This window comes from Curtobacterium sp. Arg-1 (genome assembly GCF_025643395.1).
Taxonomy (GTDB): Bacteria; Actinomycetota; Actinomycetes; order Actinomycetales; family Microbacteriaceae; genus Curtobacterium; species Curtobacterium poinsettiae.
On the sequence record NZ_CP095731.1, the window covers coordinates 1,140,044 to 1,253,733 of the forward strand.

The following is a 113,690-nucleotide window of genomic DNA, read 5'->3' on the forward strand; positions in this document are numbered from 1 at the left end:
TCGACGCGGCGATGGCGCACATCGCCCGGTGGTCCACGCACCACACGGAGTCGATCGTCACGAACGACGTCGACACCGCCGAGCGGTTCCTGGCGAGCGTCGACTCGGCGGTGGTGATGGTGAACGCCTCCACTCGGTTCACCGACGGCGGTGCGTTCGGCTTCGGGGCCGAGGTCGGCATCTCGACGCAGAAGCTGCACGCGCGCGGTCCGATGGGGCTGCCGGAGCTCACGAGCACGAAGTGGATCGTGCGCGGCTCCGGGCAGATCCGCGGCTAGACTGAACGGCGTCTTTCCCCGACCGAACGGAGCACGAACGATGACCCTCCTCGCAGAAGCTGCTGAGCACGCCTCCGGGGCGCCCGCGTTCGTGTTCCCCATGGTCGGCGCCCTCTTCTTCATCTTCCTCGGCTTCGTGACCTGGAGCTTCCGCGACGTGGCGTACCGTCACTCCCAGAAGTTCGAGGCCACCCGCCACAACGAGTCGGGTGTCGACGAGTTCGGTCACACCAAGATCTGACCGACCACTCGATGCTCGAGACCACCGGACGGCCACGCATCGGCGTGATGGGTGGCACGTTCGACCCCATCCACCATGGGCACCTGGTCGCGGCGTCCGAGGTGGCGCGGGCGTTCGACCTCGACGAGGTCGTCTTCGTCCCCACCGGGCAGCCGTACATGAAGTCCGACGTCACCGACGCCGAGCACCGGTACCTGATGACCGTCATCGCCACCGCGTCGAACCCGATGTTCACCGTCAGCCGCGTGGACATCGACCGTCCGGGGCCGACGTACACCGTCGACACGCTGCAGGACCTGCACGAACAACGACCGGATGCCCAGCTCGTCTTCATCTCGGGCGCAGACGCCGTTCAGCAGATCGTCGACTGGAAAGACCATGATGGACTCTGGGACCTGGCACACTTCGTCGCCGTGACGCGTCCGGGACACGCCTTGAGCATCACCGGATTGCCCGAGCGGGACGTAAGCTTGCTCGAGGTCCCTGCACTGGCCATATCGTCGACGGATTGCCGTGACCGGGTTCGACGGGGTTCCCCCGTCTGGTACTTGGTTCCCGACGGTGTCGTCCAGTACATCTCCAAGCACCATCTGTATCGGAGCGTTGCATGAGTTCGTCCGACGCGCAGCCGCCCCTGTCGCGGCGCCAGGCGCGCGAGCGGGAGCGTGCCGCCGCGGCCGGTTCGCAGCCCGCGACGCCGCCCCCGACCGTCGCCACGCCCGCGGCCGAGACCCCCGAGTCCCGTCGTCGCCCCGGATCGCACGTCGCCCCCGCACCAGGCGGCCCTGCCCAGTCGTCCACGCCGGGTTCGGCGCAGGATGCTCCGGGCTCCGCGCCGTCCGTCCCGGTGTCGGCGCCCGCGGCCGGTGTGCCGCCGTTCCCGCCGGCGTCCGCGACCGAGATCGTCCCCGGCAGCGGTGGACTCACCCGTCGACAGATCCGGCAGCTCCGCGCCGCCGAGCGCCAGGCGGTCCTGCCGGTCCCGCTGCAGAACCCCACGCCGCAGTCCTCCGACCGCACCGTCGAGGACGTCATCGGCTCGGTCGACACGATCGACCCCGCCGCGGCGCAGCAGAGCACTCCGGATGCCGAGGCAGAGCGCGACGAGCAGTCCGCTGCGCCGACGGTCCTCGACCAGGCCGCGGTCGCGCAAGCCACCGAGGCCGACGGGTCCCCGGACGCGATCGAGGCCCTCGACGAGGCCGCTGCGCATGCCGAGGAGCCCCGCCGCCACCGCTCGACGTGGTCGCCGCCCGCCGACGCCGACTCGGACGGCACCCACTCGGACGGCACCGAATCGGACGCCACCGACTCGGACGCCACCGCACCCGAGGCGTCGGTCCTCGACGCCCCGGCGGACGACGCGACCGACGATGCCCAGGCCGACGAGACGCCCGCCGACGCTCCGGCCGGGTCGGCCGACACCGCGCCCGGGTCGCGGCCCGCCGTCACGCCCGTCCCGATCCCGACGAACGCCGCAGCAGGGACCCCCGCGGTGTTCCCGCTCTCGCTCGACGCCGAGGACGACGACACGAACGAGGTCCCGCTGCCCGGCGCCGTGACCGAGGCCCCGAAGGCCCCCGCCGCGTTCCAGCGGCCCACCGAGCCGAAGCCGGTGACCACGGCCTTCGCGCCGCCCGCCGGCCACTGGTCGCAGCAGGCGCACGACTCGAACGACTCCGAGGTGCACGACGCCGAGACCGGCACCCGCCGCGTCGCCGTGACGAACACCAACGCGATCATCCTGCCGAACTCGGCCCTGGCCGACCCGACGGGTGCCCTCAACGCGACGGGCGAGGTGATCCTCACCGGATCGATCGACCTGCCGGCGTCGCTGTCGTCGACCGGGTCGCACCGTCCGATCGACGGGGCCGAGGTCGACCGCCTGCTCGAGCAGCAGGACGAGCAGCCCGAGACCGACGCCAGTCCGGTGCGGGCGAGCCGTGCGGTGTCCAGTCACACCTCGACCCGTCAGGTCGTGCTCGCCGCCGCCAAGCCGAAGGAGTCGCGCACGCCGCTCATCCTCGGTGTCGCGCTCGGCTCGGTCGGCATCGCCGCAGCGGCGGTCATCGTCGTCGCCCTCGTCACCACCCACGCGTTCGGCGGCTGACCCCTGCCGTCCCCGACGACCGTTCTCCACCACCCCGCCGACCCCGGCCTGGCCGCTGTCGGCGGGGTGGCTTATGATCGTGACCCATCAAGCGAACCGGCTGTCCGTCGGTTCGACGACCGGAAGGAATCCGTGACCGCCTCCACTCGCGCACTGGAACTCGCGCAGGCCGCAGCACTCGCGGCTGACGCCAAGCAGGCCGAGGACCTCGTCGCTCTCGACGTGACCGGGCCGTTGCAGCTCACGGACGTGTTCCTGCTCGCAACCGGTCGGAACGAGCGCAACGTGCAGTCCATCGCCGATGCCGTCGAGGAGCGCCTCCTCGAGCTCGGTGCCAAGACGCTCCGCCGCGAAGGCCGTGCCGAGGGCCGCTGGGTCCTCATCGACTTCGGTGACGTCATCGTGCACGTCTTCCACGACGAAGACCGCCAGTACTACTCGCTCGAGCGTCTCTGGGCCGACTGCCCGACCATCCCGCTCGAGCTCCCGGTGGACCACACCGCCTGATCAGCGACGCGCCCGGGTGGCGGCTTCGATTTCGTTGCCCGGCGTTCGCATGGTGTACGCTTCTATGGTGCCTCCGGGGAACCGGTTGGTGCAGAAGCAACACGATCTGGGTCTGTGGCGCAGCTGGTAGCGCACCTGCATGGCATGCAGGGGGTCAGGGGTTCGAGTCCCCTCAGATCCACCCGAAACCCCCGTCGTTCCTCGGAACGGCGGGGGTTTTCTCGTGCGCCGATCGCCACCCGGTGGCCCGATACGCTGAGCGCATGAGCAACGACGCGCCGCTGTCCGGGTCCCCACTGACGATCGCCTCCGCCGGCTACACGGCCGACATCGCCACGGTCGGAGCGACGCTGCGGACCCTGCGGCACGAGGGTCGTGACCTGGTCGTGCCGTTCGACGCCGACCAGGTCCGTCCGGTCTTCCGCGGCGCCGTCCTGGCTCCGTGGCCGAACCGGATCGTCGACGGCGAGTACTCCTTCGGCGGCGTCGACCACGAGCTGGCCCTCACCGAGCCGGCACGGCACCACGCCCTGCACGGACTCGTCGCGTGGACTGACTTCCGGGTGCAGGAGCAGGCGGACGACCGGGTCGTGCTCGCCACGACCGTGCAGGCGCAGGAAGGCTACCCGTACCGCGTCGAGGTCACCGTGGAGTACCGGCTCGACGCCGAGGGGCTGCACACGACGATCACCGGGACGAACACCGGGGCCCAGGCCGCGCCGTGGGGCACCGGCCCGCACCCGTACCTCGTGGCGGGTGCCGGCACCGTCGACGACTGGACCCTGACGCTCCCCGCCGCCCAGGTGCTCGAGGTGACGCCGGACCGGCTCATCCCGACCGACCTGGTCCCCGTCCACGACGAGTTCGACCTGCGCACGCCCACGCTGATCGGCGACCGGTTCATCGACCACGCCTTCACCGGGTTCGACCGCGACGCCGGCGGACTCGCCACGATCGCCGTCACGGCGGCGGACGGTCACGGGGTCCGTGCGACCTTCGGGCCGGAGTGCGGATGGGCCCAGGTGCACACCGCTGACCACGTCGTGCCCGAGTACCACCGCGCGGGTCTCGCCGTCGAGCCGATGACGTGCGCGCCCGACGCCTTCAACGACGGCGAGGACCGCGGCCTCGTGGTGCTCGCCCCCGGTGCCTCGCACGCCGCCGCATGGACGATCGCCGCGGTCTGACCGACCCCGACCCCGGCGTCCGCGTCGAGGTCCGCCGACTCGACCCCGTCCCCGACCTGGCGGCCCTGGCGGCGCGGGTCTCGGGGGACCTGGTGTGGCTCGACTCCGGGCTGCCGGACGGTGCCCCCGCCACGGCCCGGCCCCGGGCGCGCTGGTCCGTGCTGGCCTGGACGGACGGGCCGTTCGCCGCTCGGTTCCGACACCAGGAGCGCCGTGCGCACCTGACGGTCGCCGCGCCGGCCGAGGGGTGGTTCGGGCGGGTTCGTTCCGAGGGCCGTCCGGCCTTCGCGGTGCTCGCGGACCTGCTCGGCCGCACGCCCCGTCTGCCCGAGCCGGTCGACGGGTGCGGGTTCGCGCTCGGGTGGGTCGGGTTCCTCGGGTACGAGCTCGGCCGCGAGTCCGACGGCCCGGACCGCACCGCCGACGGGCACGCCGACGCTGACCTGCGGTTCGTCGACCGTGCCCTCGTCGTCGACCACACCGGTGACGCGTGGGCGCTGGCGCTCGTCGCCGACGCCGAACCGGAGGCCAGTGCGCACAACCGTGCGTGGCTCGAAGACGTGACCGCCCGCATGCCGTCGGCCGACGTCGGCGACGCGGCCACGGGCCTCCCGGCCGGGGTGTCCGCGGCGACCGGACGCGTGTCGCGCGCCGCCTACGAGCAAGCGGTCGACGTGTGCCGTGCGGAGATCCGCGAGGGGAACGCGTTCCAGGTCTGCCTCACCACCGCCTTCGCGGTCGGCCATGAGGCCCGTGGCGGCCCCGGTACGGACCCGCACCTGGACGAGTACCTGCGGATGCGGGCGTCGGACCCCGTGCCGTTCGGCGCGTACCTGCGGCTCGGCCCGCTGCGCGTGGCGAGCCGGTCGCCGGAACGGTTCCTGCGGATCGACGCGGCCGGAGCGGTGCTCGCGGAGCCGATCAAGGGCACCCGACGGCGACTCGCCGACGCGGCGGCGGACGCGGCTGCGCGGGACGACCTGGCGACGAGCCCGAAGGACCGCGCCGAGAACGTGATGATCGTCGACCTGCTGCGGAACGACCTGCTGCGGACGGCGGTGCCCGGGTCGGTGCACGTCGAGCGGTTGTGCGAGGTCGAGACGTACGCCAGCGTGCACCAGCTGGTGTCGACGATCGGGGCGGTGCTGCCGCCGGGGGCGTCACGGGCCGACGTGGTGCACGCGGCGTTCCCACCGGGGTCGATGACGGGTGCGCCGAAGCGCAGCGCCACGGCGATCGCGGACCGGCTCGAGGGGGCTCCGCGCGGGGTGTACTCCGGCGCGATCGGGTACTTCTCGGCGAGCGGGGCGGTCGACCTGTCGGTGGCGATCCGTAGCCTCGTGACCGTGCTCGACGCGTCGGGGGCGGTGTGTTCCCGGACGCTGGGAGCCGGGGGAGCGGTGACGTGGTCCTCGGTGGCAGCGGACGAGGCGGACGAGGTCGAGACGAAGACGCGGTCGGTGCTCGGTGCAGTGGGGGCGGCCGTCGGCTGGTGACCTGACGCGTTTCGAACACGTGTTCGACACGGACTGTCCACAGATGTCGGACGCGATTGACATCATCGAACACATGTTCGAATATGAGGGCATGCAGACGGCGGCGGCACTCCGGTCGCCCACCCCGGACCGGGGCGGGCGGAGCGGTGCTGCACGTGGCGGCAGCGGTGCGGCCGGTGGCGGTGTGCGTCGCGGGTCCGATCACCTGGGCGACGCGCGGGCCGCGCTCGACCGCATCACGTCCCTGCGGTCCCGGGTGGCCGACATGGAGTCCACCCGGGTCGACACCGCCGGGCTCCCCACCGCCCCGGCGCTCGAACCCCTGCTGCCCGGCGGCGCGATCCGGGTCGGTGGCACCTACGCCGTCCCCGAGTCGGTGCTGCTCGCGATCACGATGCTGCAGGCGGCCTCGGCGGCCGGCGCGTGGTGCGCGGTCGTCGGGGTGCCGTCCTTCGGGATCGAAGCCGCCGCAGCCGCGGGGATCGACCTGGAGCGGCTCGTGCTCGTCCCCGATCCGGGCGACCAGTGGCTCGCCGTGACGGCGGCGATGGCCGACGTCGCGCAGATCGTCCTCACCCGACCGCTCGGCCGGGTCGTGCCGGGCGACGTGGCACGGCTCTCGGCCCGACTGCGACAGCGTGGTGGGGCGCTCGTCGCGCTCGGGTCCTGGCCCGGAGCGGACGTCACGCTGCGGGTCACGTCGTCGACGTGGAGCGGCATCGGACAGGGCCACGGCCACCTGACGGAGCGCCGGGCCACCGTGACCGCGACCGGGCGTGCCGGTGCGGTGCGTCCGGCGACCGCAGAGCTCCTCCTGCCCGCGGCCGACGGCGCGGTCCGGGCCGCGACGCCCGTGCCGACGGTGGGCTCCGGGGACACCCGTGTGCTGCGGCCCGTGGCGGTGGCGTCGTGATCGCCCCGGAGCGCGTCCGGACCGACGCGATCACCCGTGGGGCAGCACTGCCCGAACCACCCCCGACCCGGACCATCGTGCTCTGGTGCCCGGACTGGCCGGTCATCGCGGCTGCTCGGGCCGGTGGGACCCCGCCGGAGCAGCCCCTCGCCCTGACCGCGAAGGGGCTCGTGTTCGCGAGTTCGGCGTCCGCGCGAGAACAGGGCGTCGTGCGGGGACTCCGCGTGCGGGAGGCGCAGGCGCGGTGCCCCGAGCTCCTCGTGCAGCCCTACGACGACGCCCTCGACCACCGCGCGTTCGAGCCCGTCATCCGTGCGGTCGAGGCAGCGGTCCCCGGGGTAGAGGTGCTGCGGCCGGGCACCCTCGCGCTCCGCGCCCGCGGGCCGGCCCGGTACTACGGCGGTGAGCGAGCGGCGGCGGCGACCCTGGCCGGCATCGCGGCCGACCACGGCGCCCCCGCGGTGCGGGCCGGGGTGGCCGACACCCCGTTCGCGGCGGACCAGGCAGCCCGGGCGCGCCCGGTGCGTCCCGGTGAACGCGTGCGGCTCGTGCCCGTCGGGGGATCGGCGGACTTCCTCGCGCACCTGCCGCTCGGCGTGCTCGGCGACCCCGACCTCGCGACGGTGCTCGACCGGCTCGGCATCACCACGCTCGGCGACTTCGCGGCACTCGGCGACGAGCAGGTCCGCGACCGCTTCGGTGTGGCCGGAGCGTTCCTGCACCGGTTGGCCGCGGGCCGAGACCCGCGCGAGATCGCGGCGCGGGAGATCCCACCGGAACTCCGGGTCGAGGCGTCGTTCGAACCCCCGCTGGACCGTGCCGACCAGATCGCGTTCGCGTTCCGACGCTCCGCCGACGACTTCGCCGAGCGACTCCGGGCCGCGGGGCTCGTGGCGACGACCATCCGGGTGGGGATCGTCGACGAGCGTGACATCCTGCTCGAACGGACCTGGGCACACCCGCGCTGGTTCGACGCCGCCGACGTGGTCGACCGGGTGCGGTGGCAGCTCGCCGGCGGGGTGGACCCCAGCGGGCTCGAGGCACCGGTCACCTCGGTCGTGCTCGAGCCGGTCGCCGTCGACGACATGGCGAACCACGAGCGCGGGCTGTGGGGCTCCGGCCCGGACGAGCGCGTGCACCACGGCCTCGCCCGGATCCAGGGCATGGTCGGCCACGACGGTGTGGTGAGTCCGCGCGTCGGCGGTGGCCGCACCCTGTCCGAGCGCGTGGTGCTCGTGCCGTGGGGCGACGCACCCGCGGGTGGTGAGCGCGCCCTGGCGACCGTCCGCGACCGTCCGTGGCCCGGCAAGCTCCCCGGTCCGCCGCCCGCCACCGTGCTCGAGCGCCCCCGACCGGTCGACGTGGTCGCTGCCGGTGGTGCGAGCGTCGACGTCGACGAGCGCGGCGTGCTGTCCGGCGCTCCCGAACGGTTCCGTGCCGAGGGCGACCGGGGCGGCGGCTTCTCTGCCGTGACGGCCTGGGCGGGTCCGTGGCCACTCGTCGTCCGGTGGTGGGAGTCCGGCGGCCGACGCCTGCACCGGCTGCAGCTCGTCGATGCCGAGGGGCGTGCCTGGTACCTGGTGCTGGCGGACCACCGCTGGTGGGCGGAGGCGATCGCGACGTGACCCCGACCCCCGCCACCACCAACAGGAGCGTGTCCTGATGGGCTACAGCAACCCACCCGTCCCGTGGTCGCAGTTCGAGCGCGCGCTGTCCGACAAACGGAGCCCGGGCACCGCGCACGACGGCGACGGCGGCGACAGCCCGGCGTGGTCGCGGAAGCGCGAGCCGTACGTGCCGTCGCCGATCGACACCGACGGCGGCCCGGTCGTGCCGTACGCCGAACTGCACGCGCACTCGGCCTTCAGCTTCCTCGACGGCGCCAGTCAGCCCGAGCACCTGTTCGAAGAAGCCGCCCGGCTCCGGCTGCACGCCCTCGCGCTCACCGACCACGACGGCTTCTACGGGGCAGCCCGGATGGCCGAGGTCGCCGAGTCCTACCCGCAGGTGGGCACCGTCTTCGGCACCGAGCTGTCCCTGGGGCTGACCGAACCGCAGAACGGTGTGCCCGACCCCGAGGGCTCGCACCTGCTCCTGCTCGCCGACGGGCAGGACGGCTACCACCGCTTGGCCGGCGCGGTCACGAGCGCGCACCTGGCCGCCGGATCCGAGAAGGGCAGCCCGCAGTACGACCTCGACGACCTCGCCGCACGCGCGGACGGCCACTGGCGCGTGCTGACCGGGTGTCGGAAGGGCACGGTGCGGCAGGCCCTCGAGCAGGGTGGGGAATCCGCCGCCGACACCGCGCTCCGGGTGCTGCTCGACCGGTTCGGCAGCCGCAACGTCGTGGTGGAGCTGCTCGACCACGGCGACCCCCTCGACAGCGCCCGCAACGACGCCCTGGCCGCCCTGGCCACGAAGCACGCACTGCCCCTGGTCGCCACCGGCAACGTGCACTACGCCACCCCGGACCGGTTCCCGGTGGCCACCGCGCTCGCGGCGGTCCGTGCCCGCCGCAGCCTCGACGAGATCGACGGCTGGCTGCCCGCAGCCGACACCGCCCACCTGCGTTCCGGCGCCGAGATGGCCAGACGGTTCGGGCGCTACCCCGGCGCGGTCGAACGGACCGTGGAGCTCGCCGACGAACTCGGGTTCCGGCTGAAGACGGTCAAGCCCGGGCTGCCCGACCTCGACGTCCCGGACGGACACACCGCGATGTCGTGGCTGCGCGAACTCACCTGGACCGGTGCCCGGCGGTTCTACCCGGGCAGCGCCGACGGCGTCGAGCCCCGCAAGCGGGAGCGCATCGAACGCGAGCTGTCCGTGATCGAGGAGAAGAACTTCCCCGGGTACTTCCTGATCGTGCGGGACATGGTGCAGTACGCCCGCGGCCGGGGCATCCTCTGTCAGGGGCGGGGTTCGGCGGCGAACTCGGCGGTCTGCTACCTGCTCGAGATCACCGCGGTGGACTCGATCCGCTACGGGCTGCCGTTCGAGCGGTTCCTGTCGGCGATGCGCGACGAGGAGCCCGACATCGACGTCGACTTCGACTCGGACCGCCGCGAAGAGGTGATCCAGTACGTCTACGCCAAGTACGGCCGGCACAACGCCGCCCAGGTCGCGAACGTGATCACCTACCGGCCCAAGGGCGCGGTGCGCGACATGGCGAAGGCGCTCGGCCACAGCCCCGGACAGCAGGACGCATGGTCGAAGCAGGTCGAACGGTGGGGTTCGGTGACCGAGAGCCAGGACCACGACATCCCACCGGCGGTCGTCGGACTCGCGAGCGACGTCCTCGGGTTCCCGCGGCACCTCGGCATCCACTCCGGCGGCATGGTGCTGACCGACCGCCCGGTGGGCGAGGTCGTGCCGATCGAACACGCCCGGATGGACGGCCGCACCGTGCTGCAGTGGGACAAGGACGACTGCGCCTACATGGGGCTCGTGAAGTTCGACATGCTCGGACTCGGCATGCTCGCCGCGTTGCAGTACTCGTTCGACCTGGCGGCAGAGCACTGCGGTGAGCGCTGGGAGATGCACTCCATCCCGAAGGAGGAACAGGGCGTCTACGACCAGCTCTGCCGCGCGGACACGATCGGGGTGTTCCAGGTGGAGTCCCGCGCGCAGATGGGCACCCTGCCCCGACTGCTCCCACGGCGGTTCTACGACCTGGTGATCGAGGTCGCACTCGTCCGCCCCGGGCCGATCCAGGGCGGCGCAGTGCACCCGTACATCCGACGGCGCACCGGCGAGGAACCGATCACCTACATGCACCCGGCGCTCGAACCCGTGCTCGAACGCACCCTCGGGGTCCCGCTGTTCCAGGAACAACTCATGCAGATGGCGATCGCGGTCGGCAACTGCTCCGGGGACGACGCCGACCTGCTGCGGCGGGCGATGGGGTCGAAGCGCGGACACGAGAAGATCGACCGGCTGCGGGACAAGCTCTACGCGGGGATGGCGGACAACGGCATCCACGGCGCCGACGCCGACGCGATCTACGCGAAGATCCAGGCCTTCGCGAACTTCGGCTTCGCGGAGAGCCACTCGATCAGCTTCGCCCTCATCGTCTACGCGAGCGCGTGGATGCGGCTGCACTACCCGGGGGCGTTCCTGGCAGCGCTGCTCCGGGCGCAGCCGATGGGGTTCTACTCACCGCAGACCCTGGTCGCCGACGCCCGGCGGCACGGTGTCCGCGTGCTGCGACCGGACATCCTGCGGTCCGGGGTGGACGCCACGCTCGAACCGCTGCCGGACGGGGACGCCCCGGTCGGTGCCGACGCCTGCCTGGCTGCCGAGCAGCCCCCGGTACTGCCGTTCGACAAGGCGCTCCCCGACGACACCGCGAGCCACCGTCGCGACGGTGCCTTCGCCGTGCGGCTCGGGCTCGCCGAGGTCGCGTCGCTCAGCCGGAAGAGCGCCGAGAAGATCGTCGCCGAGCGGGACACCAACGGCCCCTTCCGCGACATGTCGGACCTGGCCCGCCGGGTCGGACTCACGACGCCGCAGCTCGAGGCCCTCGCTGCCGCCGACGCCTTCGCCCCGTTCGACATCGACCGCCGCGGTGCGATGTGGTCGGCTGCGCAGGCCGCGGCCGAGCGTCCCGACCAGCTGCCGGACACGCAGGTGTTCGTGCAGCCGCCGCTGTTCGGTCAGATGACGAGCGGGGACGTGCTCATCGCGGACATGTGGTCGACGGGCATGACGACCGACGACCACCCCGTCCGGCACGTGCGCGACCGGCTCGCAGCCCGCCGGGTGCTCAGCGTGCAGGACACCGCGACCGCCGAGACCGGACGACGGGTCGAGGTCGGCGGGATCGTGACGCACCGGCAGCGTCCGGCGACCGCGTCCGGCATCACGTTCCTGAACGTCGAGGACGAGACCGGGCTGGTCAACGTCATCTGCAGCGTCGGGGTGTGGGGGCGCTACCGCCGGGTGGCGCGGGAGTCCCCGGCGGTGATCGTCCGGGGCATCCTCGAGCGGTCACCCGACGGCGTGGTCAACCTGGTGGCGGACCGCATCGAGCACCTGTCGCTGTCCGTCCGCACCCGGTCGCGCGACTTCCAGTGAGCGGTCCTGCGCCGGTGATCGGTCGTGCTCGGGTGAGCGGTCCTGCTCGGGTGAGCGGTACTGCTCGGGTGAGCGGTCGAGCTCAGCGCACCTCGGGCAGGGTGATCGTGACCTCGAGCCCACCGGCGGGCACGTTGCGGAGCGACGCCGTGCCCCCGGCGCGTTCCGCCACCGCGCGGACGATCGCGAGTCCCAGACCGGAGCCGCCCGGCAGGGCGCCGGCGCCCGTGGAGGGGTCGGGGTTCGGGCGGGACGTCCGTGCCTCGTCCGGACGCGTGAACCGGTCGAAGGCCACGGGGATGAACGACTCGGGTACACCGGGGCCGTCGTCGGTGATCTGCAGCACGCCCTGGCCGCCGGTGCTCCGCCAGGACACGAAGATGCCGCCACCGCGGGGGAGTGCGGCCACGGCGTTGCCCGCGATGTTCGTGACGAGCTGGGCCATCCCACCCGTGTCGATCCGGTAGCGCGGTTCCACGGTGCCGCCGCCGATGCCCGGGCCGGACCCGCCGACGGCGACCGGCGGCTCCAGGTCGAAGTCGACGGTGACGTCCTTCGCCGACGCGATGAGCCGGACACGGTCGACCGCTGCCATCACCTCGTCGCCGAGGTCCGACCAGGCGGTCTCCGGCCGTCGGTCGCCGTCCTGTTCACGTTGCTCAGACTCCTCGATCCGCGACAGTGCGAGCAGGTCGTTGGCGAGCCGGGACAACCGCGCGACGCTGTGCTTGGCGCGTTCGATGTGGGCGGCGAGGGCGGCGGCGTCGTTGCCGTCGAGCGAGGCGAGGTCGAGCTGGGTCGTCAGGATGGCCAGGGGCGTCCGGAGCTCGTGGCTGGCGTCCGACACCATCTGGCGTTCACGCTCGGTCGCCTGCCGGGTCCGGGCCAGGAAGGCGTTGAGCGTCGTCGCCAGGGATGCCAGCTCGTCCCGGGCGGGGCCCACCGGCAGTTCGGCGCGCTCCGGGGCGACGGAGAGCCGTTCGGCCTCGCGGCGCATCCGGTTCACCGGACGCAACGCGGTGGTCGCGAGCACCCAGGACGCCACGCCGAAGGCGAGCAGGATCGCCAGGCCGGTCAACGACAGGGTCGTCGTGAGGTCGTCGACGACGATGGCCTCGGCCTGCGAGTTACGGGCGGCGACGACCGTCCACCGGCCGGCCTCGTTGACGGGGTGCTCCACGACGACGCGGTACTCCGAGCCGGATGCCGTGATGATCGAGGTGCCGGCAGGGGTGGACCGCAGACTGCCGAGCGCCTGCTCGACGCGGTCCGGCATCGTCGAGAGCACGATCTCGCCGGACGGGGACACGACGGCGACGAGCTGCGCGTTGCCCGGTGACGACAGGTCGGGGTCGCTGTCGACCTCGAGCGTGGCGACGTAGGGGTCGGCATCGGCGTCGAGCAGCGTGCGGGTCGCACTCGCGACGACGCTCACCACCTGGAACCGCATCACCAGGACGAGCAGCAGGATCACGATCGCCGCGATCGCCGTCGAACCGATCGTGATCCGGGCACGCAGCGACAGCAGACGCAGCGGCCGGATCGGACCACCGCGTCGGTGGTCCGATCGTGGGGCGTCGTCGGCCCCGCTCACGCCCCGAGCAGATCCAGGCGGTACCCGCGACCGCGGACCGTGGCGATGGCGACGGTGGCCTCGTGCGCGGTGAGCTTCTTGCGGAGGTACGAGATGTACTGCTCGACCACGTTCGGGTCGACGTGCTGCGAACCGTCCCAGACCTCTTCGAGGATCTTCGGGCGGTCGACGACACTGCCGGCGGACCGGGCGAGCAGGCGGAGCAGGGCGAACTCCGTGGGGCTCACGGCGACGCGCTGGCCCTTGATCGAGATGCGGCGTGCCTCGGAGTCGATGGAGACGTCGCCGACCTCGATCGTGCGGGGAGCCCCGGCGGACTCACGACGGCCGAGCGCACGCAGCCGAGCGGTGAGCTCGGCGAAGGCGAAGGGCTTGGTGAGGTAGTCGTCCGCACCGGCGTCGAGCCCGAACACACGGTCGTCCACGGCGTCGCGCGCCGTCACGAGCAGGATCCGCACGGGGTCCTCGCGCTCACGGATCCGCCGGGCGAGCTCGAAGCCGGACATGCCGGGCATCATCACGTCCACGACCGCAAGGTCGAACGCCTGCTCGCCGAGCGCGATGAGCGCCTCGACACCGTTCTCGACCGCCGTCACGCGGTACCCCTCGGCCGCGAGTCCGCGCTCCATCAGGGCCCGCATCTCGTCGTCGTCCTCGACCACCAACAGCCGCATAGTGGACCTCCTCGGACCCATCGTGGCATCGAACCGTCGCCGAGGGCCGTTCTCAGGCCGAACTCGCTGAATCTCGTCACAGGACAGGGCGGAACGGTCTGTCCCACGTTCTAGGGACGTGAGCGTCGCTTGCTTCGTTGCTAGGCTCCGGCAGCGGACAGCGCGACCCGATGCGCCGCCCGCACTGGGGGATCATGAACGACTCGATCGACCACCCGGCAATCGTGCGCCTGCGCGCCGAACTGGACGCCGCGTGGAAGGGGATCGGCGCGCTCGCACAGCTGGAGGACGTACCGCGCGACCGCGTGGTCGCAGAGCTGCGGACGGCGGTGCCGGACGTGGCGAGCCGTGCCGCACGCGAGGTCGGCATCGAAGCCGTCGTCGCCGAGATCAACCGGTACGCCGACACCGGGGTCCCCGGTGCGACCGACGTCGTGCCGACCGAGGTGATCTGGTCCGACGTGGTGCGGACGGCGTCGGAGGCGGCCTGCGCGGCACGCTGAGGTGGACCCGGCACAACGCCTGCGCGGCACGCTGAGGTGGACCCGGCACAACGCCTGCGCGGCACGCTGAGCAGACCCGGCACCGCGCGAACGCGACGCGCCTAGTCGTCCTCGCCGAGCAGTTCCCCGCGCACCCGTCGGATGTCCTCGAGCAGCGCCCCGATGAGCACCCAGTGCCGGGAGTTCGGACGCACCACCTCGAGTGGCGCGGTGAGTGCCGGCTCCGAGGCCTCCGCCCACGGCTCGGCGTCCGGTCCGAGCGCAGCAGCGTCCGCCCCACCGGCCCCGGGTGCCGGGTCGAGCCGCGTCGACTCGACCCGCGCACTGAGCGCCCGCACGTCCGCCCCGATCCGCGCCACCTCGGTCGCGATGCCGTGCACCACCGGATCGTCCCGCAGGTCCGGGGCGGTGTTGTCGCGGATCGCCCGGGTCATGCCGGTGACCCGGGTCACCAGGATGCGCAGGTGGTCGGTGACCACCACGTCGCGGTCGAGGATCGTCCGGTGCCGGCCGCTGCGCGGGTTCATCGTCAGGGACTCGCGGGCCGACCCCAGGGACACCTCGGCCTTGGCGTGCTGCTGCCGGAGGGCCCGGGCCGCGACGAGGGCCTCGTCCCACCGAGCGCGGTCCCACCCCTCGGTCAGGCCGATCGCGATCCGCTCGAACGCCACCGCGGTGTCGCGGGCGAGCCGGGCGACGGCGAGGTGCGCCGGCTCGAGCAGGACGGGCGGCACGATGAGCGCGTTCACGACCAGGGCGACGATCGCACCGATCACCGTCTCGAGGATCCGGTCGGCGGAGTAGTTCGGCGTCACGACCCCGGCGGTGAGCACGAGCATCCCGCTGATCCCCACCTGGGTGGCCGACGTCGGGGTGAGCCGGAGCGCCCACGCGATCAGGATCGCGAGCACGATGACGAGCAGCACCACGAACACGCCGTCGCCGAGCAGCAGGTGGAACCCGGTGGCCAGCACGACGCCGATGACGACGCCCGCGCTCCGCTCGAGCCCCTTCACGAACGACTGGTTGATGCTCGGCTGCACCACGAGCAGGGCCGCGATGGCCGCGAAGGTGGGGAACGGCCCCTGGATCACCAGACGGCAGAGGAGCACGGCGGCCACCACCGCGACGGCGGTCTTCACGACCTGCAGGAACGGCGTGCGACTGGAGCTGCGGAGACGCGCGACCGGGTTCACACCGACCACGGTAGCCACCGGCCGCGCGCCGAGCCGTGCACGAACGCGACGAAACCCGTGCGACGCGGTTGACTGATGTCGTGTGGCCCAACCATGAGCGCGTCATCCCGCAGGCCTTCGCCGGCTCCGGGACCTCCGTGGTGGCCGCGCGGGCGCACTCCGTCGAACCGTCGGGCAACGGCTACCTGTACGGCTACGAGGTCGACACACTGGACCGCAACGGCCAACGCGCCACGGTCCTGACCTACGTCGACACCGGCGGCACCCACGACCAGAACAGCGCCATCGTCACGGACCCGGCGACGGGCGAACCGGTGTCGGTCTGGGCGTACCCGAACGATCCAGGCCTGCCGGTGCTGCCGCAGGTCACCTACCGCGACGCCGTCGCCGAGCTGCTGACCACCCTCGGCATGCCCGTCACCGACCCGGTGCTCACCGTCGCCGCGTACCGGCCCGGCAAACGTGCGGTGGTGCGCGTCGACGCCCCCGAGCGCACCCTGTTCCTGAAGATCGTCCGTCCGCACCGGGTCGCGCCGATCGTGCAGTCGCACGAGCAGTTCGTCGCTGCCGGTCTGCCGGTGCCGCGCGTGCTGTCCAGCCGTGGCGACGGCCTGCTCGTGCTCGAGCGCATCCGCGGCGTGCCGGCCGGCAGCCGCATCCTCGACATCGCCGACGACCCGCGCTTCGTGGCGTCGCTCGCGGCGTTGAGCGGCCGCGTCGCCACCGTGCCGATGACCCAGCAGGCCCGTGCCGACGCGATGGACCACGCCGACTGGCACCGTCGGACGCTCATCGCCGCCCTGCCGCGCGACGCCGAGGAGATCGACCGCCTGTACGACGCCATCGGCCGCCGTTCCATCGGTTGGTCGAGCTCGACCAAGCAGGTCGTGCACGGCGACCTGCACCTGGAGCAGGTGTTCGTCGACGAGGACGAGCCGTGGCGCATCTCGGGCCTGCTCGACATCGACACCGCGGGCTGGGGGTTTCCGGTCCGTGACGTCGGAGCCGTCGTCGCCCACCTGGTGGTGACCGGGCTGTGGCACCGGTCCCGAGGCGACGCGGAGCGCGGCGCCGCCGCCGAGCGCCTCGCCGACGCGATCGCCCGCGACTGGGTCGCGCGCAACCCGCGCGAGACCGACCGCATCGGGCCCGCCATCGGCGCGCAGCTGCTCGCCCACGCCGGCGGCCAGGCGACCACCGGTTCCGCCAACGGGATCCAGACCGCCCAGCAGCTCCTCGCCGCGACGCAGGCCGCCCTGGCGGACGCGGCCCCGAGCCTCCCGACCGGCGCATCGACCCGCCCGCGGTCCGCACCGCAGGCCTGACGGCTCGCAGCCCCGTCGCTTCGGCGGTTTGGAGGCGACTGCAGGACGGACGGGAGGCGCGGGTCGGGCCCGCAACGGGCCTCCCGTCCGCCGTCGCGACGCGCGCGGGCAACGCGGCGGTCGCCTCCGTCGGTGGTCCGGGAGTAAACTGAGCGCGCACGCACCGTGTTCCCGCGTGCCGCGTCGATTCCGGACGCAGCCGTCGATCACTTGATCGACGCGGGGACCGGGCCGTGAGCGCCCCGAGGGGGCACCACGTGCGTGTGACGACGCCGGATCCCGGCGCGGACCGTCCGAACCTGCTCCCGGCAGGTGCTCGTGTGGAACGGCTCGCGGGAGTCCACCGGACGTCCCGATGCGGGGACCGGCGATGCGGTGGGCCACGGTGGCCCGCGGCCGAACCGGAGCCGCGCCAGGCCCCGGTGCAGGACTTCCCGCCCCACGGGCGGATCGCCCCGACGTGTGGGCGGAACAGGAGGAGCGTTGGCTCGATCAGGCACCCGGCGTGCTGCCGGCGGGACGCGGACCGCGTCACGTCGCACCAGGCCGCTGGACAACGACGGCGTCATCCCCGTCCTCGCCCGCGCTGTGCGCGAGGTCGAGGCCGCGGCGCAGCGCGGACCACTCAAGGCGTCGAACCGGACGAAGTTCCAGGCGGTCGCCCTGCTGATGCGCGAAGAGCGCGCGCGGGTGAAGGCCGACACGGAGCTCACCGACGCGCAGCGCGCCGAACAGCTCAAGCGGCTCGACGGCGTGGCCACGATCCTGGCGAAGACGGCGGCGCGGGACACCAGCGTCATCCAGCTCCTCGCCGAAGAGGTGCAGGTGCCCGAGGCGACGCGCGCGGTCAAGCGCGACATGATGATCGCCGGTGGCGTCGAGCTCCAGCCGGAGGACCTCGTCATCGCGTCCGAGCCCGCCGCGGTGGTCGAGACCCCGGTGCGTGCCGTCGTGCCGCAGTCCGTCGTCCAGCGCCAGCTCGCGAACCCGTTCATGCCGCCGGACTTCGCCCTCGCCGACCAGCCCGTCGCGCACCCGCGCCGCCTGGCGAACTGGGAACTGTTCGGACCGCTGTTCAAGTCGTTCGAGTACGGCGCGGGCGGGGGAGCGGCGACGATGCCGCTGCCGGAGCCCCCGACGCTGCACTCGCGCTCGGGCACCACGCTCATGAAGCACCAGGCGGAGCTCATCACCGCCGCAGCGCAGGGGCACCGTACCTTCCTGCTCGCCGACGAGCCCGGCCTCGGCAAGACCGCGCAGTCGCTGCTCGCCGCCGACGCCGCGAACGCGTTCCCGCTGCTCGTCGTCGTGCCGAACGTCGTCAAGACGAACTGGGCACGTGAGGCAGAGCGCTGGGTGCCGAACCGCCGCGCCACGGTGATCCACGGGGACGGCAACGACCTCGACGGGTTCGCCGACATCGTCATCGTGAACTACGAGATCCTCGACCGGCACGCCGGGTGGCTCGGCAACTTCGGGTTCAAGGGGATGGTCGTCGACGAGGCGCACTTCATCAAGAACAAGGACTCGCAGCGCGCCCGGTTCGTGCTGCAGATCGCCGAGCGCATCCGGCAGCGCACCGCCACCCCGCTGCTCATGGCGCTGACCGGTACCCCGCTCATCAACTCGGTCGAGGACTTCCGCACCATCTGGGAGTACCTCGGATGGATCGACGACAAGAAGCCGCGCGCCAAGCTCATGAACGAGCTCGAGGAGATCGGCCTGACGCCGGCCGACCCCGGGTTCTTCGTCGAGGCCCGCCGTGCCGTCATCGACCAGGGCATCGTCCGACGCCGCAAGGTCGACGTCGCCGCGGACATCCCCGCACGCCGGATCGCCGACATCCCCGTCGAGCTCGACGGCGACGAGGGCCGCTCCATCCGCGACGCCGAGCGCGAGCTCACCGCGAAGCTGGTCCGCCGGTACCACCAGGCGCTCGACGCCCGCACCGGGCAGGACCCGGTCGTCGGCATCGACCACAAGCTGGTCCGCCAGGTCGCGCGCTGGGAGCTCGAGGACCAGGACGCCTCGTCGACCGGCGAGAACGTGTTCTCGATGGTCCGCCGCATCGGCCGGGCCAAGGCCCAGCTCGCGGCCGACTACGCCGCGCAGCTCGCCTCGAACGTCGGCAAGGTCGTGTTCTTCGCGAAGCACCTCGACGTGATGGACCAGGCGGAAGAGGTGTTCGCCCGTCGTGGGCTGCGCACCGCCACGATCCGCGGCGACCAGACCCCGACGCAGCGCACGGCCGAGATCGACTCGTTCGTGAACGACCCCGACGTCGCCGTCATCGTCTGCTCGCTGACCGCGGCCGGCGTCGGCCTGAACCTGCAGGTGTCGTCGAACGTCGTGCTCGCCGAGCTGTCGTGGACGAGCGCCGAGCAGACCCAGGCGATCGACCGTGTGCACCGCATCGGGCAGGAAGAGCCCGTCACCGCGTGGCGCATCATCGCCGCGCAGACGATCGACACCAAGATCGCCGAGCTCATCGACTCGAAGGCGTCCCTGGCCGCCCGTGCGCTCGACGGCTCGGACGAAGCGGTCGTCGACTCCGGCGACATCCAGCTCGACGCGATGGCCGCGCTGCTGACCGAGGCGCTCGGCGGCTAGCGCAGGCGCGCTCGGCGCTGTCCCGGACGGCAAAACACCGGTGTTCGCACTCTGAACCGCGTCATGCGCGTGTTCGGAGCGTGAACACCGGTGTCTTGCGAGGCGCCGCCGCTCAGATGCGGGACTGCACCTCGGCCAGGGACGGGTTCGTCGCCGTCGTCCCGTCGGGGAACACCAGCGTCGGCACCGTCTGGTTGCCGCCGTTGACCTCGGCGACGAGTTCCGCGGTACCGGGGGTCTGCTCGATGTCGACCTCGGTGAAGGGGACCCCGGCCTTGGACATCTGGTTCTTCAGCCGGGCGCAGTAGCCGCACCACGTGGTGGTGAACATCGTGACGCCGCCGGCTTCGGGCGTGAACTGCTCGCGGGTGATCGTGTCGCTCATCCCTGCAGGCTAACCCCGGGTGCGGGGAATCCGCGCAGTGCCTGGTAGACAAGACCGTGTGAGCCACACGCACCTCGAGATCGAGCGCACCTACGACCTGCCCGAGGGCGGTGCCCTGCCCGACCTCGTCGGCGCGGGCGGCATCCTCCGCACCGAGCACCAGGAGCCGTTCGAACTGGACGCGACCTACTGGGACACCGAGCGGTACGACCTGGTGGCCGCGCGGGTGACGGTCCGCCGTCGCACCGGTGGCCCCGACGCCGGTTGGCACATCAAGCGCTCCGAGTCGGACACGGTCCGCCACGAGCAGCAGTTCCCCCTGACCGACGACGCCGACACGGTGCCCGACGAGGTCCTCGCCGCACTCTTCACCGAGCGTCGCGGCCGCGGGCTGCGTCCGGTCGTCCGGATCACCACCACCCGGACCGTCACCCGACTGCTCGACGAGGACGGCGACCAGATCGCCGAGCTCGCCGACGACCAGGTCACCGCCCAGCGCCTCGACGACGACGCCCCGGAGACCCCGCGCACCTGGCGTGAGGTCGAGGTCGAGACCGTCGACGGCGTCGACCCGCAGATCGCCCACGAGCTGTTCGCGGCCCTCGACGGACGCTTCGCGGCCGTCGGCGCCGGCCCCGCCGCAGTCGCGTCCAAGCTGGCACGCGGGCTGGCAGGAGCACCGGCACCGCGCCTCCAGACCGAGGAGAAGCCGGCCAAGGGCACGACCGCACGCATCCTGGCGAAGCGGGTGCGCAAGCTGCGCATCGCGCTGCTCGGCCAGGAGGCCCGGCTCCGCTCCGGCGACACGGCCGACCTCCGGCAAGCGGCCGACACCACCCTCGAGATCGCCGCGATCCTGGGCGCCTACCGCCCGGCGTTCCGCGACGGCGAGGCCGTCGACCGCGCCGCCGAGGCGGCGGACGGCCTGGCGGGCGTCACCGCCCGTGCGGCGCTGGCCGAGTACCTGATCGACCGGCTGCCGCGGGCGTCGTCGCCGGCGCAGGACGACCTGGTCGACGCGTTGACCCGTGAGCGGATCCTGGCCTCGACCCGTGAGCGTCGCGACCAGGCGGTGCGCGACGTCGTCGCGTTCCTGCACGGCGAGCCGTTCCTCGAGCTGCTCGACGCCCTCGACGACGCAGCCGAGCGTCCGGTGCCGACCGCGTGGTCGCTCCGCTCGCCGAAGCAGGTCGCCCAGGACGTCGGCGCCGACGTGAAGCCGCGCGTGCGCGAGCTCGTCCGGGCCGCCGTGGCCGACGACACCTCGGACACCGCCGCCGAGCGGGAGGCCGCCGACCGGAGCACCACCGAGGCCGCGTGGCAGGAGACGATGCGGGCCCGGATGGCGATGGACGTGCTCGGCGACGACGCGTTCCCGCACGCGCTGTGGAAGCGGATCGGCACCGCCGCCGACGTGCTGACGGAGCGGGTGCGGTCGCTGCACGCCCTCGACATCCTGCGGGCGAACGCGGCGATCGCCGAGCGTGGCGGTGAGGGCACGTTCGGGTACGGGGTGCTCGCGGGGGACCGGGTGCGCCTGGCCGAGGAGTCCTACGACGAGGCGGTGCACGCGCTCAACCGCGTGTGAGCGGAGTGCGCGCGTTGCGTGCGCCGCTGTTCGCTTGGTGAGCAGAAGAGGTCGGGTCCCGCGTTCGGACCCGACCTCTTCTGCTCGCGAAGTGCGCGGCGCTGCTCAGCCCGCGGCGATCGGGGTGGCGGTCGCCGCGGCGGGCGTCTCGTCGGCGAGCCCGAGCACGTCGAGCAGCCAGGCGAGTTCGAACGCCCGCTCCTTCCACGACGCGTACCGACCGCTGACACCACCGTGGCCGGCGGACATCTCGGTCTTCAGCAGCACGGGCGCGCCGACCTCGCGGAGCTTCGCGGTCCACTTCGCGGGCTCGACGTAGAGCACGCGGGTGTCGTTGATCGAGGTCACGGCGAGGATCTGCGGGTACTGGACGTCGTCGCGGACGTTCTCGTACGGGGTGTACTCGCTCATGTAGCGGTAGACCTCGGCGTCGTGCAGCGGGTCGCCCCACTCGTCCCACTCGATGACGGTGAGGGGCAGGTCCGGGTCGAGGATGCTCGTCAGCGCGTCGACGAACGGCACGGCCGCCAGGATGCCGGCGAACCGTTCGGGTGCGAGGTTCGCGACGGCGCCCATCAGGAGCCCACCCGCACTGCCGCCCTCGGCCACGAGCCGGTCGGCGCTCGTCCGGCCGGACTCGATCAGGTGCTCGGCGACCGCGACGAAGTCGGTGAAGGTGTTCTTCTTCGTCAGGGTCTTGCCGTTCTCGTACCAGTGCCGGCCGAGTTCACCGCCACCACGGACGTGCGCGACCGCGAAGACGACACCGCGGTCGAGCATCGACAGGCGCATGACGCTGAAGCCGGGGTCGATCGAGTGTTCGTACGAGCCGTAGCCGTACAGGTGCAGCGGCGACGGCGAGTCCTGGTCGACGGCGTCACGGCGCCAGACGAGCGAGATCGGCACGCGGGTGCCGTCGGCCGCGGTGGCCCAGTCGCGTTCCTGCACGTAGTCGGCCGGGTCGTAGCCACCGAGCACGGGCTGGCGCTTCAGGACGGTGACCTCGCCGGTGGCCAGGTCGAGGTCGCTGACCTCGGAGGGGGTGACGAACGACGTGTACCCGATGCGGAGCGTCGGCTGCTCCCACTCCGGGTTGCCACCGAGCCCCGCCGAGAACAGGGCTTCGTCGAAGGGGACCTCGTGCGCGTCGCCGTAGCCGTCGCCCTCGATCGGGATGATCGCGACGCGGGGGAGCGCCTCGGACCGGTACTCCAGCGCGAGGTGCCCGGCGAAGGCGTCGACCGACTCGATGCGGCGCTCGGTGTGGTGCGCCACGACGACACGGCGGTCACGCTCGGACGTCGGGTCGTCGGCGGGGACGTCGACGAGCTCGAAGTTCTCGGCGCCGTCGTTGTGCAGCACCAGGAACCGGTCGCTGCCACCGACGATGGCGTGCTCGATCTCGTACTCGACGCCCTCGCGGCGGGGCCAGACGACCTGGAACTCACCGGTCGGGTCCGCAGCATCGAGGACGTGCGCCTCGGACGTGATCTTCGAGCCGAGCTCGATGACGATGTACTGCGACGAGCGGGTGACGCCGACGCCGACCCAGTAGCGGTCGTCGGGTTCCTCGAACACCAGGACGTCCTCGGACGCCGCGGTGCCGACGGTGTGCCGCCAGATCTTGTCCGGACGCCAGGACTCGTCGACCGTGGGGTAGAAGACGTAGCGGCCCGCCGGGTCGAACGTGGCGCCGGCCCCGGTGTTCGGGATGGCGTCGCCGAGGTCCGTCCCCGAAGCCAGGTCGCGCACGTGCAGGGTGTACCGCTCGTCGCCCTCGACGTCGATGCCGTACACCAGGCGGGTGCCGTCGTCGCTGATGTCGTAGGTGCCGAGGGAGAAGAACTCGTGGCCGTCGGCCAGGGCGTTGCCGTCCAGCACCACCTGCTCACCGGGCAGGGTCGACTCGCCCTCGACCACGGCGGGCGGCGTCCAGTCGTCAGGGCCGGCGACGGGCACGCGGCAGTGCACGCCGTACTGGCTGCCCTCGGCGGTGCGGGTGAAGTACCACCAGTCGCCCATGCGCACCGGCACCGAGAGGTCGGTCTCCTGCACGCGGCTCTTCACCTCGGCGAAGATGCGGTCCCGCAGCGGCGCGAGGTGCGCGGTCGCGGCGTCGGTGTGGGCGTTCTCGGCTTCGAGGTACGCCAGGGTGTCGGGGGATTCCTTGTCCCGCAGCCACTCGTAGTCGTCGACGAAGTCGATGCCGTGGTGGGTCCGTGTCACGGGCCGCTTGGCGGCGCTGGGCGGGGTGGATGCGGTGTGCTCGTTGCTCACCGTCCCACCCTATTCGCCCGCACCCCCGGTCAGGCCGCGGTCCGCTCGTGGCCGCCCACAGCGGCGTGCACCCGCTGCTCGAACGCCTCGAGCTCGGCGACCACGGCGGGTGCCACCCAGGCGCGGTCACGGCGGCGACGGGTGACCGGACGGAGCACGCCCGCCAGCACCAGGTCGTGCGTGACGCGCTCGACCTGGTCGGCGGTGAGCAGGGTTCCCAGGTGCGCTTCGGTCAGGACGGGGTCGTCGGCGAGCGCACGGCCGACTACGGCGTGCGGGCCCGTGGCGCAGGGACCGGTGGACCGGTCGGCGTCGTGCTCGGCGAGCAGCAGGGCGCCGAGCGTCGCCTCGTCGCAGACCGTCCCGATCGCCAGTGCCAGATCGGCCACGAACCCGGTGACCTGGCCGTCGCGGTACCGCTCCAGGTGCCGGAAGTACCGCGGTCGGTCCGCCGCGAGTGCGGCCGCCACGGGCGCGGTCACCGTCGTCGTGACCCCGCGGCGCCGCAGCACGGCCCCGATCAGCGCCCGCCCGGTCCGACCGTTGCCGTCGGTGAAGGGGTGGATCGACTCGAACTGCGCGTGCGCGATGGCCGCCTGGGCGATCGGGTGCAGGTCCACACGGTGCACGAACGCGAGCAGGTCGGCCATCAGCGGTGCCACGAGCTCCGGCGGCGGTGGGACGTACCGGGCGTCGCGGGGTGTGGCGCCGCCACCGATCCAGTTCTGCACGTCGCGGTACCGGCCTGCGGACCGTCCGTCGACCGGGTCGTCGCGCATCAGCAGACGGTGCGCCTCGAGCAGGGACGACTCCGTGACGATGCCCGAGTCCGCCGCGGAGACCAGGTGCTCGACGGGGCCGCCGGCCCGGACCACCGCGGTGGCACCCGGGTTCGCCCGGATGCCGACGAGCGCGCGCGCCAGGTCGTCGATCGAGGCGGGCTCGTCCTCGATCCGCGACGACGCCACGGCTTCGGTCCGGCCGAGCACGGACCCGAGCGGTGCGAGCCGGGAGCCGTGGTGGACGTCGAGGGTGCGCAGGGCCGTGGCGCTCCGGTCGAGCAGTGCGACGGTGTCGTCGTCGGGTGTCCACCGAGCCCTGGCGATGGACGGGGGCACCGACACCCGCACGGTGGTCACCAGCCGGTCGTCACGGCACCCGCGGACTGCGCTGCGCCAGGGTCGTTCGGCGCTGTGGTGCGTGGGCCAGGTCTCGCTCCGGTGTGCCATCCCGCGACGGTAGGGCCGCCGGGACGTCCGGCGCCAGGAATAGGTATTTCGCCCGCGCGCCCCGCCCGCACGCCCCCGCGTACCGTTGGTGCCATGAGCAACTCCTTCGCGATCACCGGTGCCCACGTCGTCCCCGTCTCCGCCCCCGCCTTCGACGGCGGCGCGGTCATCGTCGAGGACGGCCGGATCACCGCGGTCGGGCCCGACGTCACCCCGCCCGACGGCATGACGGTCATCGACGCCGCGGGTTCGTGGCTCGTCCCCGGGTTCGTCGAGGCGCACGGCCACGTCGGCATCCACGAAGAAGCCAACGGCGAGGCCGGCAACGACACGAACGAGATGACCGCCCCGAACATGGCGGGCGTCCGCGCGATCGACGCGATCGACATCGACGACGAGGGCTTCCGGGACGCGCTCGCCGGCGGGATCACGAGCATCGTCGTCAAGCCCGGCTCGGGCAACCCGATCGGCGGCCAGAGCGTCGCCATCAAGACCTGGGGCGGCCGGACGATCGACGAGCAGCTCATCTCCGACTCGGTGAGCGTGAAGAGCGCCCTCGGCGAGAACCCGAAGCGGGTCTACGGCGGCAAGGGCCAGACCCCCTCCACCCGGCTCGGTGTCGCCAAGATCATCCGTGACGCCTTCGTCGACGCGCAGAACTACAAGGCCGCCCGCGATGCCGCCGCCGCGAAGGACGAGCCGTTCGCCCGCGACCTGACGAAGGAGACGCTCGTCCGGGTGCTCGACGGCGAACTCGTCTGGGACCAGCACACCCACCGCCACGACGACATCGCCACCGCCATCCGCCTGTCCGAGGAGTTCGGCTACCGGCTCGTCGTGAACCACGGCACCGAGGCGCACAAGATCGCCGACGTGCTGGCCGCGAAGGACATCCCGGTCATCTACGGCCCGCTCTTCACCAGCCGCTCGAAGGTCGAACTCCGCGACCGCGGCATCCCGAACCTCGCCACCATCGCGGCGGCCGGGGTCCGGGTCGCCATCACGACGGACGCGCCGGTCGTGCCGATCAACATGCTCGTCGACCAGGCGACCGCCGCCGTGAAGGAGGGCCTGCCCGCCCAGACCGCACTCGAGGCGCTCACGGTCAACCCGGCCGAGTTCCTGGGCTTCGGCGACCGTGTCGGTCGCCTGGCCGAGGGCTACGACGCCGACCTCGTGCTCTGGGACGGCGACCCGCTCGACGCGACCAGCCGCGCGACGCGCGTCTGGATCGACGGCGAGACCGTCTTCGCGTGGGCCGACGGGGCCGGCGTCACCACGCCGCGCTGGTAGCGGCCACGAGACGCCGGCGTCTCGCGTGACGCGGTGGGCTCAGCCACAGGCGGACGGGAGGCCCGTGGCGAGCCCGCCACGGGCCTCCCGTCCGTCAGGTGTCCGGTCGCGAGACGCCGTCGTTTCGGCACGACGCCGTCACACCCGCGAGACGCCGCCCAATTCCGCGGCGTCTCGCGGACACGACGGCGTCTTCCGGGTCGAGCGGTCAGACCGTGCTCAGACCTCGCGCGCCAGCAGGAACTCGTTGATGCGGTCCGTCAGGTCCGCGTCGATCGCGCGGGCGTCGCCGTTCACCGAACGGATCGGCGCCGCCTGCCGCACGCTCGACACGAGCCAGAGCGCGTCCGCGGCTGCCAGATCGGCGAGGGTGACGAGTTCGTAGGCGGTCTCGACGCCCTCCTGCTCAGCGAAGCGGAACACGTCGGCCTGCGTCGTGCCCGCCAGGATCCCGATGTCGGTGCGGGGCGTGACCAGCCGGTCGCCGACCTTCATGATCAGGTTCGCGCGCGTGCCCTCGAGCACGTAGCCGTCGCTCGAGACGAACAGGGCGTCGTCGGCGCCGCGGCGGACCGCCTCGCGCAGGGCGGCCATGTTGACGCCGTACGACAGCGTCTTCGCGCCCTGCAGCAGCCACGGCGAGGTGCGCTCGACGTCGTGCCGGTACCCGCGGTCCAGGACGACGACGGAGATGCCCTCGGTGCGGGCGGTCGTGGAGTCACCCGACGGTGCGGCGTAGACCCAGCCGGTCGGACGGTCGGTGCCCTCGACGCCGCGGGTCAGGACGGTCTTGGCGAAGGCCTCCCGTACCGGGTCGAGGCGCGCGCAGACGGCCTCGATGGCCTGGCGCCACGCCTCGGGGTCGGGGGCGGGCAGGTCGAGCATCGCGGCGGAGCGACCGAAGCGGGCGAGGTGCGCCTCGAGGGCCTGGGGTCGGCCGTCGATCACCGTGATCGTCTCGAACACGCCGTCACCGCGCGTGACGCCGAGGTCCTGCACCTGGACGTGCTCCTCGAGCGGCTTCGCCCACGTGAAGGCGTCGGCCGCGGGGTCGTGCGGCGCGGCGTCGCGGGAGGGCTGGTTGAGGACGGCGAGCACGGTTTCGGTCATGCGTCCATCCAACCGCAGCTCAGCCCGCTTCGGGCAGGGCGCCGAGCAGCTTCCACACGGCGGGCGTCAGCTCGGGGTGCTGCAGCGCGATCCGGCGCAGCCGGTGGTACTCCTCACCCAGCCGGGTGCCCTGCCCGGACGCCGGGTGGCTCGACCACTGCGCGTGCCGCTTGCCGATCGCCTCGTCCAGGTCGACGGCGTCCGCGCGCAGGATCAGCACGACCTGCTCGTCGACGGTCGGGAGCGTCGGCATGAACTCCCACGGGTCCTCGCCCTGACGGCTCCGGTGCTCGACGAGCATCGAGATCTCCTCGGCAGCCTCGGCGCGCAGCACTTCGAGGCTGCGCCCGGTCCTGCGGGGCTCAGCCATGGTGCCCCCGCAGCACGCCTGCCATGGGAAGAGCGTACGACACTCCATCGGTCACACTGGACGCGTGAGCCTTCGCGACGAGAGCAAGTCCCAGCATCCCCGGGTGGTGGTCGTGTACCTGCTGCGCGACGGCCAGGCAGGGCCCGAGGTGCTGCTGGGGGAGAAGCGCCGCGGCCTCGGCACCGGCCGTCTGGTCGGCCCCGGCGGCAAGCGCGAGTCCGGCGAGACGGCGGTCGAGACCGCCGTGCGCGAGGTGCGTGAAGAGGTCGGCCTGCGGCTCGACGCGGTCGACCTGGAGGCCCGTGGCACGTTGGACTACCGGTTCCCGTACCGACCGTCCTGGTCCCAGGTCTCGGACGTCTTCGTCTGCCGCCGCTGGCAGGGAGACCCGTCGGGCTCGGACGAACTGGAGCCGCGGTGGATCCCGGTCGACGCCGTGCCCTACGACGCGATGTGGGACGACGCCCGGTACTGGTTGCCGGGGGTGCTCGCTGGCGGCAACGTCCGGGCGCGGTTCACGTTCGCCGAGGACGACGCGACGGTGTCCGGGTTCACCGGCACGGGTGTGGCCTAGTTCTTCCGCTGGGGCGGGTCTCGCTCAGGGCGTCTGCTGGGTGCGCGTGCTGCCGGTCCGGGCCTCTTCGGCCGCGGCCATGACGTCGGCGTCGCCGCTCCGGCCGCCCAGGGGGCGCACGAAGAAGTCGATGACACCGACGACGATCGCACCGATCATCGAGAACATCGCCCACCCGACGAACAGCCCGGCGGTGCCGCGCCCGTCGGCTGGGGCGAGCAGGACGCTCGCGGCGTAGAAGCCCAGCGTCAGCACGAGGAACACGACGACGACGCTGACGAGGACGCGGTGCCAGGTGATTCGGGGGTTCATGCCCCTCAGGATACGCGTCAGCGGTCGGCGTGCTTGCCGTGCGGAGCCGCCGCCGGTCGCGGCTCCTTCCGGTTCGCGGGGCGCTGCACGGCGATGCGACCGGTCGGGGTCGCGCCCGGTTCGAGGCCGTCGCGCGCGCCGGTGAAGACGTCGCCACCGGTGCGTTCGTCCTCCCAGTCGTCGTCCCGCAGCACGCTCAGGGTGCCGGTCTCGGTGGAGGTCAGCCCGTGGCGCTCCAGCTCGGCGTCGCGCTGCCCGCCGAGGAACTCGCGGTTGGCCGTGTTCGCGTCCTGGAACATCGTCGTGCGGCCGGTGACGATCGCGCGGATCCGTTTGCGCTCCCACCACTGCTTGCCGAAGTACATGAGCACGAGGCCGGCCGCCGCGTAGCACGCCATCGTGATCAGGCCTCGGGCCGGACCGGGGCCGACGCCGTAGACCTGGTGCTTGATCATGTCGACCATGCTCGAGCCGACCACGACGTTGTTGAGCCACGCGAACGGCTCGGGCATGAACCACTTCGGGTAGGCGCCGCCGGACGACGGCATGGACAGGAAGACGAAGCAGATCATCGCCGGGGCGGCGATGAAGCGGCCGACGAAGTAGCTCAGACCGTTCACCGCCAGGCCGATCGCCACGATCCAGCCCCAGGCGATGAGCACCAGCTGGATCCAGTGGCCGTGGATGGCACCGAGCACCGGGCCGGCGAGCGTGTTCGTGATGAGCGAGATGACCAGGCCGCCGACCGCGATGACCGTCATGCGGGTGCGGTGCCGGAGCGGGCCGCCCATGATGCCGATGAACATCGCGACCATGTAGCCGCCGATGCACCACGCGAGCATCACGTACATCGCCACGGTGCCGTACTCGTCCCACGCCGGCAGGGGCGCGAGCTCGGTCACCTTCGGGGTCGCGACGCCCAGGCCGGTGAGCACCGCGCTGAGGGTGGCCGGCACGAGGCTCGCGACCTGGAACTGGTGCGCGCTCGCCTTGAAGAACTCGTTCGCGGCCGGGTCGTACGCGACCGCCATCGAGCCGTCGACCACGTCGCGCTTCGCCTGGGCGAGCGAGTCGTAGGAGTGGAACACGAACTCGCCCGGCAACGCCCGCTGCACGGCCTGCACGAAGGACGGGTCGCTGCCGATCAGGGCGATCGGCACGTCGTGCGGGTGCGGGGCGTGGAACGCGAACACGTAGCACAGGCAGAACCCGACGATGAAGAACAGCGGCATCCACAGCTGCAGGCCGATGAGCTGGAGCGACGGGTGCAAAGTCGAGTACCAGCGGCGGTACGCGCTGTACTGCTGCGGGGCGGGGACGGGGGCCTGCCGCCGGGGTGCTGACCGGCTGGCGTGTCCCGCGACCTTGGCACCGCGACGCGGCTTCGTCCCCTGGGCGGACGGCCGGCTCCCGCGCGACTTCGGGGGCGTCGGACGCGAACCGCCGGGGCGCTCCGGTCCGTCGTCGTTCCTGGGGACGTCGTTCCGCGGCGTGCTCACTCGGCGCTCTGCTCCTGCTCTCGATCGGAGCGCCAGGATACGCCCGAGGTGCTCAGGAGCGACTGCGCGATGCCTGCGCCGAGTCCATCGCGAGCTCCTCGGCGTCGAGGGTCACGAGCACGCGGCGCATGACCTCCTCGTCGAGGTTCCCCTTCTCCCGCTCCTCGAGCACGATCTCGCGGCGGCGGTCGAGCAGCTCGCGCCGGATGTCCTGGATCTGCGAGCCGCGCAGGCGCAGTGCGACGTTCCGCTCCTCGTCCTCTTCTTCCTCGGCGTCCTGGCGGAAGGTCTCGGCCTGACGCTCGAGTCGTGCCTTCAGCCGGTTCACCACCGAGTCGACGGCGTCCGAGCCGTACTGCTTCGCCCACGCCGGACGTCGCTTCTCGAGCAGCTCGATCGCGGCCTCGGTGGTGCGCTGGTTGAGCCGCATCTCGCTGCGCACGTCCTCTTCGCCCTCGGCCGGGTCCTGCACCTTGAGCGCGCGGATGACGAAGGGCAGCGTGAGCCCCTGCAACAGCAGGGTGCCGACGGTGACGAAGAAGGCGATGATGAAGATCGTGTCCTGCGCCGGGATCTGCGTCGGGCTCGCGACGACGGACACCGCAGCCGCCAGGGTCACCACGCCACGCATGCCCGTCCACGAGATGACGGTGAGCTCCCGCCAGTTGAGCTTCGGCTCCGCGGAACCACGCATCCACCGCAGTGAGGGGTGCCCGCGGGACAGCTTGATCCGCAGCGGCCGGAGCCACTTCCCGTTGAACCGGTTGCGCACGTACGACTCGAACACGAACAGCGGCCGCACCAGGATCACCACCGCGAGCACGACGGCCGCCGCGGTGAGCGTCTGCCCGAGGCTGCGCTCGCTCTCCACCAGGTCCTGCACGACGGTGTTGAGCTGCAGGCCGATGAGCGCGAACACGAAGCCCTCGAGGATGACGTCGATGCTCGTCCAGAGCGGTCGCTCCTGCAGCCGGGTGGCGTAGCCCTCCTTCGGCGAGTTGTAGCCGATGTACAGGCCGGCCGTGACGACCGCGATGACGCCGGAGCCGGACAGGTCCTCGGCGAGGATGTACGCGACGAACGGCAGCAGGATGCTCATGATCGTCTCGACCACGGGGTCGTTGATGCGCATCCGGATCCAGTGCACGACGACGCCGAGCACGATGCCGACGACCAGGCCGACGCCGATCGCGAGCCCGAAGATGCCGAGGTCCTGCCAGACCGTCAGCGACGTGCCGGCGATGATGAGCGTGAACACGCGCACCAGGGTCAGCGAGGCCGCGTCGTTGATGAGGCTCTCGCCGGACAGCACGGTCATGACACGCCGGGGGAGTCCGAGCTTCCGGCCGATCGCGGCGGCGGACACCGCGTCCGGCGGGGCGACGATCGCGCCGAGCAGGATCGCCGCAGGCAGCGTCATGTCCGGGATGAGCAGGTACGCCACTCCGCCGACGACCAGGGCCGTCACGATCACCAGGAAGATGCCGAGTCGTCGGATCTGCTTGATCGAGCCGCGGAAGCTCTGCCACGACACGTCGAGCGCGGCGGAGTAGAGCAGCGGCGGCAGGATCACCGTGAGGATGACCTCGGAGTCGATCTCCATCGGGGGCAGCCCGGGCAGGAACGACGCCGCCAGGGCGACCGCTGTGACGAGCAGGGGAGCGGGGAGCCCCTTGGCGCGGGCGAACCCGGTCACCGCGAGCGATCCGATCAACAGGATGAGGAGCTCAGCGGTGTCCATGGACCCATTCTTCCATCGGCATGGTTCCGAACCTGAACGAGTGTGAAGCGACGGTGAACAACAGGTTGCCGATCAGGTTTGCTCGAAGGGCCGACGCCTGGGACACTTGCCCGCGGTGGACATCACACTCATAGTCGTCCTGGTCATCGCGTTGGCCCTCTTCTTCGACTTCACAAACGGTTTTCACGACACCGCCAACGCGATGGCGACCCCGATCGCGACCGGCGCCATGAAGCCCAAGGTGGCGGTCACCGTCGCTGCGGTGCTCAACCTGGTCGGTGCGTTCCTCAGCACCGCCGTGGCGACGTCGATCTCGCACGGGCTGATCAACGAGGGCCCCGGTGGCGTCGCGATCAGCCCCGAGATGATCTTCGCGGGCTTGATCGGGGCAGTCGTCTGGAACATGATCACGTGGCTCCGCGGGCTGCCGTCGTCGTCCTCGCACGCGTTGTTCGGCGGGCTCATCGGTGCCGCGATCGTCGGTGCCGGGTTCCAGTCGGTCAACTACGTCGCGCTGCTGACGGTCGTGATCATCCCGGCGTTCGCCTCGCCCGTGATCGCGGCGCTCGTGTCGTTCCTGTCGACGCGCATCGCGTACCGGATCACCAAGCGGCCGGTGTTCCCGAACGAGCGCGGCGGGTTCCGGATCGGGCAGGTCTTCACCAGCTCGATGGTGTCCCTGGCGCACGGCACCAACGACGCGCAGAAGACGATGGGCGTCATCACGCTGACCCTCATCGCCTCGGGCGCGCAGTCGTCCAACCAGGGCGTGCAGTTCTGGGTCGTCGTGGCCTGTGCCCTCGCGATCGCGCTCGGTACCTACACGGGTGGCTGGCGGATCATCCGCACGCTCGGCTCGGGCATCACCGAGATCCGGGCGACCCAGGGCTTCGCGGCCGAGGCCTCGACCGCGGCGACGATCCTCGCCTCCAGCCACCTCGGCTTCGCGCTGTCCACCACGCAGGTGTCCTCGGGTTCCATCATCGGTGCCGGTCTCGGCCGCCGGGGCTCGAAGATCCAGTGGTCGACCGCCGGCAAGATCGTCATCGCCTGGTTCATCACCCTGCCTGCCGCTGCTGCGGTCGGTGCCGTCGCCTCCGGGATCGCCCGTCTCGGCGTCATCGGGCTCGTGATCGACGCCGTGGTCGGTGCCGCCGTCATCCTCGGCCTGTACCTCTGGTCGCTCCGCAAGCCGCACGAGCAGGCCTCGGCCATCGAGGTCGACGTCGCCGCGAACGCGGTCCTGACCCGCAAGGAGCTGCGCGACATGCAGCGCAAGAAGCGCGCCGACGCGGTCGCCGAGCGTCGCGCCGAACTGAGCCGCGAGCGGACGCTCCGTCGCATGGCGGCCCGCAAGGGAGGCCGTCGCTGATGGGCATCGACTGGTTTGCATTCCTCACCGTGGCGCTCGTCGCCGTGGTCTCGTCGTGCTTCGTCGTCGCCGTGTACTCGGTCGGCCTCCGTCTCTGGAGCGCCGCCGACACCCGCGCCGGCAAGTTCACCGTGAAGGACGACGGCACGATCGGTCCGGCCACCGCGGGCTTCCCGAACCCGGCCGGCGCCTCGACGGCTACACGTGCACTCCGTGCCGCTGCCGTCGCGTGCTTCGTCGTGTGCGGCGCCGTCGTGTTCTACGGCATCTACCTCATCGTTCCGCAGTTCCACTGACGGGCGCGCTCACCGAGTGAGCAGAAGACGCCGGGTCGCCCTTCGCGACCCGGCGTCTTCTGCTCACTCGTCGTGTGTTCGCCGCGCTCGCCGCGCGAGCGGGAGGCCCGTGGCGGCCTGGCGCCGCGCCTCCCGTCCGCCCCGGGCGAGCGGGCGAAATGCCGGCGTGCGTTACCGAGGCGACCGCGGCATTCCGCCCGCTCGCGCAGGAACGCGCCGCTCTGCACCGTCCCGGCGCGTTCCCGGACCGGCTGGACGGACCGGACTAGCCTCGACGTGTGACCGGCAACGAGGAGGCACCTGTGACGACGACGCGGACCGAGAGCGACTCGCTGGGATCACGGGAGGTCCCGAACGACGCCTACTGGGGCATCAACACGTTGCGGGCGCTGGAGAACTTCCCGATCACCTCCGTGCCGATCGCCGTGTACCCGGACCTCATCGAGGCGCTCGTCACCGTGAAGCAGGCGGCGGCGCGGGCGAACCGGGCGATCGGTGTCCTCGACGAGGAGCGCGCCGACGCGATCGACCGCGCGGCGCAGGAAGTGCGCGACGGGGCGCTCCGCGAGCAGTTCGTCGTCGACGTCGTGCAGGGCGGCGCGGGCACGAGCACGAACATGAACACGAACGAGGTGCTCGCCAACCGGGCACTCGAACTCCTGGGCCGTGCGCGGGGCGACTACGCGTACCTGCACCCGATCGACCACGTGAACCGCAGCCAGTCGACGAACGACACCTACCCGACGAGCATCAAGATCGCGATGATCTTCGGCGTCCGGCGGCTGATCGTGCAGCTCGAGGAACTCTCCGCCGCGTTCGCCGAGCGGGGCCGCGCCTTCGCCGACGTGCTCAAGGTCGGCCGGACGCAGCTGCAGGACGCGGTGCCGATGACCCTCGGGCAGGAGTTCACCGGCTTCTCGCACACCATCCAGGAGGACGCGGAGATGCTCCGCAAGGTGATGCCGTTGCTCGCCGAGATGAACCTCGGCGCGACGGCCATCGGCACGGGGATCACCGCGGACCCGCTCTACCGCGACGAGGTCCGCCGGCAGCTGCAGGAGGCGAGCGGGATCGACGTCGTCACCGCCCCCGACCTCATCGAGGCGACGAGCGACGCCGGCGCTTTCATGACCCTGTCCGGCACGGTCAAGCGCAGCGCCGCGAAGCTCTCGAAGATCTGCAACGACCTGCGGCTGCTGTCGTCCGGCCCGCAGGCGGGCCTCGGCGAGATCACCCTGCCCGCTCGCCAGGCCGGTTCGTCGATCATGCCGGGCAAGGTGAACCCGGTGATCCCCGAGGTCGTGAACCAGATCGCCTACGCGGTCGCCGGAGCCGACACCACGGTGACCATGGCGGCGGAGAGCGGCCAGCTCCAGCTCAACGCCTTCGAGCCGATCATCGCCCACTCGATCCTGCAGTCCCTGCAGTGGATGTCCCGCGGCTGTGCGACCCTCCGTGAGCACTGCGTCGTCGGCATCGAGGCGAACGAGGCGAAGCTCGCCGCCCAGGTCGACACGAACGTCGGCGTCGTCACGGCGCTGACGCCGTACATCGGGTACGCGGCCGCGGCGTCGATCGCGCACACGGCGTTGACCACCTCGACGCCGATCTCGACGCTCGTCGTGGCCGCGGGCCTGATGGACGAGGACCAGGTCATGCGGGTGCTCAGCCCGGCACGGCTGTCGGGGATCGAGCTGGCGACCGGCGCCATCCCGATCGTCACCGAGGAGATGCTGGACGCCGAGGCGCGCAAGCGCTGACGCGGGGCGTCCGCGGCAACGAGCGCGCGCACGCCACCCGTCAGGGCAGCGGCCGCTCGCCCACCCGCACCTGCTGCGCCATCGCCCGCAGCTGCTCCTCGCCCGGGGTCATCTCGACGTCCTCGTCCTCGGCCACCCGAGCGGCCTCGGCCCGGACGTGCTGCGCCGCAGCGATGTCCTGGTCCCGCCAGCGCGCGAGCGTGAAGTTCCGGGTGACGTCCCGCAGCGGCAGCCGGATCGACTCGTCCGCTTCGATGCCGGCCATCAGCTGCCGCATCCGGATCACCTCGGAGTCGAGCTCCCCGCCGACCACGAGCACGAAGTTCGAGATGTACAGGTACACGAGCAGCAGGATCGCGCCGCCGAGCCACCCGTAGGCACGGTTCCCGCCGCCGAGGGTCTCCACGTAGAGCGCGAACCCGAGGGTGGCGATGGCCCAGGTGACGATCGCGAACGCGGCACCGGCCGACACCCACCGCAGCTGCGGGGTCTTCACGTTCGGCGTCGCGTAGTACAGCACTGCCACCATCACGACCAGGTCGACCGCGAGCACCGGCCACTTCGCCACGTTCCACACGTCGTCGATCCAGGGCGCCCACCCGAGCTGCCGGATGACGGCCTCGGAGATGGTCGGGGTGCCGAGCAGGATGACGATCGCGACGGCACCGCCGACCATGACGAGCAGCGTGACGAGGAGCATCATGCTGCGGAACTTCCAGATCCGCCGACCCTCCTCGACCTCGTACGCGGTGTTCATCGCCCGCCCGAACGCCGTCGCGTAGCCGGACAGCGACCAGAGCGTCAGCACGACGCCGATCGTGAACCCGAGCCACGGGTTGTCCAGGGTCAGCAGCTGCCGGAGCGGGCCCTCGAGGTGCGACGCGGTCTCGGGCCGGACGATGAACCCGAGGACCTCGACGATGTCGGTCAGGCTGTCGCCCTTGCGGTCCACGATGGACAGGGCCGACACCACCGCCAGCGCGGTCGGGAAGACGGTCAGCAGGGCGAAGAACGTCAGCGACGCGGCCGCGTCGACGACGCGGTGCCGGATGACGGAGTGGTAGGTGCGCCGGACGACGGCGCGGACTCCCGTCCGCTGGAGATCGCGCGATGCGCTGTCCGGCATGTGTCGTACGGTACCCGACACGTGCGGCCCTGGAGGCCCGTGGCGGGCCCGCCCCGCGCCTCCCGACCGCCTGTTGGTCGCGCTGGTGCGCCTGCAAGACACCGGTGTTCACGCTCCGCACCGCGGAACGCGGGTGTTCGAAGTGCGAACACCGGTGTTATGCGCACCAGGACCGACCGGTCAGTTGGCGTGGGGGTGCAGGGCGTCGTAGCGGCGGAACGACGGGACCATCCGGACGAGGAGCGCGACGAGGCCGATGATCAGCACGCCGCCGATGACCGGCGGGTACGCGATGCCGGCCGCGACGACGAGGCCGGCGTACAGGTCGCCGAGCCTCGGACCGCCCGTGACCACCACGATGAAGATGCCCTGCAGCCGACCACGCATGCCGTCCGGCGACGCTGCCTGCAGGATCGTGTTCCGGAACACCGAGCTGACGTTGTCCGCGCCGCCGGCCATCGCCAGGAACAGCGCCGCGAGCCCGAGCGCGGGCAGGATCTCGACCCCGAACGCCTCACCCGAGCGGCCGCCCAGGACGTGTGCCAGCGCGATGACCACACCGAACGCCGCGATCGCCCCGCCGTACGCCGTGATGGCCCAGCCGACGGCCTCACCCTGGCGTCGGACGTGTCCGAGCGGCCCGGAGAACACGCTCGACAGCAGCGCTCCGATCGCGTACGCGGCGGTCAGGGTGCCGACCGTGATCGACCCGCCGCCGATGACGAGCGCCCCGATCGCGGGGAACAGCACGCGCGGCTGCCCGAACGTCATCGCGACGATGTCGAGCACGAAGGTCATCGTGATGTTGCGCGACCGCCGCAGGAACCTCGCACCCTCGATGAGCGAGCCGAGCCCCGGCCGCAGCGCGTCGTGGTCGGCAGCCATCCGCGGCAGCGTGAACACCCCGAGGAACGCGAACGTGAACAGCACGACGTCGATCGTGTACGTCGGCGCGAAGCCCACGGTCGCGATGAGCACACCGGCGATCGCCGGTCCTACGGTGACCTGGAACCCCGACGCGATCCCGCCCAGGGCGCTCGCCGCGGGCAGCAGCTCGGTGCCGACGAGCCGCGGGACGATGGCCGAGCGGGACGCGTTGCTGACGGTGGCGGCGACGGCGTTCACCGTGGCGAGCACGTAGAGCAAGAGGACGCTGTGCAGGTCGAGCCAGGCGTGGGTGGCGATCAGGGCGACCGCGACCCACGCGATGATCGAGGACACGAGCGCGACGAGGCGCCGGTCGAAGGCGTCCGCGAGCATCCCGCCGTACAGACCCGCGACGATCATCGGCACGAGCGCGATGACACCCACCAGGGCCACGGCGAAGGTCGAGCGGGTGATCTCGTAGACCTCGAGCCCGACGGCCACGGTCGTCATCTGGGTGCCGATGCCGGCGATCGCGGTGCCCGCCCAGAGCCGGGCGAAGGCGGGGGAGCGGCGGAGCGGGGTCAGGTCGGCGAGCAGACGGCGGCGCGGCGGTGCGGGAGTCGATGGTGTCACGGTGGAACCATTCTGCGGGCTGGACGCTCGTTGCGCGTGCCCGGTGCGCCCTCTGGTTGACTGATCGGCATGACTGACCTGAACAGCAAGCCCGAGTTCGACGCCCCCGAGGGCCCCGCCCCCACCGAGCTCGTCGTCACCGACATCGTCGAGGGCTCCGGCGAGGAAGCGTCCGCCGGCTCGACCGTCAAGGTCCACTACGCCGGCGTCGAGTACGAGACCGGCGAGGAGTTCGACAGCTCCTGGAACCGCGGCGAGCCCATCGACTTCCCGCTCGCGGCGCTGGTGCGCGGCTGGCAGGAGGGCATCCCCGGCATGAAGGTCGGCGGCCGCCGCAAGCTCGTCGTCCCGCCGGAGCTCGCCTACGGCCCCGCCGGTGGCGGCCACTTCCTGTCCGGCAAGACCCTCATCTTCGTGATCGACCTGCTCGGGGTCCGCTGATGCAGGTCGGTGCCCCGACGATCGAGCTGAACGACGGCCACCGGTTCCCGGAACTCGGCCTCGGCACCTACGGGCTGAACGGCGACGAGGGTGCGGCCGCGGTCGGCACCGCGATCGCGGGCGGTTACCGGCTGCTCGACACGGCGCTGAACTACGGCAACGAGGACGCCGTCGGCAAGGCCGTCCGCGAGTCCGAGGTGGCGCGCGAGGACCTCGTCGTCACCTCGAAGCTCCCCGGCCGCCACCACGGCTACGACGAGGCGCACCGCTCGATCGACGAGACCCTCGGCAACCTGGGGCTCGACCACGTCGACCTGTACCTGATCCACTGGCCGAACCCGTCGGTGGACAAGTTCGTCGACACCTGGAAAGCGTTCGTCGACCTGCGCGACAGCGGCAAGGTGCGCTCGATCGGCGTCTCGAACTTCACGCCGGAGCACCTCCGCCGCATCGTCGACGCCACCGGGGTCGCCCCGGCCGTCAACCAGGTCGAGCTGCACCCGTACTTCCCCCAGGCGGAACTGCGGAAGGTGCACCAGGAGCTCGGCATCGTGACCGAGAGCTGGAGCCCGCTCGCGAAGCGGTCGGAACTGCTCACCGAGCAGCCGATCGTCGACGCCGCCGCCGCACACGGGGTGGCCCCCGGCCAGGTCGTCCTGCGCTGGCACGTCCAGCTCGGTGCCGTGCCGGTGCCGAAGTCGGGCGACGCCACCCGCCAGAAGGAGAACCTCGACGTCTTCGGCTTCGAGCTGACCGACGACGAGGTGCAGGCGATCTCCGCGCTCGAGCGCGGCCGCCTGTGGGACGGTGACCCGGACACGCACGAAGAGATGTAGACGGGTCGCGGACGCGCGGACGCGCGGACGCGCGGACGTCCGGACCGGAGGCGCGGTGTCAGCTGGCACCGCGCCTCCAGTCATCCGTGTCGGTGCGCCGGGACTACACTGGACACCCCTCTTTCCCGAAGGGTTGTGTGTGTCCGAACCGACCGAGATCGACCGTGAGCGCGGCTACGTCGACGGCCTCTTCCGTCGTCTCGACGAGCTGACCGCCGAGGCCGAACAGCGCCTCGCCGAGACCCGCCGACAGGCGGTCGGCGGGAACCACCAGAGCCGCAGCGAGCGCGACGCGTACGCCCGGCTCTACGAGGACACCGTCGCGACGCTCGAGCGGGTGGGGGACCGTCTGGTCTTCGGCCGGCTCGAGGTCGCCGAGCCCGACAACCCCGACGACACCTTCCGGTACATCGGCCGCGTGGGGCTGCGCGACGCCGAGCACCGGCCGCTCCTGCTCGACTGGCGCGTCCCCGGTGCCAGTGCCTTCTACCAGGCCACCGCGGCGCACCCGATGGGCATGCGCTCCCGCCGGCACCTGTCCCTGCAGGGTCGTCGGGTGGTCGGCGTCGAGGACGAGGTGTTCGACGCCTCGCTCTACGACGACGAGCGCACCCACCTGCAGGGCGAGGGCGCGCTGCTCGCCGCGGTCACCGCCGAGCGCACGGGCCGGATGACCGACATCGTCGCGACGATCCAGGGCGAGCAGGACCGCATCATCCGCTCGCCGCTCGAGGGCGTGCTCATCGTGCAGGGCGGTCCCGGCACCGGCAAGACCGCCGTGGCGCTGCACCGCGCCGCCTACCTGCTCTACTCGTACCGCGAGCGGCTACGGGGCTCCGGCGTGCTCATGGTCGGACCGTCCCCGGCCTTCCTGACGTACATCGAGCAGGTGCTCCCGTCGCTCGGCGAGACCGGCGTCGTGATGGCCTCACTCGGCTCGCTCTACCCGGGCGTGCACGCGACGACGCACGACACCCGCGACGTCGCCGCCGTGAAGGGCGCCGCCCAGATGGCGTCGCTGCTGCGCCGGGCGGTGCGCTCGCGCCAGGTCGTACCGACCGAGTCGGTCACGCTCGACATCGAGGGCGAGCGGCTCGTCGTGTCGCCGCAGCTCGTCGCCGACGCCATGAAGCGCGCGCAGGACCGCGGCAAGCCGCACAACGCCGCCCGTGTCACGTTCAACAAGATCGCCCTCGACGCGATGACGCGCCTGCTCGCCGAGCAGCTGCGGGAGCGCGGCACCACGGTGGACGAAGCCGACGAGAAGGTCCTGCGCGAGGACATCCGGAGCTCGTACGACGCCCGTGTCCTGCTCAACACCGCGTGGCTACCGCTGCCGCCGGAGAAGTTCCTCGAGGACCTCTACGCCCGGCCGAACTGGCTCGCCTCGCTCACCCCCGACTGGACACCGGAGCGCCGCGCCCTGCTGCAGCGTGCCCGCGGCACGGCCTGGACCGTCGAGGACGTCCCCCTGCTCGACGAGGCCGCCGAACTGCTCGGCCCGTTCGACCCGACCGGCGGCGCCGCCAAGCGCGCCGCGAAGGCCAGCCGGAACCGCGACATCGAGAACGCCCGCCAGGCGATCGAGAACATGGGCGTCGAGGGCATCGTCAGCGCCGAGCAGGTCGCCGGCTCGTTCGCCGAGGGCGGCGACCCCCGCTCCACCGCAGAGCGCGCCGCGGACGACCGCGAGTGGACCTACGGCCACATCGTCGTCGACGAGGCGCAGGAGCTCTCTCCGATGCAGTGGCGCGTGCTCGCCCGCCGCAACCCGCTGCGCTCGTTCACGATCGTCGGCGACATGGCGCAGGGTTCCTCGCCGGGTGCCGCGCGCACGTGGGACGACGTCATCGGGGCGCTCGCGCGTCGCCGACGCGGCCGTGCGCCGCAGGTGCCGCTCGACCACCGCATCGAGCAGCTGACGGTCAACTACCGCACCCCGCGCTCCATCGTCGAGGCCGCCGGGGCCTTCGCGGACAGTGCCGGGCTGACGGTCACGCGCAACGAGGCCGTGCGCGACGGCGACCCCGTCGAGCGTGTCCGCGTCGCGCGGGCCGACCTGCTCGACACCGTCGTCGCCGTCGCCGACGCCGAGCGTGTCCGGATCGGGTCCGGCACCATCGGTGTCATCGTCCCCGAGTCCCAGGTCGACACCGTCCGGCAGCGGCTCGCCCGCACCGAGGCGGACGTCCGGGGGCTCGCCTCGCCGACCGCCGGGTCGCTCACGGTGCTGACCGGCGCGGACGCCAAGGGCCTGGAGTTCGACGGCGTGCTGCTCGTCGACCCGGACGGCGTGGGTGCCGACGCGGCCCGTGCCGCCGCAGCGGTCTACGTCGCGATGACGCGCCCGACGCGTCGCCTGACGGTCATCGACGTCGACTGACGCGGCCGGGCGGTGGCGTCCCCGCGGGGCGGACAGGAGGCGCGGTGCGGGTCCGCCACGCGCCTCCCGGCTCAGGTCGGGTCGCCCTCGGACCGCACCCGCTCGACCAGGTCGGCCCACGGTCCGTCCAGGCTGCGGCCTGGGATGGTCACGGTGGTGCGCTCGACGGTGATCGTCCAGCTGAAGTCGTCGGGGACGGGCGCAGCGGTCGGCGCCGGGGTGCGCTGCAGCGCGTCGACCACGTCGGACCACATCGCGGGGTCGCTGCTCGCGTCGGTGTCGACCCGCCAGCGCCGCACGGTACCGGCGAAGCCCCCGGAGCGGCGGACCTCGATGCGCATGTCCCCGACGCTACGCCCGGGACGGGTGCTCAGTCGAGCACGCCCACCCGCTGCCAGGCCTGACGGACCGCGATGTGCTCGGTGGAGCCGTCCCCGAACCGTCGTACAGCAGCGTCGACGGTGACGGTGGCGAAGCCCGCGAAGTCGATCGAGGCGGTCACCTCGGGCGAGGTCAGGGCGTCCCACCAGACGGCGCCGGCTCCCTGCCACGCGGGCCCACCGATGGCGGTGGCCGCCAGGAAGAACGCGTGGTTCGGGATGCCCGAGTTGGTGTGCACCCCGCCGGCGTCGTCGGTGGTGACGACGAACCCGGCCATGGTCGCCGGTTGCGGGTCCTTGCCGAGCACCGGGTCGTCGTAGGCGGTTCCTGGCGCCCGCATCGAGCGGAGCGCGTCGCCCTGCACGGCGTCGGTGAACAGCCCCTCGCCGATGAGCCAGCTGGCCTGCTCGGCCGTCTGACCCGCCGCGTACTGGGCGACGAGGGAACCGAACACGTCGCTGATCGACTCGTTCAGGGCCCCCGACTGCCCCTGGTAGGTCAGGTCGGCGGTGTACTGCGTGACACCGTGCGCGAGTTCGTGGCCGATGACGTCGAGGGCGATGGTGAAGCGGCGGAACACCTCGTCGTCGCCGTCGCCGAACACCATCCTGCTGCCGTCCCAGTAGGCGTTGTCGTAGTCCTGGCCGTAGTGCACGGTGGCGTCGAGGGGGAGCCCGGCGCCGTCGATGGACACCCGGTCGAACACCTCGAGCCAGAAGGCGTGCGTGGCGCCGAGGCCCGCGTACGCCTCGTCGACCGCGGTGTCGCCGGTGTCGGCGTCGCCCTCGTGCCGGACGAGGGTGCCGGGCAGCGTCGTGGTGCCGTGCGCGTCGGTGATGGTGCGCTGCGGGGAGCGGTCGACGGTGCCGCTGAGGCTGCGCGGCGCGACCAGGTGCTCGTGCTTCGGCGCCTGCACGGTGTCGAGCGAGGCCAGCGCGGTGCGTGCCGCCGAGGCCGCACGGGGGAACGCGTCGGCATCGGCGACGGCGCGGAGCAGGTAGGGCGGGACGACGGAGCGGATGCGGTCGGTCGCGGTCATGCGCTCATGCAACCACCGGGCACCGACACGGCCCTGCGCTGCCGGTTGCCGGGTGGTGGCCGTCAGTCGCGCTTGCGGTGCTCGACGAGGGCGAGCGCGTACGACTCCCACCACTGGCCGGCGGCGGGGCCACCGTTGCAGGTGCCGTCGCTGAGCCCCGGCGTCTTGACCCAGAGCAGCGCGTCGAGCCGGGTGCTCCCGCCGGTGACGTGCGGCTCCTGGCCGAGGCCCGCGCCCTCGGGGTTGCACCAGGTGCCCCGCCACCCCTGCCCGTTGCGGGAGACGTCGATGACGAAGTGCGGGTCGCCACCGACCGCGTCGGCGAGCTCGTCGGCGTACGCGCGCTCCTGGTCGACCCGGTAGAAGTTCGACACGTTCGTGAAGAAGCCCTGCACCTCGTCGATGCCGGCCTGCCGCAGCCAGTCCGCCATGGTCGCGGTCGGCACGCGGTTCTCGTTGCCGCCGTCCAGGTACACGGTGAGCCCGTGACCGGTCAGTGCGTCGACGGCCTTCCGCAGCAGGGGCAGACGTTCGTCGCGCAGCCGTTCGCAGTTCTGGATCTGCGCGATCGAGTCGGGTTCGACGAGCACGACGGCGTGCGAGCCGGCCATCGCACGGACGGCGGACCGGACCCACGGCAGGTAGGCGTCGTCCTCGGTGCCGCCCTTCGAGTAGCTGCCGCAGTCGCGGTCGGGGATGCTGTACAGGACGAACACCGGGGTGCCGCCACGTTCCTTCGCGGTGGCGACCACGGACCGGATGGTCGACCGGGTCTCGGAGCGCGAGGTGTTCGTCAGCCAGGTCGCGATCGGCTGGTCGGCGATGACCGCGATCTGCTCGGCGGTCTGGGCGTCGCCCTCGGCCCGGGCCTGGCGCTCGCGGATGCCGGCCTGGTTCACCGCGGTCGGCTGGCGCGCGAGTCCGCCGGGGAACGCCTCGGCCGCGGACTTCCGCTCGGACACGGCTCGTCCGCTCGGGGTACGGTCGCCGTCCGGCGGGCCACCGTTCCAGGGGCCGACGACCACGAGCGTCGTCACGACCGCGGCGACGACGACGGCCGCCGCGGCGATCCACCCCCACTGCCGCAGTCCGCCGGTGCGGTTGCGGCGGGGGGTGCTGGGTGCCTCGTGCTCCGGCATGCTGCGGTGCTCCCTGATCTGCCCGTGCGGTGTCGGTGGTGCGGGCAGCGGTCGTGCCCGGACCCATGCTGACAGGTGCGGGGGAGTCCTGACCAGGGCCGAGCCGCGATCGCCCAGGAGTCGCACCGCCCGCTGACAGGAGCGCTCCAGCGACCGCGCAGGACCGTGCTCCACACTGTGCGGATGTTCCGTCGACTCCTCCTCCTCGCCCTGACCGCGGGCTACGCCTGGGTGATCTGGCGGATGACGCTGACCCCGCAGGTCTTCACCTCGGCCCAGAACTCGCTCGTGCTGCACGCGATCGCGTGGGTGCAGCAGCTGCCGCACGGTGCCTGGTTCACGTACGAGCGCACCGAGTTCCTCGCCAACATCGCGATGTTCGTGCCGGTCGGCATGCTCGCCGCGCTGTGGCTGCCCCGTCGCTGGTGGATCCTCGGCGCGCTCGTCGCGGTGGCACTGTCCACGGGCATCGAGTTCGCCCAGGCCACGTACCTGCCGTACCGCGTCGCGGACCCGCGTGACGTGCTGTCGAACGGCCTCGGCGGGCTGCTCGGCGCGACCCTGGTCGGACTCGTCCGCAGCCTGTTGCCGGACCGTCGGCGCCGACGTCGCCTGCAGCCGAGGACCGCGTAGGACTCTGGTAGTCTTGGGCGGTTGCCGTCGAACGGCCGCGGACAAAGAGCGCTCGTGCATCAGGCACGGGCACCGCGCAACGGACAGGAAGGGGATCACCATGGCACTTGACGCACAGGTCAAGCAGGAGATCATCGAAGAGTACGCGACCCACCCGGGCGACACCGGATCCCCCGAGGTCCAGGTCGCCGTTCTGACGCGTCGTATCAACGACCTGAACGAGCACCTCAAGGAGCACAAGCACGACCACCACTCGCGTCGTGGCCTGCTGCTCATGGTCGGTCAGCGTCGCCGTCTCCTCGGCTACCTCTCCGACGTCGACATCGCCCGCTACCGCACGCTCATCGAGCGCCTCGGCCTGCGTCGCTAGTCGACCGGACACACGCTTGACCGAACACCCCGGTCCTCTCCACGAGGACCGGGGTGTTCTTCGTTCCCGGGGCGGGCGTCGTGCGCCGGGGTCCGCTCCGTCGGCGCTCCCGCTCGGACCGGTCACGACACGTCGCCCGCGCTCGTCCCGCGGTCACGACTCGTCGTATCCCGCGGTCTGACTCGACACTTCGTGACCGATCGGCGGTCAGCGCGCGGGCAGTCGTGACCGATCGGCCGCCGGTCGGACGACGGGAATGGTTGCGAGGGGAGCTCGGTTGGATGCTATGTTCATGCAAACGCATCGAAAGTCGGGAAGCATCATGACCACCATCGCCGTCGTCTCCGCCGGACTCTCCGAGCCCAGCTCCACCCGCCTGCTCGCCGACCGTCTGGGCGAGGCGGCCGTGTCCTCGCTCGTCGCCGAGGGCACCCCCGCACACGTCGTGCACGTGGAGCTCCGGCCGCTCGCGCACGAGATCACCGACGCGATGCTGACCGGGTTCGCCGCACCCGCACTCTCCGCCGCGATGGCCGCCGTGGTCGAGGCCGATGCCGTCGTGTTCGTCACGCCGATCTTCACCGCAGGCGTCAGCGGACTCGCCAAGTCCTTCCTCGACGTGCTCGACAAGGACTCGATGGCCGACATGCCCGTCCTGCTCGGTGCCACCGGCGGGACCTCGCGGCACTCCCTGGCGATCGACCACGCGCTGCGACCCGTCTTCGCGTACCTGCGTGCGGCGATCGTCCCCACCGGGGTGTTCGCCGCGACCGACGACTGGGGGACCGACGGCGACTCGGCCGCCCTGGACGGTCGCATCCGCCGGGCCGGAGCCGACCTGGCCTGGGCGATCCGGGCCTCCAGGCGGGCGCCGCAGGAAGCCGACGCGCTCCCCGCGACCCCGGACTTCGCGAGCCTGCTCGGCGGCCTCGGCCACTGAACAGGTGCAGAGACGCCGTCGTGTCCGCGAGACGCCGCCGAATCCGGCGGCGTCTCGTGCGTTCGCCGGCGTCTCAGCAAGACGACGGCGTCTCAGTGAGACTGCGGCGTCTCAGCAAGACGACGGCGTCAAGCAGCGCTGCAACCGACCTGCCCGGCGATCAGTACCAGTGCGGGTTGACACTCATCTCGTGCCCCCACGCCCCGCACGGCGACCCGTAGGCGCTCTTGATGTAGGCGAGGCCCCAGTTGATCTGCGTCGCGGCGTTCGTCCGCCAATCGGCACCGGCCACCGCCATCTTCTCGGCAGGGAGTGACTGGGGGATGCCGTAGGCGCCGCTCGAGGCGTTCAGGGCGTTCGCCCGCCACCCGGACTCCTGCGTCCACAGGGACACCAGGCACGAGAACTGGTCGTCGCCCCATCCGTAGGACGCCAGGGCCCCGCGCGCGTAGGCCTGGGCGCCGGCCGGGTCGACGACGACGCCGCCGGTGCTCGGGTACGACGTGCCGGAACCGCCGCCGGGGGCGCTGCCGCCACTGCTGCCGGGGGTCGGCGTGTTCGCTGCCTCGGCCGCCGCCGCTGCTGCCCGCTTGCGCTGCTGCTCCGCCTTCTGTGCGGCGACCCGCTGGCCGAGCTCGTACCCGGCTTCCTGCTTCGCGGTGCTGTCCTTGAGCGACGCGAGCTGCGCGTACAGCTCGTCGCTGTGGTGCTCCGTCGACTCGACGGCGGCGTCCGCCACCTGTTCCGCCGACTTCGCCGCGGCCGATCGTTCCTCGGCTGCCTGCGCACGCGTCTCACGTTCCGTCTCGGCCCGCTCGGCCTGCTCGTGCAGCGACGAGGCGGTGCCGGCAGCGACGGACGCGTCGTCCATCACGCCGGACCAGGTCTCAGAGAGCTGGTCGAGCGCACCGAGCTGGTAGAGCAGCTGGTCCGGGTTCTTCGCGGTCGCGATCCGGGTGGTCATCTGGTTCGTGCTGCCGTCGCGGTACAGGTTCGCGGCCAGCTGGCCGGCCCGCTGCTGGGCCCGCTCCGCCGTCTGGCTCGCGTGCTGCGCCTGGGCCTGGAGGCTCGTGGCGGCCTGGGTGGCCGACGCCAGCTCCGTCTCGGCCGCGTCCGCCTTCGACGAGGCCACCAGGGCGGCCTGCGACTTCGCGGCCGCTTCGTCCTGCGCCGACTGCAGCGCGGCCTGCACCTTCTGCACCTCGGCCCGCTTCGCGGTCTCGTTGCCCTTGGCGCGCTGGACGTCCTGCCAGGTGGGGTACTCGGTGGCGTTGGCGGGCACAGCGGTCAGGGTCGGGGCGACGAGCGCGCCGACGACCACGGCGGCCGCGACGAGCACGCCCCGTGAGGGGGTGAGACGCATGTCGGCAGGCTACCGATGTTCACCAGGAGTCCAGCGAGCCGCGCCGCCGACAGCCTGAGGACTGGTAAAGTCCATCGTGTCCGAGGACTCATTCCCCGGACGTCACACACAACACTGCGCAGGCCGGGCACGGAGCTGGTCATCGGTGGTGGCTCGCGGGCCGGAACGGTTTCCCGAGTGCTTCTACTGCTGGCCAGACATGCGTCCGGAACGATCGGCGCGCACGCACCATCGAGTGCCGTCGCCACGGCCTGCCGGAAACACATCAAGGAGGCGCCCTTTTGGAGGGTCCCGAGATCAAGTTCGCCGAAGCCGTCATCGACAACGGCAAGTACGGCAAGCGCACCGTCCGGTTCGAGACCGGTCGGCTCGCTCAGCAGGCCCAGGGCGCGGTCGCCGCGTACCTGGACGAGGAAACGATGCTCCTCTCGGCCACCAGCGCCGGCAAGCACCCGCGTGAAGGATTCGACTTCTTCCCGCTGACCGTCGACGTCGAGGAGCGTTCCTACGCCGCCGGCAAGATCCCCGGTTCGTTCTTCCGTCGCGAAGGCCGTCCGTCGACCGAGGCCATCCTCGTCTGCCGTCTGATCGACCGGCCGCTGCGTCCGTCGTTCGTCGACGGCCTGCGCAACGAGGTCCAGATCGTCATCACCGTCCTGAGCATCGCTCCGGACGAGTTCTACGACGCGCTGGCCATCAACGCCGCGTCCGCGTCGACGCAGATCTCCGGTCTGCCGTTCTCCGGCCCGATCGCCGGTGTGCGCCTCGCGCTCATCGGTGACCAGTGGGTCGCGTTCCCGAAGGCCTCGCAGCTCGCCGACGCCGTGTTCGACCTGACCGTCGCCGGCCGTGTCGTCACGGACGAGGCGGGCAACGAGGACGTCGCGATCATGATGGTCGAGGCGGAAGCCACCGAGCACGCCTGGGACCTCATCCAGGGCGGCGCCACCAAGCCCGACGAGGCCATCGTCGCCCAGGGTCTCGAGGCGGCCAAGCCGTTCCTCAAGTCCCTCGTCGACGCCCAGGCCAAGCTCGCCGCGCAGTCGGCCAAGGAGATCCAGGACTTCCCGGTCTTCCCGCCGTACGCTCCCGAGGTCTACTCGGCCGTTGAAGCCCTCGCGCTCTCCGAGCTCGGTGACGTCTACAAGATCGCCGCCAAGACCGAGCGCCAGGACGCCGACGACGCGCTCAAGTCGCGCGTCAAGGCTGCCATCGCCGAGCAGGTCGCCGCAGGCTCGCTGCCCGAGGTCGCCAACTCGCAGGTCGGTGCCGCGTACAAGTCGGTCACGAAGAAGGTCGTCCGCGGCCGCATCCTGACCGAGCAGATCCGCATGGACGGCCGCGGCCTCGCCGACATCCGTCCGCTCGACGCCGAGGTCGCCGTGATCCCGCGCGTTCACGGTTCGGCGATCTTCCAGCGCGGTGAGACGCAGATCCTCGGTGTCACCACGCTGAACATGCTCAAGATGGAGCAGCAGATCGACTCGCTGTCGCCCGTCACGAAGAAGCGCTACCTGCACCACTACAACTTCCCGCCCTACTCGACCGGTGAGACCGGCCGTGTGGGTTCGCCGAAGCGTCGCGAGATCGGGCACGGCTTCCTCGCCGAGCGCGCACTCGTGCCGGTGCTGCCGTCGCGTGACGAGTTCCCCTACGCCATCCGCCAGGTCTCCGAGGCGCTCAGCTCCAACGGCTCGACCTCGATGGGTTCCGTCTGCGCCTCGACCCTGTCGCTGCTCAACGCCGGTGTGCCCCTCAAGGCCCCGGTCGCCGGCATCGCGATGGGCCTGGTCTCCGACACCGTCGACGGCCAGACCCGCTACGCGGCCCTGACCGACATCCTCGGTGCCGAAGACGCGCTCGGCGACATGGACTTCAAGGTCGCCGGTACCTCGGAGTTCGTCACCGCGATCCAGCTCGACACCAAGCTCGACGGCATCCCGTCGACGGTGCTCGACGCGGCGCTCAAGCAGGCCAAGGAGGCCCGCTCGGCCATCCTCGGTGTGCTGAACGAGGCGATCGACGCCCCCGACGAGATGGCGGACACCGCTCCTCGCGTGATCTCGGTGCAGATCCCCGTCGACAAGATCGGCGAGCTGATCGGCCCGAAGGGCAAGACGATCAACGGGATCCAGGACACCACCGGTGCCGACATCTCGATCGAGGACAACGGCACCGTCTACATCGGCGCCGTCGACGGTCCGTCGGCCGAGGCCGCTCGTGCCCAGGTCAACGCGATCGCGAACCCGACCAACCCGGAGATCGGGGACCAGTTCCTCGGCACCGTCGTGAAGATCGCCACCTTCGGCGCCTTCGTGTCGCTGCTCCCGGGCCGTGACGGTCTGCTCCACGTCTCCGAGGTGCGCAAGCTCGCCGGTGGCAAGCGTGTGGAGAACGTCGAAGACGTGCTCGGCGTCGGCCAGAAGGTCCTGGTCGAGGTCACCAAGGTGGACGACCGCGGCAAGCTGTCGCTCGCGCCGGTCGTCGCCGACGAGACCGAGGGTGACTCCACCTCGGCCGAGACGGTCCGCGCCCACGCCGAGGACCCGGCCGAGGGCTGATCCTCTCTCGCGTCCTGACGCACGAACGGCCGCCGTCCCTTCCGGGGCGGCGGCCGTTCGCCGTTGCGGGGCGTGCGTGCGGTGGGCGCGAAAGCTCGCGGCGCGGTGCGCGGTGCGCGTACCCGTCAGGCGGCGGGGGTCTCCTGCGTGCCCATGAGCTGCGCGCGACCGAGCAGGTGCCCACGGAGCATGAAGCCGACGACCGCGGGGGTCGCGTCGGCCGGCGCCTCGAGCACGGGGACGTCGAGGGCACTCAGCGTGAAGAAGTACCGGTGCGCGCCGTGACCCGCGGGCGGTGCAGCGCCGAGGAACGTGTCCGTGCCGAACTCGTTGCGGCGGCGGAGGGCCTCGGCGGGCAGCAGGGCGTCGTCGGTGCCGGCACCGGCGGGGAGCGAGGTCGCCGAGCCCGGGATGTCGGTCAGGCTCCAGTGCCAGAAGCCGGAGCCGGTCGGGGCGTCGGGGTCGTACACGGTCAGGACGAAGCTCTTCGTGCCCTCGGGTGCGTCCGACCACTCGAGCGCGGGGGAGCGGTCCTCGCCACCGGCGTCGGAGCCGCGCGCCGAGGTGGGCAGCGCACCGCCGTCGGCGAAGTCGGGGCTCGTCAGGGTGAAGGACGGGACATCGGGCAGGTTCCAGTTGGGGTCGTTGGCCATGCCCCCAGCCAACACCCGCCGGCCGGGCCTGCGCTCGGGACGCGCGTGGGGCTGTGGGAGTTCGCACAGACGGCCTGGAGGCGCGGTGCGGGGCCGCCACGGGCCTCCCGTCCGCCCCGCGGTCGCCTCGACCGCGCTGCGGAAGCGACAGATCTGCGCCGCGCGGGTGCGTCCGTGCCGCGAAGCCGACAGATCGCCGCGAACTGTTCGCGGTGATCTGTCGCTTTCGCGACAGCGACAGTGACAGCCGACAGCGACAGCGCTGGCGACGAGTCGGGTGTCAGACCGCGAGCACCCGGTCGACCACGCGGTTCAGCGCCGCGGTGGCAGCGATCGCGTCGCCGGCGTAGGCCCCGGCCATCGCACCGTCACGCGCGAGCATGAGCTCGTCGGCGCCGTCACCGGGCAGGGGGTGCCCGGCGTCGTGCAGCAGGGTCGCGAGGCGCTCGGTGTACCAGTCGCGGTGCACGGCGACGACCTGGCGGACCGGGTCGCGCGGGTCGTGGTACTCGGCGGCGGCGTGCAGGAACGCACAGCCGCGGAAGGCCGGGTCGTTGACGTCGTCGGCCAGCGCGGCGACCCACGCTCGGACAGCCCGCTCGGGGGAGCCGGCGTCGGTGATGAGCTGCTCCATCCGCTCCTGCACGCGCTCGTGCTGGGTCCGGATGTAGGCGAGGATCAGGTTGTCCTTCGACCCGTAGTGCTTGTAGAACGTCGCCTTCGTGACGCTCGCCTCGGAGATGAGGCGGTCGACGCCGACGCTGTGGATGCCCTCTTCGTAGAAGAGCCGCGTGGCGGTCTCGAGGACACGGACCTTCGCGCCGCCGGAGCGGGGAGTCGGGGGGACGCTCGACCCGTCCGGCGACGCGAGGTTCGTGCTCGGGCCGGGGAGACGCTGGACGGCCGGTTGGGGGGAATCGACCGTCACAGCGTGTACTCCTCGGACTCATCGGCTCCGCGACCGGAGTGGGGGGACTCGGTGGTCGCGCAGGACTGATGTCCCGAGCCGCCGGATCGGAACTTAGGGGGGCTTTCGATCCGGCGTGGCCAACTGTAGCACAAGGAGGACAGACAGACGAGTCGGTCTGTCCTCACTTCCTGTACCCCACTTCGAGTGGCACGTGGCCCGGACCGGGAAACTGGGCGGCACGCGTCGGCGGATCAGTAGGCTCGTCTGCGATGAACCAGCCAGTGCCACTGCCGCTCGGGGCCCCGGACACGTCGTTCCTGACGTCCGGTGGGGCCTTCGTCCGTCGCACCGTGTTGCCGTCGGGCGTCCGTGTGCTCACCGAGGCGGTGCCGGGCGCCGCGTCGACGAGCATCGGGTTCTGGGTCGGCGTCGGTTCACGTGACGAGCGCGACGGTCAGTTCGGCTCGACGCACTTCCTCGAACACCTGCTCTTCAAGGGCACCGAGACGCGGTCGGCGCTCGACATCGCCATCGCGTTCGACTCGGTCGGCGGTGAGCACAACGCCGCGACGGCCAAGGAGTACACCTGCTACTACGCACGGGTCCGGGACACCGACGTCCCGATGGCCGTGAACGTCATCGGTGACATGGTCACCGGGTCGGTGCTCGAGCACGAGGCCTTCGCCGTGGAGCGCGGTGTCATCCTCGAAGAACTCGCGATGGCCGCCGACGACCCGGCCGACGTCGCGGGCGAAGCGTTCTTCGCCGCGGCGTTCGGCGGGCACCCCCTCGGCCGTCCGATCGGCGGCACCCCGGACAGCATCCGTGCGGTCCAGCGCGACGAGGTGCTGGCGCACTACCGCGAGCACTACGCGCCCAACGGCATCGTCGTCACCGCCGCCGGTGCCGTCGACCACGACCGGTTCTGCGAGCTCGTCGCCGGCGTCTTCCACGACGCTCCCGACGCCGCGCCGCTGCCGCGCCGCACGCCCCAGACGGTTGCCGACCCGGTCGAGCCGAAGCTGTCCGTGGTGCACCGCCCGACCGAGCAGGTCAGCATGCTCCGCGGCTCGCAGGGTCTCGACCTGCGCGACGACCGCCGGCCCTCGCTCAGCGTCCTGAACGCCGTGCTCGGCGGCGGCATGAGCTCGCGCCTGTTCCAAGAGGTCCGCGAGCGCCGCGGTCTGGCCTACGCGGTGTCGTCGTTCGCTCCCGCCTACCTGGACAACGGTGCCTTCGGCGTCTACGCCGGCTGCGCGCCGGACAACGTCGCCGGTGTCGTCGACATCGTCGACGCGGAGTTCCGCCGGATGGTCGACCTCGGGATCACCGACGACGAACTGCGACGGGCGAAGGGGCAGATCGAGGGTGCGCTGACGCTCTCGCTCGAGGACTCCGACGCACGCATGACGCGTCTCGGCCGTTCCGAGCTCGGCACGGGGGAGTACACCGACCTGTCGACCGCGCTCGAACGCGTGGACGGCGTCACCACCGGCGGCGTGCTCGAACTCGCGCGCGACCTGCTCACCCGGCCGACGATCACCTCGGTGGTCGGCGCCGTGCAGCAGGACGAACTCGCCGCGGCCATCGGGATCGGCAGCTGAGCACGGACATGTCGCACTACCTGTACCTCGTCCGCCACGGCGAACACCAGGACGCCGAACACGGCCTGCGGGACGGCAAGCTCTCCGAACGCGGCAAGCGTCAGGCGACCCTGGTCGCCGACCGTCTCGGCGGCGTGCCATTCGACGGCGTGTACCACTCGCCGCTCGAGGCCCCGAGCGAGACCGCCGCGTTCCTGTCGCAGCGTCTGCCGTCGATCCAGCCGGAACCCTCGACGCTGCTGTTCGACTGCATCCCCTCGGGCCCGACGCCGGACATGCCGCACGCCTACCAGGGCTGGTACGGCGGCATCACCGAAGAGGAGATCGTCGCCGGACAAGCCCAGATGGGCGACGCCGTGTCGGAGTGGTTCACCCCGGCGCGCGAAGACCGGCACGACCTGCTCATCACGCACAACGCCGTGATCGGCTGGTTCGTCCGTGAAGCGTTCCAGGCGCCCGAGTGGCGCTGGATGGGCACCAACGTCGCGCACACCGCGCTCACGATCATCCGGATCCGCTCGGCGAAGCCGGCCGAGGTCGTCACGCTGAACGACCTGGCCCACCTGCCGGTGGAGCTGCGCACCGGGCTGCCGGTCGACCAGCCCGTCTAGCGGCCGCCGGTCCGGTTCGCGGTGGCGCGGCCGGGAGGCCCGTGGCGGCTCAGGCGTCCGGCCCGCGGCCCGTCCGGGTCGGGGCCACCGCCTTGCGGTACCAGGCGGTCGCGTTCGGGTTGTCGTTGAACGGCTCGACGCGAACGTAGCCGCGGCTGCGGTACAGGGCGGCCGCGGCGACGAGTGAGTCGTTCGTGTCGAGGACGATGCTCGTCGCGCCGAGGTCGGCACCGGCCCGCTCGAGCAGGTCCATCACGGCCGTCGCGACCCCCTTGCCGCGCCCGGCCGGTGTCACGAAGACGTGCTTGACCTCGAACCGGACGTCGACGGCGCCGGCTGCGTCCACCCCGTCCGCGATCCGCCGGAGCCCCCCGCACCCGATCGCGACGCCGTCGTCGTCCGCCAGTGCGAAGACACCGTTCGGCGGCGTGAACTCGGCCGCGGGGGTGCGCTTCCGTGCGTAGGTGCCCTGCGCGCTCGGGAACGTCGCCTCGCGCTCGTCCAGGTACGCGTCGAGCAGGACGTCGACCTCGGGCAGATCGGCCGGCACGGTCCTGACCTCGACTGACATGCGTCGATCCTAGGATGGACCGCATGGTCACTCCCGTCGCCGTCGTCGGCGCCACCGGTCGTCTCGGGGGCCTCGTGGCCGCCGTCGTCGAGGAACTCCCGGAGTTCGAGCTCGTCGCCCGTCTGTCCTCGAAGGACGGCGCCCACCAGGCACCCCCGTCCGTCTTCGGCGGCGCGGCCCTGGTGGTCGACGTGACGGTGCCGTCGCTCAGCCCCGCGATCGTGGAGAACGCGCTGTCGAGCGGCGCGAACGTGCTCGTCGGTACCTCCGGCTGGTCGCTCGACCGCCTCGCGAAGCTCCGCACCGGGCTGCAGGAACGCCCGGAGCAGGGGGTGCTCGTCGTCCCGAACTTCTCGATCGGCTCGGTGCTCGGCACCCACCTGGCGACGATCGCGGCGCCGTGGTTCCCGGCTGCCGAGATCGTCGAGACCCACCACGCCGGCAAGATCGACTCACCCTCGGGCACCGCGGTGCGCACGGCGGAGCTGATGGCCGACGCCCGGCGCGATGTCGGGCCGGTGGACGCTCCACACGTCGACCAGCGCGCCCGTGGTCAGCAGGTCGCCAGTGTGCCCATCCACTCGCTCCGGCTGCCCGGGGTGAAGGCCGTGCAGGACGTCCTGCTGAGCGGCCCCGGCGAGACACTGACGATCCGGCACGACACCAACGACGACGTCGCCTACGTGGCGGGCATCCGTGCGGCGCTCGCGAACGTGGTGTCGGCGCGGGGGCTCACCGTGGGCCTCGGCAGCGTCCTCGGCATCGGCTGAGGGCCGTGGGTCGCATGGAGCGGGCCGGACGCACGATCCGCTCGCCGTTCTGGGGTGCAGCACTGATGGCGGTGCTGCTCGCCCTGTACATCGTTCTCGTCGGACAGCGTGCTGTGGCCTTCATCGCCACCGGCATCCCGATCGGCATCGGCATCGGTGTCGCACTGTTCGTCGTCGCCGCGATCGGCGCGCTCCTGCTCGTCCTGGAGTTCCGCTTCGGCATCCGCATCACGCGGCTCGGCGCACGGCTCGAGGCCGAGGGCGGTACACCGGACGACGTCGTCCCCGTGCGGCCGTCGGGTCGTCCGATCCGCGACGCCGCCGACGAGCTGTTCCCGCGGTACCGCGACGCGGTCGAGCAGGACCCGGCCGACTGGCGTGCCTGGTACCGGCTCGGTGTGGTCTACGACGCCGCGGGCGACCGCAAACGTGCACGGTCGGCGATGCGCACCGCCCTGGCGCGCGCCGCCGACCGCTGACCCCCGGTCTGCCGTCCGATCAGAAGACGGCGTCGATCGCGTCCGCAGCCTGCGTGTACCGGAACGTGTAGCCGGACTCGAGCAACTTCGTGGGGACCATCCGCTGGCTCGACAGGAGCATGTCGTCCGCGGCGTCCCGCAGCGCCAGGCGCAGGGCGAACTCGGGGATCCGGAACAGGTAGGGGCGGTGCAGCACCTCGGCGACGTGCTTCGTGATGCGGTCGGCGACGACCGGCTCCGGGCCCGCCAGGTTGACCGGGCCGGAGACGTCCGGCGCCGCGGTCGCCAGGTGCACGATCGCGCCGACCTCGTCCTCGAGGGCGATCCAGGGCCAGTGCTGGCCGCCGGTGCCGAGTCGGCTGCCGACGCCGAGCTTGGTCAGCGGGACGAGGGGTGCGAGCGCGCCGCCGCCCTTGCCGATCACGATGCCGGTCCGGAGCGTGATGACCCGGACCCCCGCGGGGGCGGCGTCCGCGGCCGACTCCCACGCGGTGCAGACGTCGGCGAGGAACCCCGTGCCCGGGGCGGCGTCGTCGGGCAGCACGTCGGCCGGACGGTCGCCGTACACGCCCGAGGCCGAGCCCGACAGGAACAGCGCCGGGGGAGTGGTCGCGTGCCGCATCGCCTCGACCAGGGTGTCGGTGGCGTCGATGCGTGAGCTGCGGATCTCCTTGCGGTACGCGTCGGTCCACGGCAGCTTGCCGATGTTCGCGCCGGCCAGGTTGATCACGACGTCGGCGCCGTCGAGGATCGCCGGGTCGAGCGGACGTCGCCCCGGTGCCCAGCGGAACTCGGTCGCGGTGCGGGCTTCCCGGCGCACGAGCGTGGTGACGTGGTGCCCCGCCTCGCGCAGGGCGCGGACGAGTGGGGTCCCGATGAAGCCGGACGAGCCGGCCACCAGGATCGAGAGCGGTTGTTCCGTCGTGTCGGGCATACCGGCAACGCTACTCACACCGACGTAGGCTTCTGTGTGTGACCGACAGCGAGACCGTACAGCCCGACGCTTCCGTCCCGACCCCCTACGAGGACCTGCTCCGCCGGGTCCTGACCGAGGGCTCGCCGAAGGGCGACCGCACCGGCACGGGGACCCGCAGCCTGTTCGGTGCACAGCTCCGCTACGACCTGTCGAAGGGCTTCCCGCTCGTCACCACGAAGCGCGTGCACTTCAAGTCGGTCGCGTACGAGCTCCTCTGGTTCCTGCGCGGCGAGGGCAACGCGACCTGGCTGCAGGAGCACGGTGTCCGGATCTGGAACGAGTGGGCGGACGCCGACGGCGACCTCGGCCCGGTGTACGGCGTGCAGTGGCGATCCTGGCCCACCCCCTCGGGTGAGCACGTCGACCAGATCGCCCAGGTCATCGAGCAGATCAGGACGAACCCGGACAGCCGTCGGCTCATCGTCTCGGCGTGGAACGTCGCCGACGTGCCGGACATGGCGCTCGCCCCGTGCCACGCGTTCTTCCAGTTCTACGTGAACGACGGCAAGCTCTCGTGCCAGCTCTACCAGCGGAGCGCCGACATGTTCCTCGGCGTCCCGTTCAACATCGCCTCGTACGCGCTGCTGACCCACATGATCGCGGCGCAGACCGGGCTCGAGGTCGGTGACTTCGTCTGGACCGGCGGCGACTGCCACGTCTACGACAACCACGTCGAACAGGTCGAGGAGCAGCTGTCCCGCACGGCGTACCCGATGCCGACGCTCGAGCTCGCCCCGCGCGACTCGATCGACGACTACGAGTACGAGGACTTCACCGTCGTCGGCTACGAGCACCACCCGGCGATCAAGGCCGCGGTCGCCGTCTGATGATCGGCATGGTCTGGGCCCGCTCGACCACCGGCGTCATCGGTGCCGACGGGGGCATGCCCTGGCACGTGCCCGAGGACCTGGCGCACTTCAAGCGGGTCACCGGGGACGCGACCGTGCTCATGGGGCGGCGCACGTGGGAGTCCCTGCCCGAGCGGTTCCGGCCCCTGCCCGGTCGGCGCAACGTGGTGCTCACCCGTGACACGACGTGGACCGCCGACGGTGCCGAGGTGGTGCACGACCTGCAGGCCGCGCTCGAAGGCGACGACGGCACCGACGAGACCGTCTGGGTCGTCGGCGGCGGCCAGGTCTACGCCGCGGCGCTCGACCGTGCCGATGTCGTCTCCGAGACCGTGATCGACGTCGACGTCCCCGGCGACACCGTCGCACCGACGCTCGACGAGACTGCCGGTTGGACGCTCACCGACGAGGGCCCGTGGCAGGAGTCCCGCAACGGCGGCACCCGCTACCGGTTCCTGGAGTGGCAGCGCCGCGCCTGAGCGCCCCCACGCGCCGGGCGTGACCGGCGGGACGGACGTGATCCGGGCCTCCCGGCCGCGCCGCAGGCAGGCGACCGTCCACACGGACGGCGGCCTCCGCGCGCATCCCCGGTACGCTGGTGCCCGTGTCCCCGCGTGAGAATCCCTTCGGTCAGGTCCTCGTCGCCCTCGTGACCCCGTTCACGGCCGACGGTGAGGTCGACTGGCCCGGCGTCGAGCAGCACATCGACGACTGCATCACCGCCGGCGCCGACGGCATCGTCGTCACCGGCACGACCGGCGAGACGTCGACGCTCACCGACCCGGAGAAGCTCCGGCTGGTCGAGGTCGGCAAGTCCGTGGCCGCCGGCCGCGCGAAGATCATCACGGGTGGTGGCTCGAACGAGACCGCGCACGCCATCCACCTGTACAAGCAGAGCGAGAAGGCCGGCGCGGACGGCGTGATGATCGTCACGCCGTACTACAACAAGCCGACACAGTCGGGTGTCCTCACCCACTTCCGGATGATCGCGGACGCCACCGACCTGCCGGTGATCCTGTACGACATCCCGGGCCGCACCGGCATCCCGATCACCTACGACACGATCCTTCGCGCGTCGAAGCACCCGAACATCCTCGCCGTGAAGGACGCCAAGGGCGACTTCGCCGAGGTCTCGCGCGTGCTGAACAACACCGACCTCATGTACTTCTCCGGTGACGACACGAACGTGCTCCCGCACCTGTCGATCGGTGCCACCGGCCTGATCGGCGTGACGGCGAACATCACGAGCGCGCCGTACCGCACCATCGTCGACGCCGTGAACCGGGGCGACCTGGCCACCGCGACGGCCGAGCACAAGCGACTCGAGCCGCTCGTCCGCGCCGTGATGACGCACGTTCCCGGTACCGTGGCCGCCAAGTACATCCTGCACGGGCTCGGCCGCATCGGCAGCCCGCGCGTCCGACTGCCGCTCGTCGGCCCCGAGGACTCCGAGGCGTACGCCATCGAGACCTCACTCGAAGCCGTGCGCGACGTGCCCGGCGCCGACTTCTCGAACTTCCGCCCCGACCGCAACGCGGCGGCCGGCGGTGCACTACCGAAGGTGCCAGGCACCACCCGCTAGCGAACACCGCGGCGCGCAGCACGCACGTCGCCCGAATCCGTAGGACCGAATGCCCACACAAGTCTCCACACCGCAGCCGCTCGAGAACGGCACCCTCCGCGTGATCCCCATCGGGGGCCTCGGCGAGATCGGTCGCAACATGACCGTCTACGAGTACGAGGGCAAGCTGCTCATCGTCGACGCCGGCGTGCTGTTCCCCGAGGAGCACCAGCCCGGTGTCGACCTGATCCTGCCGGACTTCACGCCGATCCGTGACCGCCTCGACGACGTCCTCGGTGTCGTGCTCACGCACGGCCACGAAGACCACATCGGCGCGGTCCCGTACCTGCTGAAGCTCCGCGACGACATCCCGCTGATCGGCTCCACGCTGACCCTCGCGCTCGTCGAGGCGAAGCTCAAGGAACACCGGATCAAGCCGTACACGCTCGTCGTGGCCGAGGACCAGACCGAGCAGATCGGCCCGTTCCACCTCGAGTTCGTCGCCGTGAACCACTCCATCCCGGACGCCCTCGCCGTCGCGATCACGACCCCCGCCGGTCGTGTCCTGCACACGGGTGACTTCAAGATGGACCAGCTCCCGCTGGACGACCGGATCACCGACCTCCGCGCGTTCGCCCGTCTGGGCGAGGCCGGCGTCGACCTGTTCCTGCCGGACTCCACGAACGCCGACGTGCCGGGCTTCACCGCTCCGGAGCGCGACATCGGCCCGGTGCTCGAGAACATCATCATGCGCGCCCGCAAGAAGGTCGTCGTGGCGAGCTTCTCGTCACACGTGCACCGCGTGCAGCAGGTCCTCGACGCCGCCGCGGCCGCGAACCGCAAGGTCGCGTTCATGGGCCGCTCGATGATCCGCAACATGACGATCGCCGCCGACCTCGGGTACCTGCGGGTGCCGGAGAACGTGCTCATCGACACGAAGAAGGCGAAGAACGTCCCCGACGACCAGATCGTCTACATGTCGACCGGGTCGCAGGGTGAGCCGATGGCCGTCCTGGCCCGCATGGCGAACCTCGAGCACCAGATCGAGATCGGCGAGGGCGACACCGTCATCCTCGCGTCGTCGCTCATCCCGGGCAACGAGAACGCCGTGTACCGCGTGATCGACGGGCTGACCAAGCTCGGCGCGAAGGTCGTGCACAAGGGCAACGCCAAGGTGCACGTCTCCGGACACGCCTCAGCCGGCGAACTGCTCTACTGCTACAACATCCTGCGACCGCGCAACGTGCTCCCCGTCCACGGCGAGCACCGTCACCTGTACGCGAACGCCGACCTGGCGATCCAGACGGGCGTCCCGCCGCGCAACGTGATCCTCGGGCAGGACGGCATCGTCGTCGACCTGAAGGACGGCGTCGCAACGGTCGCCGGCCAGCTCGACATCGGCTACGTCTACGTCGACGGCTCCACCGTCGGCGAGATCACCGACGCCGACCTGAAGGACCGCCGTGTCCTGGCCGAAGAGGGCTTCATCTCGGTCTTCTGCGCGGTGGACTTCACCACCGGGCAGTGCGTGATCGGCCCCGAGATCCAGTCGCGCGGCTTCGCCGAGGACGACTCCGTCTTCGACGACGTGCGTCCGCAGATCGCCAAGGCGATCTCCGAGGCCGCAGCCAACGGCACGCGCGACTCGCACGCCTTCGCGCAGGTCGTCCGTCGGACGGTCGGTCGTTGGGTGAACACGAAGCACCGTCGTCGTCCGATGATCGTCCCGGTGGTCATCGAGGCGTAGCCGCCGTCCCCGCCCTGGAGGCCCGTCCAGCGTCCGTCACGGACGCTGCGGCGGGCCTTCCTGCGTTTGTCCTGAGCGGGCGTTAGGGTTCTGCCCATGGCCGGAGGCACCAAGTCGACCACGCGCTCGCGCGCGTCCACGTCGTCCCGTGGCAACGGGACGCGCGGTTCGTCGCGCACCCAGGCCACGACGAAGAAGCTGCCGCAGGCCGCACCCACGCCGGTGTTCCGCGAGCAGAACCCGCTCGTGACCTTCTGGCTCGCGATGGCGCACGGCGTCGGCGCGATGTTCCGGCTGCTCGGCAAGGAGACCCTCGAGAAGGACCAGCGGCGCGACGGGTTCCCGTTCCTGCTGTTCCTGCTGGCCATCGCCGGCGGGGTCGTCGAGTGGCTCAACCCGACCAACAGCGTCTCCGTCGCACTCGACGCGTACACGTTCGGCGGGCTGTTCGGCCGCCTGGCATTCGCCCTGCCGGTCATCATGATCGTGTTCGCCGGGTGGCTGTTCCGGCACCCGGCCTCGGTGCACGACAACACCCGGATCGGCATCGGTCTGGGCATCCTGATCGTCTCCATCGCCTCGCTCTGCCACGTCTTCGGCGGCCGACCGAGCGCGGCCGACGGCATGCCCGCGCTCGCTGCCGCCGGTGGGGTGCTCGGCTGGGTGGTCATCGGCTGGCTCGTCACGATCGCGACCGCGTGGGTGGCCGTGCCCGTGGCGATCGTGCTGCTCGTGCTCTCGCTCTTCATCATCACCAAGACGCCGCCGAACAAGCTCGGTCGCCGGCTGCACGAGCTCTACGCCTACCTGTTCGGTGCCCCGGCGCCCGCTGCCGAGCCGGACGCGGACACTGCCGCTGCCGTGGCAGAGCCCGCCGCCCGCACTCGCACCTCGAAGCGCGGCAAGAAGGGCGACGCCGACTTCCAGCTGTTCGACGACCTCGGGTTCGGTGACGAGCAGGCCGCTGCCGACGCCGAAGCCGGCGGCGACAACGTGCCGTGGTGGCGCCGCAACAAGTCCGGACGCGAAGAGGACCCGGCGTACGACAGCCCGGTGCTCCCGCCGGCCACCGGTGTCGCGCCCGCTGCCGCTGCCGTCGCGCCCGCTGCTCCCGTCGTGAGCCCGAACGCCGGGGCCGCCGCAGGGCTCGTCGACCTCACGCCGGCCGAGCCCGCGTCGGTCAACCTCAACGACTCCGTCGAGCAGGACCTGCAGGACGCCGAGCAGGCCCTGCGCGCGTTCGGCACCGACGTTCCCGCGCGCCCGCAGCCGACCGCCGACATCCGTCCCGCGGTGCCCGAGGTGCTGTCCGAGCCCGAGGTCGTCGACGAACCTGAGGACATCGACGCCGCCGCCGAGCTGAGCGCGGCCGCCGCCGGGTCCGACGACGACCCGTCGAAGCCGTACCGACTGCCGGCCGCCACCACCCTGAGCTCCGGCACGCCCTCGGTCGCGCGCAGCCAGGCGAACGACGACATCGTCGCCGCCATCACCGGGGTGCTCACCGAGTTCAAGGTCGACGCGAAGGTCACCGGGTTCTCCCGCGGGCCGACGGTCACCCGGTACGAGATCGAGCTCGGCCCGGGCGTCAAGGTCGAGCGCGTCACGGCCCTGTCGAAGAACCTGTCGTACGCGGTCGCCTCGAACGAGGTCCGCATCCTGTCGCCGATCCCGGGCAAGAGCGCGATCGGCGTCGAGATCCCGAACACCGACCGCGAGATCGTCTCGCTCGGCGACGTGCTGCGCTCGAACGCCGCGCGCAAGTCGAAGCACCCGATGACGATCGGCGTCGGCAAGGACGTCGAGGGCGGCTTCGTCGTCGCGAACCTGGCGAAGATGCCGCACCTGCTCGTCGCCGGCTCCACCGGTTCCGGCAAGTCGGTGTTCATCAACTCGATGATCACGTCGCTGCTGATGCGCGCGAAGCCGTCCGAGGTCCGCATGGTCCTGGTCGACCCGAAGCGCGTCGAGCTCTCGATCTACGCCGGCGTCCCGCACCTCATCACCCCCATCATCACGAACCCCAAGAAGGCGGCCGAAGCGCTGCAGTGGGTCGTGAAGGAGATGGACATGCGGTACGACGACCTGGCGTCGTTCGGGTTCCGCCACGTCGACGACTTCAACAAGGCGATCGAGAACAACGAGATCGTCCTGCCGGCGGGCAGCGAGCGGAAGCTCAAGCCGTACCCGTACCTGCTGGTGGTCGTCGACGAGCTCGCCGACCTGATGCTCGTGGCACCGCGTGACGTCGAGGAATCGATCGTCCGCATCACCCAGCTCGCCCGCGCCGCCGGCATCCACCTGGTGCTCGCGACGCAGCGGCCCTCGGTCGACGTCATCACCGGCCTGATCAAGGCGAACGTGCCGTCGCGCATCGCCTTCGCGGTGACGAGCGTCACGGACTCCCGCGTCATCCTCGACCAGCCCGGCGCCGACAAGCTGATCGGTCAGGGCGACGCGCTCTTCCTGCCGATGGGTTCGTCGAAGTCGCTCCGCGTGCAGGGCGCCTGGGTGCAGGAGGGCGAGGTCGCCGAGGTCGTCCAGCACGTCACGCGGCAGGCCCAGCCCGAGTACCGCCAGGACGTCCAGGCCGTGGTCGAGCGCAAGGAGATCGACGCCGACATCGGCGACGACCTCGAACTGCTGCTCGCGGCCGTCGAACAGGTCGTGTCGACCCAGTTCGGTTCGACGTCGATGCTGCAGCGCAAGCTCCGCGTCGGCTTCGCCAAGGCCGGTCGCCTGATGGACCTGATGGAGTCGCGCGACATCGTCGGACCGTCCGAGGGCTCGAAGGCCCGTGACGTCCTGGTGACCGCCGACCAGTTGCCCGCGGTGCTCGCGAAGCTCCGCGGCGAGGAGCCGCCCGCCGCGGCCGCTCCGGCAGCGCCGGCACCGACGCCGTCCGGCGACGGTGACCGGTACGGTGCCGACCCCGTCGGGGACATGACCCGCGGGTACGATGAAGTCCACGACGAGCCCGATGAGGACGCGTGGGGACTGACGGGCAGGGAGTGACGGCGATGACCGCCTCGGACAGCACGAACACCACGCACGGCGCACGGTTCCCGTGGCGCGGGCGGCTCTTGCGCAAGGGCCCCGGCCCGGCGTCGACCGCGAACGTCGCGAACATCATCACGGTGGTGCGCATCCTGATGGCGCCGCTGTTCTTCGTCCTGCTGCTCACCGACGCCGGGAACGACGGGCCCCTGCGCATCTGGGCCGCGGTCGTCTTCGTCGTGGCGATCGTCACGGACAGCGCGGACGGCATCATCGCCCGTCGGCAGAACCTGGTCACGGACTTCGGCAAGCTCGTCGACCCGATCGCCGACAAGGTGCTCATCGGGGGTGCGCTCGTCGCGCTGTCCATCCTGCATGAACTGCCCTGGTACGTGACCGTGCTGATCATGGTGCGGGAGATCGGCATCACGGTCTTCCGGTTCGCGGTGCTCTCCGACCGGGTGATCCCGGCCAGCCGCGGCGGGAAGATCAAGACCGTGCTGCAGGCCGTCGCGCTGACGGCCGCGCTGTTCCCGTGGTGGAACCTGGTCGGTGACTGGGCGCACTGGGTCAACGGCATCCTCATGACCGCCGCGTTCCTGGCAACGGTCCTGAGCGGGATCGACTACCTCTGGCAGGCATGGAAGCACAACCGCACCACCGCATGACCGGGCCCGACCGTTCGACCGAGGCCGCGCCCGTCGAGCCGGTCGCACCGGGTCTCATCGCCGAACTGACGGCGCGGGGCGAGACCCTCGCCGTGGCGGAGTCGCTGACCGGCGGACTCGTCGTCGCGACCCTCGTCGACGTGCCCGGGGCGAGCGCCGTCGTCCACGGTGGCGTCGTGGCGTACGCGACGCCCGTGAAGCACTCCGTGCTCGGGGTCTCGGAGGACCTGCTCGAGGCCGAGGGCGCCGTGCACCCGGAGGTCGCCCGGCAGATGGCCGCCGGTGTCCGGATCGCGCTGTCCGTCGACGGGGAGCCCGCAACGTGGGGGATCAGCACGACGGGTGTCGCCGGCCCGGACCCGCAGGACGGCAAGCCCGTCGGCACCGTGTACGTGGGGATCGCCTCCACCGCGGGCGCCGAGGCCTTCGAGCTGCACCTCGACGGTGACCGGGGAGCAATCCGTCACGCCACCGTCTCCGAACTCCTTGCACGGATGTCGTCCGAGATCCGGGGCCGGGAATAGGTCCCGTTTCCACTGGGTTACATCTCACGAAATCTCCAGCAGTACGGCAGCCAGCCTGGCTAACATGCTGCAACCGGCAACGCTATTGTTGCTGAACCCGAACTCGTTCCACCGGACCGAGCGGGCGCGGAGACGACAGAGAGGAGGAGTTCTCATGGTTCTCGTTCGTCAGGAAATCGGCGATGTGCTCCGGGACTTCCGCTTGCAGAAGGGCCGGACCCTCCGTCAGGTCGCGTCCAAGGCCAGTGTCGCGCTCGGGTACCTCAGTGAGGTCGAGCGTGGGCAGAAGGAAGCCAGCTCGGAGATCCTCGCGTCCGTCGCGGATGCTCTGGACACGCCCATCTCGACCATCATGCGCGAAGTGGGCGACCGCCTCGCGATCGTCGAGGGGCTGACCCCCGTCCCCGACACGCTCCCGGACGACCTCGTCGCCGAGTTCGACAACGACCTCGCGGTGCGCTGACCGCACTGCACCGAACGCCCTCGCCGGTCCTTCCCGGCGGGGGCGTTCTGCGTTCCGGCCCGCGACGACGCGCTTAGGCTGGTCGGATGCGCGTGAGTGAGTTCTGGCGAGCCGTCGACCAGGTGTTCGGCGAGGCCTACGGGTCCGTGGTCACCCGTGACGTCGTGCTCGAGGGGCTGGGCGGTCGATCGGCCGTGGACGCCCTCGCCGCCGGCATCGACGCCCGCCGGGTGTGGGATGCCCTGTGCGACTCGCAGGACGTCCCGATGGACCGTCGGCACGGCAAGGGCCTGGCCGAACCCCAGGACTGAGCGCGGTCCTGCAGGGTCCGGCACCCGAAACTGTGTTCGGCGTGTTGCTCGAACGCGTGTTCGATCGGTGGTAACTTCCTCCACAGCGGCGTCGCCCGGATGCTCCATCCACAGATCGCGTGACCGTCGGCAGTGATGTCGGTGGCTCGCCATAGGTTGATGGACATCGGGAACAGCCCGAAGCCTTGTCGCAGAACCATCGGCCTTGCACCATCGGCCGGCGTGGACGCGACAGCCTACAGGCGGCCGAACACGAGCACGAAGGAGCACCCCATGCCATCACCGGCAGACCGCGAAAAGGCCCTCGAGACCGCACTCGCACAGATCGACAGGCAGTTCGGCAAGGGTGCGATCATGCGCCTCGGTTCGGACGAACGCGCCCCCGTCAACGTCATCCAGACCGGGTCGGTGGCGCTGGACGTCGCGCTCGGCATCGGTGGCCTGCCCCGCGGCCGTATCGTCGAGATCTACGGCCCGGAGTCGTCGGGTAAGACGACCCTCACCATCCACGCCATCGCCAACGCCCAGCGCGCCGGTGGCATCGCGGCCTTCATCGACGCCGAGCACGCGCTCGACCCCGAGTACGCCAAGAAGCTCGGTGTCGACATCGACGCCCTGCTCGTGTCGCAGCCCGACACCGCCGAGCAGGCGCTCGAGATCGCGGACATGCTGGTCCGCTCCGGCTCCATCGACCTCATCGTCATCGACTCCGTCGCGGCCCTCGTGCCCCGTGCCGAGATCGAGGGCGAGATGGGTGACTCGCACGTCGGTCTGCAGGCCCGCCTCATGTCGCAGGCACTGCGGAAGCTCGCCGGTGGCCTGAACCAGACGCAGACCACGATGATCTTCATCAACCAGCTGCGCGAGAAGATCGGCGTGTTCTTCGGTTCGCCGGAGACCACCTCGGGCGGTAAGGCGCTGAAGTTCTACGCGTCCGTCCGCCTCGACATCCGTCGCATCGAGACGCTCAAGAGCGGTACCGACGCGGTGGGCAACCGAACGCGCGTCAAGGTCGTCAAGAACAAGATGGCGCCGCCCTTCAAGCAGGCCGAGTTCGACATCCTGTACGGCGTCGGCATCTCGCGCGAAGGCTCGCTGCTCGACTTCGGTGTCGACCACGGCATCGTCAAGAAGTCGGGCGCCTGGTACACGTACGACGGTGACCAGCTCGGGCAGGGCAAGGAGAACTCGCGTTCCTTCCTGATCCAGAACCCCGAGATCGCTGCCGACATCGAAGGCAAGATCCTCGCCAAGCTCGGCGTCGGCGGCGCCAAGGCCGAGGACGCTCCGGTCGAGTCGATCGCGCCGAAGCTCGCGGAGCGCAAGGGCGCGTGAGCACCGACCACGACGACGACGGCCTCGCACCGGTCACCGACCTGTTCGGTGCGAGGTCGCGTCGTCGCGCTCCCGTCACCCCGGTGACGCCCGCGATCCCCGCACCGCCGGTGTCACCGGACGAACCACGAGACGTCGACGGGTGGGCATTGCCCGAATCCGGCGACGCTCGGCCGGACGAGTTCCCGGCACCCTTCGACGCCGATTCGCCGGTGCCCCTGCACGGTGCCCGGGGCCCAGCAGCATGGGTGTCGCCCGTGATCGGTGACGGCAGCGGGCGCTCGACCCATGCCGAGCAGGACGGCTACGACTCCGAGACCGCAGACGCCACCACCGCGTCGGTGTTCTCCATCGCCGGCGGCGAGGAGATCGACCCGGCCGACGCACCTCGTCCGCTCGACGAACAGCGCGCGGACGCCGAACGGCTCAGCCTGCGTGCCCTCGGTCGCAAGGGCGTGAGCGAGTCCGAGATGCGGACCCTACTGCTGCAGCAGGACCTCGACCCCGACGTGGTCGAGCACGAGATCGAACGGTTGACCCGTGTCGGGCTCCTGGACGACGTCGCCCTCGCCACCGACCTGGTCGACCGGCTGCACGCGCGCAAGGGCCTCGGCCGCCAGGGGGTCGTCACCGAACTCCGACGCCGGGGGATCGACCAGGTGGCGATCGACACCGCACTCGACGAAGCCGCCGACGACGAGGACGACGAGTTCCTCCGCGCGCAGGAACTCGCCGACAAGCGAGCGCCGCAGATGCGCGGCCTCGACCGGGCCACCGCGGAACGCCGGCTGTCCGGCTTCCTGATGCGCAAGGGCTACAGCTCCGGCGTCGTCCGGATCGCTGTCGCACGCGCACTCGACGGCGGCGGCAGACGGCCGCCTTCCGGCCGCGGGACCGTGCGGTTCGAGTAGCCGCTCCGACCTACACTGGGACGACCATGGCCACCGTCGCAGCGCGCCCCCGCACCTACGAAGTCCGCACCTACGGGTGCCAGATGAACGTGCACGACTCCGAGCGGTTGAGCGGGTCGTTGCAGGCCGCGGGCTACACCGCGGCGGACGGCGAACAGGCCGACGTCGTCGTCATCAACACCTGTGCGGTGCGCGAGAACGCGGACAACCGGCTGTACGGCAACCTCGGACAACTCGCGGGCATCAAGCGCGAACACCCCGGCATGCAGATCGCCGTCGGCGGGTGCCTGGCGCAGAAGGACAAGAACGTCATCCTCGAGAAGGCGCCGTGGGTCGACGTGGTCTTCGGCACGCACAACATGGGATCGCTGCCGACCCTGCTCGAGCGGGCGCGGCACAACGACGAGGCGCAGATCGAGATCCTCGAGGCACTCGACGTCTTCCCGTCGACGCTGCCCACCAAGCGCGACTCGACGCACAGCGGCTGGGTCTCGATCTCGGTCGGTTGCAACAACACCTGCACGTTCTGCATCGTCCCCTCGCTGCGTGGCAAGGAGAAGGACCGCCGCCCCGGTGACGTCCTGGCCGAGATCCAGGCGCTCGTCGACGACGGTGCGATCGAGGTCACCCTGCTCGGGCAGAACGTGAACTCCTACGGCGTCGAGTTCGGCGACCGACAGGCGTTCGGCAAGCTGCTGCGGGCCACCGGTGGCATCCAGGGGCTGGAGCGCGTGCGTTTCACCAGCCCGCACCCGGCAGCGTTCACCGACGACGTCATCGACGCGATGGCCGAGACCCCGAACGTGATGCCCCAGCTGCACATGCCGCTGCAGTCGGGCTCCGACCGGGTGCTCAAGGCCATGCGCCGGAGCTACCGCAGCGAGCGGTTCCTCGGCATCCTCGACCGCGTCCGCGCGAAGATCCCGCACGCGGCGATCTCCACCGACATCATCGTCGGGTTCCCCGGCGAGACCGACGCCGACTTCGAGGACACCCTGCGTGTCGTCGAGCAGGCGCGGTTCGCCTCGGCGTTCACGTTCCAGTACTCGATCCGCCCCGGCACGCCCGCGGCGACGATGGACGACCAGCTGCCGAAGCACATCGTGCAGGAGCGGTACGAGCGACTCGTCGCCCTGCAGGAACGCATCACGGCGGAAGAGAACGCACAGCAGGTCGGCCGGAGCGTCGAGGTGCTCGTCGCCTCGGGTGAAGGCCGCAAGGACGACGCCACCCGCCGGCTCTCCGGTCGCGCGGAGGACTCCCGGCTCGTGCACTTCACGGTGCCCGCCGGGTCCGATGTCCCGCGCCCCGGCGACGTCGTCACCGTCGACATCACCCGGGCGGCCCCGCACTTCCTGCTCGCCGACGACGACGCCCCGCTGCGCATCCGACGAACCCGGGCCGGAGATGCCTGGGACCGCGCGCAGGCCGAGAGCTGCGGCGTGCCCACCCCGGCCGGCGCCGCAGCCGACGGCCCACGTCCGGTCTCGCTCGGGCTGCCCACGCTCCGTGTCGGACGCTGAGCCCACCGCTGGCGTGCCGTCGAGCGGCTCGACGCTCGGGTCCGGTACCGGCGTCGAGGCCGACCTGATCGCGGTCGTCGGAGCCACGGGCACGGGGAAGTCCGACCTCGGCATCGCGATCGCCGAGCGCCTGCGTGCCACCGGTCGCAACGCGGAGATCATCAACGCGGACGCCATGCAGCTGTACCGCGGCATGGACATCGGCACGGCGAAGCTCCCGCCGGCCGAGCGGCACGGCATCCCGCACCACCAGCTCGACGTGCTCGACGTCACCGATGAGGCGAGCGTCGCCGCGTACCAGGTGGCTGCACGCACCGACGTCGACCGGATCCAGGCCGACGGTGGGGTGGCCGTCCTGGTCGGGGGCAGCGGGCTCTACGTCTCCGCGGTGCTGTTCGACCTGGCGTTCCCGGGCACCGACCCCGAGCTCCGTGCGCAGCTGGAGCGCGAGCACGACGCGCTCGGCCCGGGCATCCTGCTCGAACGGCTCCGCGCCCTCGACGCGGCGGCCGCCGCGACGATCGACGCACGCAACCCACGGCGGTTGATCCGTGCACTCGAGATCGCGAGCCGATCCGAGGTCGTGACCCCGAGCCTCCCGGCCGCGCCCCGCGCCTGGCGACCGTCCCGCATCCTGCACCTGCGACGCGACCGGGAGCAGCTCGTGTCGGCGCTGCACGAGCGCGCGGCGCGGATGTTCGACGCCGGACTCGTCGACGAGGTCGCGGCGCTCCGCGGGCTGGGACTCGAGCAGGGCCGGACCGCGCGTGGCGCCATCGGGTACTCGCAGGCGCTCGAGGTGCTCGCCGGCACGTCGACCCGCGAGCAGGCCGTCGAGGCGACGGGCATCGCGACCCGCAAGTACGCCCGCCGGCAGGTGTCGTGGTTCCGCCGGTACGCCGACGCCGAGACGCTCGACGTCACCGGGGCCGACCGCGGTGACCTGACGGAACTGGCCCGTAGGATCGTGCCGTGACCGAGTTGCACTTCACCAAGGGCCAGGGGACCGGCAACGACTTCGTCCTGTTCGCCGACCCCGACGCCACCGTCGACCTGACCCCCGAGCGGATCCGTGCCATCGCGGACCGACGCTTCGGCGTGGGCGGGGACGGCGTGATCCGCGCGGTGCGGTCCGAAGCGATCCCCGAGGGCCGCGCGCTCGTCGCCGTCGAACCCGAGGCGACGTGGTTCATGGACTACCACAACGCCGACGGCACGGTCGCCGAGATGTGCGGCAACGGCATCCGCGTGTTCGCCCGGTACCTGACCGAGTCCGGCCTGGTCGAACTGGCGCCCGGCGAGACGCTGACGGTCGGCAGCCGCAAGGGGCTGGTCGACATCCAGCGCACCACGAACGGGTTCGCGGCCGACCTCGGCCGCTGGGGCCTGGGCATCGAGGGCGGCGGATCCGACGACGTGCTCGTCCGGGCGAAGAACCTCGATGGGGCGCGCCCCGGCATCGGCATCGACGTGGGCAACCCGCACGTGGTCGTCGCCGTCGAGACCGAGGACGAACTGGCCGACCTCGACCTGACGTTCCTGCCGGTGCTCGAACCGGCGCCCGAGCACGGTGCGAACGTCGAGTTCGTGCTGCCCGGCGACCCGCTCATCAAGGACGGCGTCGGCGAGATCACGATGCGGGTGCACGAGCGGGGGAGCGGTGAGACCCTGTCGTGCGGCACCGGTGCCGTGGCGGCTGCCCTCGCCACGCGCTACTGGGTCGGTGCGGGGGCGCCGGACACCTGGCGCGTGCGGGTACCGGGCGGGCTGCTCACGGTGCGGATGACGGCGACCGAGGACGGCGAGCACGTGTCGCTGTCCGGGCCCGCCGAGCTCGTGTTCTCCGGCGACCTGACGGTCTGACGGTCTGACGCGCTGCGCGGCGCGGGCGCGTCGCGCGCGCCCTACGCGCTGTGCTGCACCCGGAGGACGCGGAAGCCCTTGGCCGTCGACTCGCGCGTGACTGCGAAGCCCGGACCGAGGGCGCCGACGAGCCACTTCTGCAGGGAGTCACCCCCGAGGTCCTTCGACACGACGAGCCAGGCATCGCCCCCGACCTCGAGCCGGGGCAGCCACGTCAGCAGGATCTGGTGCAGCTCGTCCTTGCCGACCCGGATCGGCGGGTTCGACCAGATCGTCCGGAACCGCAGGTCTGCCGGCACGTCGTCGGGCAGCGCGATCGTGACGTTCGTCGCTCCGGCCGTCGCTGCGTTGGCCCGGGCGAGTCCCAGCACCCGCTCGTTGACGTCGACGCCCCAGACGTGGGCGTCGGGGGACTGCAGCGCCATGGTGATCGCGATCGGCCCCCAGCCGCAGCCGATGTCGAGCAGCGCTCCGTCAGCAGCGGGTGCCGGCACCGAACCGAGCAGGACCTTCGTGCCGCGGTCGACGCCGTCGGGACTGAAGACCCCCGCCGCGGTCGACAGGGTGAGGGGCTGACCGGCGAGCGTGACGTCCACCTGGCGGGGCCGGACGTCGCTCTCGGGGTTGGCCGAGAAGTAGTGGTCGTTCGCCATGGATGAACCGTACCGGCAACCGAGTGTGTCGACGGGCCTGCGGAGGTAGCCTGTGCACAGGATGACGGATACCCATCAGCAGAACCACCAGACCAACGACGACAGCGCAGACGGTGTCGTCGAGAGGGTGTTGCGCAACGCAGACCACCGTGCAGCATCGTCCATCTTCGCGCCCGCCCAGGCGATCCAGACGCGGTCGACCGACGATCGCAGCTGGACGGGCGACGGCGACCAGTACGACCGTGAGGACCGTGCGGCGCTGCGCCGTGTCGCCGGCCTCTCCACCGAACTCGAGGACGTCACCGAGGTCGAGTACCGCCAGCTGCGGCTCGAGCAGGTCGTCCTGATCGGCGTGTACCCCCAGGGCGACGCGCAGGACGCCGAGAACTCCCTCCGCGAGCTCGCGGCACTCGCCGAGACCGCGGGTGCCGTGGTGCTCGACGGGCTCCTCCAGCGCCGGCCGAACCCGGACCCGGCCACCTACCTGGGCAAGGGCAAAGCCCAGGAGCTCGCGATGGTCGTCAAGGCCACCGGCGCCGACACCGTCATCGCCGACACCGAACTGGCACCCTCGCAGCGTCGTGCGCTCGAGGACGTCGTGAAGGTGAAGGTCATCGACCGCACGGCCGTGATCCTCGACATCTTCAGCCAGCACGCGAAGACCCGCGAGGGGAAGGCGCAGGTCGAACTCGCCCAGCTGCAGTACCTGCTGCCTCGACTGCGCGGTTGGGGTGACTCGATGTCCCGGCAGGCCGGTGGCCAGGTCTCCGGAGGCGCTGGCATGGGCTCTCGTGGCCCCGGTGAGACGAAGATGGAGCTCGACCGCCGCAAGATCCACACGCGGATGGCGAAGCTCCGCCGGCAGATCGCCGGGTTCACCCCGGCCCGTGAGGCCAAGCGTGCTGAGCGCAACCGCAACGAGGTGCCGAGCGTCGCGATCGCGGGCTACACCAACGCCGGCAAGTCGTCACTGCTCAACCGACTGACGAGCGCGGGTGTGCTCGTGCAGAACCAGCTGTTCGCGACGCTGGACGCGACGGTCCGCCGGACCGAGAGCACCAAGGGCCGCGAGTACACGTTCGCCGACACCGTCGGCTTCGTGCGCAACCTGCCGCACCAGCTGGTCGAGGCCTTCCGCTCCACCCTCGAAGAGGTCGGCGACGCCGACGTCATCGTGCACGTGGTCGACGGCTCGCACCCCGACCCCGGGGCGCAGCTGTCCACCGTGCGCGAGGTCATCGGTGACGTCGGTGCGGGTGACATCCCGGAGGTCGTCGTGTTCAACAAGGCCGACCTGATCGACGACGCGCAGCGCCTCGTGCTCATCGGGCTCGTGCCGGACGCGGTGTTCGTTTCGGCGCGCACCGGTGAGGGCATCCCGGAGCTCCTCAGCGTCATCGAGGACCGCCTGCCCGAGCCCGACGTGGACCTGACGATCGTGGTGCCGTACGACCGCGGTGACCTGGTGTCGTCGCTGCACGACACCGGCTCGGTCGAGTCCGTCGACTACGTCGAGGACGGCACGCGCCTGCGGGTGCGCGTCTTCCAACGGCAGGTCACCGAGCTCGAGCCCTACGTGGTCACGCCCGTCCCGACCGTCTGACCCCCGGCTCCGACTGGCGCTGGCAGCCGGCTGGCGCTGGTGAGCGCCGCCGCGCGGCCTGGAGGCCCGTCACGAGTCCGTCAGACGCCGTCGTGTCACCGAGACACCCCGGAACACACGAAACGCCGCCGAATCCGGCGGCGTTTCGTCGTGCAGGGGGCGTCGTACGGTGACGACGGCGTCCCGCGCCGGTGCGGCGCGAGCAGTGGTCAGAGGGAGCGGAGGACCGCGACGACCTTGCCGAGCACCGAGGCCGCGTCGCCGAGGATCGGCTCGAAGGCGGAGTTCCGAGGCAGCAGCCACGTGTGGCCGTCGCGCTGGCGGAAGACCTTGACGGTCGCCTCTTCGTCGAGCATGGCCGCGACGATGTCCCCGTTCTCGGCGGTCTGCTGCGACCGGACGACGACCCAGTCGCCGTCGCAGATCGCGGCGTCGATCATCGACTCGCCGACGACCTTGAGCATGAAGAGCTCGCCGGTGCCGACGAGCTGGCGGGGGAGCGGGATGATCTCGTCGACGTGCTGCTCGGCGGTGATCGGGACACCGGCGGCGATCCGGCCGACGAGCGGCACGAGCGTCGTGGCGTCGATGTCCGGGCCGCCGACGTCGGAGGTCGGCTCGTCAACCAGGACCTCGAGCGCACGCGGGCGGTTCGGGTCGCGGCGGATCCAGCCACCGAGCTCGAGCTGGCCGAGCTGGTGGGAGACGCTGGAGAGCGAGGAGAGCCCGGCGGCGTCGCCGATCTCGCGCATGCTCGGCGGGTAGCCCCGCGAGGCGATCGACGCACGGATCGCGTCGAAGATCGCCTGCTGCTTCGGCGTCAGCGGCTTCTGGCCCCGCAGTTCGTCCACCACGTCGTCTCGCTTTCGTCGGTGCCGGTCCGGCCGCGGCGGGAATGTCGGTGGTCCCCGTCAGGCTTGTCCCAGTCGATCGAAACAGTATCCGACCCGCCAGGGCCGGACAAACACCTGTTCGAGCGTGTCGCAAGAAAACCCCGCAGAAATCCTCTCCCAGGACTTGTGCGTCGTCTGATTCGAAACTATGTTCGGTACAGGACTTCGGTTCCACCGAACGGGAAGGCAAGAACGACATGAGCACCATCGCCATCGCTGACATCCAGCGCACCGCGGCGCCCGCCGTGCGTACCCGCCTGCGTCTGACGCGTCGCGGCCGCATCGTGTTCACGACGCTCGCCGCGATCCCGCTCCTCGTCGTCGTCGCCCTCGGCGTGCTGAACGGTGGACAGGCCTCGGCCGGTGACGCCACCGCCGGCGGCGCCCGCACCCACTTCGAGACCGTGACGATCCAGCCGGGCGAGACGCTCTGGCAGCTCGCCGAGCAGACCGCCCCCGACTCCGACCCGCGCGACTTCGTGCAGGACGTCGTCAGCCTCAACGCGCTCGACGGTTCGGCGCTGCAGGCCGGCGAAGAGCTCTCCATCCCCACCAAGTACACCGACGGCGAGTAGTCACTCGGGCAGCCCCGTCCAGACGGCTGGTCGTCGCACGGTGACAGCGGCCTACGATGGATCGGTGGCATTCACGCTCGAAGACCTCCCGATCCGAGACGACCTGCGCGGGCAGAGCCCCTACGGCGCCCCGCAGAAGCACGTCCGCGTGCAGCTGAACGTCAACGAGAACACGCATCCCGTTCCGGACGACGTCGCCGCTGACATCATCGAGTCGATCAGGCAGGCCCTGCTGACGGTCAACCGGTACCCGGATCGCGAGTTCACCGAGCTCCGCCAGTCCCTGGCGGACTACCTCGGGCACGACCTGAGCGCCGAGCAGCTCTGGGCGGCGAACGGGTCGAACGAGGTGTTGCAGCAGCTCCTGCAGGCGTTCGGCGGGCCCGGTCGCTCGGTCCTCGGGTTCCCACCCACCTACTCGATGCACTCGATCCTCGCGTCGGGTACCGGCACCACGTGGATCCCGGCCCAGCGGGACGACGAGTTCCGCATCTCGCCCGAGACCGTCGTCGCAGCCATCCGCGACCACAAGCCCGACATCGTGTTCCTGTGCGGGCCGAACAACCCGACGGGCACCCCGCTCGACATCGAGGCGATCGCGGCCGCCTACGACGCGACCGACGGCATCGTGATGGTGGACGAGGCCTACGCCGAGTTCATGCCGTCCGACGCTCCGAGCGCGCTCACGCTGCTGCCCGGACGTGAGCGCCTGGTGGTGTCCCGCACGATGAGCAAGGCGTTCGCGTTCGCCGGTGCCCGGGTCGGGTACATGGCCGCGCACCCCGCCGTCGTCGACGCCGTCCGGTTGGTCCGGCTGCCGTACCACCTGTCCGCGCTGACGCAGGCGGCAGCGATCGCGGCACTCCGGCACGCCCCCGAGATGCTGGCGATGGTCGACGACATCAAGGCGCAGCGCGACCGCATGGTCACCGAGCTGCGGGCCATGGGGTACCGGACCTACGAGACCTGGTCGAACTTCGTCCTCTTCGGAGGTGTCGCCGACCCGAACGCTGCGTTCGAGGCGCTGCTCGAGCGCGACGTCATCGTGCGCGACCTCGGCATCCCGAACCACCTGCGGGTGAGTGCGGGGACCGAAGCCGAGACGACCGCGTTCCTCGACGCCATGCGGCAGGTCGCCGCCGAGCAGCCGCCGGTTAGGGTTGACGCATGACCGCCCGCACCGCCTCGATCAGCCGTTCGACGAGCGAATCGAGTGTCGAACTCGAGCTCGACCTGGACGGCACCGGGACCTCGTCGATCTCGACCTCCGTCCCGTTCTTCGACCACATGCTGACCGCGTTCAGCAAGCACTCCCTGATCGACCTGCGCGTGCGCTCCACGGGTGACACCGACATCGACGTGCACCACACGGTCGAGGACACCGGCATCGTGCTCGGACAGGCGATCAAGCAGGCCCTCGGCGACCGGTCCGGCATCGGCCGGTACGGCGATGCCCTGGTCCCGTTGGACGAAGCGCTGGCCCAGGCCGTCGTCGACGTCTCCGGGCGTCCGTTCCTGGTGCACTCCGGCGAGCCCGCGGGCTTCGAGTTCCACCGCATCGGCGGCCACTTCACCGGCTCGATGGTCCGTCACGTGTTCGAGGCGATCACGTTCAACGCCGGCATCACCGTCCACGTCCGCGTGCTCGAGGGCCGCGACCCCCACCACATCGCCGAAGCCGAGTTCAAGGCGTTCGCCCGGGCCATGCGCAAGGCGGTCGAGCTGGACCCGCGCGTCGACGGCATCCCGTCCACGAAGGGCGCCCTGTGACCGCCGCCAAGCCGAACGTCGTCGTCCTCGACTACGGGTCGGGCAACGTCCACTCCGCCGCCAAGGCGCTCGAGCGCGCCGGGGCTGACGTCACCCTGACCTCGGACAAGCAGGCGGCGCTCAAGGCTGACGGCCTGCTCGTCCCCGGTGTCGGGGCGTTCGCGGCTGTCATCGACCAGCTCGAGGGCGTGCAGGGCGGCGAGATCGTCGACCACCGCCTGGCAGGCGGGCGCCCGGTGCTCGGCATCTGCGTCGGCATGCAGGTCCTGTTCTCGCGGGGCATCGAGCGTGGTGCCGACGTCGAAGGGCTCGGCCAGTGGCCCGGCACCGTGCAGGAGATCCAGGCCGAGGTGCTCCCGCACATGGGCTGGAACACCGTGCAGGCGCCCGAGGACTCCGTGCTGTTCGACGGCCTGCACGACGAGCGCTTCTACTTCGTGCACTCCTACGGCGTGACCGACTTCCCGCTCGAGGCGTACGGGCCGTTCCGTGCGCCCCGCCTGACCTGGGCCGAGCACGGGCAGCCGTTCATCGCCGCGGTCGAGAACGGACCGCTCACCGCCACGCAGTTCCACCCCGAGAAGTCCGGCGAGCCGGGCATCCGCCTGCTCTCCAACTGGGTCCGCTCGCTCTGAACCCGGCCTGCACCGGGCGCGACGGCCGTGCCGGACGCGCCCCGGGCCTCCCGGCTGTCCGCAGCCCCTTCTCCACCGCAACGAAACCGACAGGACCATGACCGACCTCACCGACACCCCGCCCCTCGTCCTGCTGCCGGCCGTCGACGTCGTCGACGGACAGGCCGTGCGACTCACCCAGGGCGAGGCGGGCAGCGAGACCGGCTACGGCGACCCCGTCGCCGCTGCCCGCACCTGGCGTGACCAGGGCGCGGAGTGGATCCACCTCGTCGACCTCGACGCCGCCTTCGGCCGTGGCGACAACCGCCGGGTGATCGCGCACGCGATCCGCGAGGTCGAGGGGGTCTCCGTCGAACTCTCCGGCGGCATCCGCGACGACGCCTCGCTCGAAGCGGCCCTGGCGACCGGTGCGGCGCGCGTGAACCTCGGCACCGCAGCGCTCGAGAACCCCGACTGGGCCGCGCGGGTGATCGGCGAGTACGGCGAGCAGATCGCCGTCGGGCTGGACGTCCGCGGCACCACGCTGTCGAGCCGCGGCTGGACCGAGGATGCCGGTGACCTGTGGGAGGTGCTCGACCGCCTCGAAGCCGCCGGGTGCGCCCGCTACGTGGTGACCGACGTCACGAAGGACGGCACGCTGCAGGGCCCGAACGTCGAACTGCTCCGCCAGGTGTGCGACCGGACCGACCAGCCCGTGGTGGCCTCGGGCGGGATCTCCACCCTCGACGACCTCCGGGCGCTCCGCGAACTCGTGCCGTACGGGCTCGAAGGCGCGATCATCGGCAAGGCGCTGTACTCCGGGGCGTTCACGCTGCCGGCCGCTCTCGACATCGCCTCGGAGTAACGCCGTGGCGGGCATCTCGAACGGTCGTGGCACCGGGCCGGAGACCGACGACGCGCACACCCCGGGTGGGGCGGCGGACTCGGCGGGGTTCTCGTGGGAAGGCCGCACGTTCGACCACCACGACACCGCCTTCGCGGACGACGACGGACTCGCCGACCCCGCGGTGGTCGCGGCCATCGGCTCACTCGCCGACGGTGCGTCCCAGGCCGCGATCGTCGATGCGCTCCGTTCCGCCCGCCTGCTCATCCCGCTCATCGCCGAGGCCGGCGACGTGGGGGAGACCGACGCGGGCAAGCTCGTCGACAAGACCCAGGAACTCTCGATCGTGACGGTCGCCGGCCCCGACGGTCGCAGCGTGATGCCCGCGTTCACCTCGGTCGACGCCGTGCACGCGTGGGACCCGGACGCGCGCCCCGTGCCGGTGGAGTCCCGCCGCGTGGCGATGGCCGCGGCGAGCGAGGACACCCAGCTCGTCGTGCTCGACCCGAAGTCGCCGACCGAGTTCGTGCTGCGTCGTCCGGCGGTGTGGGCACTCGGGCAGGACCTGCCCTGGACCCCGTGCTTCGAGGACCCCGAGGTGGCCCGTGCCTTCGCGGCCTCGGTCGAAGGGGAGCCCAGCGTGGCCCGTGTCGAACTCGCGCCGGGCGACCCGGTCGGCCGGTTCGCCGGACCGGAGCTGACGGTGGGCCTGGCGCTGCACCCGGGGCTCGACCGCGAGCAGGTCGGCGAGCTCGTCGGCCGGCTGCAGCAGCGGTGGTCGGCCGACCCCGTGATCGCGGAGCGGGTCGACAGCATGCGCGTCGCCCTGCGCGCTGCCTGACGAGCAGCAGTGCGGCGGTGCGACCCGGCCCACCCCGACGTCGCCGGTACGATGACGGGGTGAGCCCGAACCCGACGACCAACCCCACCGGCGCGACCACCCACGGTCCGACGGGGCGTCCCGTCCGGGACTTCCCCGTGCCCGAGGAGCTCGACAGCACCGGACCCGCCCGCATCATCGCGCTCTGCAACCAGAAGGGCGGCGTCGGCAAGACCACGACCGCCATCAACCTGGGTGCCGCGCTCGCGGAGTACGGCCGCAAGGTGCTCGCCGTGGACTTCGACCCGCAGGGTGCGCTGTCTGCCGGCCTCGGTGTCCGCACCCACGACATCCACACCGTCTACGACCTGCTCATGGGTGCCGTGAAGGACCCGAACCAGGTCATCCAGCCGACGAACACCCCCGGCCTCGACGTCATCCCGGCGAACATCGACCTGTCCGCGGCCGAGGTGCACCTGGTCAACGAGGTCGCCCGCGAGCAGATCCTGGCGAGCGTGCTGCGCAAGGTCGCGAACGACTACGACGTGATCCTGGTCGACTGCCAGCCGTCGCTCGGCCTGCTCACCGTGAACGCCCTGACCGCTGCACACGGCGTGCTCATCCCGCTCGAGTGCGAGTTCTTCGCGCTCCGCGGTGTCGCGCTGCTCATCGAGACGATCGACAAGGTGCGCGACCGCCTCAACCCGGCGCTCAAGCTCGACGGCATCCTGGCGACCATGTACGACTCGCGCACGCTGCACTCGCGCGAGGTCATGGAGCGGGTCGTCGACACCTTCGACGACCGCGTGCTCGACACCGTCATCGGCCGCACCGTGAAGTTCCCGGACGCCACGGTGTCCGCACGACCGATCACGCAGACCGCGCCGGACCACCCTGCCGCCCACGCCTACCGGCAGCTCGCACGAGAGCTCGTCCAGCGTGGCGCCGTCGCCTGAGCCGGGGTTCCGGGTCCGGCTCACCAACTTCGACGGACCGTTCGACCTCCTGCTGTCGCTCATCACGAAGCACGAGCTCGACATCACCGAGGTCTCGCTCGGTGCCGTGACGGGGGAGTTCATCCAGTACGTCCGGCAGGCCGAGTCCGCCGACGAGCTCGACGAGGCCAGCGAGTTCCTGGTCGTCGCGGCGACCCTGCTCGACCTGAAGATCGTCGGGCTGCTGCCGCAGGGTGAGCTCGTGGACGCCGAGGACGTCGCCCTGCTCGAAGCCCGCGACCTGCTGTTCGCCCGACTGCTGCAGTACCGGGCGTTCAAGCAGGCCGCCGACTGGTTCGGGGAGCGGTGGGGCATCGAGTCGCGCCGGCACGTCCGCAGCGTCCGGCTCGAGGAGCGGTTCCGCGCGCGGACGCCGGAGCTCGTCTGGACCCTGTCCGTGCAGGACTTCGCCGCCCTCGCCACGCTCGCCTTCGCCCCGCGGGAGATCCCGACCGTCGGCCTCGACCACCTGCACGCGCCGCTCATCAGCATCCGTGAGCAGGCCGCGATCGTCGTCTCGATCCTCCGCACCCGTGATGGTGAGGGTGTCTCGTTCCGCGAACTGGTCGCGGGCGTCGACCAGACCGGTATCGTGGTGGCTCGCTTCCTCGCGATCCTCGAGCTGTACCGGAACGCGTCGATCTCGTTCGAGCAGCTCGAGCCGCTCGGGGAGCTGACACTGCGGTGGACCGCCGAGGACTGGTCCGACGAGAGCCTCGCGAACCTGGGAGCCGACTATGACGGATGACGTGCACGACACGTCCAGCGCCGAACCCGGCGGCGCCGACGAGATGGCCGACGCCCGCGCGATCGAGCACGAGATCCACGACCACGCCGAACACGCTGCATCGCCGGCCCACCCCGCCATCCCGCTCGACCGCCAGCTCGAGGCCATCCTGATGATCGCGGACGAGCCCCAGTCGCTCGTCGCGCTCGGTGCCGCCGTCGGTTCGCCCGTCCCCGCCGTGCGCCAGGCGATCGAACGCCTGGTCGCGGACTTCGACGGTGTCGACGGCACGATCCGCCGTGGCTTCGAACTGCGCGAGGTCGGGGGCGGCTGGCGCTTCTACGTCCGCGCCGACCTGGACCCCGTGGTCGAGCAGTTCGTCGAGGCCGAGCGCCCCTCGCGGCTGTCGCAGGCCGCACTCGAGACCCTGGCGGTCGTCGCCTACAAGCAGCCGATCACCCGATCGCAGATCGCTGCGATCCGCGCCGTCAACGTCGACGGCGTCGTCCGGACCCTGGTGGCACGCGGCCTCATCGAGGAGTCGTTCACCGACGCCGAGACCGGCGCCATCAACTACGTCACGTCCGACCTGCTCCTGCAGCAGCTCGGCATCAACTCGCTCGACGAGCTGCCGCTCATCTCGCCCCTCCTGGACGACGGTGCGGACGGCTTCGAGCAGAACGAAAGGATCCCCGATGGCAGGGTTTGACGACCGGGGGCGCGGCGCGCCCCGAGACCGAGACGACCGCAACGGACGCTCAGGAGGCCCGGATCGCTCCGGCCCCCCGTCCGGCGGACGCGGCGGGGCCGGCTCCGGTGCCGGTGGCCGCTCCGGCGGGTACGGTCGCGACGACCGTGGGGGCGCACGCCCGCCGCGGGACGACGACCGTCGTGGCGGGTACCCGTCGCGTGACGACCGTGGTGGGTACCGCGGGGCTTCGGCTCCGCGTGACGACCGTGGTGGTGACCGTGGTGGGTACCGCGGGGCTTCGGCTCCGCGTGACGACCGTGGTGGCGACCGTGGTGGGTACCGCGGGGCTTCGGCACCGCGCGATGACCGTGGTGGCTACCGGGGCCGCGATGACCGTTCCGGTGGCGGCGACCGTGGTGGGTACCGCGGGGCTTCGGCTCCTCGCGACGATCGTGGTGGCTACCGCGGCCGTGACGACCGTGGTGCGTCCGCTCCGCGTGACGACCGCGGCGGCTACCGGGGTCGTGACGACCGTTCCGGTGGCGGCGACCGCGGTGGGTACCGCGGCAACTCCGCTCCGCGTGACGACCGTGGTGGCTACCGGGGCCGTGACGACCGTGGCGCTTCGGCTCCGCGCGATGACCGTGGTGGGTACCGGGGCAACTCCGCTCCGCGTGACGACCGCGGCGGCTACCGGGGTCGCGACGACCGCGGGAGCGCGGCTCCGCGTGACGACCGTGGTGGCTACCGCGGCCGTGACGACCGCGGGGCTCCGGCTCCACGTGACGACCGCGGCGGGTACCGGGGTCGCGACGACCGATCCGGTGGCGGCGACCGCGGTGGGTACCGCGGCAACTCCGCTCCGCGTGACGACCGTGGTGGGTACCGGGGTCGTGACGACCGTGGGCCTTCGGCACCGCGTGACGACCGTGGTGGCTACCGCGGCCGTGACGACCGCACCAGGTCGGCACCCCGTGACGACCGTCGGGACGACCGCGGCCGCGACGACCGCCGCACCCCCGACGGCCAGCAGAGCCGCGTCTGGCACAACGGCCGCCGCTACGTCGGCGGCACCACGAGCGTCCGCAACAGCGACCGCACCACGCCGAAGCCGAGCGGGCAGCGCGACGACCGGGGCAACCCGGCCGAGGGCACGCCCGAACGGCCGATCATCGAGGACTGGGACGCGGCGGACGGAACGGCGCCTGCCGGGGCCGAGCCGGGCCTCCAGGCAGAGGGCGAGCGCCTGCAGAAGGTGATCGCCGCTGCCGGCGTGGCATCCCGCCGGGTCGCGGAGAACCTGATCGTCGAGGGCCGCGTGACGGTCAACGGCGAGGTCGTGGACGCCCTCGGGCGTCGCGTCGACCCCGAGAAGGACGCGATCAGCGTCGACGGTGTGCCGGTGCAGATCGACTCGTCTCGGCGCTACATCGTGCTGAACAAGCCGACCGGCGTCGTCTCGAGCCTGCAGGACGAGCGCGGGCGCCGCGACCTGACCGAGTTCGTGGACCGCTACGAGGAGCGCCTGTTCAACGTCGGCCGTCTCGACGCCGAGACCTCCGGGCTGCTCGTCCTGACGAACGACGGCGACCTGGCGCACGTGCTGGCGCACCCGTCGTTCGGCGTGCAGAAGACGTACATCGCGAAGGTCCACGGCAACGTGAACCCCGCCGTGGTGCAGCGCCTGACCGAGGGCGTCGAGCTCGAGGACGGTCCGATCAAGGCCGACAAGGTGCGGCTGCTCGAGTCCTCGCGGGGTGAGTCGCTCGTCGAGATCACCCTGCACTCCGGCCGCAACCGCATCGTCCGACGCATGCTCGAGGCCGTCGACCACCCGGTCCTCGAACTCGTCCGCCGGTCGTTCGGGCCGCTGCACCTGGGCAGCCTGCCGCCGGGCAAGATGCGCGAGCTCGGCACGGTCGAGGTCGGCAAGCTGCTCAGCACCGTCCGCGACGCGAAGCCGTCCGCTCGTGACGACCGCGACGTCGCACTCGACCAGGACGACGACGAGTACGAGGACGAGTCGGCGGACTGACCGACCCCGACGCTCGGGCATCGACCGATGCCCGAGCCTCGATCGGTAGGCTTGCCCGGTGACCGACGTGACCCCGACCGACATCGACCGCCGTCTACGCGGCCCGGTCCGGGTCGTCGGTGCCGGGTTGCTCGGCGCCTCGATCGGTCTGGCCCTGCGTGAGAAGGGTGTGGACGTCGTCCTCGACGACGTCTCGCCCGCCGCGCTGGCGCTCGCCGTGGACTACGGCGCCGGGCGTCGGCCGGCAGCCGGCGACCAGCCGGAGCTCGTCGTCGTCGCGGTGCCGCCGGACGTCGTCGCGACGGTGGTCGAGCGTGAGCTCGCCGCCCACCCCGACGCCGTGGTGACGGACGTCGCCAGCGTGAAGTCCGGGCCGCTCGCCGCCCTGGTGGCGGCCGGCGCGGACGTCTCCCGCTACATCGGGTCGCACCCGATGGCCGGACGCGAGCGCAGCGGTCCGACCGCCGCCCGCGCCGACCTGTTCGTCGGACGCCCGTGGGTGATCGCGGGACACGACGGCATCACGTACCAGCGAGCTGCGGTGGTCGAGGACCTCGCGCTGGACGTCGGCGCGACCGTGGTGCCGATGGACCCCGAGTCGCACGACCTCGCCGTGGCGTACGTCTCGCACGCGCCGCAGCTCGTGTCGACGCTGATGGCCTCGCGCCTGCGCGATGCCCCCGACGGGTCGCTCGGCCTGGCCGGCGGCGGCGTGCGCGACGTCACCCGGATCGCCGCGAGCGACCCCGGGCTCTGGGTGCAGATCATCGGCGCGAACGCCGGGCACATCCGGCCGGTGCTCACCGACCTGCGCGACGACCTGACCCGCGTGATCGACGCGCTCGGCGACCCGGACGGTGCCGGATCGCCGCGCACCATCGCCGAGACCATCGCCGACGGCAACCGCGGGGTCGAACGGCTGCCGGGCAAGCACGGCACCACCAAGCGCTTCGCCCAGGTGGTCGTCCTGGTCGACGACACCCCCGGGCAGATCGCCGCACTCCTGACGTTCATCGGGGAGATCGGCATCAACCTCGAGGACATGCGCCTCGAGCACTCACCGGGCGCACAGATCGGCATCGTCGAGGTGTCGGTGCTGCCCGAGCAGGAACAGCGACTCGTCGAGGAACTCGAGGGGCGCGGATGGAGGATCGCAGCAGCATGGGCCTGAACGACGACACGAACGCAGCGACGAACGACTCCGGTGTGACGGGCGGACCGGACGGGCCCGACTCCGGCCTCCCGACCCCGGGCCAGGGTGGCGCCGGCGGCCCGCTGAGCGGCAGCGGCGACGGCGGCGCACTCGGTGGTCCAGCCGGCGGCCTCGGCGAACCCGGCGGGGAGCCCGGTTCGACCAGCGCCCCGATGCCGTCCGGTCTGGCCGACGGCGCCTACGTGGCGAAGATCGTCATCGCGGTCGACGGTCCGGCCGGCAGCGGCAAGTCGAGCGTCTCCCGCGCGGCGGCCCGAGCCCTGGGCTACGGCTACCAGGACACCGGCGCCGCCTACCGTGCACTCGCGTGGCACGCCCTGCAGCAGCGGGTCGACCTCGACGACGCCGCGGCGGTCCTGGCGAGCTGGGACACCTTCGACTACGCCATCGGCACCGACCCCGACGACTACTACGTCAAGGTGGGGGAGACCGACGTGACCGAGGCCATCCGTACCCCCGACGTCACCGGTGCAGTGGCCCACATCGCGAAGCTCCCGGACGCCCGGAAGCGCCTGGTCCATCTGTTCCGCACCGTCATGCGGAAGACCGACGCCCCGGGCATCATCACCGAGGGCCGGGACATCACCACGGTCGTCGCACCCGACGCCGAAGTCCGGATCCTGCTGACGGCCGACGAGTCCGTTAGAATGGCCCGACGCTCGGCAGAGGTCACGACCCAGTCGGCCGCCGAGACCTCCGCAGCACTCGCTCGTCGCGACGCGGCGGACGCGAAGGTCGTCGACTTCATGAACGCCGCCGACGGCGTCACGACGCTCGACTCCACCGACCTCGACTTCGACCAGACCGTGCAGGCGGTCGTCGACCTGGCCCGCGCGGCCACGCACTGACGCAGACCGGACCGCCTCGGCGGGCCGCTCACGCACTGACGCAGACCAGAACGCTCCGGCGGGACGGTCAACCACGGCCGGACCCCCGGCCCCGGCCGGCAACGGCCACCGACACCGCGGCCCCGGCCGCTCGCGAGGAACACAAGATGGCTCAGCTGGACAACCCTGACAACGACGACTTCCCGGAGTACGACGACGCCCTCGGCGAGCGTCTCGCCGGACTCGACGAGGCAGAGGCCGAGCAGCGTGCCACCGCGCTCCGCGCCGGCCTCGAAGAGTACGACCTCGAGGACGAGGACCTCGCCCTGCTCGAAGCGGGCCAGATCGGCGAAGACGGCGTCCACTACCTGCCGGCCTACCCGGTGCTCGCGATCGTCGGTCGCCCGAACGTCGGCAAGTCGGCGCTCGTCAACCGCATCCTCGGTCGCCGTGAAGCCGTCGTGCAGGACGTCCCCGGCGTCACCCGCGACCGCGTCAGCTACAAGGCCGACTGGAACGACAAGCGCTTCACGCTCGTCGACACCGGCGGCTGGGAGCCCGGCGCCGAGGGCATCAACGCCTCCGTCGCCGCCCAGGCCGAGGTCGCGATCGACCTCGCCGACGCCGTGCTGTTCGTGGTGGACGTCACGGTCGGCATCACCGCCACCGACGAGCACGTCGTGAAGATGCTCCGCGGCACCGACCGCCCCGTCATCGTCGTCGCGAACAAGGCCGACGACGAGCGCCGTGAACTCGAAGCCTCCGAGCTCTGGAACCTGGGCCTCGGCGAGCCGCACCCGGTGTCCGCCCTGCACGGCCGCGGCGTCGCGGACCTGCTCGACCTGATCATCAAGACGCTCCCCGACACCTCGGCCGTCGCCAAGCAGGAGGTCGGTGGCCCCCGCCGCGTGGCCATCCTCGGCCGCCCGAACGTCGGCAAGAGCTCGCTGCTCAACAAGGCCGCCGGTGAAGAGCGGGTCGTCGTGAACGACATCGCCGGCACCACCCGCGACCCGGTGGACGAGCAGATCGAGCTCGGCGGCAAGGTCTGGCGCTTCGTCGACACCGCCGGCATCCGGAAGCGCGTCCACATGCAGCAGGGCGCGGACTTCTACGCGTCGCTCCGCACCACCGCCGCGCTCGAGAAGGCCGAGGTCGCCGTCGTCGTCCTCGACGTCACCGAGCCGGTGTCCGTGCAGGACCTGCGCATCATCGACCTCGTCCTCGAGTCCGGCCGTGCCCTCGTGCTGGCCTACAACAAGTGGGACCTGCTCGACGACGAACGCCGCCGCTACCTGGAGCGCGAGATCGAGCAGGACCTGGCGCACGTCGCCTGGGCCCCGCGCGTGAACATCTCGGCCCGCACCGGCCGTCACCTCGAGAAGCTCGTGCCGGCGCTCGAGACCGCCCTCGAGTCGTGGGACACCCGAATCCCGACCGGCAAGGTCAACGCCTTCATCGCCGAGCTCGTGCAGGAGCACCCGCACCCCGTGCGCGGCGGCAAGCAGCCCCGCATCCTGTTCGGGACCCAGGCGTCGAGCCAGCCGCCGACCTTCGTGCTCTTCACGTCGGCGTTCCTCGACCCGCAGTACCGACGCTTCATCACGCGTCGACTCCGCGAGGTCTGGGGCTTCTCCGGCACGCCGATCAACGTCAACATGCGGGTGCGCGAGCGCCGGAAGCGCTGAGCCTCCCCACCCGTCACGCAGAACGCGCCCCGATCCGTCGGGGCGCGTTCTGCGTTCTGCGTTCGCGTTCGCGTCCGCGGTCGGCCTGGAGGCCCGGGGCCGGTCCGGCGCGCCGGTGCGGCATCATGGGGGCGGGGGTACCGGGCGGTGGGCAGCCGACCGACGTCGGCTCGCCCTGGTGGGTGTCCTCGTCGGGGTGGTCGTCGTGGGTTCGGTGTCCCTGTGGACGAGCTCGCACGCACCGGACGACGGCGAACCGGTCACCCGTGCCGACGCAGTGGGCCCCGAGCCGGCGCAGTCGCCCGACGTCCGGCTGCCGCCGTCCGACGCCCTCGGGGAGCCGATCGAGCCCGAACCCGTCCGTCCGGTCGACGGCTCACCCATCGACCCGTGGTGGCGGCGCGTCCCGCCGGTCTCCGGTGACATCGTCGGCATCGGGGCGGCTGCCTCCGGGCACGTCCGGATCACCGCGAACACGGGCGACGAGACCCTCGCGGTGGAGATCGACCACCTGGAGACCGGCGGGGACGGCCCGGTCGACGTCGTGCTGTCCGCGGGGACGGTGCGCGGTGGCTCGAAGCCGATGTGGACGCCGGTCGGGGAGTCCTACGACCTGTTCCAGGCCGACGGGGTCGAACAGGGGCTGACCGTCGTGCTCGGCGAGCCGTGGACGCTGCCCGACGAGGTCCGCTCCCTGGTCCTGCTCGACGCCGGGACCGGCACCGTGCTGGGCGGCGCGGCACTCGTCCCGTCCGACTGAGCCGTCCCCGCTCGGGGCTGCGTCTCCTGTCGGCCTCGGGATGGGGCACGATGTACTGGTGACGCAGCAGAACGACGGACTCGGTGTGCTCGCCGACCGTGTGTGGTGCCGTCTTCGGCTCGACCGGTTGGCCGGAGGCCGGCAGTCCGGGTACGTGATCCGCGAGGACATGCTCGAACACCCGGACACGGTGCGTTCGTTCCGGTGGATCCGGTGGCTGCTCGTCGCGGAGACGGTCGTCGGCCTCACCGCCATCGTGGTCGCGGTGCTGCTGACCCGCGCCGGGGAGTCCCTGTCGTGGGCGGTGTGGTTCCGGTCCACCGTGGTGCTGCTGATCACCTTGACGCTCTACGTGTTCGCCTGGCGGGCGCAGCTCGGGTACTACTGGGCGTACCAGCGGCTGCGGTTGTTCAGCCGGATCTTCCCGATCGTGACGCTGATCGTCGCGGCGATCCCCGGGCTCTACCCGTTCTGGATGGTCATCGAGCAGATCCTGTTCTCGGTGCTCATGGTCGGCATCGGCGACGTGCTGACGAGCGACCACATGCGGGCCACGTTCCCGAAGCCCGCGCGGCGCTGAGGCTGCCGTCGGCCGCCGTGGCGCACCGTCGTGGCACGATGGGCTGGTGCGCGAGAACTCGGCTGGTCAGTGGTTGCTCGTGGTGCCCTCGGTCGTGGCGCTCGGAGCCGGGCTGTGGAACGTCGGAGCACTGGTCAGCATGTTCACCAGCAGCGGTTCCTTCGCGTGGTGGTTGGTCTCGGGGCTCGTGGCGTTGGTCGCCCTCGTGATGACCCTCGTGGCGCTCATCGTCGGCCGTGCGCAGCGGGCGTTCGTCGTCGGACTGGCCGCCGCCGGACTGTTCGTCGCGGGTGGGGCGCTGCTGCTCGACCTCTTCGTCGGCGTGTTCTCGTCGTGGCTCGCCACAGGACTGGGGTCGAGCGGGTCCTGACCGCTGCGCGCCGGAGCGGTTTCCGGTGGATGCCGGACCAGGTGTGCGACAACCCACGGGTCGATCGACACGTGGACTGTCGCAAAACAGGTGCGGGGGCTACGCCACCGTGGCCAGGGCGAACGGGAGCACGGCGGAGGCCCCGGCGCGCCGGAGCTCCCGGCCTGCGACGGTCATCGTCCACCGGCTGTCGACCAGGTCGTCCACGAGCAGCACCGGGCCCTCGTGCGACTGCAGGGCGGCGGCGAGCGACGGATCGACCACGAAGGTGTCCCACACGCCGGACAACCGGTAGGCGCTGTTCGTCGCACCGTCGCCGCGAGGGGTCCCGCCGGCACGGCCGAGCGTGCCGAGGAACTGCAGCCGCCCGATCGTGGACAGCGCCTGGGCGAGGGACCCCACGAGCTCGGGCCGTGACCGCGAGGACATCGCCACGACGCCGGTCGGCCGGGTCTCCCACGGCCAGTCCTTGAGCGCCCGGACGCAGCCGTCGACGAGTTCGCGCGAGATCGGTGCATCAGGGGTGGACGGCGCGAACAGTGCACGCAGGGGACCACCCCAGCCGAGGTCGGTCAGACGCGCCACCGCACGGCCGGGCTGCACGAGCTCGTCTGGACCGATCTTGCCCCGCACCGAGACACCGAGCGACGACATCCCCGAGGGCCACTGGGCACGCGGGGCGATCTCGACGCCGACCTTGTCGAGCGCGGCCGCCGCCCCGGACGAGTCGGTGTCGGACACGGCGGTCGGGAACCACGCCCCGGCGCAGTTGTCGCATCGGCCGCAGGGCTCGGCCGAGGGGTCGTCGAGGTCCTGCTGCAGCAGCTGCATGCGGCAGGCCGAGGTGGACTCGTAGTCGAGCATCGACGCGGCCTCGGCAGCACGGGCCGCGGCGACGCGTTCGTACCGGGGTGCGTCGTACTCCCACGGCTGCCCGGTCGACACCCAGCCGCCGGTGACGCGTCGGACGGCGCCGTCGACGTCGAGCACCTTGAGCAGGAGTTCGAGGGTGGAGCGCTTGATGTCGACCAGACCCTCGAGCGCGACGGTCGACATCGCGGTGTCGGTCGACAGGGCGCCCAGCACGGCGGCGGCACGGGCTTCGGTCGGCATCGAGGCACTGGCGAAGCTACTGCCAGATCTCGCGGTCCTCGCGCCCGGGCAGGAGCAGGACGTCGGCGTTGTCGGTCGCACGACCCGCGCGACCGATCTGCTGGTAGTAGGCGACGGGCGACGACGGAGCGCCCACGTGCACGACGAACCCCAGGTCGGGCTTGTCGAACCCCATGCCGAGCGCACTCGTGGCGACCAGGGCCTTCAGCTCGTTGCCCTTGAGCTGCTGTTCGAGCTGCTCGCGCTCGTCGGTGTCGGTGCGCCCGGTGTACGCGCGGACGGCGTACCCGTTGTCGCGCAGCAGCCGGGCGATGTCCTCGGCCGCCGAGACCGTGAGCGTGTAGATGATGCCGCTGCCGGGCAGGTCGCCGAGGTGGGCGAGGAGCCACCCCAGCCGCTGCCGGGCGTCGGGCAGGGTCAGCACGCCGAGGCGCAGGGACTTGCGGGCCAGGGACCCGCGGATCGTGAACACCGGGTCGGCCGGGCCGGCGGTCAGCTGCTCGGCGACGTCCTCGACCACGCGCTCGTTCGCCGTCGCGGTGGTGGCCAGGACGGGGACGCCGTGGGGGAGCGACCGGATGAGCTCGGCCAGACGCCGGTAGTCCGGCCGGAAGTCGTGGCCCCAGTCCGAGATGCAGTGCGCTTCGTCGACCACGAGCATGCCCATCCGGGCGATCAGGGTCGGCATCTGCTCGTCGCGGAACTTCGGGTTGTTCAAGCGCTCGGGGGAGACGAGGAGCACGTCGACCTCGTCACGGGCGAGGGCAGCCTGGGTCTCACCCCACTCGTGCGCGTTCGCGGAGTTGATCGACACCGCACGGACCCCGGCCCGCGCGGCAGCGGCGACCTGGTCGCGCATCAGGGCGAGCAGCGGCGACACCAGGACCGTCGGGCCACCCCCGCGCCGGCGCAGCAGCAGCGTCGCCAGGAAGTACACCGCCGACTTGCCCCACCCGGTGCGCTGGACGACGAGGGCGCGCTGCCGGTGCTCGACCAGCGCGGAGATCGCCTCGAGCTGGCCGGGGTGGAACACCGCGTCGGGGCGCCCCGTGAGCGCAGCGAGCGCCTGCTGCGCCTCGGCGGCGATGTCCGCAGAGGGGGAGACGGAAGACGACGCAGTGGACCCGACACCAAGACCAGACATGCCCCCATGCTGTCAGCACCGACCGACGAAACCCGGGTCGCGACTCCCGGCTGTGGACAACCGGACCAACCGGGCCCTACTGGTACGTGACCAACGACGGCGTCGGCCGCACGTCCCGCATGGTCTGCGCGGGCGTCAGCATGGGCGTGTCCTCGTCGGTGAAGTTCTTCCAGCCCCAGTGCAGCCCCTCCGGCGCGCCCTGGTGCAGCGCCTTCCACGTCGCCTGCTTGTCCGGCTGCGACCCCTGCCCGTCGACGTGCACGAGCATGTCGAGCTCCGGGTGGGTCCGCAGTGCTGAGCGGTCCTGGATCATCGACAGCCGGAACTGGTGCAGCACCAGGGCCTTCGGCGGCAGCCCTTCCTGCTTGACCAGCGCAGCCAGCCACGACGAGACCTTGTTCACCTCGGACGCCGACACGCTGCCGATCTGCTGCAGGGGTACCTGGTCCTTCGTGAGCCGCCACTCCGGGTCGAGCGCCAGCCACACACCGGGCTGCTTCAGCAACGACTCGTACTTCTTCGCCTGTGACAGGAAGTCCGACCGCCCCGGCTGCAGGTCGATGATGACCGGCATGTCCGCATCGTGGGCGGCCTCGACGTAGGGCTCGAGCGTCGAGACCGGCAGTTCGGTCGAGTAGTCGCCGTCGGCGCCGGCGTCGCCCGCGGCGACGGTCGCGATGACCTCCATCGCGGGCGTCACGAGCTCGTCGGACTCGGCCCGGTACGGCTTCGCGACCTGCTCGGCCCGCTGCACGGTCTGCTTCGGCCCCTGCTCGCCGAGCACTCCCAGCGCCGGCGCCCCGGGAGCCCCGTACAGCGCGACGTACCGGTGCCCGTCGAACGGCCGCTGGCCGCCGTTCCGCAGCTGGAACCCGCCCTCGGCCGCCCGCACCGTCCACTCCGGGTCCGGCAGGGCGTCGAACGCCGCACCGACCAGGACCGTCGGGTGCTTCGCCCGCTCGTGCAGCGCCGTCACCACGTCGGGTGCGGCAGCCGGGTCGGACACGCCCTTCGGCATGGTCACGACCCGCGCACCGGCAGCCTTCGCGGTTGCTACGGCAGCAGCGTCCGCACGCGCGTCCGCCACCACCACGGTCGCCTGCCGGGAGGCCCGGGTCGACTCCGGCGCGTCACCGCCGTCCGGCGCCTGCCGCTGTTCGACGTCCGTGTCGAGCGACACGTCGCCCTCGGCCTGGTACCAGCCGGCACCGAGCCGGTCGAGCTCGCGGGCGACGGCAGCGTCCTTGTTCTTGGTCGTCAGCAGCACCGGGACGTGGGCGCTCGCCGCGGTCTTCGCTGCACCACGGATGCCGTCGGTGTCGCCGGCCCGGGCGACGACCGCGCCCGGAGCGCTGGCGAACAGCGCCTTGCTGACCCGGACCGACCGCGCTGCGGCGTCCGCAGCGTCGGCCACCGTGACGGTGTCGGCGGAGGCCTTCGCCAGGGTCGGGCGGCTCGTGTCCGGTTCGCTCGACGTGCACCCGGCGGCTCCGAGCAGCAGGCCGGAGACGGCGATCGCGACGAGGACACGAGGGGTGGAACGAGAACGCATCGGGCCACCCTACGAGCCAGGCGGAGAGGTCCCTGAGAATCCGACGGGTGTCGTCTCGTAGAAGGGATGCATGCCCCACCACCACCCCGACGACCGCCCGCTCATCGGACCGGTCCGGTCGCCCGAGGTGCACTGCATGACGCTCAACGTGCGTCGCCGCGTGCCGCGACGGTCGACCCACCCGGACGCCTGGGAGCGCCGCCGCGACGCCGTCCTCGCGCTCGTCACGTCCGAAGCGCCCACCGTCCTCGCCGTCCAGGAGGCCCTGCCCGCGCAGGCAGACGAGCTGACGTCCGGCCTGGGGTCGGGTTGGGAGCCCGTCCTGGCCGGGCGAGGAGCACGCGGCGGTGGCGAACAGGTCGGCCTGTTCCTCGACCGCTCCCGCCTCGACGTCGTCGAGCGCCGCACCTGGGCGCTCTCCCGCACACCCCACCGCCCCGGCTCGCGGTCGTGGGCCACGTCCTTCCCCCGGCACGCCGTCGGCGCCGTGGTCGACGACCGCGCGACCGGCGTCCGGTTCCTGGCGATCGCCACCCACCTCGACGTCGCCTCACCGTGGGCCAGACTGCGGTCCGCCGAACTGCTCGGCCGGATCGTCCGGCAGCGCGGCCTGCCCGCCGTGGTCATGGCCGACTGGAACACCCCCGCCGGTTCCGCACCGTGGCGAGCCCTGGCGGAGGCGGGGGTCGAGGACAGCTGGGGGCGGGCCTCCAGGCAGGTGGGTGAGCCCTACGGGACGTACCCGCACTACGGGAGTCCGCGCGTTGGTGGTCGGCGGATCGACGGGGTGCTCGTGACCGCTGGGGCGGCCGTGGACCGCGTCGCGGTCGACGTGCGGCGGCCGGGCGGCGTGTGGCCGTCCGACCACGCCGCCGTGCACGCGGTCGTCCGGTGGGCGTCGTGATCCGGGCGCTCGGGTCGACCTTCCTGCGGCCGCGGTTCCTGGTGGCCGACGTGGTGCGCGCCCTGACGCTCGTGAGCGTCGTCGTGGCGAGTGTCGGGTGGGGTGGGACGGCGTTCCCGGTCATGGCGCTGGCGCTGCTCGGGGTCGTGGTGCCGCGCATGCTCGGGCTGCGACCCGTCTTCGACCTGGCCGTGTGTGTGCTCGTGCTCGTCGCCGGCTGGTCGAGCGTGCTCGAGTGGTACACGACCGTCTTCCTGTGGGACAAGTTCATGCACGTCGTGCTGACCGGGCTGCTCGCGGCCGTGCTGTACGTCATCGGTGCCGACCTACGTGCTGTGCCGGCCCCGCACGGGGAACGCCGGGTGGTCGTCGCGGTGCTCGCGCTGTGTGCGGGACTCGCGGTCGGCGCGGTCTGGGAGATGGGGGAGTGGCTCGGGCACAACTTCGTCGACGCGAAGATCTTCGTCGGGTACGACGACACGATCGGGGACCTGGCGGCAGACGGGGCCGGGGGTTTGCTCGTCGGGCTCGGGTTGCCGTGGTTGGCAGCGCGGCGCGAGGTGGTGCGGCCGGGCTGAGCGTGTCGTTCGGGTCGCGTTGCTGCGACTCGCCGTGGCACGGAGGGGGTCTGACGTCCGCTATGCTGGACCGGTCGCTCGCGCTCCGGTCGGACGTGGGCGAGGATCCTCCGGGGTCCTGAGTTCTCCGGAACTCGCGGGCTGTGGCGCAGCTTGGTAGCGCACTTGACTGGGGGTCAAGGGGTCGCAGGTTCAAATCCTGTCAGCCCGACCGAAAAGCCCCGATTGGACCACGGTTCCGTCGGGGCTTTCATGTTCCAGAGGAGCGAAACCCCTCCAACACTGCTCCGACGTCGGCTCTGCTCGCTAGATTGACCATGTGCAGAGCGAGTGGGTTCCGATGGGTACGGCGGCTGCGGATCGAGAGAGCCTCCATGAGGGGGTTCCGCCTTGGATGGCCACTCGCTTCTGGATCTGGATCGACGCTGCAGTCAAGCACTTCGCGCGGGACTCTACGAACCGTCTGCACTTCGTAGCTGAGTACGACGAGTTACGTCGCCTTGTGAAGCCTCTTGCTCCCGAAATGCGAGGCTCGTTCCTCAGCACCGCACTCCAAATGCGGAAGGACAGCGACCTCACGCTCAGCGTCGCCGACTTTCTTGTCGCGAAGCTGAGCTTCACAAGTCACGAAGTGTGGAATGAGGACCTCGAGGAGCTTCTGGCGAATGCTGGTTCGGCGTGGCGTGTAGGACGTCGACTTGGGGCTGCGGGTCTTGAACGACGTGTCCCGATAGCTGTTCAGGTCGCATCGGACGCGGTTATGTCTTCCACGGGCGGTGCAGGCGAACTGCTGTCTGACGCCTGGCACGCGGCGTTCGGGATGAACCCTGATCCGGACAAGGCTTACTCCAAGGCGATCAAGGCGGTCGAGGAGGCTGCGAAGCCCCGTGTCTCGCCCAAGGACTCAGTCGCAACGCTCGGCAAGATGGTGTCGGCGATGCGGGACCAGAAGGACTGGGCGCTTCCACTGCAAGACGACGAGGCAAACCCCTCCAGCGACACCATCGTGAAGATGATGCGTTCCTTGCACTCGGGCCAGCAGCAGCGACACGGCGGCAACGGTGATCGGGCGGCGACGCAAGAAGAAGCCGAAGCGGCACTGTTCCTTGCAGTGCCGCTAGTCCAGTTCTTCCACGGTGGAATGGTCGCTCGACGGAGCTGACGGAGCTGACGGAGCTGACGGAGCTGACGGAGCGGGCGTCGTCCTGTCCGCTTCGTGTTCCGCGCGGCCGGTCATCACGCCAGCCCGCCGTCCCACGTGGTGCTCGTGAACGTGTTCCAGATTATTGTCGCGTTAGCCCATGGTGCCCCCCTCCCTTGGCGACTCCGCTCGACCTACTCCGCTCCGAAAAGCGGAGCGGAGTAGGCGGGGTCGACGCCACTGCCACCCTCTCAGCGCTGCACGCCGTGGTGTTCGCCCCAACTCTGCTTGTACCGGCGCGGAGTCGTGGCTCACGCCCTTACGGGGAGGTAGGGCCGGGTTCTGCTCGCGTCCGCTTTAGGTTCCGAGCGTCCGAGCGGAGCCTGAGGGGGCACGGGCGCATTTCCACTCCGAGGTCGACCCTGCGATCAGGACGAGCTGCGTCGCGCATGAGCCAGGTCGGACCTCAGCCAAACGTAGTTCGCGCACCGTGCTGGCCTCGACGGACCTACGTCGCCGGTATGGAACGTGGGGAGCGGAACTCTGGCCTCGACAACATCTACCGACCGGCAGAGGCGTTCTACGTCGCACTGTACGAAATGCTGCCATAGCGTCACGCAACAGCGTGATGTCTAGAGCTCCAACGGAGGAGTTTGCTCTACCTGTGGAGGCGCATCCACGGCCTTAACCTCGGTCGGCTTGTTGATCCAGTAGTTGTTGCCGTCCTTCTCGAGTTTCCCCCGTACTGAGAGCCAACGCTCGTCGCCGTGTGCGTCGTAAGCCACCTTGTACTCCGTCGCGTTCAGGCGAACTCGCACCTTGCGTCCATCCATGTCAATTCGCACTACGTGAGCAGCGGTTGTCGAAGAGTGGCTTAGGAGGGTGACCTCTCCAGCAAACGTGACCTGTTTCGGCGCTTGGCTCCCCTCCGCGAATCGTGTCGCAGCACGGGCGAGAATGGGACTGTCGGTTGGACTGAAATCAAACTCGACCTTGCGACCCAAATTGTTGGGGTCGCGCTGAGACACTTTCACAGCGGAATCAGCCCCGTGGGTTATCTCAACGAGCGCCTTGAGTAACTCATATGAGACACCGTTGTCCACAAGCTCGAGAAAATCTTCTGGGCTTGATTTATGCCGTGAAGACCGAAGAGTTGAATGTATGGAAGACATTGCCTCGGTCATTGTGTTCAGAATCGTTCGCCCCGAGACAGTCTCCGCTTTGCGGGGGGCGGAGGAAGCGACGTCCTCGGATGCTTTCGTTAAATGGAATCGAGCGTTGGATGGTGTGTAGGCATTGATGATGAAGCTCCCCACCTCCGTTTGCCCCATCAAGCTGCTCTCTAAAAACCGGCGCCCGATATGCGCACTTGCATTACCGTGGTATGGTCGTCTTTCCCTGGTAGACTTCGCAGATGCGACTAGTGCAGCCCTCGCGGCGAGGAATAGTCCCTCGCCCTCCTCCCAACTGATCAAACCCGCCTCAAGCCGGGTCTCTTTCAGCCACTGAGTGCTATCGAGCAATTGGTTGATCTGAGTTCGCAGCGCGCCTAGAACCTCTGTTGCGGCGCTACCGTACTTCGACGTCAGCGCGCGTTGCGCAGCGGACAATAACCGGTCGTAATCGGCGTTCTCAGGATTGATAGGAAGTAACACTTCATCTCCGGTGGCACTGCCCCAAACCTCGTACCTGCCGGGGCTTCCGTCCAGAGGTGCCCAAGAGAAGTGGCGTAGAAGTGCAGTGACCGTCGCAAAGTCGGCGGGCTCGGCGGGTAGGTCGTTCACGGTTTTCCTCCCTGTCCGATACGAGCCATGATGTTGCACAGTGTTACGTCATCGAAAATATTGTGGACACTGGCGCTCACAGTAGGGCGAGCCGCTGACGAAGCTGGCCCGCCGGCCAGGTTCACCCAGTACGCGCAGTGCCGAACAAGTAGGTTCGCGTGCGAAGCCGTGATCCAGTCTGCCGGATCTGCGGGCATCGACATCAGCACGACGATCCGATCCATGTTCGGGGTGGCGTCTAAATGCTCCGCGTAGCGATCCGAACGCATGGTCGCAGAGACTCGACGCGTTCCTGCCAGGACCGGGGAGGAGGTCGCCTTGAGCTGCAGCTCGAGGTAGACGGCTCCTGAGTGCTTATGGGCGGTGGAACGGTGACTGAGTACGACGTCTACGCCGTCGTCGACGTTGGGCTCTCCGACGATGGCGCACCCGGCAGCAGCTGCTATCGCTCGTACGTACGCAACTTGAAACTGCTCCATCCAGTCCGTATGGCGACTCGGCGAGCCCCGGAGCGCCAGCGCGGGTGTCGGGGCTCCGATAGGAGCAGATGACGGCATGCCGTGATCGTACTAGTAACCGAGGACACCTCGAACATTCGCGCAGCTCGCGGAGCTGCAGAACAAACGCGGCCAACATGTCCCTCCGCACCCTGCTGGGGTGCTCCGCGGCGATCCGCTGCGGAGGGCTGACTCATCAACTTCCCGGAACCACGGGCGAGCCCGGCTCGGCGCGGTCGATGCGGGTTCAAGTCTGTCCGCTCAACCGAAACACTGGGTCGGACATCGTCCGGAATTGGTCGCGACAAAGAAGCCCACCGAGGATCTCCTTGGGCTTCTTTGCTTCGTGGCGCGGCCTTGAGGCTGGTCGCATGGGGGCGCTCACCGCAACGATTACCGCACCATGTCTTTGGGACACGACCCCTGGCCGAAGCTGCATCGGGCGTCGTGCGGACGCCGAGGTCCGCGGAGGGACCGGTGGGACCGGTGGGACGGCTCGTGTCCGGCGAGGATGTGCCCTGGCGGTAACAGCGACGCGCAACGCTGAGGCGGTCGCGGCGTCCCTTGGCAAGATGAATGAGTGCAAATCGAAGACGTGGACGAGCGGCACTACGGCAGCGAAGGCGAGCGCGACACGTTCGTCGTGCACTTCTTCCATGCTCCGAGGGGCGAGACGGTTGCGCCCGACTGGGACGCCACGAGTTGGTCGGTCAGTGTGATTCGCGTCACCGACGCGACGTACCGTGCGGCGTTCGCAGAAGCTCGGCGGATTGCTGCTGGCGAGACGTCGCCGACACTGTTCTCGGTGTCGCTCGAGACCGCGGAGCCGAGTGGTCCTGGGATCCTGCGACTGTTCGGCACCGACCTCAACATGGAGGGACTCGAGCTCGAGCCCGATTCGCACGCGGCGAAACGGGAGATGTTCGCCGAGTTCTTCAGCCGCGACCGTTCTGCGCACGCGTGATCGGGGATCTGGAGCGCAACCGCTGACGGACTGGAGGCCCGGTGCCAGCTGGCACCGTGCCTCCAGTCCGTCACGCGCCGCGCGCGACGAGCTGCTCGTGTTGCAGCTGGAGTTGCCGTCCGCATTGCTGTGCAACGCGCTCGCTGTGGGTGACGATCACGAACTTGGTTCCCGCTTGCTGCAGCCGGTCGAAGAGGGCGAGCACGTCGTCTTCGGTCGTCTCGTCCAGTGCGCCGGTGGGCTCATCGGCGAGGACGACGGCAGGGCGCTTCGCGATGGCTCGAGCGATCGCGACGCGCTGCGCTTCTCCTCCTGACAGTCGTCGTGGGCGCTTGCCAGCGAGGCGGCTGATGCCGACCGCGTCGAGCGCCTCATGTGCTCGGGCGGTGGAGTCAGCGCGAGCAGGAACGCCGAGCCGGACGTTGTCGAGCACGCTGCGGTCGCCGAGGAGGCTGTGGTCCTGGGTGACGATGCCGATGTGTCGGAGTCGGTGCTCCGCCATCCTCCGTGCGGTGCGCTCGAGCACGTGGCCGTCGTGCTCGTAGGTCCCGCCGAAGTCGGTGTCGAGTCCGGCGAGGATCCGGAGCAGCGTGCTCTTGCCGGATCCGCTGCGCCCCGTGATGGCCACGGATCGATCGTCGTCGCGAAGGTCGAAGTCGAGCCGGTCGAACAGTGCTCGGATCGATCCGTCGGGCTCGGTGATGGTCTTCGAGACGTCACGCAGCACGATCATCGTGAGGTACCTCTTCGCTGTTGGGCGGTCAGTTCGATGCGGATGGCTCGCCGGCCGAGTGCGCCGTCCGCCACGCACCAGAGGAGCAGGGCGGTGCCGGCACCGAGTCGAGCCATCTCGCTGTCGTTGGGGAGCAGTGCGCTGGTCGCGAGGAACAGCCCGAGCGCCGCGGTGAACTCGGTGAGGCGGCTTGCGCGGAACAGCCGGTTCGTGGCACTCGGGCTCCTCCCGAGGAGATGGTGCACCCGCGCCACTGGCGTTCGACGGTGATGCAGGAGTCGGTTGAGGAACGCCGTGATGATGCCCACGCCAGCGGTGAGGGCGACCAGCAGCGCGGTGACGAGCACCAGGTTGTCCTGGATGAGCTGGCGAACGAGGGAGAGCTGCACGAGGTAGGCCGGTACTCCGAGCAACGTGTACGACCGGAAGCCGGTGTCGTCTCCGATCGCGTCGAGACGCGCGACGACGTCCCCGAAATCGAGGCTGTGATCGACGGCGAGATCGGCGTTGAGCACCTGGAACGCCAGGCGTCCGAACAGCTCGGGATCCAGCCGGTCGAGTGCTGCTCGGTCGAGTCCGGCGAGTGTTGGCGGGTAGGGCACGATGACGGTGTCGTCGAGGTAGTGGTTTGCCTCACCGCGGAAGTACATGGCACTGTCCGGTTCGAGGAAACCGACGACTTCGAGCTCCTGCTCCTGCAGGATGACCGCTCCGGTGAATCGCTCCCCGAGCTCGTACACGCCGCGGTACTCGTTGCCGAGCAGCACCGGGATCCGACCGGATCCCCAGTCGACAACGTTCCACTCGATGGGCTTGCCGTCCTGCACGGAGAGCCCCGCGAACTCGTACGCGTTCTCGTTGAGCTGGATGGACTTGATGTCCTGAACGCTCCGGCCGGACTCGTCCTGGTACTTCCCGTTGAGCGTGTACTCGGTGCCGTAGCCGACGTCGAAGCGGTCGTCGCCGCGGAAGTCCTGAACGGTGACGGGCTGGTCGTACGAGGAGATGAAGTCGAACCCGGGCTCGTCGTCGATGCGGTCGACGAACGAGGCGACGTCGTCGAGTGCGTGCTCGTCTCGCCGGATCGCCTCGAAAGCATCCGGGCCGAGATCGTCGACCACCGTGTAGAGGTCGACGTCGGCATCGGCGGACAAGCCCTGGGCCACGGCCTGCGAGGTGGACTGGGTGAAGGACGCCACGTTGTACCAGCAGAGTGCGAGCAGCACGAGCAGGACGATCTTGGCGACGATGATCGTCCAGTTGGACCGGAGGTCGTTCAGCAGTTCCATCGACGGGTTCCCTGCCAGAACGAAGCAACGGACACGGCAAGCACGACGGTTCCGACCGAGACGACCACAGTGGTGACGTCGAGGTCGAGGAGGGTGGCCTGCCTGACCACTGCCGCGCCCGCGAGAGCGGTCGTACAGGCGGCGATGGTGATCACGCTGACTCTGGTGGCCGCGCTGCGGAGGGTGCTCAGCGGTCGGATCCCCGTGGTGAAGCGGACGGCGGCAGTGCGGAGTTCCCATCGCCCAGCTTGCAGGCCTGCGACCACGCCGATGAGCATGACGACGAGCACGCCGAGCGTGACCAGAACCGGAGACACGGCGTCGACGTTCGTCCTGCGGTTCGTGCCGTCGTCGACGATCTCGACACTTCGGCCAGGGAACTCTGCGCTGTAGTGGCGGACACTGCTCGGGCCGTCCAGGAGGAGCCGCTGTGGTGACGCCGAGAACCGCGACGGATCGGCGACGATGACGTCATCGGACAGCAGACTGTCGGCCCGGACGCCGAGACGGCCCACCACGTCGTAGGGCTTGCCATCGACGACGATGTCGTCACCGCGGACGGCAACGTCAGCCCCGGCGAGGGCCTCGCCGGGGCGCCCGGTCAGTGCGTGCCCGTCGTGCAGCGGGACATCTGTCCACCGTCCCGACAACATTGCGACGGCGCGGACATCGCCCTCGAGGCGCACGAACACCTTCGTTCCCGGTTCGAATGCGTTCCGGGCACGCATGAGTTCGTCGAGTGTCGCGTTCACCCACACGCTTTGACCGCTGCGGAGATCGTTGCCTTCAGAAGCGATGACACCTCGGCGAGCGTCGAACACCCCGATCAACACCGTCAGCAGCATGGCCAGCAGGAGCAGGCCCGCGATCGCCGTGGTCTGTTGCTTCGTCACGTCTTCTCCTCACGCAGCAGCGGGTGCGAGCCGTCGGCTCGCACCCGCTGCGATGCGTCACCTGCCGTAGTAGGTCTTCGCTGTACCGACACCGTTGCCGGGCCGGTTCGGCCGGTACGGCTTCCACACGGTCACTGCTTCCGTGCCGGACTTGCCCCACTTCCGGCCAGAGTCAGCGATGATGCTGCTGCCGTGCTCGAGCCGCGCACGCGTGTAGTGCTGCACGCCTGCCCAGGTCGTCCAACCATGCGAACGCTTGTGCGTCGTCCCACTGATGGTCTTCTTCTCCGCTGCACCGCGGTGGTTCACCGCCAACACCGACATTCCGGTTCCTGCGCCGTCGACGGTCCCGGTGCTCTCTGACCATCCACCGATGACCCCCTCGCTCCCGACGCCGTCCTGCGCCTGTGCGGGGATCGCGCCGAGGAACACCGCTCCGCCGACAGCCACAGCGGCGAAGCCAGCGGCAACCCGCCGAGATCGGTGATCGTTCTTGCTCATTTCCCACTCCTTCCCGAGAACCGATATCCAGCACTTCAGTCGTTAACATGCCAGGAAGGGAGCAGCTTGTCGAACGGACCTCCGCCCGGACACGGCGGGCTCCGTTGGTACAGGGGGGTGGCTGGCAGGACGACAACGGCGTCCCGGTGCTCGAAGCCAGCCACCACATGCGGCGACATTCCGAGGACAGGGCTTCGCAACAGACGCACGGCTGCCTGTCGAGACGATCCCGAGCCCCATCCACACGGTGAGGGCTGCGGTGCTTCTCAGGGCGGCAGGTCACCTTGACTCGTACGATCGTCTCCCCACTGCCTTCGCCACCCGTCCCCACCCGTTCCGACCCGGAGATCCCGATGCGCACTGAACACGGCCCACTCGCCCCAGGCTGGCGCCTGCTGATCGATGGACGTGCATCAGGTCCGTCGCCCGCGGAAGACGCACGGGCATGAACGGAGAGCGCCAGCGCCTTCGCGTCCTCTACGTGAGTGACCTCGGGTACGAGGCGAAGGGCCGACGCTACTGCGACGAGGACATCTACCTCTCCGGCGAGCTCAGCGCGGAGTTCGACGTCGCGATCTGCCCACCGCTGGCTGCCGAGCACCTGATGGACGCGTTCGACGTCGTCGTGGTGCGCAACAGTGGACCCGTGCTGCACTACCTGGCTGCGTACGATGCGTTCCGCGAAGCCGCGCGGACTCGTGGGATCCCTGTGTTCACTGACCTGACAGGACGAGCCGACCAGAGGGGGAAGCAGTACCTCCTCGACCTGTTCCGAGCCGGGTACCCGGTCATCCCCACGATCGATGCCGCCGCGGACATCGCGCAACTCCCGGACACCGCGGACTACATCGCGAAGCCGAAGCTGGGCGCGGACTCGATCGGGCTGAGAGTCGTGGGCCGTGACGAGCTCGCCGGGCTGCGCTACGACAACCTGCTCGTGCAACCCCGCATCGACTTCCAGTACGAAGTCTCCTTCTACTACGTGGACCACGTCCCGCAGTACGCGCTCAACGCTCCCGACCCGACGAAACGGTGGGAGTTGCAGCAGTACCGCGCGAGCGATGACGACTGGGCCTTCGCGCAACAGTTCATCGGGTGGAACACGATCGAGCACGGTGTCCAACGCGTCGATGCCTGCCGCACCCGAGACGGAGCACTGCTCCTCGTGGAGCTGGAAGACCTCAACCCGTACCTGTCGCTCGACCTGCTCGACGAGCGCACCCGGACATCCTTCGTCGCCGCGGTGAAGGAGTCCGTGCGGGCATCGGCAGGGTAGCGACAGGCGGAGCCGCTCCGTCGATCGGCTGACTGACGCCTGCGACCGCCGCCGAACCGCGAAGGACCGGACCGAGCGCCGATCGTTCCGCGACCGGATCAGGGCCGTCCCGTGCCGAGCAGCCAGCCGTTGTCCGCCGCGATCCGCAGGGCCTCGGTCGCGTTGCGCGCCGCGGTCTTCCCGATCGCGGACGACAGGTGGTTCCGCACGGTGCCCTCGGACAGGTGCAGCGTGCCGGCGACCCCGGCCACGGTCGGCGCCGTGCGGAAGGCGATGAGCACGTCGGTCTCCCGCGGGCTGAGCGGGGAGGGCCCGGCAGCGAGGGACTCGGCGGCGAGCACGGGGTCGACGACACGGAAACCCCCCTCGACACGGCGCACGGCATCGGCGAGGTGTTCGGCGGGGGTGTCCTTCACGACGAACCCGGCTGCCCCGGCTTCGAGCGCTCGCCGGAGGTACCCGGGTCGGCCGAACGTCGTGACGATGAGCGAGCGGCAGGTCGGCAGCTCGCGAGCCAGGATCGACGCCGCCGTGAGGCCGTCCGCCCCCGGCATCTCGACGTCGAGCAGGGCCACCGTGGCGCCGGACGCCCGTGCTGCGTCGAGCACTTCGTCGCCACGGGCCACCTGGGCGACGACTGCGATGTCCCGTTCGAGCGAGAGCAGCGAGGCGAGTGCGCCACGGACGAGCGCCTGGTCGTCGGCGATGAGCACTCGGATCACGTCGGTCATCGTTGACTCCTCTCGACCCGGAGCAGGAATCCGCCCAGGTCGCTCGTGCCGGTGGTCAGGACCGCTCCGACGGCTTCCGCGCGTTCCCTGAGGCCGCGGAGCCCGTTCCCGCCGAGCACGGCCGCGGTCGACGGGGGAGCGAGCACCCCGGTGCCGTCGTCCTCGACCGTCAGCGCAGTCCGGGTCAGCGTCACGCGGACCCGGCTCGCGGCGGCGTGCCGGACGATGTTCGTGACGCCTTCTCGGAGGACCCACGCGAAGAGGCTCCGAACGTCATCGGCTGCTGCGTCGGCGTCCCGGGGGAGTGCTGCGTCGATGGCTGCGGCCTCGAGTGCTGCTCGCGCCGACACGAGTTCGGCGTCGAGGTCGGCCTCGCGGTAGCCGCTGACCGCGCGTCGGAGCCCCTGCAGCGCTTCGCGGGAGAGTCGTTCGACGTCCTGCATCTCGGTCTTCGCCCGGGCCGGGTCGACGTCCACCAACCGCGTGGCGAGCTCGGACTTCATCGCGACGACGGTCAGGGAGTGGCCGAGCACGTCGTGCAGGTCGCGGGAGAACCGGGCGCGTTCCTCGACGACGGCGAGGCGGGTGATCTCGTCCTGCGCGACCCCGAGCCGTTGCTCCGCCTCGCGTTGCCGTCCGAAGAACAGCATCGACGCCCCGACGGACACGGTGATGACGGGGGCGAAGAGGATGCCGTTGTCCACGGCGTTGCCCCAGCCCGTGCTCACGGCGACGAGGAGCTGCGCGCCGACGATCCCGAGCACCACGACAGCGGCCACCCAGAACCGCTCGGCGACGAACCCGGAGAGTGCAGCGATGAGCAGCCAGGTCCAGACCGCGAGCGGCCCGACCACGAGGAGCAGGAGCCCGGCGAGCAGCGCGACCCCGGCCAGCACGAGCACCCGCTCGCGCAGGTTCCGTCGCCACATCAGCTCCGGTGCGAACAGGTACGCCGCGTACACGACGGCGAGGGCGATGGAGGAGACGACGTGCGCGCGGAGGCTCCGTCCGTCGGTCCAGACGGCGATGATCTCGAGCACCTGCCACAGGAGCGCGAACACCGCGCCGGTGTACCACCGACGGCGTCCGATGCGGATGTCGTCGTCGCTGGCCCCCGGCGGGACGGCCCACGGGAACGAGCGTGGGGATGGCCGGGAGGCGCGTGACGCGTCGTCCGTGCCACTTGCGTCGGTCGTGCTGGTCGCCTCGGACATCGGTGCCAGCGTAGGGCCGTCGGTCACTGCCGTGCAGCGTCGCGGCGGTAGCGCCACACGATCACCGCGGCCAGCACGATCGCCCAGCACGCCAGGACCATCGCGGGTTCGACCATGCCCGAGGACCCGGTGGCCCCGGTGGCCCCGGCCCCCATCTGTCCGATCCGGTTCAACCAGTACGAGGGCAGCAGGTGCGCGACGGTCCCCATCCACTCCGGCATCACCGACAGCGGGACCCACAGACCGCCGAGGATCGCCATGCCCATGAACACCACCATGAAGAGCGGCTGCGCGAAGGACGGCTTCGCGAACTGTCCGATCAGGATCGCGATGAGCGCGAACGGGATCACTCCGCACCAGATGCCGAACCCGGCGGCGAACCAGCGCAGCGGGTCGAGCGAGGCGTGCATGCCGACGGTCGCGACGACCACCGTGATGACGATCGACACCGCGGCGAAGGCCATCGCGGCGATCACCTTCGACACCATGAAGCCCCACCCGGAGAGCGGCGTCACCCGCAGCTGCCGGTTCCAGCCGATCGATCGCTCGTTGACGATCGCGAACGCCTGGCTGAGCGCGGCCATCATCGCACCGTACGCGGCCATCTGCAGCGTCGTGACGACGAGGTACTGCAGACGGGTCGTCGGGTCGGTCTGGGAGCCGAAGGCCGAACCGAAGACGAGCAGCATGATCACCGGGACGGCGAAGGTGAACACCATCGCACGGACGTTGCGGAGCTGCCGCTTCGTCTCGAGGTAGACGTAACGGATCGGCATCCGGCCGGACGCGGTGACGGTGGTCATGCGGGGATCCCTTCGGGAGCGGTGTCGGTGGTGGCGGGGTCGGCAGTCAGCGCGAGGAAGGCGTCGTCCATGGTCGAGGCGACCACCTGGATGTCGTGCGCCTGCGGGAACGACGTGAGCAGGGCCCGGAGGGTGTCGTCGCTGCGGTCCGAACGGAGCGTGACGGAGTCGTGCCGGGCCTCCAGGCTGCGGACACCGGGGAGACCGCGCAACGCGACGTGCGCGGCGGCGCCGACCCCGGAGAACCGGACCGCACGCGTGGCGGTGATCGCCTTGATCTGGGCGGGTGTGCCGTCGGCCACGATCCGACCGGCGCGCATGATGACGATGCGGTCGGCGAAGGTGTCGGCCTCGTCGAGGTAGTGGGTGGCGAAGACGACCGTGCGCCCGGCGTCGGTGAACTCCCGCATCGAGGACCAGAACGTGTGCCGCGCCTCGACGTCCATCGCCGCGGTCGGTTCGTCGAGCACCAACAGGTCGGGGTCGGAGACCACGGCGACCGCGAACCTCGCCCGCTGCAGCTGACCGCCGGAGAGCTTGTTCACCCGGCGGCCGGCGATCTCGGTGCAACGCGCGCGGCGGAGGGCCTCGTCGACCGACATCGGACGACGGTGCGCTGCAGCAACCAGGGCGACCGCGTCCCGGACCGTCATGTCCGGCAGGAGCGCGCCGCCCTGGAGCATCGCGCCGACCCGCCCCGTGACCACCGCGGCGCGGGGCTCCTCACCGAAGAGCAGGGCCCCGCCGCTCGTCGGCACGGACAGCCCGAGCGCGAGGTCGACCGTCGTGGTCTTGCCGGCGCCGTTCGGGCCGAGGAGGGCGACGACCTCGCCCGGACGGATCGTCAGGTCGACGCCGTCGACCGCAGCCACCTCGCCGAAGCGTTTACGGAGGTCGCGGAGCTGGATGACCGGTGTGTCGTTCATGGGACCCACCCTCGTGCAGCCGCGCGCGCGGTGCCTCGGCCGGACGTCACGATCCCGGCATGACATCTGTCACTGGTGGCCGAGGTCCGCGGCTCGGTCGAGTCCCTGACCCTGGGGCGCCGGCGTGGGGCCCACCTCCAGGCACGGCCGTCACCCCGCTGGCGCGGTGCGCCGGCGTCAGTCGGTGTGACGACGCAGGCGACGACGGCGACGCAGCACCAGGGTCCCGGCACCGGCCAGGAGGAGCAGCGTCGCGAGCAACGCCGGTCCGGCAGGCGACTGTGCACCGGTCGCGGCCAGCGTGCCCGTCGCGCGGGCCGTCGGTGTGCCGGCACCCTGCGTCGCCGGAGTCACCGCCGGCGTCGTCGTCGGGGTCGGCGTGGGCTCCGCAGTGGGCGTCGCGGTCGGTCGTGGCGTGGCTGCAACGATCAGCGGGCTCTCCGCCATCGCCGTGCCGGTCAGGCAGTGCTTGAGCTCGGTCTCCTTGACCCAGTGCGACCCTGCAGCGACTGCACGGCACCCGGGGGCGAACGCGATCTCCCGCTCGTTGTAGAGCATGCGCACGAGCGGCGTGTAGGCCGCTCCGGTGGCGGGGTCGATGCCTGCTCGCGAGACGACGTCCCACTGCACGTTCGCAGCCATCGGCGTCACCGCAGAACCTCGCCACGGGTTGGTGGCGTACCCGTAGACGTCGGCGTCGGACGCCGGAGCAGCGTTGTCGGGCGCGGCGACGGTGGATCCCGGCAGCCGCAGCAGCGCCGCGAACGGGATGATCGTCTCCGCGTGCGCGAAACGGAAGGTCGCGACGACGTCGCCACCGGCGACGCGGGCGTCGATCGTGGCGAAGAAGTCGTCGAGCAGGGGCTCGGCGATCGAGTAGGTCTCGTCGTGCCCGGCGAGGCTCGGGCCCTTCTCGTAGAAGTCCTCGGCGTCGAGCAAGTACGCGAACCACTCGGCATCCGCCGCCCGGCCAGCGAAGCTACTGCGCGAAGTCGAACCGGTGCGGAGCGACGTTCTCCACTTGCATGTCGGCCGCGATGATGTACAGGTTGTAGAGCGACATCGCCGCATCGACGGTGCTCTTGATCGACTTCTTCGGGTCGCCGCAGGCATCGGGATCGGCCTTCGTGTCTGCGCCGGGCGCGCACGCCACCGCGCCGCCCTTGGAGCCGTCGGCGGTGTTGTACCAGACGTGTTTCTTGTCGGTGCCGATCTCGGCGATGAACCCGGGCGTGAAGATGCCGGAGAGCAGGTCCTGCGCCGCCTGGACCGATCGCGGCTTCGCCTCGATGTACTGCAAGGCCGCAGCGATCGTGCCGCCGTCACCGGTCTGTGCGGCGATGTAGTCCTCGTACGCCTGGGCGCGCTTGCGCTCGGGTGACCCCTCGGCCTTGTCGGTGCCGTCCGGGTTCTCGACCTCGTGGAAGTAGAGCAGGTCGGGGCGCGGTTCGAGCTTGACACCCGGGGCCCCGAAGCCCCGCAAGAAGTTCTCGCCCGACTCCGTGGCGCGAGACTCACCAGAGGTCTCGGCGACGACACGCCCGCCCGTCTTCGCCGCACGGGCGAACAGCTGCTTGTTGCGCTGCGCGGCTCGCGCTCCGATGCCCTGGTGCTGGGCTGCGCCCTGACCGGTGAGCATGCCGTAGCCGTTCGCGACGTTCGCCGCCGTGATGGCGTCGAGGTTTGCGGAGAACTCCTTCCCGATCGCAGGCGTCAGGAACCCGTTCTCGGCCTGCGCGGTCGCGGCGAGACGGTGCAGCAGCGCGTCGTACTTGTACGCGGAGAGCCCCCGGGAACCGTGCCGGGCGACCGACTCCGTGGCGACGGGGGAGTAGCCCGTCGGGGCAGGTGAGTAGGCGTCGATGTCCGACTGGCTGGGGGCGATGTAGGGCTGCTTGCTGCTGGTGAAGCTGGCCTCGTCGGCGTGCGCCGGTGTCGCGAACACCAGCGAGGCGACGGCAGCGACGGCAACGCAGGACAGTGCGGTGCGGGTGTTCATGGGTCCTCCGGTATCGGGACCCTCGGGCGGCGGTCCGACCAGCAGAGTTAGTGCCAGCGGGTGAACAGCCCTTGACCTGGAGGTGACCGGACGGTGCTGCCGGACACGGCAGCACCCTGGGACCTGCCTAGCTGGGCCCGGATCGTCGGGTCAGCTTCGAGCTGACGACGCCGTAGAGCAGCCAGGCGACGACAACGACGAGTGCGACCGTGCCGTACATCGCCGGCAGGGCGCCCTGCACCAAGAACGGCACGAGCAGGAGACTGACCAGGCCGAGGATGGCCAAGGTGGTCTTGTAGCTGCGAGGAGACATCCGACCTTCCTGAATTGCACTGGCTGGAGCCCTTGTCGAGGACGAACGGGTTCCACCCCGAGAGCGGGGTCCCGGGGAGTCCGTGCCCATCATCGGATGGTGACGACGAGCTTGCCTGACCGGATCCCGTCCTCCATGTCGCGGTGGGCCTGAACGATCTCCTCGAGCGCGTACACCTTCGCGATCGGGACCTGCACGGTGCCGGCTGCGACGGTGTCGAGGAACGCCTGCAGTACCGATGCCGGCAGGTCGCTCGCTTCGCCGGAGTGCGCGGTGAGGCGCACCCCGTTGGGGATCACCGCCATCGGGTAGAAGTCGGGGATGGTCCAGACGTCGGAGAGCATCCCGCTGAACGACACGGTGCCGTGGACGGCTGTCGCCCGGAGTGTGTCGGGCAGCGTGCCGGTGCCGATCAACTCGACCGCTCCGTTGACGCCGTCCGGCACGATTCGACGGACCGTGTCGGCGATCCTGCCCGAGTCCACCACGACGTGGTCCGCACCAGTGGCGTGCAGTCGCTCGGCGCGGTCCGGGTTGCGAGTGGTTGCGATGACGGTCATGCCCTGCTGCTTCGCCAGCACGATGCACGCCAGGCCGATCGACGACGTGCCACCGCGGATCAGGATCGTGTCGCCCCGGCGGGCACCGACGCCCACGGTGAGCGACCCGTGTGCGGTCTGCAGCATCTCGGGGACGGCGCCGAGCACGGACCAGTCGAGGCTGCTCCGGAACGGCACGACGCTGCTGGCCGGAACGACGGTGTACTCGGCGTAGCCCCCGTCGAAGTCGCGACCCATCCCGCCCATCAGTCCGGCTACTTGGGTACCGGCGGGGAACTCTCCACCCGGGGCTGCCTCCACGGTCCCGACGGCTTCGATCCCGGGCACCCGTGGGAAGGTCCCGGAATGGCCCATGCCGCGGCGGAAGTGCAGCTCGGACCGGTTGAGCCCGAACGCTTCCACACGGATCAGCACCTGGCCCGGGCCTGGGATCGGGACCGGCAGCTCACGGAGGTGCAACACGTCGGGACCACCGGGTGCGTCGATCACGACGGCCCGCATGGTCGCCGTCATCGCCTTGCCTCCAACTTCGACTGCAGGCGCTCGAGTGCCGCGATGCCGTCTGAGATCGCCGCGGCATCGGCATCCGAGAGCACGGCGTCCAGCGTTTGGTCGAACCGCTCGTCCGCGAGGGCGAAGGCGTCTCTCCCCTGGGGCGAGAGCACGCTCCGGACACTGCGCCGATCGTCCGGGTCCGTCGAACGTTCGAGGAAACCATCGGCGGCGAGCCGGTCGAGCAAGCGACTGGCTGCAGCGATCGACGTCCCGACGCCGGTCGCGACGTCCTGCACCCGGGCGCCCGATGGGGCTGCCTGGACGATCCGCAACACCTCCAGTCGGGCCAGGCTCAGCACGCCCTCGCCCCGCATCCGCTTCTCGACCGCGTTCCACACGTCGGTCTCGTGCCGCACCAGCGCGGCGAAGCTACTCCCGCAGACGCGCCGCTCGCCCAGCCCGGTCATCCGGGGCGTCGATTCCAGGGAGGGGTGCGAGGTCCGTGCTCATGCTTCGACTCTACGGCATCTACTTGCTATGTAAAGTAGTTGTCCATGACCACAGACACACGCCTCTCCTTCCTGCGATTCGTCGACTTCATCAACAGCGCCGACCCGTCCATCGGTGAGACGGTCATCGCACCCGAAGCGGCGTTCTTGACGCCGTTCTCGCCCGAGCCGCTGCGCGGGCTGCCGGGGTACATGCAGATCCTGACGATCATGCGGGGCGCGTTCTCCGACATCCAGTGGAGCACCGACCGGATCGTCGTCGAGGGCGACGAAGTCGCAGCATGTTTCGAACTGCGCGGCACGCACGACGGCGAGTTCCTGGGTGTCCCCGCTACGGGGAGGACGGTGGTTGCGAACGCGAGCAACTTCTACCGTTTCGACGAGGGACTGATCGTCGACGAGGTCGGCCAGCCTGACGTGCTCAGCATCCTCGGGCAGATCGGGGCGCTCCCGTCGGCAATCAGGTGAACGGTCAGGGTGCGATCGGCTTCGCGCGACACGGGGCGGCTGCCCGGTGGGTCAGTGGTACTCCGTGACGATCGCCGTGGCATGACCCTCAGGCAAGCCAGGCTGCGGACACGCTCCGGTCCACGACGTGACGCCATCCTTCCGGGGCTGCAGGGTCGTGGCTGGCCATCCCGGCCAGCCACAGGACGGCCATCAGGTCGTCGGCGGTGAAGTCCTCGGCGAGCACTCCGGCGCTGTGTGCGTTGGCGACGAGTTCGGCGCCGAGCGCCATGGATCGTTCGCAAGCGTTGATGAGGAGCACGGCGTCCGGGTAGCGCCGCAGCATTGCGTCGTTCATGGCCGGGTCGCTTCGTTGGAGGTCGATCATCTCGGCGATGAAGGTCTCCAACTGGGAACGGGGACTGTCCTGCGACAGTGTCCGGTCTCGCAGGGTCTTGAGTTTTGCCCCTGCGATGTCGGGCACGACGGCGTCGATGAGTTCTTCGCGCGACCCGACGCGGTTGTAGAGCGTGCCGATGCTCACGCCGGCTTCCCGGGCGATGTCCTCCAGGGGAGCGGACAATCCTCGCTGCGAGAACACGGCGATGGCGGCGGCGCGCAGCTTCTGGAGGTTCGCCTGCGCGTCTCGACGCAGACGGGGTGGGGTGCTCACAGCGACTCCGAAGGATCTTGAGGGCGGTCTCAACATATGCTGCAGTGGATTTGAGGACGTTCTCAACTTACCGCACCAGCTTGCAGGGCCCGGCGGTGGGCCACGAAAGGACACATCATGCCCCTCATCACCATCATCGGCGCGGGACCCGGACTGGGTCTCGAGATCGCTCGCGCCTTCGGGAAGAAGGGCTTCGACGTCGCGCTCGTTGCCCGCAGCCAGGCGAAGGTGGATGCCCTGGCGAGTGCGCTCGTCGCGGAGGGCATCCAGGCTCGCGGGTTCACCGCCGACGTCAGCGAGCCCGACACGATCCGAGGCGCACTCCGGTCGATCCGGGAGTTGCTCGGTCCGATCGACGTCCTCGAGTACTCGCCGGCGGATCGGGCACTGGAGTCGGTCGATGCCGTGGACGTGACGATGGACAACCTGCAGCCACAGATCGACTTCTACCTCGGTGGCGCCATCGCGGCCGTCGGTGCGGTGCTGCCCGACATGATCGCCGCGGGCACAGGCTCGGTCCTCGTGACGACCGGTGGTGGTGCGCTCGCCCGGACTCCGGTCCGCGGGAACGTCAACATCGCAGCCGCAGGGCTCCGGAACTGGATCCTCAACCTCGGAGCCGCAGTCGCGGAGAAGGGTGTCTACGTCGGTTTCGTCGCGATCACCGCCCTGATCGGAGGTGGGCGACCGGATGCGGAGCCCGCGGTCATCGCGCAGTCGTACGTGAAGCTCCATGACGAGCGGCGGGACGCCGAACTGCACTACGTCGCCTACGACGGCTGACGACACACCCGTCCGGGCCGGCCGGCCTGGACGGGTGGCTGCCGCGAACTCTGCATGGTGGCGCTCTGCACGTCAGTCGGTGCGGGCACCGGCTGCCGCGGCTGCGAACGTGCGGAGCGTGGCGACCTGCTGCGCGGTGCTCGGCGGTGCGTCGGCCATCTGCCACGTCGACACCAGCGCGATCATGCCGCCGATCGTGAAGGTGCGGGCGTCCCCGCTGAGTGCGACCACCGGTCGGGGGCCATCGCAATCGGACTCCGTCAGCCACGTCGTCATCGCCGAAGCCAGCACCTCGGTGACCCGCTCGCCGCGCGGGATGGCACGGAGCTTGTCGAAGAACTCCCGATCCGATCGTCCTGCGGTGAGCAGCGGTTCGATCCCGCGTTCGCGAACGGCGTCGGTGAGGGCCTGCGCGAGGTTCGCCGCGCCCTCGTCGAGGGGAAGATGGTCTTCGAGGAGTCGACTGATCCAGACATCTGTCGCGAGGTCACCGACGTTGCTGTAGTGGTTGTGGAGCGCCTGCCTGCTCAAGCCAGCTCGCTGCGCCACTGCACTCATCGAGATCGTCTCGCCCTTCGGCGCCTCGGACACGAGTGCGGTCAACGCCCGGATCAGGGCGGCGCGGGTGCGGGTGATGCGCGGGTCCACCCGCTGGCTCGC

The 113,690-nt window shown here is 70.9% G+C and carries 109 protein-coding genes, 2 tRNA genes and 1 pseudogene (2 of these 112 running past the window's edge); 70 read left to right on the top strand and 42 right to left on the bottom strand.

Features of this window, described 5'->3' with window-relative positions; all coding sequences use genetic code 11:
- From MXD64_RS05470 to MXD64_RS05520, 11 genes are all read left to right on the top strand, one after another.
- Positions 1–278, top strand: partial view of a glutamate-5-semialdehyde dehydrogenase gene (locus MXD64_RS05470; RefSeq protein WP_140449220.1) — the end only. It extends 988 nt beyond the left edge of the window; 278 of the gene's 1,266 nt are visible here — the last part of the coding sequence; the start codon falls outside the window, past its left edge; it ends in the stop codon at positions 276–278.
- A gap of 40 nt (positions 279–318) precedes the next feature.
- The gene (locus tag MXD64_RS05475; RefSeq protein WP_017885971.1) at positions 319–519 is read left to right on the top strand and encodes a hypothetical protein; all 201 of its coding nucleotides are present in this window, start codon (positions 319–321) and stop codon (positions 517–519) included.
- Positions 520–530: 11 nt separating this feature from the next.
- Entirely contained in the window at positions 531–1,130 is a 600-nt protein-coding gene (gene nadD, locus MXD64_RS05480) for a nicotinate-nucleotide adenylyltransferase (protein ID WP_082046874.1), read from the top strand.
- A complete protein-coding gene (locus tag MXD64_RS05485) occupies positions 1,127–2,629 on the top strand; it encodes a hypothetical protein (RefSeq protein ID WP_259552103.1) in 1,503 nt (500 codons plus the stop codon). Before nadD ends, MXD64_RS05485 begins: the two co-directional genes overlap by 4 nt.
- 132 nt (positions 2,630–2,761) lie before the next feature.
- Positions 2,762–3,136: a ribosome silencing factor gene (gene rsfS / locus MXD64_RS05490; protein ID WP_017885969.1), complete on the top strand. Its 375-nt coding sequence runs from the start codon at positions 2,762–2,764 to the stop codon at positions 3,134–3,136.
- Between the two features lie 108 nt (positions 3,137–3,244).
- Positions 3,245–3,317, top strand: a tRNA-Ala gene (locus tag MXD64_RS05495).
- Between the two features lie 82 nt (positions 3,318–3,399).
- Positions 3,400–4,323, top strand: coding sequence for an aldose 1-epimerase family protein (locus MXD64_RS05500; protein WP_071252312.1), 924 nt, complete (start codon positions 3,400–3,402; stop codon positions 4,321–4,323).
- Positions 4,302–5,819 carry an anthranilate synthase component I family protein gene (locus MXD64_RS05505; RefSeq protein WP_259552105.1) on the top strand — a complete coding sequence of 506 codons (1,518 nt, stop codon included), beginning with the start codon at positions 4,302–4,304 and terminating at the stop codon, positions 5,817–5,819. Before MXD64_RS05500 ends, MXD64_RS05505 begins: the two co-directional genes overlap by 22 nt.
- Positions 5,820–5,862: 43 nt before the next feature.
- Positions 5,863–6,732, top strand: a complete 870-nt coding sequence (locus MXD64_RS05510) for a hypothetical protein (RefSeq protein WP_235517631.1) — start codon at positions 5,863–5,865, stop codon at positions 6,730–6,732.
- Positions 6,729–8,357 carry a DNA polymerase Y family protein gene (locus MXD64_RS05515; RefSeq protein ID WP_082046873.1) on the top strand — a complete coding sequence of 543 codons (1,629 nt, stop codon included), beginning with the start codon at positions 6,729–6,731 and terminating at the stop codon, positions 8,355–8,357. Before MXD64_RS05510 ends, MXD64_RS05515 begins: the two co-directional genes overlap by 4 nt.
- A gap of 37 nt (positions 8,358–8,394) precedes the next feature.
- Positions 8,395–11,805, top strand: a complete 3,411-nt coding sequence (locus tag MXD64_RS05520) for an error-prone DNA polymerase (protein WP_042538478.1) — start codon at positions 8,395–8,397, stop codon at positions 11,803–11,805.
- Positions 11,806–11,887: 82 nt separating this feature from the next.
- Here MXD64_RS05520 and MXD64_RS05525 read toward each other — a convergent pair whose 3' ends face one another.
- Both MXD64_RS05525 and MXD64_RS05530 read right to left on the bottom strand, forming a co-directional pair.
- Positions 11,888–13,399: a sensor histidine kinase gene (locus MXD64_RS05525; RefSeq protein ID WP_017885963.1), complete on the bottom strand. Its 1,512-nt coding sequence runs from the start codon at positions 13,397–13,399 to the stop codon at positions 11,888–11,890.
- Complete coding sequence (locus tag MXD64_RS05530) at positions 13,396–14,073, bottom strand: response regulator transcription factor (protein ID WP_017885962.1); 678 nt, start codon at positions 14,071–14,073, stop codon at positions 13,396–13,398. The genes MXD64_RS05525 and MXD64_RS05530 overlap by 4 nt, the downstream gene beginning before the upstream one ends.
- A 170-nt stretch (positions 14,074–14,243) precedes the next feature.
- On the opposite strand from MXD64_RS05530, the gene MXD64_RS05535 reads away from it, so the two are divergent.
- On the top strand, positions 14,244–14,576 hold the full coding sequence (locus MXD64_RS05535) for a hypothetical protein (RefSeq protein WP_071252316.1): 333 nt from the start codon (positions 14,244–14,246) through the stop codon (positions 14,574–14,576).
- A 101-nt stretch (positions 14,577–14,677) separates the two neighbouring features.
- Here the strand turns inward: MXD64_RS05535 and MXD64_RS05540 are convergent, their stop codons facing one another.
- Positions 14,678–15,772, bottom strand: a complete 1,095-nt coding sequence (locus MXD64_RS05540) for an FUSC family protein (protein ID WP_263137230.1) — start codon at positions 15,770–15,772, stop codon at positions 14,678–14,680.
- A gap of 80 nt (positions 15,773–15,852) precedes the next feature.
- On the opposite strand from MXD64_RS05540, the gene MXD64_RS05545 reads away from it, so the two are divergent.
- Both MXD64_RS05545 and MXD64_RS05550 read left to right on the top strand, forming a co-directional pair.
- Positions 15,853–17,097: a phosphotransferase enzyme family protein gene (locus tag MXD64_RS05545; RefSeq protein WP_017885959.1), complete on the top strand. Its 1,245-nt coding sequence runs from the start codon at positions 15,853–15,855 to the stop codon at positions 17,095–17,097.
- Positions 17,098–17,580: 483 nt separating this feature from the next.
- Entirely contained in the window at positions 17,581–19,707 is a 2,127-nt protein-coding gene (locus tag MXD64_RS05550; RefSeq protein WP_042538474.1) for a DEAD/DEAH box helicase, read from the top strand.
- 112 nt (positions 19,708–19,819) lie between these two features.
- Here the strand turns inward: MXD64_RS05550 and MXD64_RS05555 are convergent, their stop codons facing one another.
- Positions 19,820–20,092 carry a mycoredoxin gene (locus tag MXD64_RS05555; RefSeq protein ID WP_027464730.1) on the bottom strand — a complete coding sequence of 91 codons (273 nt, stop codon included), beginning with the start codon at positions 20,090–20,092 and terminating at the stop codon, positions 19,820–19,822.
- Between the two features lie 58 nt (positions 20,093–20,150).
- Here MXD64_RS05555 and MXD64_RS05560 point away from each other — a divergent pair, with 58 nt between their 5' ends.
- Positions 20,151–21,680: a CYTH domain-containing protein gene (locus tag MXD64_RS05560; RefSeq protein ID WP_214584629.1), complete on the top strand. Its 1,530-nt coding sequence runs from the start codon at positions 20,151–20,153 to the stop codon at positions 21,678–21,680.
- A 105-nt stretch (positions 21,681–21,785) separates the two neighbouring features.
- Here the strand turns inward: MXD64_RS05560 and MXD64_RS05565 are convergent, their stop codons facing one another.
- Positions 21,786–23,957, bottom strand: coding sequence for a S9 family peptidase (locus MXD64_RS05565; RefSeq protein ID WP_194590174.1), 2,172 nt, complete (start codon positions 23,955–23,957; stop codon positions 21,786–21,788).
- Positions 23,958–23,986: 29 nt separating this feature from the next.
- Positions 23,987–25,186 (bottom strand): Fic family protein, encoded by a 1,200-nt coding sequence (locus MXD64_RS05570; protein WP_259552107.1) that lies wholly within the window; start codon positions 25,184–25,186, stop codon positions 23,987–23,989.
- A 93-nt stretch (positions 25,187–25,279) separates the two neighbouring features.
- On the opposite strand from MXD64_RS05570, the gene MXD64_RS05575 reads away from it, so the two are divergent.
- The gene (locus tag MXD64_RS05575; RefSeq protein WP_017885953.1) at positions 25,280–26,479 is read left to right on the top strand and encodes an amidohydrolase; all 1,200 of its coding nucleotides are present in this window, start codon (positions 25,280–25,282) and stop codon (positions 26,477–26,479) included.
- Positions 26,480–26,698: 219 nt separating this feature from the next.
- On the opposite strand, the gene MXD64_RS05580 is transcribed toward MXD64_RS05575, so the two are convergent.
- Together MXD64_RS05580 and MXD64_RS05585 are read right to left on the bottom strand one after the other, a co-directional pair.
- Positions 26,699–27,589, bottom strand: a complete 891-nt coding sequence (locus tag MXD64_RS05580) for an aminodeoxychorismate lyase (protein ID WP_259552109.1) — start codon at positions 27,587–27,589, stop codon at positions 26,699–26,701.
- A gap of 19 nt (positions 27,590–27,608) precedes the next feature.
- Complete coding sequence (locus MXD64_RS05585) at positions 27,609–27,959, bottom strand: tryptophan synthase subunit alpha (protein ID WP_027464736.1); 351 nt, start codon at positions 27,957–27,959, stop codon at positions 27,609–27,611.
- Between the two features lie 64 nt (positions 27,960–28,023).
- On the opposite strand from MXD64_RS05585, the gene MXD64_RS05590 reads away from it, so the two are divergent.
- The gene (locus MXD64_RS05590) at positions 28,024–28,533 is read left to right on the top strand and encodes an 8-oxo-dGTP diphosphatase (RefSeq protein WP_259552110.1); all 510 of its coding nucleotides are present in this window, start codon (positions 28,024–28,026) and stop codon (positions 28,531–28,533) included.
- Positions 28,534–28,557: 24 nt separating this feature from the next.
- On the opposite strand, the gene MXD64_RS05595 is transcribed toward MXD64_RS05590, so the two are convergent.
- From MXD64_RS05595 to MXD64_RS05605, 3 genes are read right to left on the bottom strand one after another with little or no spacing between them, the layout of a single operon-like run.
- Positions 28,558–28,845 (bottom strand): hypothetical protein, encoded by a 288-nt coding sequence (locus MXD64_RS05595; RefSeq protein WP_259552112.1) that lies wholly within the window; start codon positions 28,843–28,845, stop codon positions 28,558–28,560.
- A gap of 17 nt (positions 28,846–28,862) precedes the next feature.
- Positions 28,863–30,344: an ABC transporter permease gene (locus tag MXD64_RS05600; protein WP_214584625.1), complete on the bottom strand. Its 1,482-nt coding sequence runs from the start codon at positions 30,342–30,344 to the stop codon at positions 28,863–28,865.
- Between the two features lie 52 nt (positions 30,345–30,396).
- Complete coding sequence (locus tag MXD64_RS05605) at positions 30,397–32,085, bottom strand: cation:proton antiporter (protein ID WP_017885948.1); 1,689 nt, start codon at positions 32,083–32,085, stop codon at positions 30,397–30,399.
- A 115-nt stretch (positions 32,086–32,200) separates the two neighbouring features.
- Between MXD64_RS05605 and MXD64_RS05610 the strand changes: the two genes are divergently transcribed.
- The 3 genes from MXD64_RS05610 (at position 32,201) to MXD64_RS05620 (ending at position 35,513) form a co-directional block, all read left to right on the top strand.
- Positions 32,201–33,457 carry an inorganic phosphate transporter gene (locus MXD64_RS05610; protein WP_040418878.1) on the top strand — a complete coding sequence of 419 codons (1,257 nt, stop codon included), beginning with the start codon at positions 32,201–32,203 and terminating at the stop codon, positions 33,455–33,457.
- A complete protein-coding gene (locus MXD64_RS05615; protein ID WP_263137231.1) occupies positions 33,457–33,753 on the top strand; it encodes a hypothetical protein in 297 nt (98 codons plus the stop codon). The genes MXD64_RS05610 and MXD64_RS05615 overlap by 1 nt, the downstream gene beginning before the upstream one ends.
- Before the next feature lie 302 nt (positions 33,754–34,055).
- Positions 34,056–35,513 carry an aspartate ammonia-lyase gene (locus MXD64_RS05620; RefSeq protein WP_040418951.1) on the top strand — a complete coding sequence of 486 codons (1,458 nt, stop codon included), beginning with the start codon at positions 34,056–34,058 and terminating at the stop codon, positions 35,511–35,513.
- 40 nt (positions 35,514–35,553) lie between these two features.
- Here the strand turns inward: MXD64_RS05620 and MXD64_RS05625 are convergent, their stop codons facing one another.
- Both MXD64_RS05625 and MXD64_RS05630 read right to left on the bottom strand, forming a co-directional pair.
- Entirely contained in the window at positions 35,554–36,639 is a 1,086-nt protein-coding gene (locus MXD64_RS05625; RefSeq protein WP_263137232.1) for a YihY/virulence factor BrkB family protein, read from the bottom strand.
- Positions 36,640–36,819: 180 nt separating this feature from the next.
- Positions 36,820–38,139 carry an MFS transporter gene (locus MXD64_RS05630; protein ID WP_263137233.1) on the bottom strand — a complete coding sequence of 440 codons (1,320 nt, stop codon included), beginning with the start codon at positions 38,137–38,139 and terminating at the stop codon, positions 36,820–36,822.
- A gap of 69 nt (positions 38,140–38,208) precedes the next feature.
- On the opposite strand from MXD64_RS05630, the gene MXD64_RS05635 reads away from it, so the two are divergent.
- The 3 genes from MXD64_RS05635 (at position 38,209) to MXD64_RS05645 (ending at position 41,799) form a co-directional block, all read left to right on the top strand.
- Positions 38,209–38,580: an FKBP-type peptidyl-prolyl cis-trans isomerase gene (locus tag MXD64_RS05635; protein WP_017885942.1), complete on the top strand. Its 372-nt coding sequence runs from the start codon at positions 38,209–38,211 to the stop codon at positions 38,578–38,580.
- On the top strand, positions 38,580–39,416 hold the full coding sequence (locus tag MXD64_RS05640) for an aldo/keto reductase (RefSeq protein ID WP_140449234.1): 837 nt from the start codon (positions 38,580–38,582) through the stop codon (positions 39,414–39,416). The genes MXD64_RS05635 and MXD64_RS05640 overlap by 1 nt, the downstream gene beginning before the upstream one ends.
- Positions 39,417–39,555: 139 nt before the next feature.
- Positions 39,556–41,799, top strand: a complete 2,244-nt coding sequence (locus tag MXD64_RS05645) for a HelD family protein (RefSeq protein ID WP_017885940.1) — start codon at positions 39,556–39,558, stop codon at positions 41,797–41,799.
- A 71-nt stretch (positions 41,800–41,870) separates the two neighbouring features.
- Here MXD64_RS05645 and MXD64_RS05650 read toward each other — a convergent pair whose 3' ends face one another.
- The 3 genes from MXD64_RS05650 to MXD64_RS05660 all read right to left on the bottom strand — a co-directional run bounded on the left by MXD64_RS05650 (position 41,871) and on the right by MXD64_RS05660 (position 44,358).
- On the bottom strand, positions 41,871–42,140 hold the full coding sequence (locus tag MXD64_RS05650) for a protealysin inhibitor emfourin (RefSeq protein ID WP_214519912.1): 270 nt from the start codon (positions 42,138–42,140) through the stop codon (positions 41,871–41,873).
- Between the two features lie 29 nt (positions 42,141–42,169).
- A complete protein-coding gene (locus MXD64_RS05655) occupies positions 42,170–43,219 on the bottom strand; it encodes a M4 family metallopeptidase (protein ID WP_042538460.1) in 1,050 nt (349 codons plus the stop codon).
- 62 nt (positions 43,220–43,281) lie between these two features.
- Positions 43,282–44,358, bottom strand: a complete 1,077-nt coding sequence (locus tag MXD64_RS05660; protein WP_052481725.1) for a glycoside hydrolase family 6 protein — start codon at positions 44,356–44,358, stop codon at positions 43,282–43,284.
- 183 nt (positions 44,359–44,541) lie between these two features.
- Here MXD64_RS05660 and MXD64_RS05665 point away from each other — a divergent pair, with 183 nt between their 5' ends.
- The 3 genes from MXD64_RS05665 (at position 44,542) to MXD64_RS05675 (ending at position 46,301) form a co-directional block, all read left to right on the top strand.
- On the top strand, positions 44,542–44,991 hold the full coding sequence (locus MXD64_RS05665; RefSeq protein ID WP_017885936.1) for a VanZ family protein: 450 nt from the start codon (positions 44,542–44,544) through the stop codon (positions 44,989–44,991).
- A gap of 100 nt (positions 44,992–45,091) precedes the next feature.
- The gene (gene rpsO, locus MXD64_RS05670) at positions 45,092–45,361 is read left to right on the top strand and encodes a 30S ribosomal protein S15 (protein WP_017885935.1); all 270 of its coding nucleotides are present in this window, start codon (positions 45,092–45,094) and stop codon (positions 45,359–45,361) included.
- A gap of 322 nt (positions 45,362–45,683) precedes the next feature.
- Entirely contained in the window at positions 45,684–46,301 is a 618-nt protein-coding gene (locus MXD64_RS05675; protein ID WP_017885934.1) for a CE1759 family FMN reductase, read from the top strand.
- Positions 46,302–46,461: 160 nt separating this feature from the next.
- Here MXD64_RS05675 and MXD64_RS05680 read toward each other — a convergent pair whose 3' ends face one another.
- Positions 46,462–47,664 (bottom strand): hypothetical protein, encoded by a 1,203-nt coding sequence (locus MXD64_RS05680; RefSeq protein WP_263137234.1) that lies wholly within the window; start codon positions 47,662–47,664, stop codon positions 46,462–46,464.
- A 281-nt stretch (positions 47,665–47,945) separates the two neighbouring features.
- Here MXD64_RS05680 and MXD64_RS05685 point away from each other — a divergent pair, with 281 nt between their 5' ends.
- Complete coding sequence (locus MXD64_RS05685; RefSeq protein WP_259552115.1) at positions 47,946–50,225, top strand: polyribonucleotide nucleotidyltransferase; 2,280 nt, start codon at positions 47,946–47,948, stop codon at positions 50,223–50,225.
- A 125-nt stretch (positions 50,226–50,350) separates the two neighbouring features.
- Here the strand turns inward: MXD64_RS05685 and MXD64_RS05690 are convergent, their stop codons facing one another.
- Together MXD64_RS05690 and MXD64_RS05695 are read right to left on the bottom strand one after the other, a co-directional pair.
- Positions 50,351–50,878 carry a YbhB/YbcL family Raf kinase inhibitor-like protein gene (locus MXD64_RS05690; protein ID WP_056071290.1) on the bottom strand — a complete coding sequence of 176 codons (528 nt, stop codon included), beginning with the start codon at positions 50,876–50,878 and terminating at the stop codon, positions 50,351–50,353.
- A gap of 280 nt (positions 50,879–51,158) precedes the next feature.
- Positions 51,159–51,806, bottom strand: a complete 648-nt coding sequence (locus tag MXD64_RS05695) for a TetR/AcrR family transcriptional regulator (protein ID WP_056071287.1) — start codon at positions 51,804–51,806, stop codon at positions 51,159–51,161.
- Positions 51,807–52,057: 251 nt separating this feature from the next.
- On the opposite strand from MXD64_RS05695, the gene MXD64_RS05700 reads away from it, so the two are divergent.
- Both MXD64_RS05700 and MXD64_RS05705 read left to right on the top strand, forming a co-directional pair.
- Positions 52,058–53,392, top strand: a complete 1,335-nt coding sequence (locus MXD64_RS05700; RefSeq protein WP_159557755.1) for a M16 family metallopeptidase — start codon at positions 52,058–52,060, stop codon at positions 53,390–53,392.
- A gap of 8 nt (positions 53,393–53,400) precedes the next feature.
- Positions 53,401–54,003 carry a histidine phosphatase family protein gene (locus tag MXD64_RS05705; protein WP_017885928.1) on the top strand — a complete coding sequence of 201 codons (603 nt, stop codon included), beginning with the start codon at positions 53,401–53,403 and terminating at the stop codon, positions 54,001–54,003.
- Between the two features lie 49 nt (positions 54,004–54,052).
- Here MXD64_RS05705 and MXD64_RS05710 read toward each other — a convergent pair whose 3' ends face one another.
- Positions 54,053–54,574 (bottom strand): GNAT family N-acetyltransferase, encoded by a 522-nt coding sequence (locus MXD64_RS05710; RefSeq protein WP_159557757.1) that lies wholly within the window; start codon positions 54,572–54,574, stop codon positions 54,053–54,055.
- A 23-nt stretch (positions 54,575–54,597) separates the two neighbouring features.
- On the opposite strand from MXD64_RS05710, the gene MXD64_RS05715 reads away from it, so the two are divergent.
- Positions 54,598–55,344 carry a 4-hydroxy-tetrahydrodipicolinate reductase gene (locus MXD64_RS05715; RefSeq protein WP_236559561.1) on the top strand — a complete coding sequence of 249 codons (747 nt, stop codon included), beginning with the start codon at positions 54,598–54,600 and terminating at the stop codon, positions 55,342–55,344.
- A 14-nt stretch (positions 55,345–55,358) separates the two neighbouring features.
- The gene (locus MXD64_RS05720) at positions 55,359–55,823 is read left to right on the top strand and encodes a tetratricopeptide repeat protein (RefSeq protein WP_017885925.1); all 465 of its coding nucleotides are present in this window, start codon (positions 55,359–55,361) and stop codon (positions 55,821–55,823) included.
- 19 nt (positions 55,824–55,842) lie between these two features.
- On the opposite strand, the gene MXD64_RS05725 is transcribed toward MXD64_RS05720, so the two are convergent.
- Positions 55,843–56,757 (bottom strand): TIGR01777 family oxidoreductase, encoded by a 915-nt coding sequence (locus MXD64_RS05725; RefSeq protein WP_263137235.1) that lies wholly within the window; start codon positions 56,755–56,757, stop codon positions 55,843–55,845.
- 38 nt (positions 56,758–56,795) lie between these two features.
- Between MXD64_RS05725 and MXD64_RS05730 the strand changes: the two genes are divergently transcribed.
- The 14 genes from MXD64_RS05730 (at position 56,796) to dapF (ending at position 71,550) form a co-directional block, all read left to right on the top strand.
- Positions 56,796–57,626, top strand: a complete 831-nt coding sequence (locus MXD64_RS05730; protein WP_159557761.1) for a thymidylate synthase — start codon at positions 56,796–56,798, stop codon at positions 57,624–57,626.
- Positions 57,626–58,126 (top strand): dihydrofolate reductase, encoded by a 501-nt coding sequence (locus MXD64_RS05735; RefSeq protein WP_071252357.1) that lies wholly within the window; start codon positions 57,626–57,628, stop codon positions 58,124–58,126. The genes MXD64_RS05730 and MXD64_RS05735 overlap by 1 nt, the downstream gene beginning before the upstream one ends.
- A 125-nt stretch (positions 58,127–58,251) precedes the next feature.
- Positions 58,252–59,229, top strand: a complete 978-nt coding sequence (gene dapA, locus MXD64_RS05740) for a 4-hydroxy-tetrahydrodipicolinate synthase (RefSeq protein WP_017885921.1) — start codon at positions 58,252–58,254, stop codon at positions 59,227–59,229.
- 49 nt (positions 59,230–59,278) lie between these two features.
- Positions 59,279–60,955 (top strand): ribonuclease J, encoded by a 1,677-nt coding sequence (locus MXD64_RS05745; RefSeq protein WP_017885920.1) that lies wholly within the window; start codon positions 59,279–59,281, stop codon positions 60,953–60,955.
- Between the two features lie 96 nt (positions 60,956–61,051).
- Complete coding sequence (locus MXD64_RS05750; RefSeq protein ID WP_259577131.1) at positions 61,052–63,970, top strand: FtsK/SpoIIIE family DNA translocase; 2,919 nt, start codon at positions 61,052–61,054, stop codon at positions 63,968–63,970.
- A 5-nt stretch (positions 63,971–63,975) separates the two neighbouring features.
- Complete coding sequence (gene pgsA, locus MXD64_RS05755) at positions 63,976–64,620, top strand: CDP-diacylglycerol--glycerol-3-phosphate 3-phosphatidyltransferase (RefSeq protein WP_042538583.1); 645 nt, start codon at positions 63,976–63,978, stop codon at positions 64,618–64,620.
- Complete coding sequence (locus MXD64_RS05760; protein ID WP_263137236.1) at positions 64,617–65,144, top strand: CinA family protein; 528 nt, start codon at positions 64,617–64,619, stop codon at positions 65,142–65,144. The genes pgsA and MXD64_RS05760 overlap by 4 nt, the downstream gene beginning before the upstream one ends.
- Positions 65,145–65,298: 154 nt before the next feature.
- Entirely contained in the window at positions 65,299–65,607 is a 309-nt protein-coding gene (locus tag MXD64_RS05765; protein ID WP_027464765.1) for a helix-turn-helix domain-containing protein, read from the top strand.
- Between the two features lie 86 nt (positions 65,608–65,693).
- A complete protein-coding gene (locus MXD64_RS05770; protein ID WP_017885915.1) occupies positions 65,694–65,918 on the top strand; it encodes a DUF3046 domain-containing protein in 225 nt (74 codons plus the stop codon).
- A 273-nt stretch (positions 65,919–66,191) separates the two neighbouring features.
- Positions 66,192–67,253 carry a recombinase RecA gene (recA, locus tag MXD64_RS05775; protein WP_027464767.1) on the top strand — a complete coding sequence of 354 codons (1,062 nt, stop codon included), beginning with the start codon at positions 66,192–66,194 and terminating at the stop codon, positions 67,251–67,253.
- Entirely contained in the window at positions 67,250–68,164 is a 915-nt protein-coding gene (locus tag MXD64_RS05780; RefSeq protein WP_263137237.1) for a regulatory protein RecX, read from the top strand. The genes recA and MXD64_RS05780 overlap by 4 nt, the downstream gene beginning before the upstream one ends.
- Positions 68,165–68,190: 26 nt before the next feature.
- Positions 68,191–69,687 carry a tRNA (N6-isopentenyl adenosine(37)-C2)-methylthiotransferase MiaB gene (miaB, locus tag MXD64_RS05785; RefSeq protein WP_263137238.1) on the top strand — a complete coding sequence of 499 codons (1,497 nt, stop codon included), beginning with the start codon at positions 68,191–68,193 and terminating at the stop codon, positions 69,685–69,687.
- Complete coding sequence (miaA, locus tag MXD64_RS05790; protein ID WP_263137239.1) at positions 69,674–70,663, top strand: tRNA (adenosine(37)-N6)-dimethylallyltransferase MiaA; 990 nt, start codon at positions 69,674–69,676, stop codon at positions 70,661–70,663. The genes miaB and miaA overlap by 14 nt, the downstream gene beginning before the upstream one ends.
- On the top strand, positions 70,660–71,550 hold the full coding sequence (dapF, locus tag MXD64_RS05795) for a diaminopimelate epimerase (protein ID WP_042538440.1): 891 nt from the start codon (positions 70,660–70,662) through the stop codon (positions 71,548–71,550). Before miaA ends, dapF begins: the two co-directional genes overlap by 4 nt.
- 41 nt (positions 71,551–71,591) lie before the next feature.
- Here the strand turns inward: dapF and MXD64_RS05800 are convergent, their stop codons facing one another.
- A complete protein-coding gene (locus MXD64_RS05800; RefSeq protein WP_071252363.1) occupies positions 71,592–72,203 on the bottom strand; it encodes a class I SAM-dependent methyltransferase in 612 nt (203 codons plus the stop codon).
- Between the two features lie 61 nt (positions 72,204–72,264).
- On the opposite strand from MXD64_RS05800, the gene hflX reads away from it, so the two are divergent.
- Positions 72,265–73,806 carry a GTPase HflX gene (hflX, locus tag MXD64_RS05805; protein WP_056071260.1) on the top strand — a complete coding sequence of 514 codons (1,542 nt, stop codon included), beginning with the start codon at positions 72,265–72,267 and terminating at the stop codon, positions 73,804–73,806.
- Between the two features lie 209 nt (positions 73,807–74,015).
- Here the strand turns inward: hflX and lexA are convergent, their stop codons facing one another.
- The gene (gene lexA, locus MXD64_RS05810) at positions 74,016–74,660 is read right to left on the bottom strand and encodes a transcriptional repressor LexA (RefSeq protein ID WP_017885907.1); all 645 of its coding nucleotides are present in this window, start codon (positions 74,658–74,660) and stop codon (positions 74,016–74,018) included.
- A 236-nt stretch (positions 74,661–74,896) separates the two neighbouring features.
- Here lexA and MXD64_RS05815 point away from each other — a divergent pair, with 236 nt between their 5' ends.
- The 16 genes from MXD64_RS05815 to MXD64_RS05890 all read left to right on the top strand — a co-directional run bounded on the left by MXD64_RS05815 (position 74,897) and on the right by MXD64_RS05890 (position 89,208).
- Positions 74,897–75,274 carry a LysM peptidoglycan-binding domain-containing protein gene (locus tag MXD64_RS05815; RefSeq protein WP_056071257.1) on the top strand — a complete coding sequence of 126 codons (378 nt, stop codon included), beginning with the start codon at positions 74,897–74,899 and terminating at the stop codon, positions 75,272–75,274.
- A gap of 64 nt (positions 75,275–75,338) precedes the next feature.
- Positions 75,339–76,445, top strand: a complete 1,107-nt coding sequence (locus MXD64_RS05820; protein ID WP_056071254.1) for a histidinol-phosphate transaminase — start codon at positions 75,339–75,341, stop codon at positions 76,443–76,445.
- Positions 76,442–77,044 carry an imidazoleglycerol-phosphate dehydratase HisB gene (hisB, locus tag MXD64_RS05825; RefSeq protein ID WP_027464776.1) on the top strand — a complete coding sequence of 201 codons (603 nt, stop codon included), beginning with the start codon at positions 76,442–76,444 and terminating at the stop codon, positions 77,042–77,044. Before MXD64_RS05820 ends, hisB begins: the two co-directional genes overlap by 4 nt.
- Entirely contained in the window at positions 77,041–77,679 is a 639-nt protein-coding gene (gene hisH / locus MXD64_RS05830; protein WP_017885903.1) for an imidazole glycerol phosphate synthase subunit HisH, read from the top strand. The genes hisB and hisH overlap by 4 nt, the downstream gene beginning before the upstream one ends.
- Positions 77,680–77,776: 97 nt before the next feature.
- Positions 77,777–78,523 (top strand): bifunctional 1-(5-phosphoribosyl)-5-((5-phosphoribosylamino)methylideneamino)imidazole-4-carboxamide isomerase/phosphoribosylanthranilate isomerase PriA, encoded by a 747-nt coding sequence (gene priA / locus MXD64_RS05835; protein ID WP_042538431.1) that lies wholly within the window; start codon positions 77,777–77,779, stop codon positions 78,521–78,523.
- Positions 78,524–78,527: 4 nt separating this feature from the next.
- Positions 78,528–79,343: an SseB family protein gene (locus tag MXD64_RS05840; RefSeq protein WP_017885901.1), complete on the top strand. Its 816-nt coding sequence runs from the start codon at positions 78,528–78,530 to the stop codon at positions 79,341–79,343.
- Between the two features lie 59 nt (positions 79,344–79,402).
- Positions 79,403–80,278, top strand: coding sequence for a ParA family protein (locus MXD64_RS05845; protein ID WP_017885900.1), 876 nt, complete (start codon positions 79,403–79,405; stop codon positions 80,276–80,278).
- Positions 80,262–81,065, top strand: a complete 804-nt coding sequence (locus tag MXD64_RS05850; RefSeq protein ID WP_017885899.1) for a segregation and condensation protein A — start codon at positions 80,262–80,264, stop codon at positions 81,063–81,065. Before MXD64_RS05845 ends, MXD64_RS05850 begins: the two co-directional genes overlap by 17 nt.
- On the top strand, positions 81,055–81,753 hold the full coding sequence (scpB, locus tag MXD64_RS05855) for an SMC-Scp complex subunit ScpB (RefSeq protein ID WP_259496364.1): 699 nt from the start codon (positions 81,055–81,057) through the stop codon (positions 81,751–81,753). The genes MXD64_RS05850 and scpB overlap by 11 nt, the downstream gene beginning before the upstream one ends.
- 1,228 nt (positions 81,754–82,981) lie before the next feature.
- Complete coding sequence (locus MXD64_RS05860; protein ID WP_228501111.1) at positions 82,982–83,770, top strand: pseudouridine synthase; 789 nt, start codon at positions 82,982–82,984, stop codon at positions 83,768–83,770.
- Between the two features lie 58 nt (positions 83,771–83,828).
- Entirely contained in the window at positions 83,829–84,941 is a 1,113-nt protein-coding gene (locus MXD64_RS05865) for a prephenate dehydrogenase (RefSeq protein WP_042538427.1), read from the top strand.
- A 194-nt stretch (positions 84,942–85,135) separates the two neighbouring features.
- The gene (gene cmk, locus MXD64_RS05870; protein ID WP_263137439.1) at positions 85,136–85,831 is read left to right on the top strand and encodes a (d)CMP kinase; all 696 of its coding nucleotides are present in this window, start codon (positions 85,136–85,138) and stop codon (positions 85,829–85,831) included.
- Positions 85,832–85,977: 146 nt separating this feature from the next.
- Positions 85,978–87,498: a ribosome biogenesis GTPase Der gene (der, locus tag MXD64_RS05875; protein WP_017885894.1), complete on the top strand. Its 1,521-nt coding sequence runs from the start codon at positions 85,978–85,980 to the stop codon at positions 87,496–87,498.
- Between the two features lie 178 nt (positions 87,499–87,676).
- Positions 87,677–88,258, top strand: a complete 582-nt coding sequence (locus MXD64_RS05880) for a hypothetical protein (RefSeq protein WP_263137240.1) — start codon at positions 87,677–87,679, stop codon at positions 88,256–88,258.
- A gap of 58 nt (positions 88,259–88,316) precedes the next feature.
- A complete protein-coding gene (locus tag MXD64_RS05885) occupies positions 88,317–88,838 on the top strand; it encodes a hypothetical protein (RefSeq protein ID WP_017885892.1) in 522 nt (173 codons plus the stop codon).
- Between the two features lie 46 nt (positions 88,839–88,884).
- Positions 88,885–89,208 (top strand): hypothetical protein, encoded by a 324-nt coding sequence (locus tag MXD64_RS05890; RefSeq protein WP_263137241.1) that lies wholly within the window; start codon positions 88,885–88,887, stop codon positions 89,206–89,208.
- A gap of 99 nt (positions 89,209–89,307) precedes the next feature.
- Here the strand turns inward: MXD64_RS05890 and MXD64_RS05895 are convergent.
- Together MXD64_RS05895 and MXD64_RS05900 are read right to left on the bottom strand one after the other, a co-directional pair.
- Positions 89,308–91,465, bottom strand: a pseudogene (locus MXD64_RS05895) (RecQ family ATP-dependent DNA helicase).
- A gap of 76 nt (positions 91,466–91,541) precedes the next feature.
- The gene (locus MXD64_RS05900; protein ID WP_214584604.1) at positions 91,542–93,017 is read right to left on the bottom strand and encodes a hypothetical protein; all 1,476 of its coding nucleotides are present in this window, start codon (positions 93,015–93,017) and stop codon (positions 91,542–91,544) included.
- Positions 93,018–93,087: 70 nt separating this feature from the next.
- On the opposite strand from MXD64_RS05900, the gene MXD64_RS05905 reads away from it, so the two are divergent.
- From MXD64_RS05905 to MXD64_RS05920, 4 genes are all read left to right on the top strand, one after another.
- Entirely contained in the window at positions 93,088–93,921 is an 834-nt protein-coding gene (locus MXD64_RS05905) for an endonuclease/exonuclease/phosphatase family protein (protein WP_263137242.1), read from the top strand.
- Positions 93,918–94,499, top strand: a complete 582-nt coding sequence (locus MXD64_RS05910; RefSeq protein ID WP_152427147.1) for a hypothetical protein — start codon at positions 93,918–93,920, stop codon at positions 94,497–94,499. Before MXD64_RS05905 ends, MXD64_RS05910 begins: the two co-directional genes overlap by 4 nt.
- A 137-nt stretch (positions 94,500–94,636) precedes the next feature.
- Positions 94,637–94,710 (top strand) — tRNA-Pro (locus MXD64_RS05915).
- A gap of 108 nt (positions 94,711–94,818) precedes the next feature.
- Positions 94,819–95,661 (top strand): hypothetical protein, encoded by an 843-nt coding sequence (locus MXD64_RS05920; protein WP_194590157.1) that lies wholly within the window; start codon positions 94,819–94,821, stop codon positions 95,659–95,661.
- Positions 95,662–96,272: 611 nt separating this feature from the next.
- Here MXD64_RS05920 and MXD64_RS05925 read toward each other — a convergent pair.
- Both MXD64_RS05925 and MXD64_RS17835 read right to left on the bottom strand, forming a co-directional pair.
- Complete coding sequence (locus MXD64_RS05925) at positions 96,273–97,424, bottom strand: hypothetical protein (RefSeq protein WP_194590156.1); 1,152 nt, start codon at positions 97,422–97,424, stop codon at positions 96,273–96,275.
- Positions 97,421–97,981: a DUF4365 domain-containing protein gene (locus MXD64_RS17835; RefSeq protein ID WP_194632771.1), complete on the bottom strand. Its 561-nt coding sequence runs from the start codon at positions 97,979–97,981 to the stop codon at positions 97,421–97,423. Before MXD64_RS17835 ends, MXD64_RS05925 begins: the two co-directional genes overlap by 4 nt.
- A 535-nt stretch (positions 97,982–98,516) precedes the next feature.
- Between MXD64_RS17835 and MXD64_RS05930 the strand changes: the two genes are divergently transcribed.
- Positions 98,517–98,885, top strand: a complete 369-nt coding sequence (locus tag MXD64_RS05930) for a hypothetical protein (protein WP_194590154.1) — start codon at positions 98,517–98,519, stop codon at positions 98,883–98,885.
- A gap of 70 nt (positions 98,886–98,955) precedes the next feature.
- Here MXD64_RS05930 and MXD64_RS05935 read toward each other — a convergent pair whose 3' ends face one another.
- The 4 genes from MXD64_RS05935 to MXD64_RS05950 are packed head-to-tail and all read right to left on the bottom strand — an operon-like array spanning position 98,956 to position 102,301.
- Positions 98,956–99,618 (bottom strand): ABC transporter ATP-binding protein, encoded by a 663-nt coding sequence (locus tag MXD64_RS05935; protein ID WP_263137243.1) that lies wholly within the window; start codon positions 99,616–99,618, stop codon positions 98,956–98,958.
- Positions 99,615–100,907 carry a hypothetical protein gene (locus tag MXD64_RS05940; protein WP_017885877.1) on the bottom strand — a complete coding sequence of 431 codons (1,293 nt, stop codon included), beginning with the start codon at positions 100,905–100,907 and terminating at the stop codon, positions 99,615–99,617. Before MXD64_RS05940 ends, MXD64_RS05935 begins: the two co-directional genes overlap by 4 nt.
- Positions 100,895–101,800: a hypothetical protein gene (locus tag MXD64_RS05945; protein ID WP_042538404.1), complete on the bottom strand. Its 906-nt coding sequence runs from the start codon at positions 101,798–101,800 to the stop codon at positions 100,895–100,897. The genes MXD64_RS05940 and MXD64_RS05945 overlap by 13 nt, the downstream gene beginning before the upstream one ends.
- A gap of 57 nt (positions 101,801–101,857) precedes the next feature.
- Complete coding sequence (locus MXD64_RS05950; RefSeq protein ID WP_139179885.1) at positions 101,858–102,301, bottom strand: hypothetical protein; 444 nt, start codon at positions 102,299–102,301, stop codon at positions 101,858–101,860.
- A 445-nt stretch (positions 102,302–102,746) separates the two neighbouring features.
- Between MXD64_RS05950 and MXD64_RS05955 the strand changes: the two genes are divergently transcribed.
- Entirely contained in the window at positions 102,747–103,577 is an 831-nt protein-coding gene (locus MXD64_RS05955; protein WP_263137244.1) for a hypothetical protein, read from the top strand.
- A 98-nt stretch (positions 103,578–103,675) separates the two neighbouring features.
- Here MXD64_RS05955 and MXD64_RS05960 read toward each other — a convergent pair whose 3' ends face one another.
- The 9 genes from MXD64_RS05960 to MXD64_RS06000 form a co-directional block, all read right to left on the bottom strand.
- On the bottom strand, positions 103,676–104,308 hold the full coding sequence (locus tag MXD64_RS05960; RefSeq protein ID WP_042536902.1) for a response regulator transcription factor: 633 nt from the start codon (positions 104,306–104,308) through the stop codon (positions 103,676–103,678).
- Entirely contained in the window at positions 104,305–105,522 is a 1,218-nt protein-coding gene (locus MXD64_RS05965) for a sensor histidine kinase (protein WP_017885872.1), read from the bottom strand. The genes MXD64_RS05960 and MXD64_RS05965 overlap by 4 nt, the downstream gene beginning before the upstream one ends.
- A 23-nt stretch (positions 105,523–105,545) precedes the next feature.
- Entirely contained in the window at positions 105,546–106,325 is a 780-nt protein-coding gene (locus tag MXD64_RS05970; protein ID WP_214519574.1) for an ABC transporter permease, read from the bottom strand.
- A complete protein-coding gene (locus tag MXD64_RS05975; protein ID WP_056071204.1) occupies positions 106,322–107,251 on the bottom strand; it encodes an ABC transporter ATP-binding protein in 930 nt (309 codons plus the stop codon). The genes MXD64_RS05970 and MXD64_RS05975 overlap by 4 nt, the downstream gene beginning before the upstream one ends.
- A gap of 177 nt (positions 107,252–107,428) precedes the next feature.
- Complete coding sequence (locus MXD64_RS05980) at positions 107,429–108,322, bottom strand: histidine-type phosphatase (RefSeq protein WP_411512255.1); 894 nt, start codon at positions 108,320–108,322, stop codon at positions 107,429–107,431.
- A complete protein-coding gene (locus MXD64_RS05985) occupies positions 108,231–109,250 on the bottom strand; it encodes a histidine-type phosphatase (protein WP_263137246.1) in 1,020 nt (339 codons plus the stop codon). The genes MXD64_RS05980 and MXD64_RS05985 overlap by 92 nt, the downstream gene beginning before the upstream one ends.
- Positions 109,251–109,377: 127 nt before the next feature.
- Complete coding sequence (locus MXD64_RS05990; RefSeq protein ID WP_017885868.1) at positions 109,378–109,563, bottom strand: hypothetical protein; 186 nt, start codon at positions 109,561–109,563, stop codon at positions 109,378–109,380.
- 89 nt (positions 109,564–109,652) lie between these two features.
- Entirely contained in the window at positions 109,653–110,636 is a 984-nt protein-coding gene (locus MXD64_RS05995) for a zinc-binding alcohol dehydrogenase family protein (protein ID WP_263137247.1), read from the bottom strand.
- Positions 110,633–111,016, bottom strand: a complete 384-nt coding sequence (locus MXD64_RS06000) for a MarR family transcriptional regulator (RefSeq protein WP_263137248.1) — start codon at positions 111,014–111,016, stop codon at positions 110,633–110,635. Before MXD64_RS06000 ends, MXD64_RS05995 begins: the two co-directional genes overlap by 4 nt.
- Positions 111,017–111,172: 156 nt before the next feature.
- On the opposite strand from MXD64_RS06000, the gene MXD64_RS06005 reads away from it, so the two are divergent.
- Positions 111,173–111,595, top strand: a complete 423-nt coding sequence (locus MXD64_RS06005; RefSeq protein WP_017885865.1) for an ester cyclase — start codon at positions 111,173–111,175, stop codon at positions 111,593–111,595.
- 88 nt (positions 111,596–111,683) lie between these two features.
- Here the strand turns inward: MXD64_RS06005 and MXD64_RS06010 are convergent, their stop codons facing one another.
- A complete protein-coding gene (locus tag MXD64_RS06010) occupies positions 111,684–112,247 on the bottom strand; it encodes a TetR/AcrR family transcriptional regulator (RefSeq protein WP_052481587.1) in 564 nt (187 codons plus the stop codon).
- Between the two features lie 117 nt (positions 112,248–112,364).
- Between MXD64_RS06010 and MXD64_RS06015 the strand changes: the two genes are divergently transcribed.
- On the top strand, positions 112,365–113,030 hold the full coding sequence (locus tag MXD64_RS06015) for an SDR family NAD(P)-dependent oxidoreductase (protein ID WP_263137249.1): 666 nt from the start codon (positions 112,365–112,367) through the stop codon (positions 113,028–113,030).
- Between the two features lie 72 nt (positions 113,031–113,102).
- Here MXD64_RS06015 and MXD64_RS06020 read toward each other — a convergent pair whose 3' ends face one another.
- Positions 113,103–113,690 carry the 3' portion of a TetR/AcrR family transcriptional regulator gene (locus tag MXD64_RS06020; protein ID WP_017885862.1) on the bottom strand. It continues 30 nt past the right edge of the window, so only the last 588 of its 618 coding nucleotides appear in the window; its start codon lies off the right edge, out of view; it ends in the stop codon at positions 113,103–113,105.

What these genes read in the sequence shown, in the direction of transcription:
- MXD64_RS05900 (WP_214584604.1), bottom strand. Translation starts at nt 93,017, where the DNA reads ATGCGTTCTCGTTCCACCCCTCGTGTCCTCGTCGCGATCGCCGTCTCC.
- MXD64_RS05635 (WP_017885942.1), top strand. Translation starts at nt 38,209, where the DNA reads ATGACTGACCTGAACAGCAAGCCCGAGTTCGACGCCCCCGAGGGCCCC.
- MXD64_RS05510 (WP_235517631.1), top strand. Translation starts at nt 5,863, where the DNA reads ATGTCGGACGCGATTGACATCATCGAACACATGTTCGAATATGAGGGC.
- MXD64_RS05675 (WP_017885934.1), top strand. Translation starts at nt 45,684, where the DNA reads ATGACCACCATCGCCGTCGTCTCCGCCGGACTCTCCGAGCCCAGCTCC.
- MXD64_RS05650 (WP_214519912.1), bottom strand. Translation starts at nt 42,140, where the DNA reads ATGCGCATCGAGGTCCGCCGCTCCGGGGGCTTCGCCGGTACCGTGCGG.
- MXD64_RS05760 (WP_263137236.1), top strand. Translation starts at nt 64,617, where the DNA reads ATGACCGGGCCCGACCGTTCGACCGAGGCCGCGCCCGTCGAGCCGGTC.
- MXD64_RS05705 (WP_017885928.1), top strand. Translation starts at nt 53,401, where the DNA reads ATGTCGCACTACCTGTACCTCGTCCGCCACGGCGAACACCAGGACGCC.
- MXD64_RS05625 (WP_263137232.1), bottom strand. Translation starts at nt 36,639, where the DNA reads ATGCCGGACAGCGCATCGCGCGATCTCCAGCGGACGGGAGTCCGCGCC.
- MXD64_RS06015 (WP_263137249.1), top strand. Translation starts at nt 112,365, where the DNA reads ATGCCCCTCATCACCATCATCGGCGCGGGACCCGGACTGGGTCTCGAG.
- MXD64_RS05530 (WP_017885962.1), bottom strand. Translation starts at nt 14,073, where the DNA reads ATGCGGCTGTTGGTGGTCGAGGACGACGACGAGATGCGGGCCCTGATG.
- MXD64_RS05500 (WP_071252312.1), top strand. Translation starts at nt 3,400, where the DNA reads ATGAGCAACGACGCGCCGCTGTCCGGGTCCCCACTGACGATCGCCTCC.
- MXD64_RS05905 (WP_263137242.1), top strand. Translation starts at nt 93,088, where the DNA reads ATGCCCCACCACCACCCCGACGACCGCCCGCTCATCGGACCGGTCCGG.
- MXD64_RS05605 (WP_017885948.1), bottom strand. Translation starts at nt 32,085, where the DNA reads ATGGACACCGCTGAGCTCCTCATCCTGTTGATCGGATCGCTCGCGGTG.
- MXD64_RS05750 (WP_259577131.1), top strand. Translation starts at nt 61,052, where the DNA reads ATGGCCGGAGGCACCAAGTCGACCACGCGCTCGCGCGCGTCCACGTCG.
- MXD64_RS05535 (WP_071252316.1), top strand. Translation starts at nt 14,244, where the DNA reads ATGCGCCGCCCGCACTGGGGGATCATGAACGACTCGATCGACCACCCG.
- MXD64_RS05975 (WP_056071204.1), bottom strand. Translation starts at nt 107,251, where the DNA reads ATGAACGACACACCGGTCATCCAGCTCCGCGACCTCCGTAAACGCTTC.
- MXD64_RS05710 (WP_159557757.1), bottom strand. Translation starts at nt 54,574, where the DNA reads ATGTCAGTCGAGGTCAGGACCGTGCCGGCCGATCTGCCCGAGGTCGAC.
- MXD64_RS05950 (WP_139179885.1), bottom strand. Translation starts at nt 102,301, where the DNA reads ATGAGCAAGAACGATCACCGATCTCGGCGGGTTGCCGCTGGCTTCGCC.
- miaB (WP_263137238.1), top strand. Translation starts at nt 68,191, where the DNA reads ATGGCCACCGTCGCAGCGCGCCCCCGCACCTACGAAGTCCGCACCTAC.
- MXD64_RS05505 (WP_259552105.1), top strand. Translation starts at nt 4,302, where the DNA reads ATGGACGATCGCCGCGGTCTGACCGACCCCGACCCCGGCGTCCGCGTC.
- cmk (WP_263137439.1), top strand. Translation starts at nt 85,136, where the DNA reads ATGCCGTCCGGTCTGGCCGACGGCGCCTACGTGGCGAAGATCGTCATC.
- rpsO (WP_017885935.1), top strand. Translation starts at nt 45,092, where the DNA reads ATGGCACTTGACGCACAGGTCAAGCAGGAGATCATCGAAGAGTACGCG.
- MXD64_RS05970 (WP_214519574.1), bottom strand. Translation starts at nt 106,325, where the DNA reads ATGACCACCGTCACCGCGTCCGGCCGGATGCCGATCCGTTACGTCTAC.
- MXD64_RS05815 (WP_056071257.1), top strand. Translation starts at nt 74,897, where the DNA reads ATGAGCACCATCGCCATCGCTGACATCCAGCGCACCGCGGCGCCCGCC.
- MXD64_RS05745 (WP_017885920.1), top strand. Translation starts at nt 59,279, where the DNA reads ATGCCCACACAAGTCTCCACACCGCAGCCGCTCGAGAACGGCACCCTC.
- hflX (WP_056071260.1), top strand. Translation starts at nt 72,265, where the DNA reads ATGACGGATACCCATCAGCAGAACCACCAGACCAACGACGACAGCGCA.
- pgsA (WP_042538583.1), top strand. Translation starts at nt 63,976, where the DNA reads ATGACCGCCTCGGACAGCACGAACACCACGCACGGCGCACGGTTCCCG.
- MXD64_RS05615 (WP_263137231.1), top strand. Translation starts at nt 33,457, where the DNA reads ATGGGCATCGACTGGTTTGCATTCCTCACCGTGGCGCTCGTCGCCGTG.
- MXD64_RS05655 (WP_042538460.1), bottom strand. Translation starts at nt 43,219, where the DNA reads ATGACCGCGACCGACCGCATCCGCTCCGTCGTCCCGCCCTACCTGCTC.
- MXD64_RS05980 (WP_411512255.1), bottom strand. Translation starts at nt 108,322, where the DNA reads ATGCGGCGATGTCGCTCTACAACCTGTACATCATCGCGGCCGACATGC.
- MXD64_RS05575 (WP_017885953.1), top strand. Translation starts at nt 25,280, where the DNA reads ATGAGCAACTCCTTCGCGATCACCGGTGCCCACGTCGTCCCCGTCTCC.
- MXD64_RS05720 (WP_017885925.1), top strand. Translation starts at nt 55,359, where the DNA reads ATGGAGCGGGCCGGACGCACGATCCGCTCGCCGTTCTGGGGTGCAGCA.
- nadD (WP_082046874.1), top strand. Translation starts at nt 531, where the DNA reads ATGCTCGAGACCACCGGACGGCCACGCATCGGCGTGATGGGTGGCACG.
- MXD64_RS05690 (WP_056071290.1), bottom strand. Translation starts at nt 50,878, where the DNA reads ATGGCCAACGACCCCAACTGGAACCTGCCCGATGTCCCGTCCTTCACC.
- MXD64_RS05555 (WP_027464730.1), bottom strand. Translation starts at nt 20,092, where the DNA reads ATGAGCGACACGATCACCCGCGAGCAGTTCACGCCCGAAGCCGGCGGC.
- MXD64_RS05700 (WP_159557755.1), top strand. Translation starts at nt 52,058, where the DNA reads ATGAACCAGCCAGTGCCACTGCCGCTCGGGGCCCCGGACACGTCGTTC.
- MXD64_RS05960 (WP_042536902.1), bottom strand. Translation starts at nt 104,308, where the DNA reads ATGACCGACGTGATCCGAGTGCTCATCGCCGACGACCAGGCGCTCGTC.
- MXD64_RS05640 (WP_140449234.1), top strand. Translation starts at nt 38,580, where the DNA reads ATGCAGGTCGGTGCCCCGACGATCGAGCTGAACGACGGCCACCGGTTC.
- MXD64_RS05965 (WP_017885872.1), bottom strand. Translation starts at nt 105,522, where the DNA reads ATGTCCGAGGCGACCAGCACGACCGACGCAAGTGGCACGGACGACGCG.
- recA (WP_027464767.1), top strand. Translation starts at nt 66,192, where the DNA reads ATGCCATCACCGGCAGACCGCGAAAAGGCCCTCGAGACCGCACTCGCA.
- hisB (WP_027464776.1), top strand. Translation starts at nt 76,442, where the DNA reads ATGACCGCCCGCACCGCCTCGATCAGCCGTTCGACGAGCGAATCGAGT.
- MXD64_RS05735 (WP_071252357.1), top strand. Translation starts at nt 57,626, where the DNA reads ATGATCGGCATGGTCTGGGCCCGCTCGACCACCGGCGTCATCGGTGCC.
- MXD64_RS05985 (WP_263137246.1), bottom strand. Translation starts at nt 109,250, where the DNA reads ATGAACACCCGCACCGCACTGTCCTGCGTTGCCGTCGCTGCCGTCGCC.
- MXD64_RS05580 (WP_259552109.1), bottom strand. Translation starts at nt 27,589, where the DNA reads ATGACCGAAACCGTGCTCGCCGTCCTCAACCAGCCCTCCCGCGACGCC.
- der (WP_017885894.1), top strand. Translation starts at nt 85,978, where the DNA reads ATGGCTCAGCTGGACAACCCTGACAACGACGACTTCCCGGAGTACGAC.
- MXD64_RS05940 (WP_017885877.1), bottom strand. Translation starts at nt 100,907, where the DNA reads ATGGAACTGCTGAACGACCTCCGGTCCAACTGGACGATCATCGTCGCC.
- MXD64_RS05570 (WP_259552107.1), bottom strand. Translation starts at nt 25,186, where the DNA reads ATGGCACACCGGAGCGAGACCTGGCCCACGCACCACAGCGCCGAACGA.
- MXD64_RS06005 (WP_017885865.1), top strand. Translation starts at nt 111,173, where the DNA reads ATGACCACAGACACACGCCTCTCCTTCCTGCGATTCGTCGACTTCATC.
- MXD64_RS05715 (WP_236559561.1), top strand. Translation starts at nt 54,598, where the DNA reads ATGGTCACTCCCGTCGCCGTCGTCGGCGCCACCGGTCGTCTCGGGGGC.
- MXD64_RS05680 (WP_263137234.1), bottom strand. Translation starts at nt 47,664, where the DNA reads ATGCGTCTCACCCCCTCACGGGGCGTGCTCGTCGCGGCCGCCGTGGTC.
- MXD64_RS05485 (WP_259552103.1), top strand. Translation starts at nt 1,127, where the DNA reads ATGAGTTCGTCCGACGCGCAGCCGCCCCTGTCGCGGCGCCAGGCGCGC.
- MXD64_RS05520 (WP_042538478.1), top strand. Translation starts at nt 8,395, where the DNA reads ATGGGCTACAGCAACCCACCCGTCCCGTGGTCGCAGTTCGAGCGCGCG.
- MXD64_RS05765 (WP_027464765.1), top strand. Translation starts at nt 65,299, where the DNA reads ATGGTTCTCGTTCGTCAGGAAATCGGCGATGTGCTCCGGGACTTCCGC.
- MXD64_RS05665 (WP_017885936.1), top strand. Translation starts at nt 44,542, where the DNA reads ATGTTCCGTCGACTCCTCCTCCTCGCCCTGACCGCGGGCTACGCCTGG.
- priA (WP_042538431.1), top strand. Translation starts at nt 77,777, where the DNA reads ATGACCGACCTCACCGACACCCCGCCCCTCGTCCTGCTGCCGGCCGTC.
- MXD64_RS05800 (WP_071252363.1), bottom strand. Translation starts at nt 72,203, where the DNA reads ATGGCGAACGACCACTACTTCTCGGCCAACCCCGAGAGCGACGTCCGG.
- MXD64_RS05475 (WP_017885971.1), top strand. Translation starts at nt 319, where the DNA reads ATGACCCTCCTCGCAGAAGCTGCTGAGCACGCCTCCGGGGCGCCCGCG.
- MXD64_RS05990 (WP_017885868.1), bottom strand. Translation starts at nt 109,563, where the DNA reads ATGTCTCCTCGCAGCTACAAGACCACCTTGGCCATCCTCGGCCTGGTC.
- scpB (WP_259496364.1), top strand. Translation starts at nt 81,055, where the DNA reads ATGACGGATGACGTGCACGACACGTCCAGCGCCGAACCCGGCGGCGCC.
- MXD64_RS05725 (WP_263137235.1), bottom strand. Translation starts at nt 56,757, where the DNA reads ATGCCCGACACGACGGAACAACCGCTCTCGATCCTGGTGGCCGGCTCG.
- MXD64_RS05770 (WP_017885915.1), top strand. Translation starts at nt 65,694, where the DNA reads ATGCGCGTGAGTGAGTTCTGGCGAGCCGTCGACCAGGTGTTCGGCGAG.
- MXD64_RS05595 (WP_259552112.1), bottom strand. Translation starts at nt 28,845, where the DNA reads ATGAACCCCCGAATCACCTGGCACCGCGTCCTCGTCAGCGTCGTCGTC.
- MXD64_RS05955 (WP_263137244.1), top strand. Translation starts at nt 102,747, where the DNA reads ATGAACGGAGAGCGCCAGCGCCTTCGCGTCCTCTACGTGAGTGACCTC.
- MXD64_RS17835 (WP_194632771.1), bottom strand. Translation starts at nt 97,981, where the DNA reads ATGCCGTCATCTGCTCCTATCGGAGCCCCGACACCCGCGCTGGCGCTC.
- MXD64_RS05660 (WP_052481725.1), bottom strand. Translation starts at nt 44,358, where the DNA reads ATGCCGGAGCACGAGGCACCCAGCACCCCCCGCCGCAACCGCACCGGC.
- MXD64_RS05585 (WP_027464736.1), bottom strand. Translation starts at nt 27,959, where the DNA reads ATGGCTGAGCCCCGCAGGACCGGGCGCAGCCTCGAAGTGCTGCGCGCC.
- MXD64_RS05995 (WP_263137247.1), bottom strand. Translation starts at nt 110,636, where the DNA reads ATGACGGCGACCATGCGGGCCGTCGTGATCGACGCACCCGGTGGTCCC.
- MXD64_RS05935 (WP_263137243.1), bottom strand. Translation starts at nt 99,618, where the DNA reads ATGATCGTGCTGCGTGACGTCTCGAAGACCATCACCGAGCCCGACGGA.